Source organism: Agrobacterium sp. DSM 25558 (assembly GCF_900100825.1).
GTDB lineage: Bacteria > Pseudomonadota > Alphaproteobacteria > Rhizobiales > Rhizobiaceae > Agrobacterium.
This window is the reverse complement of the sequence record NZ_FMUD01000021.1, coordinates 1-101,425: the sequence shown is the minus strand read 5'-3', so window position 1 is coordinate 101,425 and position 101,425 is coordinate 1. Positions and strand designations below refer to the sequence as shown.

The 101,425-nt window shown below is 57.6% G+C and carries 86 protein-coding genes, 1 tRNA gene, 1 other RNA gene and 2 pseudogenes; 42 read left to right on the top strand and 48 right to left on the bottom strand.

The window, feature by feature from the left end; all coding sequences use genetic code 11:
* Window positions 1-199: 199 nt before the first annotated feature.
* The 9 genes from DSM25558_RS17830 to DSM25558_RS17790 form a co-directional block, all read right to left on the bottom strand.
* Window positions 200-1,831 (bottom strand): alpha-D-glucose phosphate-specific phosphoglucomutase, encoded by a 1,632-nt coding sequence (locus DSM25558_RS17830; protein WP_077106027.1) that lies wholly within the window; start codon window positions 1,829-1,831, stop codon window positions 200-202.
* On the bottom strand, window positions 1,832-3,274 hold the full coding sequence (glgA, locus tag DSM25558_RS17825; protein WP_077106026.1) for a glycogen synthase GlgA: 1,443 nt from the start codon (window positions 3,272-3,274) through the stop codon (window positions 1,832-1,834).
* Between the two features lie 5 nt (window positions 3,275-3,279).
* The gene (gene glgC / locus DSM25558_RS17820) at window positions 3,280-4,542 is read right to left on the bottom strand and encodes a glucose-1-phosphate adenylyltransferase (protein WP_067650931.1); all 1,263 of its coding nucleotides are present in this window, start codon (window positions 4,540-4,542) and stop codon (window positions 3,280-3,282) included.
* A gap of 89 nt (window positions 4,543-4,631) precedes the next feature.
* Entirely contained in the window at window positions 4,632-6,839 is a 2,208-nt protein-coding gene (glgB, locus tag DSM25558_RS17815) for a 1,4-alpha-glucan branching protein GlgB (protein ID WP_077106025.1), read from the bottom strand.
* Window positions 6,839-9,301: a glycogen/starch/alpha-glucan phosphorylase gene (locus tag DSM25558_RS17810; RefSeq protein WP_077106024.1), complete on the bottom strand. Its 2,463-nt coding sequence runs from the start codon at window positions 9,299-9,301 to the stop codon at window positions 6,839-6,841. The genes glgB and DSM25558_RS17810 overlap by 1 nt, the downstream gene beginning before the upstream one ends.
* 229 nt (window positions 9,302-9,530) lie before the next feature.
* Window positions 9,531-10,775, bottom strand: coding sequence for a vWA domain-containing protein (locus DSM25558_RS17805; protein ID WP_143240151.1), 1,245 nt, complete (start codon window positions 10,773-10,775; stop codon window positions 9,531-9,533).
* A gap of 183 nt (window positions 10,776-10,958) precedes the next feature.
* The gene (locus tag DSM25558_RS17800) at window positions 10,959-11,846 is read right to left on the bottom strand and encodes a transglutaminase family protein (RefSeq protein ID WP_077106022.1); all 888 of its coding nucleotides are present in this window, start codon (window positions 11,844-11,846) and stop codon (window positions 10,959-10,961) included.
* A gap of 3 nt (window positions 11,847-11,849) precedes the next feature.
* Window positions 11,850-14,258 (bottom strand): circularly permuted type 2 ATP-grasp protein, encoded by a 2,409-nt coding sequence (locus tag DSM25558_RS17795; protein WP_371480155.1) that lies wholly within the window; start codon window positions 14,256-14,258, stop codon window positions 11,850-11,852.
* Window position 14,259: 1 nt separating this feature from the next.
* The gene (locus DSM25558_RS17790; RefSeq protein ID WP_077106021.1) at window positions 14,260-17,592 is read right to left on the bottom strand and encodes a transglutaminase family protein; all 3,333 of its coding nucleotides are present in this window, start codon (window positions 17,590-17,592) and stop codon (window positions 14,260-14,262) included.
* Window positions 17,593-17,852: 260 nt separating this feature from the next.
* On the opposite strand from DSM25558_RS17790, the gene DSM25558_RS17785 reads away from it, so the two are divergent.
* The gene (locus tag DSM25558_RS17785; protein WP_077106020.1) at window positions 17,853-19,613 is read left to right on the top strand and encodes an ABC transporter ATP-binding protein/permease; all 1,761 of its coding nucleotides are present in this window, start codon (window positions 17,853-17,855) and stop codon (window positions 19,611-19,613) included.
* Between the two features lie 3 nt (window positions 19,614-19,616).
* On the opposite strand, the gene DSM25558_RS17780 is transcribed toward DSM25558_RS17785, so the two are convergent.
* The 3 genes from DSM25558_RS17780 to DSM25558_RS17770 all read right to left on the bottom strand — a co-directional run bounded on the left by DSM25558_RS17780 (window position 19,617) and on the right by DSM25558_RS17770 (window position 22,060).
* The gene (locus DSM25558_RS17780; protein WP_077106019.1) at window positions 19,617-19,796 is read right to left on the bottom strand and encodes a hypothetical protein; all 180 of its coding nucleotides are present in this window, start codon (window positions 19,794-19,796) and stop codon (window positions 19,617-19,619) included.
* Between the two features lie 235 nt (window positions 19,797-20,031).
* The gene (gene hisN, locus DSM25558_RS17775) at window positions 20,032-20,808 is read right to left on the bottom strand and encodes a histidinol-phosphatase (protein ID WP_077106037.1); all 777 of its coding nucleotides are present in this window, start codon (window positions 20,806-20,808) and stop codon (window positions 20,032-20,034) included.
* Between the two features lie 367 nt (window positions 20,809-21,175).
* Entirely contained in the window at window positions 21,176-22,060 is an 885-nt protein-coding gene (locus DSM25558_RS17770; RefSeq protein WP_077106018.1) for an N-formylglutamate amidohydrolase, read from the bottom strand.
* Window positions 22,061-22,242: 182 nt separating this feature from the next.
* Here DSM25558_RS17770 and cpdR point away from each other — a divergent pair, with 182 nt between their 5' ends.
* Window positions 22,243-22,605 carry a cell cycle two-component system response regulator CpdR gene (gene cpdR, locus DSM25558_RS17765; RefSeq protein WP_027675545.1) on the top strand — a complete coding sequence of 121 codons (363 nt, stop codon included), beginning with the start codon at window positions 22,243-22,245 and terminating at the stop codon, window positions 22,603-22,605.
* Window positions 22,606-22,687: 82 nt separating this feature from the next.
* A tRNA-Val gene (locus DSM25558_RS17760) sits at window positions 22,688-22,762 on the top strand.
* Between the two features lie 418 nt (window positions 22,763-23,180).
* On the opposite strand, the gene DSM25558_RS17750 is transcribed toward DSM25558_RS17760, so the two are convergent.
* Window positions 23,181-23,489, bottom strand: a complete 309-nt coding sequence (locus DSM25558_RS17750; RefSeq protein ID WP_244554244.1) for a DUF982 domain-containing protein — start codon at window positions 23,487-23,489, stop codon at window positions 23,181-23,183.
* Between the two features lie 53 nt (window positions 23,490-23,542).
* Between DSM25558_RS17750 and DSM25558_RS17745 the strand changes: the two genes are divergently transcribed.
* The 4 genes from DSM25558_RS17745 to DSM25558_RS17735 all read left to right on the top strand — a co-directional run bounded on the left by DSM25558_RS17745 (window position 23,543) and on the right by DSM25558_RS17735 (window position 25,815).
* Window positions 23,543-23,782: a hypothetical protein gene (locus tag DSM25558_RS17745; protein ID WP_077106016.1), complete on the top strand. Its 240-nt coding sequence runs from the start codon at window positions 23,543-23,545 to the stop codon at window positions 23,780-23,782.
* Window positions 23,783-23,885: 103 nt separating this feature from the next.
* Window positions 23,886-24,653, top strand: a complete 768-nt coding sequence (locus tag DSM25558_RS17740) for a DUF1796 family putative cysteine peptidase (RefSeq protein WP_077106015.1) — start codon at window positions 23,886-23,888, stop codon at window positions 24,651-24,653.
* A 114-nt stretch (window positions 24,654-24,767) separates the two neighbouring features.
* A complete protein-coding gene (locus DSM25558_RS29675; RefSeq protein WP_256387080.1) occupies window positions 24,768-24,890 on the top strand; it encodes a hypothetical protein in 123 nt (40 codons plus the stop codon).
* Window positions 24,891-25,152: 262 nt separating this feature from the next.
* Window positions 25,153-25,815, top strand: coding sequence for an outer membrane protein (locus tag DSM25558_RS17735; RefSeq protein ID WP_077106014.1), 663 nt, complete (start codon window positions 25,153-25,155; stop codon window positions 25,813-25,815).
* Between the two features lie 99 nt (window positions 25,816-25,914).
* Here the strand turns inward: DSM25558_RS17735 and DSM25558_RS17730 are convergent, their stop codons facing one another.
* The 7 genes from DSM25558_RS17730 to DSM25558_RS17700 all read right to left on the bottom strand — a co-directional run bounded on the left by DSM25558_RS17730 (window position 25,915) and on the right by DSM25558_RS17700 (window position 33,739).
* Entirely contained in the window at window positions 25,915-26,298 is a 384-nt protein-coding gene (locus DSM25558_RS17730) for an acyl-CoA thioesterase (RefSeq protein ID WP_077106013.1), read from the bottom strand.
* A gap of 172 nt (window positions 26,299-26,470) precedes the next feature.
* Window positions 26,471-26,935, bottom strand: a complete 465-nt coding sequence (locus DSM25558_RS17725; protein ID WP_077106012.1) for an NfeD family protein — start codon at window positions 26,933-26,935, stop codon at window positions 26,471-26,473.
* Between the two features lies 1 nt (window position 26,936).
* Entirely contained in the window at window positions 26,937-27,998 is a 1,062-nt protein-coding gene (locus DSM25558_RS17720) for an SPFH domain-containing protein (protein ID WP_077106011.1), read from the bottom strand.
* A gap of 44 nt (window positions 27,999-28,042) precedes the next feature.
* Window positions 28,043-29,077 carry a ferrochelatase gene (gene hemH / locus DSM25558_RS17715; RefSeq protein ID WP_077106010.1) on the bottom strand — a complete coding sequence of 345 codons (1,035 nt, stop codon included), beginning with the start codon at window positions 29,075-29,077 and terminating at the stop codon, window positions 28,043-28,045.
* A 489-nt stretch (window positions 29,078-29,566) separates the two neighbouring features.
* Complete coding sequence (locus DSM25558_RS17710; protein WP_077106009.1) at window positions 29,567-31,516, bottom strand: 5'-nucleotidase C-terminal domain-containing protein; 1,950 nt, start codon at window positions 31,514-31,516, stop codon at window positions 29,567-29,569.
* 200 nt (window positions 31,517-31,716) lie between these two features.
* Window positions 31,717-32,088 (bottom strand): outer membrane lipoprotein Omp10, encoded by a 372-nt coding sequence (omp10, locus tag DSM25558_RS17705; RefSeq protein ID WP_077106008.1) that lies wholly within the window; start codon window positions 32,086-32,088, stop codon window positions 31,717-31,719.
* A gap of 202 nt (window positions 32,089-32,290) precedes the next feature.
* Entirely contained in the window at window positions 32,291-33,739 is a 1,449-nt protein-coding gene (locus DSM25558_RS17700; protein ID WP_077106007.1) for a homospermidine synthase, read from the bottom strand.
* Window positions 33,740-33,981: 242 nt separating this feature from the next.
* Here DSM25558_RS17700 and DSM25558_RS17695 point away from each other — a divergent pair, with 242 nt between their 5' ends.
* Window positions 33,982-34,893, top strand: coding sequence for a sensor domain-containing diguanylate cyclase (locus DSM25558_RS17695; RefSeq protein ID WP_077106035.1), 912 nt, complete (start codon window positions 33,982-33,984; stop codon window positions 34,891-34,893).
* A gap of 236 nt (window positions 34,894-35,129) precedes the next feature.
* Here DSM25558_RS17695 and DSM25558_RS17690 read toward each other — a convergent pair whose 3' ends face one another.
* Window positions 35,130-35,765, bottom strand: a complete 636-nt coding sequence (locus tag DSM25558_RS17690; RefSeq protein WP_077106006.1) for an aminotransferase class IV family protein — start codon at window positions 35,763-35,765, stop codon at window positions 35,130-35,132.
* A gap of 86 nt (window positions 35,766-35,851) precedes the next feature.
* A complete protein-coding gene (locus tag DSM25558_RS17685; RefSeq protein ID WP_077106005.1) occupies window positions 35,852-37,696 on the bottom strand; it encodes a M3 family oligoendopeptidase in 1,845 nt (614 codons plus the stop codon).
* Window positions 37,697-37,865: 169 nt separating this feature from the next.
* Here DSM25558_RS17685 and DSM25558_RS17680 point away from each other — a divergent pair.
* The 4 genes and pseudogenes from DSM25558_RS17680 to DSM25558_RS17670 form a co-directional block, all read left to right on the top strand.
* Window positions 37,866-39,077 (top strand): annotated as a pseudogene (locus DSM25558_RS17680) (sigma-54-dependent transcriptional regulator); the annotation flags it as partial.
* A 150-nt stretch (window positions 39,078-39,227) separates the two neighbouring features.
* A pseudogene (locus DSM25558_RS29840) lies at window positions 39,228-39,428 on the top strand (helix-turn-helix domain-containing protein); the annotation flags it as partial.
* A gap of 207 nt (window positions 39,429-39,635) precedes the next feature.
* On the top strand, window positions 39,636-41,537 hold the full coding sequence (locus DSM25558_RS17675) for a peptidoglycan L,D-endopeptidase MepK (RefSeq protein ID WP_077106003.1): 1,902 nt from the start codon (window positions 39,636-39,638) through the stop codon (window positions 41,535-41,537).
* Window positions 41,538-42,022: 485 nt separating this feature from the next.
* Window positions 42,023-44,638, top strand: a complete 2,616-nt coding sequence (locus tag DSM25558_RS17670; RefSeq protein WP_077106002.1) for a hypothetical protein — start codon at window positions 42,023-42,025, stop codon at window positions 44,636-44,638.
* A gap of 93 nt (window positions 44,639-44,731) precedes the next feature.
* On the opposite strand, the gene pyk is transcribed toward DSM25558_RS17670, so the two are convergent.
* Together pyk and DSM25558_RS17660 are read right to left on the bottom strand one after the other, a co-directional pair.
* Window positions 44,732-46,171, bottom strand: coding sequence for a pyruvate kinase (pyk, locus tag DSM25558_RS17665; protein ID WP_077106001.1), 1,440 nt, complete (start codon window positions 46,169-46,171; stop codon window positions 44,732-44,734).
* Window positions 46,171-46,653: a DUF1036 domain-containing protein gene (locus tag DSM25558_RS17660; RefSeq protein WP_077106000.1), complete on the bottom strand. Its 483-nt coding sequence runs from the start codon at window positions 46,651-46,653 to the stop codon at window positions 46,171-46,173. Before DSM25558_RS17660 ends, pyk begins: the two co-directional genes overlap by 1 nt.
* Window positions 46,654-46,847: 194 nt before the next feature.
* Between DSM25558_RS17660 and DSM25558_RS17655 the strand changes: the two genes are divergently transcribed.
* From DSM25558_RS17655 to DSM25558_RS17645, 3 genes are all read left to right on the top strand, one after another.
* Window positions 46,848-47,636, top strand: a complete 789-nt coding sequence (locus DSM25558_RS17655) for an N-formylglutamate amidohydrolase (RefSeq protein ID WP_077105999.1) — start codon at window positions 46,848-46,850, stop codon at window positions 47,634-47,636.
* A 12-nt stretch (window positions 47,637-47,648) separates the two neighbouring features.
* Window positions 47,649-47,954 carry a DUF1244 domain-containing protein gene (locus tag DSM25558_RS17650; protein WP_077105998.1) on the top strand — a complete coding sequence of 102 codons (306 nt, stop codon included), beginning with the start codon at window positions 47,649-47,651 and terminating at the stop codon, window positions 47,952-47,954.
* 146 nt (window positions 47,955-48,100) lie between these two features.
* Entirely contained in the window at window positions 48,101-48,358 is a 258-nt protein-coding gene (locus DSM25558_RS17645; protein WP_103089095.1) for a DUF2312 domain-containing protein, read from the top strand.
* A 90-nt stretch (window positions 48,359-48,448) separates the two neighbouring features.
* Here the strand turns inward: DSM25558_RS17645 and DSM25558_RS17640 are convergent, their stop codons facing one another.
* Together DSM25558_RS17640 and DSM25558_RS17635 are read right to left on the bottom strand one after the other, a co-directional pair.
* Entirely contained in the window at window positions 48,449-50,401 is a 1,953-nt protein-coding gene (locus DSM25558_RS17640) for an acetoacetate--CoA ligase (protein WP_077105997.1), read from the bottom strand.
* A gap of 124 nt (window positions 50,402-50,525) precedes the next feature.
* Complete coding sequence (locus DSM25558_RS17635; RefSeq protein WP_077105996.1) at window positions 50,526-51,467, bottom strand: alpha/beta fold hydrolase; 942 nt, start codon at window positions 51,465-51,467, stop codon at window positions 50,526-50,528.
* 382 nt (window positions 51,468-51,849) lie between these two features.
* Here DSM25558_RS17635 and DSM25558_RS17630 point away from each other — a divergent pair, with 382 nt between their 5' ends.
* Window positions 51,850-52,332, top strand: coding sequence for an Hsp20 family protein (locus DSM25558_RS17630; protein ID WP_077105995.1), 483 nt, complete (start codon window positions 51,850-51,852; stop codon window positions 52,330-52,332).
* 31 nt (window positions 52,333-52,363) lie between these two features.
* Here DSM25558_RS17630 and DSM25558_RS17625 read toward each other — a convergent pair whose 3' ends face one another.
* Window positions 52,364-53,392: a bile acid:sodium symporter family protein gene (locus DSM25558_RS17625; protein WP_077106034.1), complete on the bottom strand. Its 1,029-nt coding sequence runs from the start codon at window positions 53,390-53,392 to the stop codon at window positions 52,364-52,366.
* Window positions 53,393-53,497: 105 nt separating this feature from the next.
* On the opposite strand from DSM25558_RS17625, the gene DSM25558_RS17620 reads away from it, so the two are divergent.
* A complete protein-coding gene (locus DSM25558_RS17620; protein WP_077105994.1) occupies window positions 53,498-54,352 on the top strand; it encodes a LysR substrate-binding domain-containing protein in 855 nt (284 codons plus the stop codon).
* 183 nt (window positions 54,353-54,535) lie between these two features.
* Here DSM25558_RS17620 and DSM25558_RS17615 read toward each other — a convergent pair whose 3' ends face one another.
* Entirely contained in the window at window positions 54,536-55,591 is a 1,056-nt protein-coding gene (locus DSM25558_RS17615) for a threonine aldolase family protein (protein ID WP_077105993.1), read from the bottom strand.
* 353 nt (window positions 55,592-55,944) lie between these two features.
* On the opposite strand from DSM25558_RS17615, the gene gltB reads away from it, so the two are divergent.
* Genes gltB through DSM25558_RS17595 form a run of 4 tightly spaced genes read left to right on the top strand, consistent with a single transcriptional unit; the run spans window position 55,945 to window position 62,877 of the window.
* Window positions 55,945-60,684: a glutamate synthase large subunit gene (gltB, locus tag DSM25558_RS17610; protein WP_077105992.1), complete on the top strand. Its 4,740-nt coding sequence runs from the start codon at window positions 55,945-55,947 to the stop codon at window positions 60,682-60,684.
* A gap of 57 nt (window positions 60,685-60,741) precedes the next feature.
* Entirely contained in the window at window positions 60,742-60,996 is a 255-nt protein-coding gene (locus DSM25558_RS17605) for an antitoxin (protein ID WP_077105991.1), read from the top strand.
* Between the two features lie 3 nt (window positions 60,997-60,999).
* On the top strand, window positions 61,000-61,398 hold the full coding sequence (locus tag DSM25558_RS17600) for a type II toxin-antitoxin system VapC family toxin (RefSeq protein ID WP_077105990.1): 399 nt from the start codon (window positions 61,000-61,002) through the stop codon (window positions 61,396-61,398).
* Window positions 61,399-61,419: 21 nt separating this feature from the next.
* Window positions 61,420-62,877: a glutamate synthase subunit beta gene (locus DSM25558_RS17595; protein ID WP_077105989.1), complete on the top strand. Its 1,458-nt coding sequence runs from the start codon at window positions 61,420-61,422 to the stop codon at window positions 62,875-62,877.
* Window positions 62,878-62,944: 67 nt separating this feature from the next.
* Here the strand turns inward: DSM25558_RS17595 and DSM25558_RS17590 are convergent, their stop codons facing one another.
* Complete coding sequence (locus tag DSM25558_RS17590) at window positions 62,945-63,901, bottom strand: GlxA family transcriptional regulator (RefSeq protein ID WP_143240150.1); 957 nt, start codon at window positions 63,899-63,901, stop codon at window positions 62,945-62,947.
* 81 nt (window positions 63,902-63,982) lie between these two features.
* On the opposite strand from DSM25558_RS17590, the gene DSM25558_RS17585 reads away from it, so the two are divergent.
* A complete protein-coding gene (locus DSM25558_RS17585) occupies window positions 63,983-64,648 on the top strand; it encodes a DJ-1/PfpI family protein (RefSeq protein ID WP_077105988.1) in 666 nt (221 codons plus the stop codon).
* A gap of 45 nt (window positions 64,649-64,693) precedes the next feature.
* Here DSM25558_RS17585 and DSM25558_RS17580 read toward each other — a convergent pair whose 3' ends face one another.
* The 3 genes from DSM25558_RS17580 to DSM25558_RS17570 form a co-directional block, all read right to left on the bottom strand.
* Window positions 64,694-65,317: a LysE family translocator gene (locus tag DSM25558_RS17580; protein ID WP_244554246.1), complete on the bottom strand. Its 624-nt coding sequence runs from the start codon at window positions 65,315-65,317 to the stop codon at window positions 64,694-64,696.
* A 122-nt stretch (window positions 65,318-65,439) separates the two neighbouring features.
* Complete coding sequence (locus tag DSM25558_RS17575; protein ID WP_077106032.1) at window positions 65,440-66,672, bottom strand: DUF459 domain-containing protein; 1,233 nt, start codon at window positions 66,670-66,672, stop codon at window positions 65,440-65,442.
* A 65-nt stretch (window positions 66,673-66,737) separates the two neighbouring features.
* On the bottom strand, window positions 66,738-67,961 hold the full coding sequence (locus tag DSM25558_RS17570; protein ID WP_077106031.1) for a lytic murein transglycosylase: 1,224 nt from the start codon (window positions 67,959-67,961) through the stop codon (window positions 66,738-66,740).
* Window positions 67,962-68,158: 197 nt separating this feature from the next.
* Here DSM25558_RS17570 and galU point away from each other — a divergent pair, with 197 nt between their 5' ends.
* The gene (galU, locus tag DSM25558_RS17565) at window positions 68,159-69,046 is read left to right on the top strand and encodes a UTP--glucose-1-phosphate uridylyltransferase GalU (RefSeq protein ID WP_077105986.1); all 888 of its coding nucleotides are present in this window, start codon (window positions 68,159-68,161) and stop codon (window positions 69,044-69,046) included.
* Window positions 69,047-69,281: 235 nt separating this feature from the next.
* Here galU and DSM25558_RS17560 read toward each other — a convergent pair whose 3' ends face one another.
* Window positions 69,282-70,787: an outer membrane beta-barrel protein gene (locus DSM25558_RS17560; RefSeq protein ID WP_077105985.1), complete on the bottom strand. Its 1,506-nt coding sequence runs from the start codon at window positions 70,785-70,787 to the stop codon at window positions 69,282-69,284.
* 272 nt (window positions 70,788-71,059) lie between these two features.
* Between DSM25558_RS17560 and DSM25558_RS17555 the strand changes: the two genes are divergently transcribed.
* Together DSM25558_RS17555 and DSM25558_RS17550 are read left to right on the top strand one after the other, a co-directional pair.
* A complete protein-coding gene (locus DSM25558_RS17555; protein ID WP_077105984.1) occupies window positions 71,060-71,524 on the top strand; it encodes a DUF3617 domain-containing protein in 465 nt (154 codons plus the stop codon).
* Window positions 71,525-71,602: 78 nt separating this feature from the next.
* Window positions 71,603-72,598 (top strand): KpsF/GutQ family sugar-phosphate isomerase, encoded by a 996-nt coding sequence (locus tag DSM25558_RS17550; protein WP_077105983.1) that lies wholly within the window; start codon window positions 71,603-71,605, stop codon window positions 72,596-72,598.
* Between the two features lie 12 nt (window positions 72,599-72,610).
* Here the strand turns inward: DSM25558_RS17550 and DSM25558_RS17545 are convergent, their stop codons facing one another.
* From DSM25558_RS17545 to DSM25558_RS17525, 5 genes are all read right to left on the bottom strand, one after another.
* Window positions 72,611-73,237 (bottom strand): tetratricopeptide repeat protein, encoded by a 627-nt coding sequence (locus DSM25558_RS17545; RefSeq protein WP_200800776.1) that lies wholly within the window; start codon window positions 73,235-73,237, stop codon window positions 72,611-72,613.
* 101 nt (window positions 73,238-73,338) lie between these two features.
* Window positions 73,339-73,464 (bottom strand): type B 50S ribosomal protein L36, encoded by a 126-nt coding sequence (gene ykgO, locus DSM25558_RS17540; protein ID WP_007607121.1) that lies wholly within the window; start codon window positions 73,462-73,464, stop codon window positions 73,339-73,341.
* 127 nt (window positions 73,465-73,591) lie between these two features.
* Window positions 73,592-74,701 carry a 5-(carboxyamino)imidazole ribonucleotide synthase gene (locus DSM25558_RS17535; RefSeq protein ID WP_077105982.1) on the bottom strand — a complete coding sequence of 370 codons (1,110 nt, stop codon included), beginning with the start codon at window positions 74,699-74,701 and terminating at the stop codon, window positions 73,592-73,594.
* Complete coding sequence (gene purE, locus DSM25558_RS17530) at window positions 74,698-75,165, bottom strand: 5-(carboxyamino)imidazole ribonucleotide mutase (protein ID WP_045228442.1); 468 nt, start codon at window positions 75,163-75,165, stop codon at window positions 74,698-74,700. Before purE ends, DSM25558_RS17535 begins: the two co-directional genes overlap by 4 nt.
* Before the next feature lie 46 nt (window positions 75,166-75,211).
* Window positions 75,212-75,415, bottom strand: a complete 204-nt coding sequence (locus DSM25558_RS17525; RefSeq protein ID WP_077105981.1) for a YdcH family protein — start codon at window positions 75,413-75,415, stop codon at window positions 75,212-75,214.
* A gap of 234 nt (window positions 75,416-75,649) precedes the next feature.
* Between DSM25558_RS17525 and DSM25558_RS17520 the strand changes: the two genes are divergently transcribed.
* Complete coding sequence (locus DSM25558_RS17520; RefSeq protein ID WP_077105980.1) at window positions 75,650-75,826, top strand: YdcH family protein; 177 nt, start codon at window positions 75,650-75,652, stop codon at window positions 75,824-75,826.
* Between the two features lie 112 nt (window positions 75,827-75,938).
* On the opposite strand, the gene DSM25558_RS17515 is transcribed toward DSM25558_RS17520, so the two are convergent.
* Complete coding sequence (locus DSM25558_RS17515; protein ID WP_077105979.1) at window positions 75,939-76,706, bottom strand: sulfite exporter TauE/SafE family protein; 768 nt, start codon at window positions 76,704-76,706, stop codon at window positions 75,939-75,941.
* A gap of 106 nt (window positions 76,707-76,812) precedes the next feature.
* On the opposite strand from DSM25558_RS17515, the gene DSM25558_RS17510 reads away from it, so the two are divergent.
* The 5 genes from DSM25558_RS17510 (at window position 76,813) to DSM25558_RS17490 (ending at window position 82,012) form a co-directional block, all read left to right on the top strand.
* Window positions 76,813-77,466: a thiamine phosphate synthase gene (locus DSM25558_RS17510; protein ID WP_077105978.1), complete on the top strand. Its 654-nt coding sequence runs from the start codon at window positions 76,813-76,815 to the stop codon at window positions 77,464-77,466.
* An 8-nt stretch (window positions 77,467-77,474) separates the two neighbouring features.
* A complete protein-coding gene (locus DSM25558_RS17505) occupies window positions 77,475-78,671 on the top strand; it encodes a tetratricopeptide repeat protein (RefSeq protein WP_371480142.1) in 1,197 nt (398 codons plus the stop codon).
* A 143-nt stretch (window positions 78,672-78,814) separates the two neighbouring features.
* A complete protein-coding gene (locus DSM25558_RS17500; RefSeq protein WP_067650808.1) occupies window positions 78,815-79,615 on the top strand; it encodes an inositol monophosphatase family protein in 801 nt (266 codons plus the stop codon).
* Window positions 79,616-79,958: 343 nt separating this feature from the next.
* Window positions 79,959-80,978: a flagellar motor protein MotA gene (locus DSM25558_RS17495; protein ID WP_077105977.1), complete on the top strand. Its 1,020-nt coding sequence runs from the start codon at window positions 79,959-79,961 to the stop codon at window positions 80,976-80,978.
* Window positions 80,979-80,980: 2 nt separating this feature from the next.
* Window positions 80,981-82,012, top strand: a complete 1,032-nt coding sequence (locus DSM25558_RS17490) for a peptidoglycan -binding protein (protein WP_077105976.1) — start codon at window positions 80,981-80,983, stop codon at window positions 82,010-82,012.
* Between the two features lie 682 nt (window positions 82,013-82,694).
* Here the strand turns inward: DSM25558_RS17490 and DSM25558_RS17485 are convergent.
* Window positions 82,695-84,503 carry an ABC transporter transmembrane domain-containing protein gene (locus tag DSM25558_RS17485; protein WP_077105975.1) on the bottom strand — a complete coding sequence of 603 codons (1,809 nt, stop codon included), beginning with the start codon at window positions 84,501-84,503 and terminating at the stop codon, window positions 82,695-82,697.
* 265 nt (window positions 84,504-84,768) lie between these two features.
* On the opposite strand from DSM25558_RS17485, the gene rpmE reads away from it, so the two are divergent.
* Window positions 84,769-84,990, top strand: a complete 222-nt coding sequence (rpmE, locus tag DSM25558_RS17480) for a 50S ribosomal protein L31 (RefSeq protein ID WP_077105974.1) — start codon at window positions 84,769-84,771, stop codon at window positions 84,988-84,990.
* A gap of 134 nt (window positions 84,991-85,124) precedes the next feature.
* On the opposite strand, the gene DSM25558_RS17475 is transcribed toward rpmE, so the two are convergent.
* From DSM25558_RS17475 to DSM25558_RS17465, 3 genes are all read right to left on the bottom strand, one after another.
* Entirely contained in the window at window positions 85,125-85,640 is a 516-nt protein-coding gene (locus DSM25558_RS17475) for a protease adaptor protein RcdA (protein ID WP_067650795.1), read from the bottom strand.
* A 352-nt stretch (window positions 85,641-85,992) separates the two neighbouring features.
* The gene (locus DSM25558_RS17470; RefSeq protein WP_077105973.1) at window positions 85,993-86,187 is read right to left on the bottom strand and encodes a DUF1192 domain-containing protein; all 195 of its coding nucleotides are present in this window, start codon (window positions 86,185-86,187) and stop codon (window positions 85,993-85,995) included.
* A complete protein-coding gene (locus DSM25558_RS17465) occupies window positions 86,184-87,461 on the bottom strand; it encodes an MFS transporter (RefSeq protein ID WP_077105972.1) in 1,278 nt (425 codons plus the stop codon). The genes DSM25558_RS17470 and DSM25558_RS17465 overlap by 4 nt, the downstream gene beginning before the upstream one ends.
* Before the next feature lie 132 nt (window positions 87,462-87,593).
* Between DSM25558_RS17465 and DSM25558_RS29045 the strand changes: the two genes are divergently transcribed.
* Window positions 87,594-87,749 (top strand): hypothetical protein, encoded by a 156-nt coding sequence (locus DSM25558_RS29045; RefSeq protein WP_167397826.1) that lies wholly within the window; start codon window positions 87,594-87,596, stop codon window positions 87,747-87,749.
* A gap of 277 nt (window positions 87,750-88,026) precedes the next feature.
* Here the strand turns inward: DSM25558_RS29045 and DSM25558_RS17460 are convergent, their stop codons facing one another.
* The 3 genes from DSM25558_RS17460 to DSM25558_RS17450 form a co-directional block, all read right to left on the bottom strand.
* Window positions 88,027-89,052: a class I fructose-bisphosphate aldolase gene (locus DSM25558_RS17460; RefSeq protein ID WP_077105971.1), complete on the bottom strand. Its 1,026-nt coding sequence runs from the start codon at window positions 89,050-89,052 to the stop codon at window positions 88,027-88,029.
* Between the two features lie 320 nt (window positions 89,053-89,372).
* Window positions 89,373-90,575 carry a phosphoglycerate kinase gene (pgk, locus tag DSM25558_RS17455; protein ID WP_077105970.1) on the bottom strand — a complete coding sequence of 401 codons (1,203 nt, stop codon included), beginning with the start codon at window positions 90,573-90,575 and terminating at the stop codon, window positions 89,373-89,375.
* 75 nt (window positions 90,576-90,650) lie between these two features.
* On the bottom strand, window positions 90,651-92,558 hold the full coding sequence (locus DSM25558_RS17450) for a potassium/proton antiporter (protein ID WP_200800775.1): 1,908 nt from the start codon (window positions 92,556-92,558) through the stop codon (window positions 90,651-90,653).
* Window positions 92,559-92,927: 369 nt separating this feature from the next.
* Between DSM25558_RS17450 and DSM25558_RS17445 the strand changes: the two genes are divergently transcribed.
* Window positions 92,928-93,137 carry a type II toxin-antitoxin system RelE/ParE family toxin gene (locus DSM25558_RS17445; protein WP_244554242.1) on the top strand — a complete coding sequence of 70 codons (210 nt, stop codon included), beginning with the start codon at window positions 92,928-92,930 and terminating at the stop codon, window positions 93,135-93,137.
* A 9-nt stretch (window positions 93,138-93,146) separates the two neighbouring features.
* A complete protein-coding gene (locus DSM25558_RS17440; protein WP_077105969.1) occupies window positions 93,147-93,479 on the top strand; it encodes a HigA family addiction module antitoxin in 333 nt (110 codons plus the stop codon).
* 82 nt (window positions 93,480-93,561) lie between these two features.
* On the opposite strand, the gene gap is transcribed toward DSM25558_RS17440, so the two are convergent.
* The gene (gene gap, locus DSM25558_RS17435; RefSeq protein ID WP_077105968.1) at window positions 93,562-94,572 is read right to left on the bottom strand and encodes a type I glyceraldehyde-3-phosphate dehydrogenase; all 1,011 of its coding nucleotides are present in this window, start codon (window positions 94,570-94,572) and stop codon (window positions 93,562-93,564) included.
* 57 nt (window positions 94,573-94,629) lie between these two features.
* Window positions 94,630-96,612, bottom strand: coding sequence for a transketolase (gene tkt / locus DSM25558_RS17430; RefSeq protein ID WP_077105967.1), 1,983 nt, complete (start codon window positions 96,610-96,612; stop codon window positions 94,630-94,632).
* Window positions 96,613-96,936: 324 nt separating this feature from the next.
* On the opposite strand from tkt, the gene DSM25558_RS17425 reads away from it, so the two are divergent.
* The 7 genes from DSM25558_RS17425 to DSM25558_RS29440 all read left to right on the top strand — a co-directional run.
* Entirely contained in the window at window positions 96,937-97,209 is a 273-nt protein-coding gene (locus tag DSM25558_RS17425) for a DUF4164 domain-containing protein (RefSeq protein WP_077105966.1), read from the top strand.
* A gap of 11 nt (window positions 97,210-97,220) precedes the next feature.
* Window positions 97,221-97,598, top strand: coding sequence for a cell division protein ZapA (locus DSM25558_RS17420; RefSeq protein ID WP_077105965.1), 378 nt, complete (start codon window positions 97,221-97,223; stop codon window positions 97,596-97,598).
* A 128-nt stretch (window positions 97,599-97,726) separates the two neighbouring features.
* Window positions 97,727-97,885, top strand: a non-coding RNA gene (gene ssrS, locus DSM25558_RS17415) — 6S RNA.
* Between the two features lie 301 nt (window positions 97,886-98,186).
* Window positions 98,187-99,449: a hemolysin family protein gene (locus DSM25558_RS17410; protein ID WP_067650760.1), complete on the top strand. Its 1,263-nt coding sequence runs from the start codon at window positions 98,187-98,189 to the stop codon at window positions 99,447-99,449.
* The gene (locus tag DSM25558_RS17405) at window positions 99,449-100,042 is read left to right on the top strand and encodes a 5-formyltetrahydrofolate cyclo-ligase (protein WP_077105964.1); all 594 of its coding nucleotides are present in this window, start codon (window positions 99,449-99,451) and stop codon (window positions 100,040-100,042) included. Before DSM25558_RS17410 ends, DSM25558_RS17405 begins: the two co-directional genes overlap by 1 nt.
* The gene (locus DSM25558_RS17400) at window positions 100,039-100,863 is read left to right on the top strand and encodes a TIGR00282 family metallophosphoesterase (RefSeq protein ID WP_077105963.1); all 825 of its coding nucleotides are present in this window, start codon (window positions 100,039-100,041) and stop codon (window positions 100,861-100,863) included. The genes DSM25558_RS17405 and DSM25558_RS17400 overlap by 4 nt, the downstream gene beginning before the upstream one ends.
* Window positions 100,864-101,247: 384 nt before the next feature.
* The coding region (locus DSM25558_RS29440; RefSeq protein ID WP_371480159.1) for an IS110 family transposase at window positions 101,248-101,425 on the top strand (178 nt) is incomplete at its 3' end.

The window sequence follows — 101,425 nt, the reverse complement described above, 5'->3', positions numbered from 1 at the left end:
GGGTGGGGCTTACCCCCCTCTGTCCTGCCGGACATCTCCCCCTCAAGGGGGGAGATCGACTCGCAGCAACCTTCCGGCCATCAGTACTGTCGAGATTGAAGTAAAGTCAGCGCGCCCAGCTGATCTCCCCCCTTGAGGGGGAGATGCCCGGCAGGGCAGAGGGGGGGTAAGCCCCACCCACTGCCCTGAACTCAGACGATCACGTAATAACCGTCGGAGCATCACGCCCCGTATGCTTCTTGATGCCCGCAATCGCATCAGCGGCCGAAATCAGATCGGCCAAAGCCTCCTGCGTTTCAATATTATGGCGGGACGCATCGGCCTCGTAACGCTCGACGTAGAGGCGCAGCGTGGCACCCGATGTGCCGGTGCCCGACAGGCGGATGACGATGCGGGAGCCGCCTTCGAAGAGGATGCGGATGCCTTGGTTCTTGCTGACGGACTGGTCGACAGGGTCGTTATAGGCGAAATCGTCGGCGGCCTTGACCTTCAGTGCGCCGTAGCTGGTGCCGGGCAGTGTGGCGAGCTTTTCGCGCAGGATGGAGACCAGCGTGTTGGCGGCGTCGCTATCGACTTCTTCGTAGTCGTGGCGCGAATAGTAGTTGCGGCCATATTCGGCCCAGTGCTGGGTGACGATGTCCTTGACGCTTTCCTTGCGGGCGGCGACGATATTCAGCCAGAACAGCACGGCCCAGAGACCGTCTTTTTCGCGCACGTGGTTGGAGCCGGTGCCGAAGCTTTCTTCGCCGCAGACGGTGACTTTGCCAGCGTCCAGCAGGTTGCCGAAGAACTTCCAGCCCGTCGGTGTTTCATACATGCCGATGCCGAGCTTTTCCGCGACGCGGTCTGCCGCTGCACTTGTGGGCATGGAGCGGGCGATGCCGGAAATGCCGGAAGCATAACCGGGGGCAAGCTTCGCATTGGCGGCGATGATGGCGAGGCTGTCGGACGGGGTCACGAACATGCCTTTGCCGACCACCATGTTGCGGTCGCCGTCGCCATCGGACGCGGCACCGAAATCGGGACCGTCAGCGCTCATCACCGCATCGTACATGTCCTTGGCGTGGACGAGGTTCGGGTCCGGGTGGTGGCCGCCGAAATCTGGCAGGGGAACGGAATTCCAGACTGAACCGGCGGGCGCGCCGAGGCGCTTTTCGATGATTTCGACGGCGTAAGGGCCTGTAACGGCGCTCATGCTGTCGACCACCACCTTGAAGCCACCGGCAATCAGGTTGCGGATGGCAGCGAAATCGAACAGCTCTTCCATCAGCGCGGCGTAGTCGGCGACCGGATCGATCACTTCGACCGTCATGCCGTCAACATCCGCCGTTCCAATTGTGTCGAGGTCGACATCGGCGGCGTCGGAGATGCGGTAGGTTTCGATCGACTTGGTGCGGTCGAAAATCGCATCGGTGATCTTTTCCGGTGCAGGGCCGCCATTGCCAATATTGTATTTGATGCCGAAGTCTTCGTTGGGGCCGCCGGGATTGTGGCTGGCGGACAGAATGATGCCGCCGAAAGCCTTGTATTTGCGGATGATGTGGGATGCCGCGGGCGTGGATAGAATGCCGCCCTGACCGACCAGAACCTTGCCGAAACCGGCGGCTGCCGCCATCTTGATGGTCTTTTGAATGACATCGCGGTTGTAATAACGACCGTCGCCGCCGATCACCAGCGTTTGCCCGGCAAAGCCTTCCAGGCTGTCGAAAATCGACTGGATGAAGTTCTCGGCGTAGTTTTCCTGCGCAAAGACCGGCACCTTCTTGCGCAGACCGGATGTACCCGGCTTCTGGTCCTGAAATGGCTTGGTCTTGATCGTGTTGATCGTCATTTATTGGCCTTTCGAAATAAGTCGGGTGTAAAGTGCGGCGTAAAGGCCGGCGCTTTTCTCCCAGGAAACATCCGATTTCATGCCCTGCTTCTGCATCTGCGTCCACAGTTTCTGGTCGTGATAATAGCGCACGGTGCGGCGAATGGCTTGGCGCAAACCGTCTGCGGTAATGGAAGAGAATTGCACGCCCGTCGCCACTTTGGCAGCGATGGCCGCGTGGTTGGCATCGATGACGGTGTCGTTGAGACCGCCATTGCGCGCAACGATGGGAATGCAGCCGTATCGCAGGGCGTAAAGCTGCGTCAGGCCGCAGGGCTCGAAGCGGGATGGAACGATGATGGCATCACAGCCCGCCTGCATGAGGTGGGACAGTGGCTCGTTGTAACCGATGGCAACGCCCACCCGGCCCGGATGGCGTGAGGCGGCGGCCAGAAGCGCGCCTTCCAGCCCGATTTCACCGGCACCCAGCACGACAAGCCTGCCGCCCGCGGCGACGATATCGTCCACGACCTCTGCCACGAGGTCGATGCCCTTTTGCCACGTCAGACGGGAGATGACGCAAAAGAGAGGACCGCTATCCTGATCGATACGGTAGTGGCTGGCCACCCGCGCCTTGTTGAGAGTGCGCAGTTTGAGATTGGCCGCCGAGTAATTGTCGTGGATGAGATGGTCGGTCGCGGGGTTCCAGACATCGGCGTCGATGCCATTGACGATGCCATGCATGACATGGGCGCGGCTTCTGATAACGCCATCCAGACCCATGCCGAATTCCGGCGTCAGTATTTCCTCGGCATAGGACGGGCTGACCGTGCTGATGACGGTCGAGGTCTGGATGCCGCCCTTCAGGAAGCTGATATCGTTGTAATATTCGATGCTTTCGGTGTTGAAGGCATGGGCGGGCAGTCGCAACTCGCTGAAGATGTTTGCGCCGAACTGGCCTTGAAAAGCGATGTTGTGGATGGTGAGAATGCTGGGGATTTCCGGCGTTTCGGCATAGCGCATATAGACCGGGGCCATGGCGGCTTGCCAGTCATGCGCATGCATAAGGTCCGGTTGCCAGCCTTCCAACTTGCCTGCGGCAATTTCCGCCGCCGCAAGGGATAAGGCGGCGAAGCGCTTCCAGTTGTCGGCAAAGTCCTTGCCGGTGGAATCGAGATAGGGGCCAGCCGGGCGGTCATAATAAGCGGGGGCATCCAGAATGAGCAGGTCCAGCCCTTCGTGATGCGCCTCGAGAATATCGGCATGTTCGCCTAAGAGATCCGGCAGTTCGGCTATCTTTACCGCACCTTCGACCGCCGCTTTGACGGCGGGGTAACCGGGAATCAGCGTGCGGGTGGTGACCCCGCAGGCTTTAAGGGCGATGGGAAGCGCGCCGGCGACATCGGCGAGCCCCCCGGTCTTGATGAGGGGATAGACTTCGGACGCAACCGAAAGAACTTTCATGAGGCCTACAAATCCAGCTTGTCGATCATCGATTGGGTTATCAGGCAAATGCCGCTGTCTGTACGGCGGAAACGTTTTGCATCCAGGTCATGGTCTTCTCCAACAACAAGCCCTTCCGGAATGACGACGCCATGGTCGATCACGACATTGCTGAGCTGGGCGTGACGTCCGATCTTCACACTCGGCAGCACTACGGCATTCTCAAGGCGTGAGTATGAATTGGCTCTGACGCCGGTAAACAACAGGCTGCGATTGAGCGACGAGCCGGAGATGATGCAGTCACCCGCCACCACAGAAGAGGTGGCCGAACCCCGGCGATTCTCATCGTCATGCACGAATTTGGCAGGCGGCAGAATTTCCGCATAGGTCCATATCGGCCAGGACTTGTCGTAGATGTCGAGGTCCGGAACGATGTCGGTGAGGTCGATATTGGCCTGCCAATAGGCATCGATGGTGCCGACATCGCGCCAGTATGGACCGTTTTCGAAGTCGGAGCGCACGCAGGACGAGGCAAAACGGTGGGCCACGGCCTTACCATGCTGCACGATATGGGGAATGATGTCCTTGCCGAAATCGCGACTGGAATTGGGGTCGGCGGCATCGCGGCGCAGGCATTCCATCAGGAACTTCGTGTGGAATACGTAGATACCCATGGACGCCAGGGCGAAATCAGGATTGCCGGGAATACCCGGCGGATCGGCGGGCTTTTCGATGAAATCGATGATTTCATCCTTCTCGTTGACATGCATGACGCCGAAACCGACGGCTTCCATGCGCGGCACTTCAAGGCAGCCGATGGTCACATCCGCGCCGCTGTCCACATGCTGTTGCAACATGTATTCATAGTCCATCTTGTAGATGTGGTCGCCCGCCAGAATGACCATATATTCCGGGCCGTGGGACTCGATGATGTCGATGTTCTGGTAGACCGCGTCAGCAGTGCCTTCATACCATTGCGTTTCGGAAACACGCTGGGAGGCGGGCAGAATATCGAAACTTTCGTTGCGTTCCGGGCGGAAAAAGTCCCAGCCGCGCTGAAGGTGGCGGATGAGTGAGTGGGCCTTGTACTGTGTGGCGACGCCGATGCGGCGAATGCCGGAGTTCAACGCGTTGGACAGCGCGAAATCGATGATGCGCGCCTTGCCGCCGAAATAGACGGCGGGTTTTGCACGTCTGTCGGTCAGTTCCTTCAGGCGGCTGCCACGTCCACCGGCCAGAACATAGGCCATCGCATCGCGTGCCAGTGGCTGAATTCTTTTCTCACTCATAGCAATCCTCCCATAAAATTCCGTAGATTATCTTGACGACAAACACCGCAGTTCCCGAACACGGTGCCCAGATATTCAGTTCCATGCCGTCAGCTTTCCAGCTCCAGCATGATGACGGCCAGCGGCGGTAGGGTCAGGGTTGCGCCGATCTGGCCACCCGCATCCACGGCCTGTACGCGCCCGCCATTGCCCTTGCCGGTGCCGCCGTAAATCTCGGCATCGGTGTTGAGAACTTCGCGCCAGCGACCGGCAGTGGGCAGCGGCACGTAGAAATTCTCGCGGTAGACAGGCGTCAGATTGCTGATGACGGCCACCGGCTTTTCACCCGGTGCCAAGCGAAGCCATGCAAAAACGGAGTTTTCATGGTCGTCTGCAGAAAGCCACTGGAAGCCTTCCGGTTCACAGTCACGCGCATGCAGCGCTGCTTTCGAGCGGTACATGAAGTTGAGATCGCGCACGAGGCGGCGCATGCCCTCATGCATATGATATTGCAGCAGGTTCCAGTCGAGCGACGACTTTTCGCTCCACTCGCTCCATTGCGCGAATTCCTGGCCCATGAACAGCAGCTTCTTGCCGGGATAACCCCACATGAAGGCATAATAGGCGCGCAGATTGGCGAATTTTTGCCAGTCGTCGCCCGGCATCTTGGCAATCATCGAGCCCTTGCCGTGCACCACTTCATCATGGGAAATTGGCAGCACGAAGTTTTCGCTGAAGGCATAGAGCAGGCCGAAGCTGAGTTCCTGATGGTGGAACTTGCGATGCACCGGCTCGCGCTGGAAATAGCTCAGCGTATCGTGCATGAAGCCCATGTTCCACTTGAAGCCGAAGCCGAGACCACCCTCATGCACCGGCTGCGAGACCTTCGGCCAAGAGGTGGATTCCTCGGCAATTGTCATGACGCCGGGGTGGTTGCCGTAAATCAGCGTGTTCATCTGCTGAAGGAAACGCACGGATTCCAGGTTTTCGCGCCCGCCATATTCGTTGGGAACCCACTCGCCTTCCTTGCGGGAATAATCGAGATACAGCATGGACGCCACGGCATCGACGCGCAGGCCATCGAGATGGAATTTTTCGGCCCAATAGAGCGCGTTGTTAATGAGGTAGGACATGACCTCGACGCGACCGAAATTGTAGATCGCGGTGTTCCAGTCGGGGTGAAAGCCCTGACGTGGATCGGCATGCTCATAAAGCGCGGTGCCATCAAACCATTTCAGGCCGTGTTCGTCGGTTGGGAAGTGGGCGGGAACCCAATCCAGGAGAACGCCGATGCCGACCTTGTGTGCACCGTTGACGAAGCGGGCAAAGCCTTCCGGCTCTCCAAAACGGGCGGTGGGCGCGTAGAGGCCGGTGGTCTGATATCCCCAGGATGGATCATAGGGATGTTCGGAAATGGGCATGAATTCAATATGGGTAAAGCCCATGTCGGCGCAGTAAGGGATGAGCCGTGCGGCCAGTTCATCCCATGTCAGGAACTCGCCGCTCTCATTGTGTTGCCACGAGGAGGCGTGCACTTCGTAGATGCTGATCGGCTGGCGACGCTGATCGATGCTGGCCCAATGCTTGCGGTGCGCGTCATCGCTCCATTCCTGCACGAGTTCCGGCGTGGTGACGGAGGCGTTTTTGGGACGCAGCTCGGCGCGGCGGGCATAAGGGTCGGCTTTCAGCGGCAGCAATTCGCCATGCGGACCGATGATTTCGAACTTGTAGCTGCAACCGGAATAGACATCCGGCGCAAAGATTTCCCAGATGCCGGTGTCCTTGCGGAAGCGCATGACATGACGGCGGCCATCCCAGTTGTTGAAATCACCAACAACCGATACGCGCCGGGCATTGGGTGCCCAGACGGCGAAATGGAAGCCTTCGACGCCTTCGAGCTTCAGCGGATGTGCGCCCATCTTGTCGAACAGGCGCAGGTGCGAGCCTTCACGCACGAGGTAATCATCCATCGGGCCGAGTACCGGGCCGAAGCTGTAGGGGTCGGTGACGGCCCATTCCGCATCGTCGCGCAGCGCGCGGTAGCGGATCGGCTGTCGTTTGGAAAGCTGGATCGGGCCTTCGAAGAAGCCGTCGGCATCGGTGCGGGCTAGTTCACCCGCAACGTTGCCGTCCAATGTCATGACGGTGACTTCTTCCGCACCGGGAATGAAGCACCGGGCCACAAAGCCGTCCGGCGTCTGGTGGACGCCCAGGACGGCAAAGGGGTTGGAATGCAAACCGCTCTTGATTGCCTCGATCTCAGCCTTAGCGATGGTGCCAGTCTTTTTCTCTTCGGCAGAATTGAGCGGTTTCTTCATCAGGCTCTCCAGATTTCGGACGCGTATTGCCGGATCGTCCTGTCGGACGAGAACCAGCCCATGCGCGCCGTATTGCGTACGGTTTTTTCGTACCAGCTTGCCGGTTCGCTCCAGATGGCATCGACGTCACGCTGTGCTTGCGCGTAGGCGTCGAAATCTGCAGCGACCATGAACCAGTCGGTGTTGTAGATGCCGTCCATCAACTCGGCGAAACGCGAGCGGTCATCGGGCGAAAACACGCCCGATGCGATGGACGAAACGGCTTGTGACAACTCGGCAGAGTTCTCGATGATGGCACGCGGATTGTGCCCTTCGGCACGAGCCTGTGCCACTTCGGCGGCGGTCTTGCCGAAAATGACGATGTTATCAGCACCGACATGTTCCAGCATTTCGACATTCGCACCATCGAGCGTGCCGATGGTCAGCGCGCCGTTCAGGCCGAATTTCATGTTGCCGGTACCGGATGCTTCCATGCCAGCCGTTGAAATCTGCTCCGACAAATCGGCTGCCGGAACCATGATTTCTGCCAGCGACACGTTGTAATTGGGAATGAAAACCACTTTCAGAAGCCCGCGCACTGCCGGATCGTTGTTGATGACGCGCGCGATATCATTGGCGAGCTTTATGATGAGCTTTGCATTGTGATAACTCGGCGCTGCTTTGCCAGCAAAGAACTTAACGCGTGGCACCCAATCCAGTTCCGGGCGCGAACGGATTTGATCATAAAGAGCAACGGCTTCGACGAGGTTCAAGAGCTGGCGTTTGTATTCGTGGATGCGCTTGATCTGGATGTCGAACATGGCAGACGGATCGACGCGGATGCCCATGCGTTGCGCAACCAGATTGGCAAGCCGCACCTTGTTCTGACGCTTGATTTCGGCGAATTTCTCGCGGAAGCCAGCATCTTCGGCAAAGCGATCGAGGGCCACCAGCTTTTCCGCATCGTCCAGAAACGCATCGCCGATGGATTCGCGGATGAGGTCTGTCAGGCCGGGGTTGCACTGCATCAGCCAGCGGCGGGGTGTGATGCCGTTGGTCTTGTTGTTGATGCGGTCAGGATAGAGCGTGTGAAGATCGGAAAACACGGTTTCCTTCATCAGCTCGGTGTGAAGTGCCGATACGCCGTTGATGGAGTGCGAACCGATAAAGGCGAGATTGCCCATGCGCACCCGGCGCTCGCCGCCTTCTTCGATCAGCGAGATGGAGCGCACCTGCTGGTCGAGCATCTTCTTTTCCTTGCGGGCAAAAAGAAGCGTCTGGGCATTGATCGCGTAGATGATCTGCATGTGGCGCGGCAGCAGCCGCTCCAGCAGCGGTACCGGCCAGCTTTCCAGCGCTTCGGGCAGAAGCGTGTGGTTGGTGTAGGAGAAGGTATGGCGCGTAATGTGCCAGGCGTCTTCGAAGGTCAGGCCGTGGACGTCGCCCAGCAGACGCATCATTTCGGCAATGGAAATGGCCGGATGCGTGTCGTTCAGCTGGATTGACACCTTGTCCGCAAGGTTGGTGAAGTCAGGATATTGCTGCAAATGGCGGCGCAGAATGTCCTGAAGCGAAGCGGAGGAGAAGAAATATTCCTGGCGAAGACGCAGTTCCTGGCCCGCCGGATTGGCGTCGGCGGGGTAGAGAACGCGGGTCAGCGCTTCGGCCTTGTTGCTTTCCCTGAGAGCACCGATGTGATCACCGGCGTTGAAGGCGTCGAGCAGGATCGGGTCGATCGGCTGTGCCGACCACAGGCGCAACGTGTTGACGCGGGTGCCGCGCCAGCCGACAACGGGTGTGTCGAAGGCGGTGGCGATCATGCGCTCGGCTGGTTTCCAGACGAAACGCTCCGGGTCTTCATATCCACCGACGGTTTCAACCGAACCGCCAAAGCCGATTTCATAGGAACTTTCACGACGCTCGAATTCCCAAGGGTTGCCATGCGCAAGCCAGGTCTCGGGCAGTTCCACCTGCCAGCCTTCGGCCATCTGCTGGCGGAAAAGACCGTGGACGTAGCGAATGCCGTAGCCATAGGCTGGAATATCGACGGTTGCCATGGATTCCATGAAGCAAGCGGCGAGGCGGCCAAGACCACCATTGCCCAGCGCTGCATCCGGCTCCAGGCCGGCGATCACGTCGAACTCGACACCCAGCGAGGTCAGCGCATCCTTGATCTCACCCATCAGGCCAAGATTGGAGATGGCATCGCGCATCAGGCGGCCAATCAGGAACTCCAGCGACAGATAATAAACGCGCTTGCTGTCGTTCTGGTACGCCTTGCGGGTGGATTCCATCCACTTGTCGATGACGCGGTCTCTGATGACCAGAATGGTGGCCGTCAGCCAGTCATGCGGCTTGGCAACCTTCACGTCCTTACCAATGCGGTAGGTCAGTCGCTCGATAATTTCGGAGGCGAGAACTTCTGGTTCCGAGCTACGCGGGGCGGGACGAGGAAGATCGTTGGTAACGAGTTTATTGATCATTGGTCGGTCAGCACCTAGTTGGGAGGAGAGTGTCTGATTCTATCGATCCGGCATGCCAGTTATAACGGCAATTTATGCACCGATATCGAGCTGTGGCAACAGTCGTTTTGTCGGAAACGTGAATGACTTTAGAGTGTTACGACATGCTTATGCATGTTGTATGAAAACAACGAAAAAACCACGAAAACCGGGGGTGGTTTTCGTGGTCTATCAAATGGCGGTTAAGGATTCAGTTCGTCAGGCGGCTGATGTTTCCGGATGCTTTTCTGGCAATGTCGCCGAAAGCTTCAACGATTTCTTCCATATTTTCCGGCGCGTAATAGTTGTCGATGCTGGTGGCGCAGGCTTGGAGAAGGGCTTTGCCCTTGTCCGGTGCCATGAAGGCGATGGTAAAAATCTTTATGTCGTCGGCCTTGGCCTTTGTGCATGTTGCACGAACCTGCGTGTCGATGGTGGAGCTCCAGCTTGAGCTGGAACCGGTCATTTCACCATCCGTCATCAGCACGATGTAGCGATTATAGAACTTGTTGTCCTGCTTACCCTGCTCGATACCTTCTTTGGTCGTCATGATATTCGTGTTGTTGCTTTTGAGTGCGTCATAGGCGGTATTCAGCGCAATGTTGGCATTCGTGCCGCCTTCAGGATATTGCGGAATGGCCTGCACATAGGCGTTTGTCTTCTTCGTGCCCCACTCAAATCCCTGTGCTGCAAAACTTGCATCGTTATATGCAACGGCTGCAGTGCGGACCAGCTTGGATTCCGGCGATCCGCCCAGCTGATAGGTGGGGTCGGCTTTGTTGAGTGTGTCGACAAGGTAGCTCACGGCAGTTTTAAGGGACGTGCTTTTGTTGACGTAGCAGGGGTTTGACGTAACCTTTGATTGGCTTTGGCCCCAGTTGCTGGAGGTGTAGTTCGGGCATGAATATTTGCTTTTGTCGACGGTATCTGTCCTGAACGACATCGAGCCGGAACGGTCCAGTACCAGATACATGGACATGGGAGCGCCCTTGTTGAAGCTGCTCTCTGACGTGCTTGTGGCGCTCAGCGTCAGCGTTTTTGCCCAGATCATGCCCAGCAACGGGTTGAGTGGCATCTGATAGCTGACCGTCGTGGCGATCTTGAAGCTCGTTCCTTTGGTGGTTTCTGTCCGTTTTGCGACGCTGTTGATATTGGACTCGAGTGCTTTTTTCTCCAGCTCGGTCAAACCCTGCGCAAAAGACTGTCCACCAAGAAAGGATGCGACTCCGCCCTTGAGCTCTTCGTCGCTCAACTTGCCTTCGGATTCGCGGAATTTCGTTGCGGCGGCCAGAGTTGCAGCATCGGCTGAATTCTGCAAATCGGATTTGACCTGCATGGCTCTGGTGAACTCGAGGCCTCCACCGGCAACACCCATCAGCAGCGGCAATGCTACCGCTGTCATCATCGCGAAATTGCCCTGTCTGTCAGCCAGCAGTGCGCGCATGTTTTTTACCATTCCGGCCCCGTTGAACATCATGTCCACCTGTTGGATTGTTGTATGGAATCAGCACTACCGCGGGGCGATGTAGATTTTCCTAACGTAACGTGAGCAAATTTATCGAGTGCTGGAAACGAGACAGAATCCTGTCGTGAAACGAGGCTGTGTGCCGTTGTCAGACGCCGTTCGTGCCGTTTTGGGTCAGGCTGAGGTTTTGACGGGGATGACGTCTACGGCTTGCGTGGTCTGCTGGTTGCCGTAGCTTTTCAGGACGCCGATGACGGGGGCGATGTCTGAATAGTCACGCCCATAACCGACCACGATGTGGTCGTTGCCTGCGACGATGTCGTTGGTGGGGTCCAGCTCGATATAGCCTGTCGCTTCACCACACCAGACGCGCACCCAGGCGTGCATGGCGTCTGCCCCCTCCAGCCGTTCCTTGCCAGCCGGCGGAATGGTGCGCAGGAAACCGCTGACATAGCCTGCGGGAATGCCGAGGCTGCGTAGCGCCGAGATCATGATGTGCGAAAAATCCTGGCAGACGCCGCGTTTCAGCTTGAAGGCTTCCGCTGGCGTCGTATCGACCGTCGTCGCCTCGCCATCATATTTGAAGTCCTTGTAGATGCGTTTGCACAGCGCTAGCGCAATTTCGCGGATCGTCATGCCCGGCTTGATGGTTTCGCGGGCGTAAGCGGCAATGGCGGTGTTTTCACCGATGCGGGGGCTGATGCCGGCCAGATGGTGAGGGGATTGCGGATCAAGCGACCAGACGGTGGCGAGATCCCGTGGCAATCTTGAAAGTTCCGGCGAAAAATCTGCCGTCAGCGAGGTGCTTTCTACCGACACACGGGCCTGCATACGGATATCCAGCTTGTCATGTGATGCCCGCAGAAAGACCGATGTGGCGCTTTGCTGGAAGAAATCGTTAAAAACCGTGCGCTCTTCCGGCGACGGAGAGACACTGAGCGAACCGGCGATCAGTCTTTGTCTGCCCGGGATAGATAGCGGCATGACACGGATGATGTGGCGTGCGCCTGACGCCAGCGTATCGTAGATATAGCCCATGTGCAGCGTCAGATCGTAGAGCATTGCTTATCCGAGATATGTCTGGGCAAGAAGGTCCGAGAGGTGTTCGAGATCCTGCTCCAGCTGCCGGAAGACGGCGGGTGACAGGTTCTCAGGCGTCATGACGGCTAGGCCGGAATGGACCCGCATCACTTCGCGGTAGAACGGTGACATCTGGCCGTTGACGAAGGCATTGGGCAGTTGCTCGACCTCGGTGCGGATTTCGTTGAGCTGGAACAGAATGGAGCGCGGGTTGAGCGGATCGAGACCCAGCAGGTCCATCACCGTCAGCGCTGCCGTGTTGACGTTGTAGCGGCGGCGATGGGTCATGACGCTATCGCCAATTTCCAGCAGCATGTCGTAGGAACCGTCAGGCGCATCCGGGCCGCTCATATGCCCGAGAAGGCGGGTCAGGTGCAGGCCGCGTTCCAGATAACGACCGATGGACAGGAAGCGCCAGCCGGTGAAACGGTACATGTTTTCATGCACCAGACCGGCAAAGCCAGCGAGCTTGCGCAACAGCACCGTCATGGCATGGGTGGCATCATCACCAGCGGCCACCTTGCTCTGGAAGCGGCGGGCGGTTTTGGCGAGGTCGTTCAGCGCCAGCCAGCCATCCGGCGAGAAACGGTCTCTGATATTGCTGGCGGAATAGATCGCGCTGTTGAGATTGGCGATCAGGCTTGCCGGAACGGATTCCTCGACGTCGATATCGACGGTTTCAAGGTATTCGGTGACGTGGGCCAGCAGCGGCTGCTTCGGATCGGCGGATTCGGCAAAACGGGCGTGCCATGCGCGCAGGATGCGCAGCGCCCCTTCGGACCGCTCGATGTAACGGCCCAGCCAGAACAGATTGTCGGCAGCGCGGCTCGGCAGGCTGCCGGGCATGTTGCGGATGAAGTTTTCTTCCGCTGGCAGAAGCGTGGTGCGCTCCACCGGCTTGTCGGAGACGATCCAGACATCGGCAGCGCTGCCGCCTGCCTGCATGGCAATGGCCGCCGTATCATTGCTGCGGCCGATGCGGGCGAAGCCACCGGGCATGACCTGCCAGCCATCCTGCGTGCGGGCGGCAAAGACGCGCAAGCTCATGGGACGCGGCACCAACTTGCCATCAACATAAGCAGGGGTGGTGGACAGCGTGACGACTTCCTGACCGACCAACTTGTGGCCATCGCTCGCCAGCCAATCACCGATGGAATCTTTCGCCGTTTCGCGCAGCGACGAGCCAAGCACCGACTGGCCGTTATCGTCAAAGAAGGGCAGGCGCGAATAGGCGGGGCCGATGACCATGCGCTCGATGTTGCGCGCCACGTGTTCGCGCTCAGACGGCTGGCCGCACCACCATGTGGCGATGGACGGCATTGCCAAATCTTCGCCCAGCAGATGGCGGCAGATGGCGGGCATAAAGGCAAGCAGCGCGCGGGTTTCCAGAATGCCTGAGCCCAGCGCATTGACCATGCTGAGCGAGCCGGAGCGCAGGGCCTGCACCATGCCGGGCGTGCCGATATGGGAGTTCTGGTCCAGCTCCAGCGGGTCGGTATAGGAGGCATCGAGACGTCGCCACAACACGCCGATGGGCTTCAATCCCGCCACCGTGCGGACCATGACGCGGTTGTTGACGACGGTCAGGTCTTCCCCTTCCAGCAACATGAAGCCGAGATAGCGGGCGATATAAGCGTGTTCGAAATAGGTCTCGCTAGCGGGGCCGGGCGTCAGAACAGCGATGCGGTCATCCGGGTGCTGGCGGTGGGATTGCAACGTATCGCGAAACGCGCCGAAGAAGGAGGCAAGGCGGTGGACGTGGGATTCGGCGTAGATATCGGAAAAGGCGCGGGTGGTGGCCACGCGGTTTTCCAGCGCAAAACCGGCACCCGATGGTGCCTGCGTGCGGTCCGCCAGCACCCACCAGTGACCGTCAGGGCCGCGACCGATTTCGAACGAACAGAAATGCAAATAGTGGCCATCCGCCGGTTTGACGCCCACGAGCGGACGCAAATATTCCGGGTTAGAGGCGAGCAGCGACGGCGGCACATAGCCCTGTTGCACCAGCCGGTTTTCGCCGTAGAAATCGGCAACGATGCTTTCCAACAGATTGGCGCGCTGAATGAGCCCGTGGGAGACCGCTTCCCATTCCTTGTCGTCGATCAGGACGGGGATATGGGAAATCGGCCAGTTGCGTTCGGTGTTTCCCTGCGCGCTGTAATCGCGGTAAAACACGCCGGCGTCGCGCAGGTAACGGTCGGTGCGGGAAAAGCGCTCGTGCAATTCGCGCTCTTCCATGCGGGAAAGCGCGTTGACGAAAGGCTGCCAGACAGGGCGGATGCGACCGTTGATATCCAGCATTTCATCGGCAATTCCGGGCATGGAACGATAATCCAGCATGGAGGCCATGCCGGGTTTATCATTTGTCCGTTCCACTGCCGGTGCCTTTGCCAAGTCACACTCCCTGCGGGCGTCTCAAATCAAGCGTCAGCGGAAACTCCGGCGACGCAGCTTCCGGCCACAGAGTATACTGACCGGCGGTATGTCCCCAGGGCTCGAAACGGGCAAGCCTTCTGGCTTCCGCTTCGTTTCCGTTGATGGGGAACGTCTCATAGGTGCGACCGCCCGGATGGGCAACATGGTAGATGCAGCCGCCGATCGATCGATTCGACCATGTATCATATATATCGAAGGTTAGCGGTGTGTTGACCGGTAGGGCCGGGTGCAGACCCTGCGAGGGCTGCCATGCCTTGAAGCGCACACCGGCGACCGAGACGCCGGAGTTTTCCGTCTGTTTCATTGGCACGGCGCGGCCGTTGCAGGCCACGGTGTAACGGGAAGGGTTGGAGGTTTCCAGCCGCACCTGCAAACGCTCGACCGAACTATCCACATAACGCACGGTGCCGCCAATGGCACCCTGTTCGCCCATGACGTGCCATGGCTCCAGCGCCTGACGAAGCTCCAGCTTCGAGCCCTCATATTCGACCTCTCCGAAGAAGGGGAAGCGGAATTCCAGCTGGGCGGCAAACCATTCCGGCTTCACGTCGAAGCCGTTTTCCTTCAGGTCTGCGAGAACATCGAGGAAATCGGCCCAGATGTAATGCGGCAGCATGAAACGGTCGGCCAGCGCCGTTCCCCATCGCACGAAACGGCCACCCGATGGGTTCTTCCAGAAGCGGGCGATGATGGCGCGCACCAGCAATTGCTGGGCCAGCGACATGCGGGCATTCGGTGGCATTTCGAATCCACGGAACTCAACCAGACCGAGACGACCAGTTGGGCCATCCGGCGAAAACAGCTTGTCGATGCAGATTTCGGAGCGGTGGGTGTTGCCGGTGACATCCGTCAGCAAATTGCGGAACAGACGGTCCACCAGCCATGGCAGCGGCGGTGCTTCGCCGTTGCCCGGCATAGGCACCTGCGCCATGGCGATTTCCAGCTCGTACATGCTGTCATGACGGGCTTCATCGATGCGCGGTGCCTGGCTTGTCGGGCCGATGAACAGCCCGGAGAAGAGATAGGACAGCGAGGGATGGCGCTGCCAGTGCAGCACGAGGCTTTTCAACAGATCGGGACGGCGCAGGAACGGGCTGTCATTGGGGTTGGCACCGCCCACCACCACATGGTTGCCGCCGCCGGTGCCGGTGTGGCGACCGTCGATCATGAATTTATCCGCACCCAGCCGTGTCTGACGGGCATCCTCGTACACGGCGGTGGTGATATCGACGCAATCCTTCCAACTGGCCGCCGGGTGGATGTTGACTTCGATGACACCAGGGTCGGGCGCGACGCGGATGACGTTCATACGCTCGTCATGCGGCGGGGTATAGCCCTCGATGTGGACGGGAAGGCCGAGATCGGTCGCGGCTTTTTCAGCGGCTGCGACGAGATCGAGATAGTCCTCGATCTCTTCCACCGGCGGCATGAAGACGCAGAGACGTCCATCGCGCGCTTCCACTGACAAAGCGGTGCGGACTTCGCCGTTGATATCGCTGATCGATTGCTCGATGCGCTCCTGCGTAGCGCCTTCCGAAGCCTGAAACGAAGCTTCCGGCAGGACGCGTTCGGTCGGTGCCACGGCATCCGGCAGAGGGCCGCGGGTTACCGATGGATCGGCCGGATGGATATAGGGGAATTTCGATGGCGGCACGTGGGGCAGGGTGCCGAGCGGAATGCGGTAGCCGACCGGGCTATCGCCGGGCACGAGGAAGATGCGGCCGCGCCGGGTCTTCCACTTCTCGCTCATCCAGCGCTTTTCGGATGTCGCTTTCGCATTCCAGGCCTGTACCGGCAGAATGTAGCCAGTCGGCGTCGTCAGGCCGCGCTCGAACACGCGGGCGATGCGGTTGCGCTCTTCCGGGTCCTTCAGCTGGGAATTCGACGGATCGACATTGTCAGGCAGGTTGCCTTCCTTGATCAGCCATTCCGCCGGATCTTCGTAAGCGGGCAGCACCAGTTCCGGCGCGATGCCGATATTGGTGGCGATGTTGGTCAGAAGCTTTTCCGCATCTTCCGAGGTCACGCCGGTATCGGCACCTTCGCGGGCGACCAGATCAGGATTGTGCCAGACCGACTGACCGTCCTTGCGCCAATAGAGCGAAAACGTCCAGCGCGGCAGGCTTTCGCCGGGGTACCACTTGCCCTGGCCGTAATGCAGGAAACCGTTGGGAGCGAAGCGCTCTCGCAATTTGCGGATCAGCACATCGGCCTTTTCGCGTTTCGTCGGACCGACGGCATCGGTGTTCCATTCGCCTGATTCGAAATCGTCGATGGAGACGAAAGTCGGCTCGCCGCCCATGGTGAGGCGCACATCCTGCTGCGCCAGAACCTTGTCCACCTCTTCGCCCAGAGCATTCAGGCGATCCCAGCTTTCGTCGGAAAACGGCTTGGTGATGCGGGGATGCTCGGCCACGCGGGTTACCTTCATATCGAAGGCGAATTCGGTGTTGGCCTCGCCGTAATAACCGCCGGAAATGGGGGCGGCATTGCTGAAATGCGGGGTTGCGGCCAGCGGCACATGGCTTTCGCCCGTCAGAAGGCCGGATGTCGGATCAAGCCCCACCCAGCCTGCACCGGGAAGATAGACTTCCGCCCAGGCGTGCAGATCAGTGAAGTCCACCTCTGTTCCGGAGGGGCCGTCCAGAGCCTTGAGATCGGGCGTCAGCTGAATGAGATAACCGGAGACGAAGCGTGCGGCGAAGCCGAGATGGCGCAGGATTTGCACCAGCAGCCAGCTCGTGTCGCGGCATGAGCCTCTGGCGGTGCCGAGCGTTTCCTCCGGCGTCTGCACACCGGTTTCCATGCGGATGACATAGCCGATTTCGCTTTGCAGGCGGGCATTGAGACCGACGACCATATCGACTGTCGGCTGTCCCGACGTCCAGTCGAGGGTTTTCAGGTAGTTTTCCAGAAGTGGGCCAGTCGGTTCCGGCGTCTGGTAGATCGAGAGGTCTGCCTTCAGCGTTTCGGGATATTCGAAAGGCCAATAGGTGGCGCTTTCCTCCACGAAAAAGTCGAAGGGGTTATAGACTGTCATATCCGCGACGAGATCGACCTCGATGCGGAATTCCGTGACCGGATCGGGGAAGACATAGCGGGCCAGAAAGTTGCCGTAGGGGTCCTGCTGCAAATTCACGAAGTGATTGGCAGGCGTGACTTTCAGGGAATGGCTGATGACATGGGTACGGGAGTGCGGCGCAGGCTTCAATCGTATGATCTGAGGTCCGAGTCGGATCGGGTTGTCATATTTATAATGCGTCAGATGATAGATGCTTGCTTTGATTGACATACTTGCCCTTGCCCGGTTTTTCCGGTTTGCGCGCGGATCATGCCGCCCCTCTTTAATTGCTGCGACTTTGTGCAATGCACGCAAAGAAAGCAAGGAACATTTGACGCCCTTGGCGCATTGCTGCGCGATGTCCTTTTTCGGCCTTGTGTCGGAAGTAGACAAGCCTTCGCGTCATGCTATTGCTGTCACGACATGCAACTATGTTCGACGCCTGTAAAAAGTCCCGAAATCTGAAATATCATGGAAATGGCAAGGTACTGATGGCGCAAGGTAATCTGTCCACCGAGGCCGTCGGCCACCCGTCCTTCGATTTGAATTTCAAATCGCAATTGGCGATGATGGGCAATGCCTTCTGGACATCCAGAGTGCGCGGCAAGCTCATTCTTCTGATGTGCGCGCTTCTGACCATCATTCTCGTCACCGCTTATGGCCAGGTCAAACTGAACGAGTGGAATGCGCCGTTTTACAATGCGCTGGAGCGACGCGATCTCAATGCATTTCTGCACCAACTGGAAGTCTTTGCGGTGATCGCGGGGACGCTTCTGCTGCTCAACGTCTTCCAGACGTGGCTGAACCAGATGACGGCGCTGAACATGCGCGAAGGCTTGGCGAAGGACATGGTCGACCAGTGGTTCAAGCCCGGTCGTGCCGCAAGGCTTGCTGGTTTCGGGGCTATCGCCATCAACCCTGATCAGCGTCTGCACGACGATGTGCGCAATCTGGCGGAAAGCAGCACGGCGCTGGCCATCGGCCTCGTCAATGCCACCATTCTGCTGATCAGCTTCATCGGCGTTTTATGGGGTCTGTCTGAAGGTTTCGCTATCGAGATCAGCGGGAAGATGGTGACGATACCCGGTTACATGGTCTGGGCAGCGTTGATTTACGCGGGTTCCGCCTCGCTGCTTTCCAACCTCGTCGGCTACCGCCTGGTGCCGCTCAATGCCGAGCGCTACTCGAAAGAAGCAGAGCTTCGCTTCTCGCTGATGCGGGCCAGTGAAAATCTGACAGCGATCACGCTGGCGCGTGGGGAAAAGAACGAGCGGCACCGCATCGGCGAGGACATCAATGCCGTGCTGGGTGTCATCAAAGGCCTTGCCATGGCGCTGACGCACCTGACATGGGTTTCCTCAGGTTATGGCTGGCTGGCCATCGTCGCCCCGATTCTGATTGCAGCACCGGTGTATTTTTCCGGGCATCTGAGCTTCGGTGGGCTGATGATGGCGGTTGGTGCGTTCAATCAGGTGAACGTCGCCCTGCGCTGGTACATCGACAATTTCGGCCCCATCGCCGCCTGGAAAGCGACCTTGCAGCGCGTTTCGGTGTTTCGCAATGCGTTGATCCAGATGGACAGCGTGGAGCAGCATGGCAATGCCATCGAGATCGAAAGGGTCACCTCAGGGCCGATCCGGTGGACATCGGTTGAAATCTCCCCGGAGGCGGGCGGGCAGGATATGTCACGCGTCTTCCGCCTGCGGGAAGCGCCTGTCGAGATCGAGGTCGGGGACCGGTTGATGGTCAATGGCGATCAGGGCGTCAACCGACGCCTGTTCTTCGCAGCGATTGCAGGCCTATGGCCATGGGGGCGCGGCAACATGATCATGCCACCGCGCGAGGAAACCCTGTTCATTGCCCAGCACGGCTATCTGCCAGCGGCACCGTTGCGTGAAATCCTCTGCTATCCGCGCAGCCCGCAGAAATTTCAGGAACAGGACTTTCTGGATGCCATGGAGCAGTGCGGTCTTGGCCACATCATTCCACGGATGGACGAGAATATTCGCTGGGACAAGAAGCTCGATTCCGATGAGCAGGCCTGTGCGCGCGTTGCCAATGCCGTGCTGTTGAAGCCGCGCTGGCTGTTCATCGATGATCTTCTCGAAGGTTTGGAGACCGAAACAATCGACAGGCTGGCGGCGGTTCTGGCGGGAATGACGGATACGGCGATTGTCTATATCGGCCGGTCCGAAACCATTCTTCAGGTCCTGTCACCCAAACTGCTGCATCTGGATCTGGTCAAGGCGTAACGCCTATGCAGGCCTGATCTCGGCCGCGCTCGTTTCGATGACATGCTGCGGCGATGCTGCTTTGATCAGTCTCAGCGGCGCAATGGTCACCAATAGCACCAGCGCCACGACGGCGACCATAACCACGACCGTCCAGTCGTCGTGTTTTTCCTTAACGGTATTCCCACTCCAGTCATATGCCATAGCGTTCCTCGCATATATCAGTATATGAAAATAAAAGAATTCAACGCCAGAGTGCCGCAGTATGGTTAACCAACGGTTACTTCGTTGTTTCATTCCTTGTATTTTAGGGATGTGCCGTATCGCCAAAGCATGGGGCAGGGTCTTCGGTCGCGCAAAGAACAACCAATGCGCGCGGATACGCTTTAGCGCAAAAGCACTGAGCGATATCTAGAAAAGCTTGAGTGATCGGCGGGTGCTATAGCCCGGAAAGCATGGCCAGCGCTTGGGCGTGGACGGCCTTGCTGCCAGCGGCAAGGATGCGCCCCGCCGCTTCCGGTCTGCCGCCATCCCAATTGGTGATGATACCGCCCGCCTGCTCGATGATGGGAATGAGCGCGCCGACATCATATGGCTTCAGGCCGGACTCGATGACGAGGTCGACATGCCCACCCGCCAGCAGCGCATAGGCGTAACAATCGACACCATAACGGAACAGGCGAACCTTTTCCTCGACCGCGCCATAACGCGCTGCTTCCTCGTTGGTGAAGATATGCGGCGAGGTGGTGAAGAGGATCGCATCCGACAGTGTTTCGCAATTGCGGGTTTTGATCTGCCTGTCTCCACCGGGGCCGAAATACCAAGCATTTTCGCCATCCGCGAAATAACGTTCGCCGGTAAAGGGCTGGTCCATGACGCCCATGACGGCGCGACCGGACGACTGGAAGCCGATGAGAGTTCCCCAGACCGGAAGGCCGGAAATAAAGGCGCGGGTGCCATCGATCGGGTCGATGACCCAGACATGCTCGCCGTCCGTGCCCACGCTGCCGTGTTCTTCACCCAGAATCCCGTGATCGGGAAAACGCTCCGTAATCAGTGCACGAATGGCGGTTTCTGCAGCCTGATCGCCCTCGGTGACGGGGTCGTAACCGCCATCCTGCTTGTTGGCGACGGCGATGCCGGTGCGAAAGCGTGGAAGTGTTTCGGCCTTGGCTGCATCGGCAAGACGAAAGAAGAAATCGCGATCTGGCAGCATCAAGAACCTCGTCGTTCCACAAGCAATTCCTGCAAGAGCGATGTGTGAAAGCCAAACGCTCTGCAACTCCATCAGGACATAACCCGCTTTGCCCGACTTCGTCCACTTGCTATTTGCTGCCCGTCTTAAATGCATTCGAGCGGCCGCGTCGGTCAAATAACATGCAAACAGCGAAAATTTGTACAAATTATAGGCAATAATAAAATTGATTGACAAATAAGCACGATATTCGTAAATTTTGATCACAGTCTTTGACTGTAAATACCCTCCTTGGGTGTTTCCTCCCTAGACTTGACCGCGCTAAGGCGCGGTTTTTTTTGCGCAGACAGCGCCCGCGCTCAGCCTTCACTCAGCGAAATCGAAGTTGCTATTCGGCAGCAAATGCCATGTCGTTTGCGTATTCCGACACGAACATCGAAAGCTGACGCATGAACGTATCCAGCGCGGACTGCACGGCGTAAAATTCGGCCGTCTTCAAAAGCGTCTTCTCATCCACATAGAGCGCGCGGTTGACCTCGATCTGCAGCGCGTGAAGAGAGCGGACCGGGCGACCGTAATGTTCGGTGATGAAACCGCCCGCGTAAGGCTTGTTGTAGACTGCGGTAAAGCCCAGTTCTTCCAGCAGATAAAGCGCGGCTCGGGAGATTTCCGCAGATGCGCTTGTGCCGTACCGGTCTCCGATGATGACGTCGGGGCGTATGTTGGAACCGGCGAGGCGGATGTTGCCCGGCATCGAGTGACAATCGATCAGCACCGCCATGCCGAAGGCGGCGTGCGTGCGCGAGACGAGCTTTCGCAGGCAGGCGTGATACGGCTTGTAGATGTTTTCTATTCGGCTGATGCCCTCGTCCACCGGCAGCCTGTGGGCATAGATATCCATGTTCTCTGCGACGATGCGCGGCACGGTGCCAAGACCGCCTGCCACGCGCATGGAGCCGATATTGGCGTAAGATGGCAGCGGGCCATCGAACATGCGCTGATCGAGCTCGTAGGGCTCGCGGTTGACGTCCAGATAGGCGCGCGGGAAATTGGCTTTGAGGAGCGGCGCGCCGATATCTGTGGCGCTGGAAAACAGCTCGTCGACGAAATGATCTTCGGACCGGCGGATTTCGTAGGCGTTCAAGCGGGATGATTCGAGGAAGGAAACGGGGTAGCAGCGGCCGCTGTGGGGAGAGTTATACACGAACGGAATGCTGTGAACGGCGGGTTCGTGCACTTCGAAGAGTTCGTACTCGCCCGTGACCCAGTCCATTCCGCCCCGTTTACCATGTCATAATTCTGCCAGAAGCTTCATGTTGCCAGTTAAGGCAGAGCAAGTCCATACTGTGCATCAGTCACCCGAGTCATGATTCTACCGTTCACACGATATTTACTGAAAACACGGTATGATCGAGATAAGGTAATCCCAGTAAATCAGAAGTTACGGTCACTTAAATGGTACAGAAAATTCTTCTCGCGGAAGATGACAACGATATGCGCCGCTTTCTCGTGAAGGCGCTGGAGAAAGCCGGTTACAAGGTTTCCTCGTTCGACAACGGCGCAAGCGCCTATGACCGGCTTCGTGAGGAGCCTTTCTCGCTTCTGCTGACGGACATCGTGATGCCTGAGATGGACGGCATCGAGCTCGCGCGCCGCGCCACCGAACTCGACCCCGACCTCAAGGTCATGTTCATCACCGGTTTCGCGGCGGTCGCGCTCAACGCTGATTCGAAGGCACCGAAGGATGCGAAGGTGCTTTCCAAGCCTTTCCACCTGCGTGATCTCGTCGATGAAGTGAACAAACTCCTTGTGGCATAGGGCCTCGCATAAACCTTTCACAAAACTGAAAAAAAGCAGTTGACGCTTCATCCAGTTTCGTGATTTATGCGCCGCAACGGATGGGCGTATAGCTCAGCGGGAGAGCACTACGTTGACATCGTAGGGGTCACAGGTTCAATCCCTGTTACGCCCACCATCCAGTTTCGTTTGAAGGTCTTGCAAGAAATTGCGAGGCCTTTTTGCGTTGTGGTCTCAAGGTTTATGAATCTGCGAAGAGGAGAACTTTTGATGACGGGAACAGTAAGAGGCTCACTGTCGCGGCTGGCAAGATCAAACTAGGTGAGGGCATATTCCTACCCGCTGGGCAATATCCAGTCGTAGCAGAGTACATCGTCATGCACATGCGCGGGAATAGACACGAGCAACTGGCCATGGTGCACCTTTCTCTCACCACACAATATCTAGTCAGCCTAGGCGTCAAAAGAGTCGCTTCATCCCTAACGCAAATTGATATTGACGTTGGGCCGTCCGTTGCTCAAGGCGAAGCTAGGATTTTATAGGCAATGTGATCGGCCCATCTATGAGATAAATGGCCCGAATCGCGCACACGATAATCAATTAAAATCATCGTCGGGAAAAACCGGTAAAGCCGCTTCATGAGCAGTTGCAACAAACGCCGCTCTGAAATCTGCTGCCGTGTCCTTGTCGCTCCCGATCAAAACCGCGTCGCAGACCATCAACGCCGTAACATAGGCATTGCCAATGCTATCGGATGACCATTGGTCGAGCAGGCACAGCGCCAAGCCTGACACCGTCGATAAGATCTCAAAGCTACCCCACTCGATTGTAACGGGTGCTATTGTTTGGTGGGTTTCAGAAGCCATACAGTGATGGAACAATCGCAAATCGCGATCAATGTGCAACCGCAAAAAGCCGGGGGTGGTCTACGACCATTACCCACACAAGGAACCGAGACATGGCTAAAATCAAATTGATCGTTCTCGCAGCCTATAGGAGAGACGACGAAGGCAACATGGTCGAGGCCATGGAGGCAAGACAGATGCCGACTGAAGATCGTGCCATACGTGAAGGGAAATCACTGGCTAGCCAATATGACGGCATCGTGGCCTGGTCGCGTGATGCGGATCCAGACATCGGAGAATATGGCCCTCCGACGATCATCTTTAAGCACGGTGAAATCCCGGACATTGGGTAACAAAACGTCTTAATTCGGACATCCTATATTTTGGTGTTCTTCTGAATATTCTGCACTTGCATATCCGGGTTGAGTTGTAGCATGTGAATTCTCGCGAAAAGGGGTGCATGTGGGACACAAATACATATCGCTAGGTGCGGCATGCAATGCTGCAAATATGATAAAGATCGCAGGATTGAGGAGAACCTCCTATCCTTTCGACTGGTTGCTCAATCTTGAAGACGGATTGACGACCGTTACAGATATTATCAGGGATGATTTTCAGAAAGTCAGCCCATGGGATTGCTACGACGTAGTTTCTCCTCCAGATGCCGAGCGGACCGTTCTTGCCTATAAGCATTATCCTCGCACATTTCACATCCACTCTGATCCATCTTCCAACCGTGAGATTCACGAACAACTAACGCGACGGTTTCAGAGGTTAAAGCGTGCGTTGAGCAGCCGGGATAGTCTGCATTTGATTTACTACCGAAATCTTTCGGCATGCCGCGCGACCAGGCCGGATATAACGCCGGCTGAGGTGGCACAACTGATGCTCTCTGAATGGGGTGAGTTTTTGCGACTTATCAGCCCGTGGAGGCAAGGCGACACCACTGTGCTCCTCGTGTTGGAATGTGACGTCGAAGACGTCGAACAAACAGACCGAGCCATAGATATTATCGAGATTGCTGACCCCAAGGTAGCTTTGAAACGGGCAATTTCTCGCTATGACGATGACGCAGCTTTGTACGACAGATGGCAAAAAGAATGGGCTCACTTGATAATCAACCACACCCGAATGCCAATCTGGTTGCAGGTCCGTTGTCACGCGAAACGTGCGGTTCGATCCATTCGGAAGTCTATCAAATCAAGACTAAGATCCTTATCGTAATGGACCTTGCCTTCGGCGGGGCCTTTACCGCTATGGCGGCGGCTGTGGCAAAGCTCCTGGGCTGGCTAGCCTAGTCCCCGGTGCTGGTCGGTCGCGTTCCACTCGGTCAATCCGATGACGCAAATCCATGATGACATCACGAGTGCGGTACACGGCTCCAGACTGTTGTTTCTGGTCATCGATCTGTCGCTGCTGGTCAACGAATCGCTGATCGTAATTCAGGAACACCCGGTCTAATTCAACGCGCGGTACTTGGGCGTCTCGAACCTCCTTGACCGCCGCCTCAACCATCCAGTTTGGTTTGAAGGTCTTGCAAGAAATTGCGAGGCCTTTTTGCGTTGTGGTGGCAATGTTGCTATGCCCTATTCACCAGCCGTATGGGTTTCGATACCGGCAGACGTCGATCGGTTTCGCAATCTCTTGGCATGTTGCTGCGGCGCTACAGCATTTTTTCATTGGTGGGTTAGGGATGGACATCATCCTAACCAGAGTGCCTGAGATGAAAAACATCGTCGTTGCCGCAGCTTTCATGTTCACCGCTTCAACCGCGATTGCTGCGGATACGGTCTATGTCGTGCCGCAGGAGCCTGTGGTCAATGGGCAGGTGTTCTCATGGACCGGTTTTACTGCCGGTGTGCAGGGCGGATATGCCTGGGACAATCAGGACCTCTCCGGCATCGCGGCAACACCGCTGGGGGCTGACTTCAACGGTGGAATTCTGGGTGGATTTGCGGGCTATAATTATCAGTTGGGCAACAATTGGGTTCTCGGCGTCGAAGGCGATCTGGAAGGCAACTGGGGTGACGGTAATCTCACCATATTGGCTCCTGATCGGTTCGAATACGGCATGGACTGGCAGGGCTCCGTTCGCGCCCGGGCTGGTTATGCCTTCGACCGTGCGTTGGTCTACGGAACCGCTGGCTGGGCCGTCGGTCGTGGCTATCTGGTCGTGCCAGGCTTCCCCAAGGAAAAAGAGACCTTCAACGGCTATACGGTCGGCGCGGGTGTCGACTATGCCTTCACCGACCTGATTTTCGGTCGCATCGAATATCGCTACACCGATTTCGGCGACAAGAATTACGATTTCGGTGCCCTCGGACCTCTCCTGAATGGAGATATCGATCAGCACGCGGTTCGTGTTGGTTTGGGCGTCAAGTTTTAAAAAAGATCGCCAAAGTTATGCGTTGGCGGTCGTGTTAGGCGGGACATTTCCCGCCGACATGCTTGAAAACCGCGACCGCCTTTTAAACGGCAAAGCTGCTTAGGTCGCCACAGCCCTCGGATTACCCGCATCATCCACCGCCACCATGATGAACACGGCTTCCGTGACCTTGTCGCGCGACTGTTCGGAGTAGCGTCGGGTCCAGGCTTCTATTTTGAGAGTGATGGAGGTGCGGCCGACTTTTTCGATGCGGGTGTAGACGCAGAGCGTGTCACCGATTTTGACGGGTTTCTTGAAGACGATTTCGTGGACGGCGACGGTGACTGTGCGGCCACCTGCAACGTCATTGGCGCGCACGAAAGCGGCCAAGTCCATCTGTGACATGACCCATCCGCCGAAAATATCACCTGCCGGGTTTGCGTCGGCTGGCATGGCGAGGGTGCGGAGGGTGAGTTCCATATCTGTGGGCGGCTGTAATTCCATTTTTGAAAACCTTTTCTCTGAATTTACCTGACGATACGCAAGGATGCGTACAGCATAGACAGGGAAATCAGCATTGATTTTCAGGAAGACAAGCGATGCGTCAGCCGCATGTTGTCACCAGCAAGGATGAGAAAATGGCAGGTTTTCGCGCGTTCGATCCCTACCGCGGACCTTAGCTGCCCATATTCTCGACAGTCAGTGTGCGGCCATGTGCTGAGGCTATGCGTACGCGTGTTCCTGCGGGCAGGTCTTCGCCCTGGACGGACCACCATGTGTCATCCAGCCTGATCCGACCCCGACCTTCGGTGATCGGCTCCTGAAGAGTGGCTGTCCGGCCGATGAGGCTGGCTTCGCGCTGGTTGAGGAAAGGCTCGTCGGTGGAGTTGCGGTTCTTATGGTAGTACCGGCGGCCCAGCAGGGCGAAGGCAACCGATATCACCGCAAACAGCAGGAGCTGGACGTGCCAGCTCCACACAGCGGTGTCCCATAGCGCCAGCGATATAGCACCGATCACGAGAGCCGCAGCGCCTATCCAGATCAGGAAGACGCCGGGGGCCAGAAGCTCCGCGGCGAGAAGAATGGCGCCCAGTATCCACCAGCTCCATGGGCCGAGATCGGTGACGAGTCTGGCGATCATCTCATCTCTCCGAGGACGGGCCGAACGGATTGTTGGGGATGGTCACGTTGATGGTCTGGCCTGTCGGGCGACTGGAGGACGGTGGAACGGAGCTGCGCTGTCTTGCTGGCGCAGGTGCATCAGGTGCTGCCGGACCATCGCTGTTCTTGCCGAACACTTCCTTGGCAATGGCACCAATGCCGCCGAGCGAGCCGATCAGCGCAGAAGCTTCCATCGGCATCAGCACGATCTTGGAGTTCTTCGCGGTGCCGATTGCGGCCATGGCTTCGGTGTATTTCTGCGCGATGAAGTAGTTGATGGCGTGAATGTCACCAGCAGCGATGGCTTCCGATACCATGCGGGTGGCATTGGCTTCAGCTTCGGCCAGACGTTCGCGCGCCTCGGCATCGCGGAAAGCTGCTTCGCGCTGGCCTTCAGCTTCGAGAATGGCGGATTGCTTGGCCCCTTCGGCACGCAAAATTTGTGCGTTGCGCGAGCCTTCAGCCTCCAGCACCTGGGCGCGCTTTTCGCGCTCTGCCTTCATCTGACGCGCCATGGAATCCACAAGGTCTTTTGGTGGTGCGATATCCTTGATCTCAATGCGGGTGACCTTGATGCCCCATGGGCCAACGGCTTCATCGACCACGCGCAGCAGACGGTCATTGATGGCATCACGGTTGGAGAGCAGTTCATCCAGATCCATCGAGCCCATGACCGAACGGATGTTGGTCATGGTCAGGTTCTGGATGGCAAATTGCAGATTGGTGATCTGGTAGGCGGCCTGAGCGGCGTTCAGTACCTGATAGAAGGCGACGGCATCGGCTGAAACGCTCGCATTATCCTTGGTGATGACTTCCTGTGTGGGAATATCCAGCACCTGTTCCATGACGTTCAGGCGCGCGCCGACACGCTCGATATAAGGCGTGAGGATGTTGAGGCCGGGCTCCATGGTGCGGGTATAGCGACCGAAGCGCTCCACCGTGTAGCGATAGCCCTGTGGCACGGTTTTGATGCCCGCGAACAGCGTCAGAATGACAAGGCCGACCGCTACAATAACGACGATATCGAAACCACTCAGATCCATCACGGCATTCTCCCAATGCTAAAACGCGGGTTTAGAAGGCTGGCTTATACCCAGCCCTGCAACTCCCGGCGCACAACTTTTTCGAGAACTCTCATACCCTCGGCGCTGTCGTTGAGGCAAGGAATATGTGAAAATTTCTCGCCGCCGTTGTGGTGGAAGCTTTCGGCGGCTTCCTCGGCGATTTCTTCCAGCGTTTCCAGACAGTCGGACACGAAGCCGGGGTTCATCACCGCGATGCGCTTGACGCCCTCGGTTGCGAGCCGCTCGACGGTCTTGTCGGTATAGGGCTGCAACCATTCTTCCGGCCCAAAGCGGGACTGGAAGGTGATGAGGAAGCGATCCTTATCCAGGCCCAGTCTCTCGCGCAGCAGGCGGCCCGTTTTCATGCACTGGCAATGATAGGGATCGCCCTTTTTGAAATAGGATTGCGGGATGCCGTGGAAAGACGCGATGATTTTTTCCGGTTCCCAGTCCAGCGTGGCCAGATGCGATGTGACGGAATTGGCGAGCGCATCGATGTAGGTTTCATCATCGTGATAAGGCGGCACGGTGCGCAGCGCTGGCTGCCACCGCTGTTTCATCAAATGCTCGAACGCCTTGTCGTTGACGGTGGCCGTGGTGGCGGCGGCATATTGCGGGTAGAGGGGGAACAGCAGTATTTTTTCGCAGCCCTGTTCTTTCAGCGCGTCGATGCGCTGGGCGATGCTGGGCGTGCCGTAGCGCATGCCCCAATCGACCACGACATTCGGCAGATCCTTCAACGCTTGTCCGAGAAGATCGCCCTGATTGCGCGTGTAGGTGCGCAGATAGCTTTCGTTCAGCTCGTTGTTCCAGATCGACTGGTACGCCTTGCCGACCTTCTGCGGACGCTTGTTCAGCACGATGCCGTAGAGGATCGGATACCAGAACAGTCGCGACCACTCGATGACGCGCTTGTCGCTCAGAAATTCCGCCAGATAACGGCGCATGGATTTGTAATCGGTACCGTCAGGCGTGCCTAGATTGACCAGGAGAACGCCGACCTTGCCGAAGGTGACGCGAGGGTGGTCTGCGGGAAGTGAAGACATATCAACAGTCATGCAATCGTCCTGAAGTCTGTAAGGGGTGCGCGGGGCTCTACGTCTACGCATGTGTCATGGATCAACTTGTAGAGCATTGATCCGCCAATCTGAATTGATTTTTGATAGAACCTGCGCGGCATTTCAACGCGTCGTGATGGCTGAGTGACATGGTGATATGAGTGTAGCCATCTGAGAGCTGTATGGTGATGCGGCAGAGGTCGGTGTGCGTGGCTCACCCCCCTCTGTCCTGCCGGACATCTCCCCCACAGGTGGGGAGATCGATATGCCGCAACGCCGCAGCCATCTTCAGCGTCTGTGGTTTTAGCGAAGGTCTCTCGCCTTGCCGATCTCCCTCCTTGTGGGGGAGATGTCCGGCAGGACAGAGGGGGGTGAGCCACGTACACTGACCTCTGCTGCAAGCGGCAGTTAAGCTTCCGCGATCAAAAATGAAGTCTTCTATCGAAGCCAGTCCACGCGAGCTGGCTTCGATAGAGTGATTTCAAACAATTACTGTGCTGGCACGTTCAGTTCTTCACCAACTTCGATGTGGTTTGGACGCTTCAGCGCGTTGGCTTCGGCGATCTTCTTCCATTCTAGACCGTTGCCATATTTTTCAGTGGCGATTTTCCACAGTGAGTCACCGCGTGCGACGACATATTTCGCAGCGGTAGCAGCTGTCGTGGTGCTAGCCGCAGGTGCTGGTGTTGCCGGAGCGGATGCCGTTGGAGCGGGGGCGGCTGGCGCTGGAGTTGTCGCGGCCGGTGCCTGTGCCGTTGTCGCTGGTGCGGTGGCCGGTGCAGAAGTGGCCGGTTTGGCGGCTTCCTTAGGTGGCGCAACGTAGTCGGCTGGTGTGACGTCCGCCACGCGGCCATCGAGGTAAGGCTTGTAGGGGCTGTGTGCGCCGATATAGGCGGCGACGGCGTCTTCAAGGCTTGGTCCGAAGTCGTAAGGGTTGATGGCCTTGGTGGCGAAGGTCTTGAAGCCATCACCGCCGGTGCGGGTGTAGTTGTTGGTCACGACGCCATAGGTCTTTTCAGGGTCGAGCTTGACGAAGGCATCGCCTTCTTTGACCTCGACCGAGACGATGCGGCTGCCCGCTGGCTTGGAGCGGTCGAAGCTGTATTTCAGACCTGCGGTCTGGACGAAGCGGCCCGCGCCTTCTTCGATCTGGCCCGCACCATTTTCCAGTGCTGCCAGCAGATCGACACCTTTGATCTGGAAGGTGGCGATGGAGTTCTGGAATGGCAGAACCGTCAGCACTTCACCCATGGTCACAGGACCGGCGTCGATGGAGGCGCGCAGACCACCACCGTTCTGGATGGCGATGGTGATGCCCTGATCCTTCACGCGGTCGAGCAGCGCATCGGACACCAGGTTGCCCATGGTGCATTCCTTGGCGCGGCACACTTCACGAGAGCCGTCGATGGCGGCTTCACTCGTGCCGATTTCCTTCGCTTTTACCGCTTCGAGAGGTGCTGCAAGTTCGGTAACGCGCTTGGTGAAGGCTTCGTCTGGGGTGACGGATGCGTCCAGCAGCTTCGGTGCGCCGCTGGTCGACTTGACGACGCCGTTATCGTCAAAGGTGACCGTTAGGTCGCCGAGATATTTGGAATAGGCATAGGCCGTGACGATCGGCACTTCGACGCCGGATGGGTCCTTGACCAGCGTGGGGTAGGGACCGGCTGCCTTCGGGTCTGTGCTGGAGAGGAGCGTGTGGCTGTGGCCGCCGACGATGACGTCGATACCATCCACCGAGCGCGCGATTTCCTGATCCTTGACGTAGCCGACATGCGAGAGAACGACGATCTTGTTGACGCCCTGATCCTGGATTTCCTTGACGGCACCCTTCAGATATTCGATCTCGTCTTCAAACGTGACCTTGTCGCCGGGGGAGGAGGTTTCGTTGGTGTCCGTGGCCAGCACGGAAACGACGGCAACCTTCTGGCCGCCCATGTCCTTGATGATGTAGCCCTTGAACTTGTCTTTCAGCTCGGAGCCGTCGGCGATCTTGGTGTTGCCGGAGATGATTGGGAATTTCACGGCATTGATGAGCTTGAGCAGTTCAGCCGGGCCGTCATCGAATTCGTGGTTGCCGATAGCCATGGCGTCGAAGCCGATGCCGTTCATGAATTCGGCAACGGGGCCACTCTTATACTGCGTGTAGAACAGCGAGCCCTGAAACTGGTCGCCGGCATCCAGCACGAGAATGTTGGCATTGGCACCCAGTTCGGTGCGGCGGGCATCGATGGCGCTTTTCACACGAGCGATGCCGCCGAAGCATTCCTTCTTGTCGGCTTCTGCCGTGGAGCAGGTGGAGTCGGATTTGTTGATCGCCTCGATACGCGAATGCAGATCGTTGATGTGGAGAATATTGAGTTGGTAATCGGCCAGAGCCGCACCAGCGGAAAGCGAAACGACCGATGCGGTCATCAGGCCAAATCTCAAAATCCTGTTCATCGTTCTATCTCTCCTGTTTAAGCAAAAAGCTGAAGGGCTCGTCCCTGCCATCATAGCTATTCTGAAAATGTGTCAGCCGTTCAAAGGTGATGTTTTCACCTCGCGGCAGCTGCCGCAAGTAGAATTATGACAGAGTTGCACAAATAAAAACGCGCGCTACACGCGCGCGTTGAAATTAAACATGGAGAAGGTGAGGGCTATCAGCCTTGACGCGTCAGTGTGAACTGGCCGTTTGTGTCGGTCGTGCAGTTCAGCTGTCCGCGGGAAATCAGCGCGCAATTGACGCGCGACTGGGTGTTACGCACCAGCGACGTCATATTGATCTCATATAATGTCGGCGAGAGCGTAACATAGGTGCCGGATGCCAGCAGTGTGTTGCTATCCGTGGAGCGGGTGGAGAATGCGCCCGCTTGGAATGTCGAGACGATACCGTTTTTGTCGACCCAGCGACCATCGACGGCCGGGCCCTGTGGCATGGCGGATGCCATGGGGCGTGGGGATGGGGCGGAAGGAGCGCATGAAGAGGCAGCAATTGCGGCCAGAACCAAGGCTGCGCCTGTCTTGAAATTCATCTCTTTCGTCTCCTGCTATGCGTGTCGATCTCGATGAAAAGATCATGGATGGAAGTTGACTTTATTGCAAGCGAACGAAGGTCGCTATGCATGGGTTCCCGGTGGTTTCGACAAAATAGAAAGCGTTGCAAAACTGCACTAGGACGAAAGGCCCCGATCTTGGAAAATCGAGGCCCTCTGTCATTTTCCAGTTTCGGCAAACTCAGCCACGCACGAGAATGTTGCGGAACTGCCATGGGTCGTTCGCGTCGATGTCATCGGGGAACAGGCCGGGCCTGCCATCCAGCGGTGTCCAGTCGGTATAGTGGCCTTCCACGGCACCGAGATAGCGCCGCTGGATACCCAGGCAGCGGCGATAATCCACCTCATCAGCCTCGACGATGCCGGCATGCGGATTTTCCAGAGCCCAAACCATGCCTGATAGCACGGCGGAACTGACCTGAAGTCCGGTGGCGTTCTGCTCCGGGGCAAGTTTGCGCGCTTCTTCCAGTGTCAGGCGCGAGCCGTACCAGTAGGCGTTCTTTTCGTGGCCATAAAGCAGCACGCCGAGTTCATCCGAACCGTCGGTCAACTCGTCTTCCGTCAGAACATGCTGAACGGGTTGGGCCGTGCCGCCATTTCCGAACATTTCATACAGCGACAGCACGGCGTCGTTGCAGGGATGGTAGGCATAGTGGCAGGTGGGGCGGAAATCGATATGGCCGCGCTTGTCGCGCACGGTGAAATAATCCGAAATCGATATCGCCTCGTTGTGCGTCACCAGCAGACCGTACTGGGCTCCCAGCGTGGGGCACCATGTGCGCACGCGGGTTGTGGCACCCGGCTGGTCGAGGAAGATGGCGGCTTTGCTGCCCTTTTTCTGCTTCTTCGCGTTTTTCGGCATCCACTTTTCATGGCTGCCCCAGCCCAGTTCCGCCGGTTGCATGCCTTCGGCAATGAAGCCTTCGACGGACCAGGTGTTCCAGAATGTGTTGAAGGGCTTGGGTTCCTTGGCGCGCTGCGTATCGCGCTCGGCAATGTGGACGCCCTTGACGCCGAGTGTCTGCATCAGCCGTGCCCAACCTTCACGGTCGTTGGCCGCCGGTTCTTCGAATTCGAGGCCTGTGTCTTTGGCCAGATTGACCAGCGCCTGTTTGACGAACCACGAGACCATGCCGGGATTTGCACCGCAGGTGGAAACCGCGGTCGTGCCGCCGGCGCGCTTGGCCTTTTCCTTCAGCATCGTTTCGCGCAGCGTATAATTCGTGCGGGCGGAATTGTCCGCATCCGTATCGAAATAAAAGCCCGGCCATGGCTCTACCACCGTGTCGATGTAGAGCATTCCATATTTGCGGCAGAGTTTCATCAGATCGACTGAGGAGGCATCGACCGAGAGGTTGACGCAAAAGCCTTGGCCCTCGACGCCCTTGACCAGAGGCTTCATCACATCCTTGTAGTTTTCCTTGGTCAGATGTGTGCGGATATGGCGGATGTTGCGGCTTTGCAGATAGTCGGCGATGTCTTCTCGCGGATCGATGACGACCAGCCGCGACATATCGAATTTGAAATGCCGTTCTATCAACGGAAGCGTACCGCGCCCGATTGAGCCGAAACCGATCATGATGATGGGACCGGTAATTTCGCCGTAAATCGGGTGTTCAACATCCGTCATTCTAAATTTCCTCTTTAAATGCAATGTCTAAGCTAGATGATTAGACTGTAACAATAAAGGGTAGCCGGATGACGGGCGTATGAAGACTGCGAGAAAGGTAAACCGATCAGCGCCGGTTTCTCATGAAATCATCGATATAGCTTCGCACTACGCATTTTTTGGCCATCAATTATACTGAGACCGGGTACAGGTGTTTTCAACTTCGATAGAGGGCAATTATTGTGCGTCAGGAGACTGCCAATTTGGATAGTCTGATTGAGCGCGTCATCGCGCTACAGGATATGACGCCTGTTTTTATTGCCCTTTACGATACGGAAGACAGGCTTCGCCACGCCAACCGCTCTTTTCGTGAAGCCTTCCATGTAAAAAGTGACGTTTTTCCCACTTGGGGGGAACTGCTGCGGGCGAATTATTGCGACAAAAAAGGCCTCATCATCACCACCGATGATTTCGGAGCATGGCTTTTGTCGGCACAATCGCGCAGAGGCAAGCTGCCGTTTCGGGGACTGGAGCTGGATCTGCATGATGGTCGCTGGATCTGGATGACGGAAACCGTGCAGGAAGACGGCTGGATGCTGTGCGTCGGCAGCGATATTACGGAACTGAAACAACAGAACCAGCGGAGCCTGCGTCAGGATCGCGACCTTGCGATGCGCGCTGCCCAGACCGACGAATTGACCGGAACCGCCAATCGCCGTTTTGTTTTCGCCAAGCTGGGTGTTCAGATCGATAACGTCCAGAAGGGCATTGAAAGTCCCTTTGGCCTGTGCGTGATGGACATCGATTTCTTCAAAGGAATCAACGACCGTTTCGGCCATCAGGGCGGCGATGTGGTCTTGCGTGATTTCGTCAAAATCGCCCATTCCACGATCCGTCGTTCCGATTGCTTCGGGCGCGTCGGCGGCGAAGAATTCATGCTCATCATGCCGCGTACGATATTGTCGGAGTGCGTTGGCATCGTGGAGCGGCTGTTAAAGAATGTCAGCGCTTCCAGTCCCTTCCCGGGGGTGGACGATTTTTCCTATGGCTGTTCCGCAGGACTTGCGCTTTATCAACCGGGTGAAAGCGGCAGCGACCTCTATCAACGCGCCGACCGCGCACTTTACGCGGCCAAGCAGAAGGGCCGCGCGCGGGTGGAGTGGTTGTTGGAGTAGGTGGTGGTCGGCTTAGCGATTACATATTAGAGGACGGTGGGTGTGGCTTACCCCCCTCTGTCCTGCCGGACATCCCCTCAAGGGGGGAGATCGACTCGTGGTTAGCTCTCGATTAAATTGAGCCTTTCAAGAGATTAGTGAGCGTGCGCCCAGCCAATCTCCCCACCTGAGGGGGAGATGCCCGGCAGGGCAGAGGGGGGTGAGCCCCACCCGCCGTCGCCCCATAAGAGCCGAATTCAAACCAGTTCCGCCGCCACCAGTCCATGCAGCGAGTTGCCCACAAACAGCTTGCGACCTTTCAGATCATCCGGCCTGAGTGCCTGCCCACGTGCCCTACGTTCCCGAATGAGATCGGCGCGCAAGACGCCCGGCAGAATGCCGCTGTCGAGTGGCGGGGTCAGCAATTGCCCTTCCGCGCCCTCCACGAAAATGCTCGTGGTGGAGCCTTCGCAGATTTCTCCGCGCTCGTTCAAAAGCAGAACCTCATCCGCGTCCTTGGTCGAAAATTCGGCGCGGGCGGCATCGTAGGGTTCGCGGCGGGATGATTTGTGGCGGTAGAAGGTATCAGCGGAATCGAGGCGGGTCTTTTGCGCAATCCGGACGCGCCAGATAGCGTCGGCTTGCAAGGGCACGAAGGGTTCAGCAGCAATATCAAGCTCGCCCTTGTAGTTCATGACAACCCGCACGGTTAGCGGTGCGTTGCCACAAACGGCCGCGTTGAGCGCTTTGACTGTGTCCGCGGGTGCGCGAAAGCCCAGCGCATCGGCAGAGCGTAGCAGACGGCGCAGATGCTGCTCCAGCCGCCGAAAACCGGTGTCGGGTTCCCAGCGCAGCGTTTCCCTCAAGGTCAGGTCAGCCGGTTTGCGTTTCATAATCTGCGTCCGTGATGCGATTTACGTAAGGTAAGGCATAAAAACCGACGAAGCTTGTCCGAAATGGGTGCTTCGTCGGTTTCTCCCTACTCTTTGTCCAGCGCTTCCAGCTCGTCTATCAAGCCTTCGATCATCGAAAGACCCTTGTTCCAGAAGGACGGATCGGTGGCATCGAGGCCGAAGGGCTTCAAGAGCTCGGAATGGTGTTTGGTGCCGCCAGCCTTCAGAAGCTCGAAATATTTGTCCTGAAAGCCTGTGTCGGCTTGTCTGTAAACCGCATAGAGCGAGTTCACGAGGCAATCGCCAAACGCGTAGGCATAGACATAGAAGGGCGAATGGATGAAGTGGGGAACGTAGGTCCACCAGTTTTCATAGCCTTCGGAAATCTTGATGGCCGGTCCAAGACTTTCCTCTTGCACGGAAAGCCAGAGCTCGCCGATCTGTTCGGCGGTCAGTTCACCCTCCTTGCGGGCGGTGTGGACCTTACGTTCGAACTCGTAAAACGCAATCTGGCGCACGACCGTGTTGATCATGTCCTCCACCTTGCGCGCCAGCATGTCCTTGCGTTCTCGTTTGTCTTTCGTGCCATCCAGCAGCTTGCGGAAGGTCAGCATTTCACCGAAGACCGATGCCGTTTCGGCAAGCGTCAGCGGCGTGGCGCACATCAAGGCACCCTGTCCACCGGCCAAGACCTGGTGCACGCCGTGGCCTAGCTCATGCGCCAGCGTCATCACGTCACGCGGTTTGCCGAGGTAGTTGACCAGCACATAGGGGTGCGCGGATGGCACGGTGGGATGGGCGAAAGCGCCGGGAGCCTTGCCGGGGCGGGCAGGGGCGTCGATCCATTCTTCATCGAAAAAGCGACGGGCAATGTCGGCCATTTCAGGCGCAAAGTCGCCATAGGCGGACAGCACCGTTTCCTTGGCATCTTCCCAGGGAATGATGGCGTTGGAACTATCGGGCAGGGGCGCGTTGCGATCCCAATAGTTCATCTGCTCCATTCCGAGCCATTTTGCCTTCATCTTATAATAACGATGCGACAGGCGTGGATAGGCGTCGGTTACGGCCTTCGCCAGCGCGTCGACCACTTCCCGCTCGACACGGTTTGCCAGATGGCGGCTATCGGCGATGTCTTCGAAATTGCGCCAGCGATCGGCAATTTCTCTGTCCTTGGACAGCGTGTTGGTAATGAGCGTGAAGACGCGCAGATTGTCCTTGAAGGTTGCGCTCAGCGCCTCAGCCGCCTTTTTGCGAATTTCCGGGTCGGGCTCCTGAAGCAGGTTGAGGGTGCGTTCCAGAGCGAGGCTTTCACCATCCACGATGAAGCGCAGGTCCGACATGGTTTCATCGAACAGGCGGTTGAAGGCGGCGGCACTGGTCATCGATTTTTCGAGAAACAGCTGTTCCAGCTTGTCGTCCAGTTGGTGCGGCTTGTCCTTGCGCAAATCCACCAGCCACGGTTTGTAATGGCCAGCCAGCGGATCATTTGAGATGGCAGCGTCGATGGTCGCGTCATCGATGCGGTTGAGTTCCAGCGCGAAGAACAGCAGGTGCGACGACATATCTGTCAGCTTCGCCTGCGCATCGCCGTAAAGCTTGCCGTTGGCGGGATTGGATGTGTCGGAAAAATATGTAAGCCCGGCGAACGAGCCGATGCGGCCGAGAAGATCGTCCAGCGCTTCATATTCCTTCAGCGCAGCACCGAGACCCTCGTTGCCGGAAAGCTTTGCCGCCGCCTCAAGCTTGCCCTTCCACTTTGCCTCAAACGCCTTCGCATCGCTGGCGGCCTTTGCCAGCGCGCTTTTGTATTCCGGTGAATCTGCGGATGCATAGAGATCGGAAAGTTTCCATGTCGGGAGGTCGCCGAGGGCTGCACTTGCTGCTTCTGCGGTGGAAAAAGCGGGCAGCGGGATCGATGTCTTGAAGGTCATTCTTGGTTTCCTCTTTATCTCTGCACCAAAGCATATGGGCGCCACTGTTTCCCGTGGCAATGCATAAAATGCAAGCTAATCTCAAAACCCGATGTTCAAGCCTTCCATGTCACATTCGGTTCAAAGGCCTGCATGAAGCAGGTCCATAAACCGGAAACCGGAGCCTGACATGACAGCGCAAGTACTCGTTATCGATGACGATCCAGTTCAGCGCCGCCTGCTTAAACAAGCGGTGGAGCGTTATGGACATCAGCCAATCCTTGCTGAAAACGGCCGGGTAGGGTTGGAGCTTTTGAAACAGCACAGTGGCGATATCAGCGTTATCGTTCTTGATCTCATGATGCCGGAGATGGACGGTCTGTCCTTTCTCAAGGCCGTCGGGGAACTGGGAACCGATGTGCCTGTCATCGTGCAGACGGGGCAGGGCGGCATTGATACCGTGGTGCAGGCCATGCGCGCCGGTGCCTTCGATTTCGTGGTCAAGCCCGTATCGCCGGAACGCATTGGGTCAGCCATCGCCAATGCGCTGAAGCTCGATCAGCGTGAAGCCAAGGCCCGCACCGGCAAGCGCTCGCGCAATCAGGCTGTGAATTTTACCGATATCGTATCCGCCAGCCCAGCCATGCTGCGTGTCATCGAACTGGCGCAGCGTGCAGCGCAGTCCAATATTCCTGTCGTGCTGGAAGGCGAGTCAGGCGTCGGCAAGGAAATGATCGCCCGCGCCATTCAGTCCGGCAGCGACCGTGCTGGTAAGCCTTTCATCACCGTCAATTGCGGTGCCATTCCGCACAATCTGGTGGAAAGCATTCTTTTCGGCCATGAAAAGGGTGCCTTCACGGGTGCCACGGAAAAGCACATCGGCAAATTCATGGAAGCCGATGGCGGCACCTTGTTCCTGGATGAGATCGGCGATCTGCCGCTGGAAGTGCAGGTCAAGCTTTTGCGCGCCGTACAGCAGGGAGAAATCGAAACCGTTGGGTCGGCCCGCGTCCAGAAGGTCAATGTGCGGCTGATATCGGCCACCAACAAGGACCTGATCGAAGAGGTGAAGGAAGGCCGCTTCCGCGAAGACCTTTATTATCGCCTCAACGTGTTCCCCATTACCATTCCGGCCTTGCGCCGCCGTAAGGAAGACATTCCTTATCTCGCCCGCGTGTTTGCCGAGCGTTTTTCTGTCGAGCAGAAATTGCCGCATTCGCTGAGCGTCAGTGCCGGAGCGATTGCCCTGCTGACCGCCTATGACTGGCCGGGCAATATCCGCCAGCTCGAAAATGCGGTTTTCCGCTCTGTGGTTCTGGCCCAGGGGGATGAACTCACCGAAGCCGATTTCCCTCAGATCGCGCTGCAAGTACCGGAGTTTGCGGGTGAGGTCGGCGACCACGACGTTCCGCATCGCCCGACAGAGCGTTCGCTTCTCGTTGCGCCACCGCCGGCAGACGCCAGAACCAACGCTGCCGAAATCATGTCTGTGATGGAAGCGATGGCGACGGATGAAGACCGTTCTTCGTCAGCCGTCTTTCCGGGTGGCAGCCTGATTGCCAGCACGGACAATAGCGGCGATGTGCGCAAGATAGCCGATATCGAAGAGGAACTGATCCGGTTTGCCCTGCGATTCTATCGTGGTCAGATGAGCCAGGTTGCCCGTAAACTCGGCATCGGACGCTCCACACTATACCGTAAGTTGAAAGATTATGGCATTGATCCTGATAATCCGCTGCGTGACGCCGCTTAACCGCGGCGGAGCCTTCTTAGATTAGCAAATGCAATATTTGTTAACTCCTGGGCAAGGATATTCACTTACGGTCTATAAACCTCTTGTTAGTATCGCATTCACTATATAGAGGATGAATGTCCATGTGTGGCAAAATTGCCATCGTGTGACCGTATTTGAGGTTCATGTGGGGCAATGTGACGAATTGTCTGCCAGGCGGGGATCAAATTGCCTAATCTGCATCGGAATATCGCGCTCTCGGGCAAGATAGCGCGCGGCTTGATCAAAACGATCTGCACGAAGCTGTCGGCACGCGTGGTGACATGCATGTGCATCATGATGGCTGCTCTGCCCGCTCTTGGCGTTTCGGCGACGGAAGCTGCCGCCGAAACACGCAGTCTCAAGCTCTATTATATCCATACCAAAGAAAAAGCCGTCATCACGTTCAAGAGAAACGGCAAGTACGACCAGAAGGGTCTCCAGGAGCTGAACCGCTTCCTGCGCGACTGGCGTCGTAACCAGCCGACGAAGATGGACCCGCGCCTGTTCGATCTGGTGTGGGAAGTCTATCGTCGCTCCGGCGGCACAGACTATATCAATGTGGTCTCGGCTTTCCGTTCGCCTGAGACAAACGGCATGCTGCGTTCGCGCACCAAGGGTGTCGCCAAGAGCAGCCAGCATACGCTTGGCAAGGCCATGGATTTCTACATCCCCGGCGTCAAGCTTGCCCGCCTGCGCGAAATCGCTATGCAGATGCAGATCGGCGGCGTTGGCTTCTATCCGACGTCCGGTTCTCCGTTCGTGCATCTTGACGTTGGCAATGTGCGTGCCTGGCCACGCATGAGCCGTCAGGAACTCGTTCGTATTTTCCCGCAGGGCAACACCATTCACCTTCCAGCCGATGGCAAGCCATTGCCGGGCTATGAGCAGGCGATGGTCGATTACAAGAGACGCGTAAGCTCTTCGTCCGTTCAGGTTGCCAGCACCGCAGGTGCAGGCCCGGCCGGTTCTTCATCTGGTGGCAAGCGCAAGACGCTGCTGGCCGCGCTCTTTGGTGGCGGGGATGAGGATGAAGATGCCGAAAGCATTGCAACGCCGCAGCCCGCATCGCGCTCTTCGGCTCCAGCGCCGGTGGCTCAGGAAGCTGACGAGGAAGCACCCGCTGCGTCGGTTGCCGTTGCATCCGCAACGCAGGCTCCAGCGGTTGCTGACGCACCGTTGCCAACAGCCCGTCCGGCATTCCGCAATGACGCAGGTCAGACTGGTCTTGCCACGGCACTTTATTCGCCAAACCGCAATGCTGCGCAGGACGCGCTTCAGGCTGCAACGCTGCCGACCCCGACAGCCGCACCGGCTGAGCAGCAATTTGCCGACTTGGCGCAATATTCCATTCCTGTGCCGACCCTGCTTGGGCCGCGCCGCATGAAGGGTGATGCCGATGGCTCCGTGATGACTGCATCGCTTGGTTCTGAAGATATGCCTGGTGACGTATTGGCCGCGCATGTTCCGGTGCCGGCAAATCGCCCGGCTGTCGCAGAAGCGCTTCTCGCTTCCGCCAATGCCAATGTGGACGGTCAGGAAGACGAAGCCGATACACAGCAGGCGAGCCTTTCGCCGGTTGTCGTCGCGGCGCTTGAACAAAGCGGTCAGGACGCTCGCTCCGCCATTACGGCGACGGCAATGCCAAGTGCAGCGCAGTTCCCTGCTGCGATCAACCGCACGGCTTCCGCGCAGCCTTCCGCCAAGCCTCTTCAGGTGGCGAAGGCCGAGCCAGCGGCTGCAACCCGCGACGAGCAGGCTTACGGCGATGCCTTCGACGTGAAGCCCCGTGGCAACAATAGCGGTCTCACCGCTGGTCTGCCCACCAAGGGTGCGCGCCCAAGCAAGCAGGACGCTGCCGTCTCTGAAAAAGCCATGGTCAGCGGTGGACGTCTGACGCAGGAAGCCATTTCGGATTGGGCGCTGAGCCAGGACAAGGGTGTCACGGGCCGTGCGGTCAAGGCTCCACGCGTCGTCAACAACCGGATGCTAAGCCACGACATGTCTGCATCTGCGGCGACCGCAAGCTTCCGCCCAGGCGCTGCTGCCATCGACTCCAGCCGCTTCAGCACACCGTTCAAGATGCCTTGAGGCAGGGTCTGAGAGTGTTCTGAATTTTCCATTGCCGCCCCATTATCCTCTGAAGATGATGGGGCGGTTTTGTTTAAATTGCGTAAGGGTTGCATCTTTTTACGGCCTAATGCTTTAAGGCGAGCTTGACGTGTGTTAACCACACTGTTACTCTGCCGATCAGTAATATCGATTGTCGTTCTAGTAGTTTTGAGTAGAAGATAGTTATTGTACGAGACATTATTTGTCTTGTGGCGCGGAGGCAGAGTTCCTGATGGATATCTGCTTGCATGAAGCACATTCAATGCGCCGGTTCTCGCGAGCCATGTTCCTGATAAATTCGCTGTTTGCGTAACGTGTTCTTTGGTGTTTGCCGTTCGGCTTCACCAGACCTGTTGTATCGACAGGTATAACATCTGCCATGGGTAGTGTTTTACCACAATGTCGGGGCAAGATTCGTTGCGTAAAGATCGTTCTTGACCAGTAATTGATGGTGTTACGCGCTCATGGCCTCTGAAATCGCCTCTCTTCCGACCCGGCAGATTGCTCTGCTTCCAACGTCTACCATAGCCTCTTTGTCGGCGAGCGATCTGGGCGAACTCAGTTCTGCGCAGTTGAAGGCGCTGACATCCACACAGGTGGGTGCCCTTGCCGACTCGACCGTTTCGTCGCTGACGACGAAGGTCATGAGTGCGATTGCGCCGAAATCCGTGACGGGATTGACGTTGAACCAGCTGGCAGCGCTTGGTAACGAGCAGGTTTCGGGCATGACGACGGCGCAGGTCAAGGCGCTGTATGCGAGCCAGCTCGACGGATTTTCAGAGACGGCGATAGAGGCGCTGAACAAAGCGCAGGTATCGGTGTTCAGCAGTCAGCAGGTCGCCACGCTGTCGGCTGCGGAGCTCAACAGCTTCACCGAGGAAGAAATTGCATCGATCAAGAAGACATCGATCTCGGGGTTGACGACATCAGCGATAGCAGGTCTGAACACAGACAAGATCACTGCCCTGACCACCACACAAATATCAGCTTTCTCCTCCAGCCAGATGAATGCCCTGACTGCGGAGCAACTGTCCGCGCTGACGACCAATCAGTTTTCTGCTTTGACATCGAAACAGATTGCCGCGCTTTCGACGGATGTGATCGCTAACCTCGACAGCTCCAAGCTCGCAGCGATGACCATGAAGCAGGTTGCGGCGCTGACGACGGCGCAATTCAACGCTTTGGATGCCACCAGTCTCGAAAATCTGACGACAACGCAGGTCGCTGGACTGAATACGCAGCAGGTCGCGACCTTGTCGGCCGAGGAACTCAACACCTTTACTCTCGATGAGATCGCCTCGATATCGAAGAAGGTGATCGGCGGGCTGACGACAGAAGCCTTGGCCGGCCTGTCTACCGACAGGATCGCGGCTCTCACCACGGCGCAGGTTTCGGCTTTGTCATCCAACCAGATGAAAGCCCTCAATTCGGAACAGCTCGCGGCGCTGGAGCCTAACCAGTTTGCTGCCATGACGACGAAGCAGATTGCCGGACTTTCGACCGCCGCAATTGCCAATCTCGCCAGCACGCAAGTGGCTTCGTTGACTGAGAAGCAGGTGGCTGCGCTAACGACCGCGCAGTTCGAAGCCTTGACCGCCACGAGCCTCGAAGGTCTGACGGCAAAGCAGGTTGCGGGCCTGAAGACGCAGCAGGTCGCAACGCTAACGGCTGAAGAACTCAACACCTTTACCGCCGAAGAGATTGCGTCGTTAGGAAAGAAGGCGATTGCCGGGCTGACGACGGAAGCTTTGGCGGGCCTGTTTACGGACCGGGTCGCAGCCTTTACCACGACACAGGTCGCAGCCTTGTCATCCGACCAGATGAAGGCCCTGAGCTCGGAACAACTCGCGGCACTGGAGCCTAGTCAATTTGCAGCCATGACCGCAAAGCAGATTGCCGGACTGTCGACCGAAGTGATCGCCAATCTCGACAGCACGCAGGTCGCGTCGCTGACGACGAAGCAGGTGGCGGCACTGACGACTGCGCAATTCGAGGCCTTGACCTCTATTAACCTCGAAGGTTTGACGACGAAGCAGGTTGCCGGCCTGACGGCCACCCAGGTTGCGACTCTGACGGTTGACGAAATCAACTCCTTCACCGAGGAGGAAATTGCCGCACTGTCGAATAAAGCGATTGCCGGATTGAAGACGCAGACGCTGGCTGGCTTGGAAACCAACAGAATTGCAGCCCTGACCTCGACGCAAATTACGGCTTTGTCGTCGCAGCAAATCCAGGCCCTGAATTCAGAACAACTCGCGGCAATGACGCCGAGTCAGTTTGCCGCCATGACGGCGAAGCAGATTGCGGGCCTTTCAACGACTGTGATGGCCAATCTGGAAGCCGAGGACGTCTCTGCTTTCACCACGAAACAAATCCAGTCGCTGTCTACGGCTCAGTTCGACGCCTTGAGCCTCGACAGTATCGAAGCTCTGGATGAAGATCAGATCGGCGGTTTGAGTTCCAAGCAAGTCGCTACGCTCTCAGCCGAAGAGTTGAACAAATTTACCGGCTCTGAAATCGCGGCCATCAAAAAGGCAGCGATTACCGCTTTGACAACGGCTGCCATTGCCGGTCTTTCCGACGAGTTGGTCGGTGCTTTGACAACGTTGCAGATTTCCGGTCTGTCCGCCGACCAGACGAAGGCATTTACAACCAGTCAATTCGCGGCCCTCACGCCTCAGCAGTTTTCCGCATTCGGAACAAAGCAGATTGCCGGCCTTTCGACGGCAACGATTGGCAGCCTTGATAGTGCCAAGCTGGGTGCCATGAACACCAAGCAGATCAGCGCCCTGACGGCAGACCAGTTTGCTGCCTTGACGTCAGAAAGCATCGAAGCATTGAGTGCTGCGCAGGTCGCAGCGCTGAACGCCAATCAGGTCGCGACACTTGATGCAGACGAACTCAACAGTTTCACCGCACCTGAAATCGCATCGATCAAATACGCGGCGATTTCCGGGTTGTCGACCTCTGCACTCAGCGGCCTCACGGATGAGAACCTCGCGGCGTTCACAACCAAGCAGGTGCAGTCCATGAGCGCAGCGCAGGTGAATGTCATCGTCGCTGCCTATCAGGATAACTGACGCATATCGCGCAACGTGCTTTGACACGCTTGCTGCTGGAAACAAAAAAGGCGCGGCCAATGCCGCGCCTTTTTTGATTTTATGGAGCGTCTATCAGACGCCGCTCTGGCCGTCGGAGCCGATATAGGCGATGCGGACCATGTTGGTAGCGCCAGGTGTGCCAAGCGGAACACCGGCGGAGATTATGATGCGGTTGCCGGGCTGACCGAAGCCTTCATCGACAACGATGCGGCATGCGCGGTTGACCATATCGTCCTGGTCGCTTGCGTCGCCGGTAACCACACAGTGCAGACCCCACACGACCGACAAACGGCGTGCCGTCTGAATGATGGGCGACAAGGCGATGATCGGAACCTGCGGACGCTCGCGCGCCGCACGCAGACCTGTCGTGCCTGACGATGTGTAGGTGACAATGGCGGACAGGCCGAGTGTTTCGGCAATCTGACGGGCTGCCAGCGAGATGGCGTCGGCACCGGTTGCTTCCGGCTGCGGGCGCTGCGCGTAGATGATGTTGGAGTAGTAAGGGTCCTGCTCCACGGTGCTAGCGATGGATGCCATGGTGGAGACGGCTTCGACCGGATAATCGCCGGAGGCGGATTCGGCAGACAGCATGATGGCGTCTGCACCTTCGAACACGGCGGTGGCCACGTCGGAGACTTCAGCACGTGTCGGAACGGCAGCGGAGATCATCGATTCCAGCATCTGCGTGGCGACAACAACCGGCTTTCCAGCGCGGCGACATGCGCGGGTCAACTGCTTCTGAATGCCGGGAACGGCTTCCAAAGGCATTTCGACGCCAAGGTCACCACGGGCGACCATCAGCGCGTCGGACAGGGCGATGATTTCTTCGATGCGCTCGACGGCCTGCGGCTTTTCGATCTTGGACATGAGGCCGACGCGGTTACCGGCGATCTTGCGCACTTCGACCAAATCTTCCGGGCGCTGTACGAAGGACAAAGCGACCCAGTCGACTTCATCGGTTGCCAGCACGGCATCGAGATCGATGCGGTCCTTGTCGGTGAGAACGCCGACGCCGAGCAGGGTGTCGGGAAGGCTGATGCCCTTGCGGTCGGAAATCTTGGTGCCTGAAACGACCGTCGTGACGATGCTCTTGCCATCGCACTTTTCAGCGCGCAGATGCAGCTTGCCATCATCGATCAGCAGGCGATCGCCCGGCTTTACGGCTTCGAGAATTTCAGGATGCGGCAGGAACACGCGGTTCTTGTCGCCTGGCTCCTGATTGTTGTCGAGCGTGAAGGTCTGGCCGGCCACAAGGTCGACCTTGGTGTCTGCAAACTTGCCGACGCGCAGTTTCGGGCCCTGAAGGTCGGCCAGAATGCCGATCGGGCGGCCAACTCGGCTTTCGACGGCGCGAATACGCTGAATGAGGCTGCGCATCACGTCATGGCTGGCATGGCTCATATTGATGCGGAAAAGATCGGCGCCGGCCAGATGGAGCTTCTCGATCATTGCCTCATCGGACGACGCAGGACCGAGAGTTGCAAGGATTTTGACTTTGCGGTTACGCTTCATCAGTTCTGACTTTCCTGTGTACCTGGCGTGTCCGAAAGCTGGACCATCCAGCTTCCCTGTCTGCCCGTATCGTATTCCTTGAAGCCCATTCGCTGGAAACTACGGGCATAACAATCGTCGACACCGTTGATCTTGAACTCGTTTTCGGCAACGCACATGTTGACGTCGCCTGTCCACCTGCCACCGCGGGCTGCATCTTCGGCGTAGAGATAATAATAACGTGATTGCAGCTCACCCTCGATCAGGGTGGCGCATGTGGAGGCGGGAACCTGCCACCAGCCTTCGCTGATCCAGCCATCCTGCGCGCGGTAGCCAATGGCTACGCCCACGAGGTTCTGTGTGCTGTTGCAGACACGGAAATCAGCCAATGCCGGTTCTGCAAGAAGAAGCGGTGAGGTGAAGAGGGTGGCTGCGCAAAACAGGCGAATCGCGCGTCGGTGTTTTTGAAGCTTAGCGGAGAATGTCTGTGTCACGGCTTCCATCCGGATTCCATGGTTATAAAATGAGAACACTTCTTGGCGCGGACGCCCACGAAAGTCAACGCAAGTTCAATCGATTGTATCTGTATGAAATATCGTGAACGGTGATGTCGATGGCAGTCTCTCCATCTCAACTTGCGCGTGGCATCTAGCCATGGCATCAAGCGTCTCTCCCTTATCGGCTCAAGAAATCAACAATGACAGACTTCCAGCCATACGAAATCATAGAAGGCGATTATGACAAAGGCATGGTTCTGCTTGCAGATCATGCCATGAACCTTCTTCCGCCAATTTACGGCAATCTCGGCCTTCCGCAAGCCGCTTTTCAACGCCACATCGCCTTCGATATCGGCATCGAAGGCCTGACGCGGCAGCTCGCCGCCAAGCTTGGCGTGCCTGCGGTGATGAGCCGTTTTTCGCGCTTGCTGATCGATCCTAACAGGGGCGAGGACGACCCGACATTGGTCATGAAAATTTCCGATGGCGCGATCATTGCTGGCAATCATCCCATCACGGACGAAGAATGGGACCTGCGCCTGAATAGCTATCACCGCCCTTATCATCAGGCGATCGGGTCGGTTCTGGATAAAGTCGCCGCGCAATCGGGCAAGGCACCGCTGGTGCTTTCGCTGCATTCCTACACGCCGTTCTGGAAAGAAACCGCTCGTCCATGGCATGCCGCCGTGCTGTGGGACACGGACCACCGCGCCGTCCTGCCCTTGCTCGATGGTTTGCGTGCAGCGGGCGACATTCTCGTTGGTGACAATGAACCCTATGACGGCGCGTTGAAGGGTGACACCATGTATCGCCATTGCATGGTCCCAGGCATTCCGCATGCACTTTTGGAAGTGCGCCAGGACCTGATCGCGGATGAGGCGGGCATTACAAGCTGGAGCGAGCGTCTCGCCCCTATTTTTGCCGCAATGAACGATGATCCCGCCTTGCACGACTACCAGCAGTTCGCCTCGCGGACAGGACCATATTGACGGGAGAGCACGATGAGCGAACTTGACGATATTACGAAAACCGAACTGGAAGCTGCGGCATTCCGCAGGCTTCTCCAGCATCTGCGCGAACGCAGCGACGTGCAGAACATCGACCTCATGAATCTGGCCGGTTTTTGCCGCAACTGCCTTTCCAACTGGTACGCCGAAGCGGCGAAGGATGCGGGCCAAGAGGTGAGCAAGGATATGGCCCGCGAGATGGTTTACGGCATGCCCTATGACCAGTGGAAAAGCCTGCATCAGGGCGAGGCCAGCGCGGCACAGAAAGCCGCATTCGAACAAAACAGACCTAAGGAATAGCGCTCCACCACCGGAAACGGCTTGACGTGAGGCCCGCAGGCGGGCAGGTCACCAGCCGGGAATTTTGCTGCCTCAACAGCAGCGGGCGATCATCTCGCCATATGCAGAACAGGGCTCGGCCATGAGCCGCCACCACAAAGGATAAAATGATGGACGAAACAGCGACAACCGAGACCGTAGCCGCCGCCGAACTGCGCCAGTTCATCGAGCGTATCGAGCGCCTGGAAGAAGAAAAGGCCGCGATTTCCGGTGATATCAAGGACGTGATGGGCGAAGCCAAGGGCCGTGGTTACGACACCAAGGCGATCCGCACGATCATCCGTCTGCGCAAGAAGGACGCCAACGAGCGTATCGAAGAAGAAACGATTTTGCAGACCTATATGGCCGCACTCGGAATGGAATAAGGCGGACGGGGCTGAGCCATGCGCTCAGCCAAAGTCTTGTCATGGCGGCGTTACCTGCGCCGCCATTTTCTTTTGAGGACGAGCGCGAACTCACGTCTGTAGTTCGGTGCGATTTGCAAAATGCGACAGCGCGTTGGGATTTGCCAAGGCTTCGAGATTTTTCACCGTCCGCCCGTGAACGACCTCGCGAACGGCAAGCTCGACGATTTTTCCAGACTTTGTTCGAGGAATATCCGGGACCGAAATGATCTTTGCCGGAACGTGGCGGGGCGACGCGCCCATGCGGATCTTGTTGCGGATCGCATTCGATAATTTCTCATCGAGATGAACGCCCGCTGCCAGCCGAACGAACAGAACGACGCGCACGTCTTCCTGCCAATCCTGGCCGATGCAAATTGCCTCTTCCACCTCGGCAAGCTGTTCAACCTGATTGTAGATTTCGGCCGTGCCGATGCGCACGCCGCCCGGGTTGAGCGTGGCGTCGGAGCGGCCATGGATGATCAATCCTTCATGCCGGGTCCATTCCGCGAAATCCCCGTGGCACCAGACATTGTCGAAACGCTCGAAATAGGCGGCTTTGTATTTCGCCTTATCCGGGTCGTTCCAGAACATGACGGGCATGGACGGGAAAGCCTTGGTGCAGACAAGCTCGCCCTTGGCCTCACGGAGCGTGTGTCCCTGTTCGTCCCAGACATCAATGGCAAGGCCCAGACCCGGCCCCTGGATTTCGCCACGCCACACGGGCGACAGCGGGTTGCCAAGCACGAAGCACGATACGATGTCCGTGCCGCCTGAAATGGACGCAAGCTGAACATCGGCCTTGATTCCCTGATAGACGAATGAAAAACCTTCCGGCGACAAGGGCGAGCCGGTGGAGGTCATCAGCCGCAGGGACGTCAGATCATGCGTAGTGATGGGTGTGAGGCCGCTCTTGCGGACGGCATCGATATATTTGGCGGAGGTGCCAAAGAGGGTGAATTTTTCAGCCTGCGCATAATCAAACAGGACGTTGCCATCAGGTGCAAAGGGCGAGCCATCATAGAGGCAGATGGTTGCCCCGGCCGCCAGACCCGCCACCAGCCAGTTCCACATCATCCAGCCACACGTCGTGAAGTAGAAAATATGTTCGCCCGGAACGACACCGCAATGCAGCCGGTGTTCCTTCATCAGTTGCAGCAGGGAGCCGCCGGCAGAGTGGACGATGCATTTGGGAATGCCAGTCGTTCCCGAGGAAAACAGAATGAAGAGCGGGTGCGAAAAGGGTAGCTGTGTAAACTCGACAGGTTTCGCCTTGAAAGGCTGGATGAAATCTTCCAGCAGACGCGCACCGTCGGTGGTTTCCAGCGCGGATGTTACGCCACCGGCATAGGGCACGATCAAGGTGGGACAGCCAAGACGTCGGGCGATGGCTCCAACCTTATCGGCAACGTTCAGAAGCTTGCCATTATACCAATAACCGCTGCAGGCGATGAACAGCTTGGGCTCGATCTGCCCGAAGCGATCCATCACGCCCTGTTCGCCAAAGTCCGGAGAGCACGATGACCAGATGGCACCGATGGATGTTGCCGCCAGCATACAGGCCACCGTCTCAGGCAGGTTCGGCATCATCGCGGCTATACGGTCGCCGGGTTCGATGCCAAGCGCCTTGAATGCCTGCTGAAGCTTCGAGACCTGTTCATGCAGATGGTCCCAGGACCAGCGGTCGGACGCCCTGTCTTCTGCGCGAAATATGATGGCATCGGTGCTGCCCTTGGTGGACAGCAGGTTTTCTGCAAAATTCAGCGTGGCATCGGGGAAAAATGCTGCGTCCAGCATCTGCTCGCCGTTGATCAATGCCCGCTCGCCGCGTTGCCCTTTGATTTCGCAGAAATCCCAAACCGCCGTCCAGAAATTGGCACTGTGATCCACCGACCATTTGTGCAAATCCGAGTAGCTGGCCATATTTTGGGCGAAAGCGGCGTTGCAATGCTGCATGAAGGCATAGATCGGCGTCGACCGTTGAAACGCTTCTGATGGCGTCCATAGAGGCGTGTTGTCTGTCATCTGTCTCCTCCCCAGGATATCAGGCTTTTGGGCACGGAATATCTGCCACGCGGCGCGAGCGCGTGTCCAAGTCTTGCAGCATTGTTTTTATCTTGCCAAGGCTTGCGGGCGTCGGACTTTCAGATCAGGCGTCCGGCGCGAAAAACGCGTCGATGGCGGCTAGCGCCTGGTTGCGATAGACGTCTCGCTCCAGCAGCAGCTCGTGGCGCGCACCCGTGACAGGGATAAGTTGCGCCGCCCGGAAGTTGCGCGATAGCTCCTCCTGCGCCGCATAGGGCGTGATGGCATCCAGCACGGGGGCCAGAAGCAGGGTCGGCACGGTAATTTTGGTGAGGTGATCCTGCCGGATGACCCACGGCATCGTTTTCAGCACTTCAAACAGCCAGCGCGCCGTGGGTGCGCCAATGAAGAGTTCTGGGTGTTCGAGGCCGATCGAGGCGTTGCGGGCAAAGCGAACCGGGTCCGAGGTCAGGGGGTTATCTTCGAAATGCCGCTCGCGCTGGTCTTTGCCGAGTTGAACGCCGCCAAGTCCGATCATGCTGAGGCACGTGGCGATGGCTCTGATCCACGGTTTCGGCACGGATTGCCCGCCCAGCGTGATGAAGGGCGCGGTCAGAACCATGCGCTCTATGCGGTTGGAAAGTGTCGGGGCCATGGACAGCGCTGCCAGCCCGCCGGTGGAATGGGCAATCATGAAGAACGGCAGGCGCGTATCCGGCAGAACGACCTGCTCCAGAAACAGCGATATATCCTTCTGGTAATCGGAAAAGCGTCGGACATATCCGGCATGGGCTTTTTTCAGCAGCCGCTCCGATCCGCCCTGACCGCGGGTATCGAAGGTGGCGATCCAGAAACCCTTGGCGGTCAGATCGTTGATCGTCTCGAAATATTTCTCGATACATTCATTGCGGCCATGCAGCAGAACAATCGTGCCGCGCGCCACGGACTGGCTGGAGCGAAACACCGCATAGCGCAGCTTCTTGTTTCTATGACCGGTGAAATAGCCTGCGAAATGGTTCTCAGGCACGGGGTTGCCCTTGGTCGCATGCAAGATGGCTTCGGTCATGGATGGTGGTTCCGACTTGGCACTGAAAGGTGTTTCACAACGGGATAAGTTGCGCGTCTTTGCACGTCAAAGGAAAAATTGCCGGAACCGTCGGGCTTAGCAGTCGCGGTTCCGGCGAATGTGACAGAAGAAAGGGACAATATCTTCTGTCGCCGGAGGTTGTCTCCGATGTCCCGATGAATAGCGTTGTGAAACTGAACGATTTCGGAACCGCTCGTTCAGATGATGTTCAGGCATATTCAGCGTCATGACATCTCTTGAACTTGCTCAAAAGCCTTCCCATCTCTTGGTTACGGTCGCCAGAACGGGGCCGTATCCGGGTCTTCACCGCCCAATCGGGGTGAAGGCTTTAACCGCAAACAGTCGCTCACAGGAGGACACCATGCGTCACGTTGATTTTTCACCGCTTTATCGCTCCACAGTTGGTTTCGACCGACTTTTTTCCATGCTCGATGGCATTGGCCAGCCGGAGCAGGCGCAAGCCTATCCGCCCTATAACATAGAGCGCACCGGCGAAAGCTCGTACCGCATTACCATGGCAGTCGCCGGTTTTGACGAAAGCGAGCTCAGCATCGAGTCCCGCGCCAATGTTTTGACCGTCAAGGCCGAGAAGACGGAAGAAAACAAGGAGAGCGAAGGCGAATTCCTCTATCGCGGTATCGCCAAGCGCGCTTTCGAGCGCCGCTTCCAGCTTGCCGATCACGTCGAGGTTCAGAACGCCTCTCTGAAGAACGGCCTGCTCCACATCGATCTCTTGCGCAACATTCCCGAAGCCATGAAACCGCGCCGCATTGCGATTGTTTCAGACGTGACGGATGAGCCAAAGCAGATCGAAGCGCAGGTTACGCCTTCTCAGGTCAACTAAGCCTCTATCGTAACATCTGACGAAACGGCCCTCATTGCAGGGCCGTTTTTGTTTGTTCTGGCGCAAGCGCGATCTCTGCGGTTTTTTGCGTTTCGATTGTCTTCGCCTTGCTGGCATATCGCTGCGCGATCACGGCGCAGGCCATCAACTGTATCTGGTGAAACAGCATGAGGGGCAAGACGATTGCGCCGATGCTCTGGCCTGCAAAGATTGCGCCTGCCATCGGCACGCCACTCGCCAGGCTCTTCTTCGAGCCGCAGAAGGTAATGGTGATTTCGTCTTCTTTGTTGAAACCGAGCAGGCGGCTGCCGAACATGGTGATGCACAGGACAACGGCAAGCAGAGCCATGTCGATGCCGATGACGACGCCGATGTCGCGCAGTGTAAACTGGTGCCATATACCTTCGATGACCGCTTCACTGAAAGCCAAATAGACCACCATCAGAATTGAGCTGCGATCCACGGGAGCCAGCAGCTTTTTGCGGGCGCGGATCCAGTCGCCGATCCATGGTTGCAGGATTTGACCCACGATGAAGGGTGCGAGCAATTGCAGGAATATCTGTCCGAAGGCATCGAGCGAAAATCCGCCGCCATGGCCGCCGACGGTAAACAGAAGGCCAACCAGAAGCGGCGTCAGGAACATGCCGAAAATATTCGATGCCGAAGCCGAGCAGATCGCCGCCGGAACATTTCCGCCCGCCATGGAGGTGAAGGCGATAGAGGATTGCACGGTGGAGGGCAGCACGCAGAGAAACAGAACGCCCATATAAAGCGGAGCGGGCAGAATGCTCTGGGGAATATAACCGAGGCCAACGCCGATCAGTGGAAACAGGCCGAAGGTGACGAACAGAATGATCAGATGCAAACGCCAGTGCAGAATGCCAGCAATCACCACGTCGCGGGACAAACGTGCGCCGTGCAGAAAGAACAGAAGCGCAATCGCGCATTTGGTAGCGATGCCGAAGTATTCGGCGGCTTGCCCGCTGACGGGCATGAAGGAAGCGATGATGACGGTAGCGACCAGCATCATGGTGAATCGGTCGGGCAGGAAGCGGCTCATGGCGGCGTGCTTTCGTTTTTCCGGTTTTGCATTGAACTGATGGGCATTATCCCTCATCATGAAAGCAGATGCAAAAACTAACAGTTATCATGATGTGAGATAACGATGCTCAATCTCCAGCACCTTGCCAGTTTCGTGACGCTGGAACAAACCATGAGTTTCACCCATGCCGCAGAACGGCTGGGCATCGGCCAATCCACGCTCAGCCAGCATATTCAGCGGCTGGAGGCCTTTCTCGGTCAACGGTTGATTGCGCGTGACACGCACAGGGTTCGATTGACCCCGGAGGGGGAGGCGCTGCTGGGATATGCCCGCAGCATGCTCGATATCAACAACAAGGTCGCGGCGCTGTTTGGCGAGAGCAAGCTGCGTGGCCGCCTGCGGCTCGGCGTCTCCGAAGACTTCGTGGCCAGCCGTCTAACGGTTATTCTCGAGGAGTTCACCCGGCTCTATCCGCTGGTCGATCTGGAGTTGACGGTGGCACTCAGCGGCTCTCTTTACGAAATGCAGGACAATGGCGAGTTGGATGTGGTGCTTGCCAAAAGACGGCTGGGCGATCACCTCGGCCATTTTCTCTACCGCGAGCCACTGGTGTGGCTGGCCAAGGACCCCGACGCTGTCCTGTCACGCGAACACGCCCTGCCGCTCATCGCCTTTCCACCGCCCAGCATCACCCGCAAGGCTGCCCAGGAAGCGCTCGACCGCGCCGGTTTCGCCTGGCGTATCGTCTGCACCTGCGCCAGCCTCAGCGGGTTGACGGCTGCCGCCCGCGCCGGAATGGGCGTTCTCGTCCAGCCCCGCAGCATGGCACCATCGGGCTTACGGGAACTGCCGAAAGGGTCACTGCCCTTGCTGGAAGACGTTGAGTTCGTGCTTCAGCCGAGGAAAGGGGCAGATGCGGAACTGGTGGAGGCGCTGTCCAGGTTGGTCATGGCGAAGGGCATGGTTCCGGGCGTTTAAGCCGCGGCAGCGAGACTGATTGTTGAATCTCAGTCGATGGCGACAGATACGTCTCCTCCGTCATTCCGGCCTTGAGCCGGAATCCAGTGCGCCGCGTCCGCGGCGCAGAAGAGTCTTTTGCGATCAAGGACTTGATCGCACTGGACCCCGCATCAAGTGCGGGGTGACGAAATAAACTTAGGTCTAAGCCCCACCACAAATCCGCAAGAAATCATCCACGTCGTTTTCGAGCGTCGCAAAGCTGGTGACGAGGCGGATCAACTGTTCATTGTCTCCAACAGGTTCCGGCATGTCGTGCGGGACGGGCCAGTCGTAGAAGCTGGCACCGGCCTCTTTGGCGGCCTTGGCCTTGTCTTTGTTCAGAACCACGAAAAGCTCGTTGGACTGTGTCGGCCAAGCCAATCGTGCGCTGTTGGAGGCTGAGAGGCCGTCACGCAGACGGGTTGCCATGGCGTTGGCGTGGGTGGCCAGTTCCAGCCACAGGTTGTCCTTGAAATAGGCGTCGAATTGGGCGGCCATGAAGCGGGTTTTGGAGAAAAGCTGGGCGGAGCGCTTGCGGATGAAGGGCAGGTCTTCTGCCGTTTTCGGGTCCATGTAGACAATGGCTTCCGCGCACCAGCAACCGTTCTTGGTTGCGCCGAAGGACAGGATATCGACGCCGCGCTTCCATGTCATTTCCGCCGGTGTGGTGTCTAGCGCGATCATGGCGTTGCCGAAACGCGCGCCATCCATGTGCAGCGGCACGCTGGCTTTTTTGGCAATTGCCGAAATGGCGTCGATTTCATCCAGCTCGTAGACCGTGCCTTGTTCCGTTGCCTGTGTTACTGTCACCAGCATCGGCTGGCCCTGATGAATGGAGCCGGGCGGAAAGCGGCCGATGGCGGTTTCGAGGTTTTTCGGCAGCATCTTGCCATTGGGTCCGGCGACCGGCATCAGGCGGGAGGCGTTGGAGAGGTACACCGGCGCGCCGCACTCATCCTCGATGACATGGGCTTCGGAGTGACAAAAAGCGATGCCGCCGGGGCGGGCGACGCTGGCCATGGCCAGAGAATTGGCAGCGGTGCCGGTGCCGACGAAGAACACGGCGACTTCGCGCTCGAAAATCTCGTTGAAGCGCTTTTCAATGGCGCGGTCCAGCTCGCTTGTGCCGTAAGCGGCTGCGAACCGGGTGGATTCTTTCATCAACCGCTCATTGATTGCGGGGTGGGCGCCTGCCCAGTTGTCGGAAGCAAAAAACATGGGTCTGCACTTTCGATGAGTTGGGAGTGGCCGGACTGCCAAACGATTGTCGTTCTATGGCCTTATCGCGGGGAACGCAAATCCAGCAATGAAAGCAATGATTTCGTCGCTTTGTCGGAAGAAAATTGCGCGAAGATTCACGACCGAGACATATAGCGTCATTTTCTGTGTTTATAAAATGTTGAGGTGGACTTGCAGAGCGTGGCTGTTTCTGTCAAAATCCCATCAGAATTGAGACAGCATTGCTGTCCTAAATTGACAAGCGGACGCAAAGCCATTATCCGGAAACGGTGAGGAGGTTGAGCATCCGCCTCTCTGCGTGAACCATGCAACCTGTTGCAGGAGGGACGAAAATGACGATCAAGCTGGAAGGCGAAAACGCCGCTGCTACCTTGACCAATGACTGTCCGACGAGCGCCCAGCCGAAGGCTGCCTTGCGCGCGACGATTGGTGGTCTGCCTCCAAAGCAGGGTCTTTATGATCCGCGCAACGAGCATGATGCCTGCGGCGTCGGCTTCGTCGCCCATATGAAGGGCCAGAAGTCGCACCAGATCGTCAAGGATGGTCTGTTCATTCTCGAAAACCTGACCCACCGTGGTGCCGTCGGTGCCGACCCATTGATGGGCGATGGTGCCGGCATTCTGGTGCAGATCCCCGACAAGTTCTTCCGCGAGGAAATGGCGCTTCAGGGCGTGACGCTGCCGAAGGCTGGCGAATACGCCGTTGGCCACATCTTCATGTCGCGCGATGCCGCCCAAATCGAGCACTACAAGAAGGTCATCATCGACGTCGTCGCCGACGCCGGTCAGCAGTTCCTCGGCTTCCGTGATGTGCCTGTCGATAACTCCTCTCTGTCGGAAGCGCCCGAAATTGCCGCCACCGAGCCGCACCATGTGCAGGTCTTCATCGGTGCCGGTCGTGATGCCGCCATCAATGCCGATTTCGAGCGTCAGCTGTTCCTGATCCGCAAGGTCATTTCCAACACCATTTACGATGCGGGCGGCGGCAAGGAAGCGCAGGATTTCTATCCTGTTTCGCTGTCCTCCTCGACCATCGTCTATAAGGGCATGTTCCTGGCCTATCAGGTCGGTGCCTACTATAAGGACCTGGCCGATCCGCGTTTCGAAAGCGCAGTCGCGCTCGTCCACCAGCGCTTCTCGACCAACACCTTCCCGTCGTGGAAGCTGGCGCACCCATACCGCATGGTCGCCCATAACGGCGAAATCAACACGCTGCGCGGCAACGTCAACTGGATGGCCGCGCGTCAGGCTTCCGTTGCTTCGCCACTGTTTGGCGAAGACATCTCCAAGCTCTGGCCGATTTCCTATGAGGGACAGTCGGACACCGCCTGCTTTGACAATGCGCTCGAATTCCTTGTGCGCGGCGGTTACTCCATGGCGCATGCCGTGATGATGCTGATCCCCGAGGCATGGGCTGGCAACCAATCCATGTCGCCGGAACGCAAGGCATTCTACGAATATCACGCTGCGCTGATGGAGCCATGGGATGGCCCTGCCGCCGTTGCCTTTACCGATGGCAAGCAGATCGGCGCGACGCTGGACCGTAACGGTCTGCGCCCGGCCCGTTACCTCGTGACCGATGATGACCGCATCATCATGGCATCCGAAGCTGGCACATTGCCGGTGCCGGAAGAGCGCATCATCAAGAAGTGGCGTTTGCAGCCCGGCAAGATGCTGCTGATCGATATGGAAAAGGGTGCGATCATTTCCGATGAGGATGTGAAGCACGAGCTTGCCGCCAAGCATCCCTACCGGACATGGCTGGACCGCACGCAGTTGATCCTCGAAGACCTGAAGCCCGTCGAGCCGCGCGCGCTGCGTCGCGACGTATCGCTGCTCGACCGTCAGCAGGCCTTTGGTTACACCAGCGAAGACACCAAGCTTCTGATGTCGCCTATGGCCACGACAGGTCAGGAAGCCATCGGCTCTATGGGTACCGACACGCCGATTTCGGCGATGTCGTCCAAGTCGAAGTCGCTTTACACCTATTTCAAGCAGAACTTCGCGCAGGTCACCAACCCGCCGATCGACCCGATCCGCGAAGAGCTGGTGATGAGCCTTGTCTCCTTCATCGGCCCGCGCCCGAACATTCTCGACCATGAGGGTGCAGCCCGCGCGAAGCGTCTGGAAGTTCGCCAGCCGATCCTGACCAATGGCGATCTGGAAAAGATCCGCTCCATCGGTCACACCGAGGACCGTTTTGATACCAAGACGCTGGACTTCACCTACGCCGTGGAGCGTGGTGCCGAAGGCATGCCTGAGATGCTGGACCGTCTGTGTGAGCGTGCGGAATCCGCTGTTCGCGGCGGCTACAACATCATCGTTCTCTCCGACCGTCAGTTGGGGCCAGACCGCATTGCCATTCCTGCGTTGCTGGCAACCGCTGCCGTGCACCACCACCTCATCCGCAAGGGTTTGCGCACCTCGGTTGGCCTTGTCGTTGAAACCGGCGAGCCGCGCGAAGTGCACCATTTCTGCCTGCTGGCAGGGTATGGTGCCGAAGCCATCAACCCCTATCTCGCCTTCGATACGCTTTTGGACATGCACAAGCATAATGCGTTTCCGAAGGAAGTGTCGGATGATGAAGTCGTCTATCGCTACATCAAGGCCGTCGGTAAGGGCATTCTCAAGGTCATGTCCAAGATGGGCATTTCCACCTACCAGTCCTATTGCGGCGCGCAGATTTTCGACGCCATCGGCCTGTCTTCGGAGTTTATCGAGCAATATTTCTTTGGCACAGCCACGCAAATTGAAGGCGTTGGCCTGACGGAAATTGCCGAGGAAACCGTGTCGCGTCACACAGACGCGTTCGGCAAGGACCCGATACTCGCCAGTACGCTGGATATCGGTGGCGAATATGCTTATCGCATGCGCGGCGAAAACCATGCCTGGAGCCCGGATGCGGTTGCGACCTTGCAGCATGCCGTGCGCGGCAACAGCCAGGAGCGGTATCGCGAATTCGCGGAGATGGTGAACGACACCAACCTGCGTATGAACACCATTCGCGGTCTGTTCAAGGTCAAGGGCGCGGAAGCGCTGGGCCGCACGCCGATCTCTGTCGACGAGGTCGAGCCTGCCGTCGATATCGTCAAGCGTTTCTCCACCGGTGCCATGTCCTTCGGCTCCATCAGCCGTGAGGCGCACACCACGCTCGCTATTGCCATGAACCGCATCGGTGGCAAGTCGAACACGGGTGAGGGCGGCGAAGAATCCGACCGTTATCTGCCGCTTCTCAACGGCAAGCCGAACCCAGAACGCTCCGCCATCAAGCAGATCGCCTCCGGTCGTTTCGGTGTGACGACAGAATATCTCGTCAATGCCGATATGTTGCAGATCAAGGTCGCGCAGGGTGCCAAGCCCGGCGAAGGTGGTCAGTTGCCGGGCCACAAGGTGGATGCGACGGTTGCCAAGACGCGTCACTCGACGCCGGGCGTCGGCCTCATTTCGCCACCGCCACACCATGACATCTACTCCATCGAAGATCTGGCGCAGCTGATCTACGACCTGAAGAACGTCAACCCGGAAGCCGATGTGTCCGTCAAGCTCGTCTCCGAAGTCGGCGTCGGCACGGTTGCGGCGGGCGTTGCCAAGGCGCGTGCGGACCACATCACCGTTTCCGGTTTTGACGGTGGCACAGGTGCGTCTCCGCTGACGTCGCTCAAGCACGCCGGTTCCCCATGGGAAATCGGCCTTGCCGAGACACAGCAGACGCTGGTTATGAACGGCCTTCGGTCGCGCATCGCCTTGCAGGTGGATGGCGGCTTGAAGACGGGTCGTGATGTCATCATCGGCGCTCTCTTGGGAGCCGATGAATTCGGCTTTGCGACGGCTCCGCTGATCGCGGCTGGTTGCATCATGATGCGTAAGTGCCACTTGAACACCTGCCCGGTAGGCGTTGCCACGCAGGACCCGGTTCTGCGCAAGCGTTTCAAGGGCGCACCGGAACACGTCATCAACTACTTCTTCTTCGTCGCCGAAGAAGTCCGCGAAATTCTTGCCTCGCTGGGCGTGACCAGGCTGGATGAGATCATCGGCGCTTCCGAACTGCTCGAAAAGGATGAGATGCTGGCGCACTGGAAGGCCAAGGGTCTCGACTTCAGCCGCATCTTCCACAAGGTCGATGCACCGAAGGAAGCAACCTACTGGACCGAACGCCAGAAGCACCCGATCGATGACGTTCTCGATCGCAAGCTGATCGAGAAGTCGATGCCGTCTCTCGAAAACCGCGAGCCCGTGGTTTTCGAAGTGCCGATCAAGAACGTCGACCGCTCTGCCGGTGCGATGCTCTCAGGTGCGCTTGCCAAGCGTTGGGGCCACAAGGGCCTGAAGGACGACACCATCCACGTGTTGCTGCGCGGCACGGCGGGTCAATCCTTCGGCGCGTTCCTCGCCCGCGGCATCACCTTCGATCTGGTGGGTGATGGCAACGACTATGTTGGCAAGGGTCTGTCGGGTGGCCGCATCATCGTGCGTCCGCCGGAAAATGCCCGCATCGTCGCGGAAAACTCGATCATCGTCGGCAACACGGTTCTTTACGGTGCGATCACCGGCGAGTGCTATTTCCGTGGTGTGGCGGGTGAACGTTTCGCCGTCCGTAACTCCGGTGCCATCGCCGTTGTCGAAGGCGTGGGTGACCATGGCTGCGAATATATGACGGGCGGTATTGTTGTTGTCTTGGGTGAAACCGGCCGCAACTTCGCAGCCGGCATGTCCGGCGGCGTGGCCTATGTGTTGGATGAGCAGGGCGATTTCGCCAAGCGTTGCAACATGGCCATGGTCGAGCTGGAGCCGGTGCCGGAAGAAGACGACATGCTGGAAAAGCTGCACCACCACGGTGGCGACCTCATGCACAAGGGACGTGTGGACGTTTCCGAAGACATGACACGCCACGACGAGGAGCGCCTCTACCAGATGATCTCCAACCACTTCCACTACACCAACTCCAACCGCGCCAAGGACATCCTCGACCGCTGGAGCGAGTTCCGCCCCAAATTCCGCAAGGTCATGCCGGTCGAATACCGCCGTGCGCTTGAGGACATGGAACGGATGAAGCTGGGTGTTGCGGCGGAGTAAGTTGGGTTTTGACAAATCTTGTGATATGCTTTGTCATATCACGGGATGGAGGCGGTCATGAATGTCGTCAAGATTGCGCAGGTCTTCAACAATGGGAGAAGCCGGGCCATTCGAATTCCAAAGGAATTCGAGTTCGAAGCGGATCAGGTCGAGGTGCGTATGACGGAGAATGGCGATCTGCTGGTGCATCCGGTGAAGAAGAAATCGTTGCTGGCGCTTCTGGCTTCTTTGGAACCACTGTCTGACGAAGATCGCATGCCGGAGATCGAGGATTATCCTCCTGAACCGGTCGATCTGGGTGAGAGCGAATAGTAAGTGCGGTACTTGCTCGATACCAATATCGTCTCTGACATGATGAATAATCCGCAGGGGAAGGTCTTCCAGCGTGTGGCTGAGATCGGCGAAGATGGTGTTTTTACGAGCATCATCGTTGCGAGCGAAGTTCGGTTCGGGATCGAAAAACGTCAGTCTAAAAAACTGGCAAACCGCTTTGCAGATGTTTTCGGCGTGCTTGGCGTTGAAAAATATGATGTGCGAGCGGACGAACATTACGCGGTCATCCGCTCGAGGCTGGAAGAGATGGGTACTCCAATCGGTCAGATGGATATGCTGATCGCTGCGCACGCTCTGGCTTTGGATGCCGTGGTCGTGACGGATAATGAGAGAGAATTTTCCCGCGTGCCGGGATTGAGAGTTGAAAATTGGCTGCGATAGCGCCGCAGAAGGAACTGAAGCATGGGCAAGGTTACAGGTTTTCTGGAGATCGACCGTCAGGTTGGCAAGTATCAGCCGGCATCGGATCGTATTCGCCATTTCCGGGAATTCACCATTCCCATGTCGGACCCGGAAGTGCAGAAGCAGGCGGCGCGTTGCATGGACTGTGGCATTCCCTATTGCCACGGCCCGACCGGCTGCCCGGTTCATAACCAGATCCCCGATTGGAACGATCTGGTCTATAACAACAACTGGGAGGAGGCGATCCGCAACCTTCATTCCACCAACAACTTTCCGGAGTTCACCGGTCGTGTCTGTCCCGCACCTTGCGAGGAAGCCTGCACGCTGAACCTCGAAGATGCGCCCGTCGCGATCAAGACGGTCGAGCAGGCGATTGCTGATAAGGCCTACGAGCTTGGTTTCATCGTGCCGAAGCCCGCGACGGTTCACACCGGCAAAAAGGTTGCCATCATTGGCTCCGGCCCGTCCGGTCTGGCGGCTGCGCAACAGTTGGGTCGTGCAGGTCACGATGTGCATGTCTATGAGCGTGAATCCAAGGCGGGCGGTCTGCTCCGTTACGGTATTCCTGACTTCAAGATGGAAAAGAACTTCATTGATCGCCGCGTCGAGCAGATCAAGGGCGAGGGTGTGACGTTCCATTACGGCGTTAATGTCGGCGTCGATGTGACCGTTGAAACGCTTACGGCGGATCACGATGCGGTTCTGTATTGCGGTGGCTCCGAGACCCCGCGTCCTGCCGGTATCGGCGGCACGGAGTTCCACGGCGTTCACGATGCCATGCCGTATCTCGTCCAACAGAACCGCCGCGTCGGTCGCGAAAGCATCGACAGTATCGGCTGGCCATCCGATCCCATTCTGGCTGGCGGAAAGCATGTCGTGGTTGTCGGCGGTGGTGATACCGCATCGGACTGCGTCGGCACGGCCTTCCGTCAGGGCGCGGTGAAGGTCACCCAGCTCGACATTCGCCCGATGCCGCCGGAGAAGGAAGATAAGCTCGCCGTCTGGCCCTATTGGGCGACCAAGATGCGCACCTCTTCGTCGCAGGCCGAAGGCGCGGCGCGCGAGTTCCAAGTGGCGACATTGGAGTTTGTCGGCGATGAAGACGGCGTGCTGACAGGCGTAAAGTGCTGCCAGGTGGATGATGCGCGCAAGCCGATTGCCGGCACGGAATTCATTATCAAGGCCGATCTCGCCTTCATCGCCATCGGCTTTTCCGGCCCGTTTACAGACAGCGTCCTGAAGGAACTCGACGGCAAGCTGACGCTCAACACCGACCGCCGCGGCTCCACCAACGTCGTTGCCAACGACAAGGACTACAAGACTTCGGTCGACAAGCTCTGGGTCGCTGGCGACGTGCGCCGTGGCCAATCGCTGGTCGTTTGGGCCATCCGTGAAGGTCGTCAGGCCGCACGTGCGATCGATGAGGCGCTGATGGGCGAGACGCTTCTGCCGCGTTGAGCGACTGTGATTAAAGAAAAAGCCTCTGAAGGTTTACCCTTCGGAGGCTTTTTTATTGGTGAAGACGCTATGCCAGAAAACGTTCACGGTAGGCCCGGGGACTGACGGCAAAGCGGCGCTGGAATGCGCGGCGCATTGTTTCTTCCGCTCCGAAACCGCACCGCCTCGCGGTGGTGTTCACCTGCGTACCCTGTTCGAGCAGGCGTCGCGCCGTTTCAAGGCGCAATTCTTCGATAGCCTGTGCAGGTGTCGACCCTGTGGACAGTCGATAGTGGCGCGAAAAGCTGCGCACGCTCATGGCACACTGGTCTGCCAGATCGGCGAGGGTTAGTGGTTTTTGCAGGTTTTCCATGATCCATGCATGCAAATGTGCGAAACGCCCGGAATTGTCCTGCAAAGTAAGAGCCGCGCTGAATTGCGATTGGCCGCCCGGACGCTTGAGAAAAACCACCAGTTGGCGGGCAACGGAAAGTGCGGCTTCGTAACCGAGATCGGCCTCGACGAATGCCAGAGCAAGGTCTATTCCCGCCGTAACACCTGCTGATGTCCAGATATCGCCATCGCGAATAAAAATCGGGTCCGGCTCCAGCCGAACAAGGGGGAACTTTTCTTTAAATTCCCGGCATCGATGCCAGTGAGTTACGGCCCGTTTTCCATCCAGAAGCCCTGCTGTTGCTAGCAGAAAAGCGCCACTACAAACAGAAGCCGTCCGCCGGGCGGTTGCCGCACGGTCTTTGACCCACGCCAGCAATGTTTCGTCCTCGCACGCCTCATATACGCCCCAACCGCCTGGAACGATAAGGGTGTCCATTGTCGGTGGCATGTCTTTGAGTGGCTGCACGTTGATGCTCAGTCCCGAAGAGGTCGTGACCTCCTCTACCTTGCCTACAACCACTGCGTCATAGGCGGGTGCAGCACCAATGGCACGCAGTTGATCATTGGCCGAGGCAAATACCTGCAATGGTCCGGCAACATCAAGCAGTTGCACTTGGGGATAACTCAGGATTTCGATACGACGCAACATTTGGCTGAAACCGTGGGGTTAATGGCAATAAGGCCAAATGTTGATCTGTTATTCTATGCGCAGTCAAGCAGGAGAGTTACAATGACAGTGCGCTTCGGATTTCTGGTGTTCCCTAACGTGCAGCAGTTGGACCTGACAGGTCCCTATGAGGTTTTTGCGTCAGCCAAAGGCACGCAAGTCGATCTGGTCTGGAAAAGCCGCGACCCCGTGATGTCCGTCACCGGATTGGGGTTTACCCCCACAACGACGTTCGATGAATGCCCGCAATTCGATGTGCTTTGCGTGCCGGGCGGTGGTGGCATCAATGCGCTTTTGACGGACGAGGTGGTCCTGAAATTCATCCGAACACAGGCAAAGGGTGCGCGTTACATCACGTCCGTCTGCACTGGATCACTGGTTCTTGGCGCTGCCGGGCTTCTCAAGGGCAAAAACGCCGCCACGCACTGGAATGCGATGGATTTCCTCACACGGTTTGGTGCGACACCAGTGCACGAACGAGTCGTGCGGGACGGCAATATTATCACAGCTGGCGGGGTGACATCCGGTATCGATTTTGGCCTGAGCGTGATTGCTGAACTGTTCGGACAGCGTGAAGCAGAGGTGGTTCAACTGTCCCTCGAATATGCGCCAGCACCGCCCTTCCATGCCGGAACGCCGAAGCAGGCCGCACCAGAGATCGTGACTGAGGCGAGAAACCGCATCGAGCGGTCAAGGGTGGAACGGGAGAAGATACTGGCCACGTTGTGACATGTCGAAAACAGCAACGGACTTCGTTGTCGTCTCCGTGATGTTTTAACCGCGTGTCGGTTCTCTACGTCCGGCTTGCAGAAGCCGGATGCCTGCGAGCGCGAAGAAAGCACCGAGCGTAGCCTGAATGACGCGTCGCGATTTAGAATAGAGCCTGACCATGATCGGCGTTGAAAACGCAATCGCGTAGAGCAGATGAATGATCACCGACAAGATCGATGTTCCAATGACAATGACCAAGCCGACCCAGTTAGGTGCGTTGTCTGCCAGCCCGAGCGAAATGATTGCGACCCAAGTCAGGGCTGCTTTTGGGTTTGTCATTTGAACGGTGACGCCTCGTAACCAATACCCACAGAGCGTGCGTCTGCCCCCTGACAGTTCTTTGGCTTCAACATCATGTTTTGACGACGCTGATTTGAAAGCCTTATACGCGAGCCATAGGAGATAGAGACCCCCGCCAATTTTTATGGCAATCAAAGCCATCGCATAGGTCGAGAGCAATGCGGACAACCCTGCGACCGCTAGAGCGGCCCAGCAAAATGAGCCGGTGGCTATTCCAAGTGCAAGTGCCATGGCGGGAGTTCGACCGACGCTCATAGATGTGCCAATGACAGCCAGCACGTTTGGTCCGGGACTAGCGATCCCGAGTAGGAAGGCGGAGTACGCCATCAATATTCCGGGTAGATAAATTGGCAGGTCGCCCATTTCAGTCTCTTTCTGAAAGATTTCGATGGGTCGACACTATAAGATTTTTCATTTTCGATGCTTCGGCCTCGACCGAACGATCTCTACTACTTCGCCGCCGTCTCCGCTGGTGCTGGCATGCGGTAATCATCCACGCGGCCTAGCGGGGCGTCGTCCATCAGGCCGGGTTTGGTGAGTTTTTCGCGCGGAGATTCCGTGACGGAGAGTTTGGGGGGCGTTTTTCCTCCTAGAAGGATGTCGCCGCCGTCGAGGTCGGGGTCGGTCAAGCTGATGGGTTGGGTGCGGACTTGCTGGGCGTCGATGCCGAGTGCGGGGAGCGAGGTGAGGGCGGGCAGGTTGCTGCCGTCGAGTTTCATCAGGTCTGGGCCTGCCCCATCCAGGTGGCGGCGCACGAATTTTTCGACGTAGAAGGCGAGTTTCTGCTTGCCCGCCTGGGTCATGCCGATGCCGTCGGCTTCACGCAGGCGTGCCTGCTGGCCGTTGACGTCATAGCCTGTTGTTACGAACTTGCCGGCTTCATCGACGAAACCATCCCAGACATCCACGAACTCGCCGCCAGCCTTTTCGATATGGTTGCGATAGAGGCGGTTGAAGCTGACGAAATCAGCCGTGAGGGATGGCGATTGGAACGCGGGGAGACCGACCCAGAGAACTGGCACCTGCTGGCGCTTGGCAAGGGCAATCAATGCATCGATGCGCCGCTCATATTCCTTGAGCCAGAGATCGGTGCCGTATTTTTCTTTCACATCGCCGATCGCCATCTGCTGGCGGTCGTTGGAGCCCATCATGATGACGATTGTGGCCGGGCTGGTTTCCTTGATGAACTGCGGGAGATTGGAAAACCAGTCGTAATAATCCGTGCGCACCAGACCGGATGAGCCGTTGGAGCGGACATCCACCGTGATGGCGGGGGAGCTTTCGAAAGTGGAAACCAGCGCTTCACCCATGCCGCCTGCCAGAAAATCGCCGATGACAAGAACGCGGCGGGCGTTTTCAAGCTTGGCAACAGGGCCGGGCTTTTCCGTCCGCATCTGTACTACCGATGGCGTTTTGCGGGGTGCAGGTGGGCGGGTCACGGCGCGGTTGTCGCGCTGCGGTGGTGGACGCCGCATTCTTTGTTGTTGGCCGCGTTCCGGTTCGTACATGCGGTCATCGCGCCGGATGGGGCTGCCAAACATCATTTCGAACAGGGTGCGACGCTCACGCATTTCCTGTGCGTGCGAATCTTGAGAAACGACCGGCAGGCAGATGACCAGCGCAAGAAACACGGCACCACTGCGCCGTGTTTTGCTCCATTTAGTGCCTTTGCGTTGTGTCACCACGGCGTGAACCTCCCGGACGGTTCTTTATTTTTTTCTAATTCTGGTGCCGTTGGCAAAGTCTGTCAATTGCGCAGGGCGCGGAGCAGCATGCGCGATGGTTCGCCATCGTTTTCCATGCCCATGCGGCGCTGAATGGCGCTGATCGCAGCCTTGGAGCCAGAGCCGAAATTGCCGTCCACTTCGCCGTCATAATAGCCGAGTTCTTTCATGCGCGTCTGCAATTCGAACTTTTCTTTTACATCCAGCGTGTTGTCCGGGCGCGGCCAGCGTTGCTGCATACCACCAGTTCCGGCAATTTCATCGGCCAGCAGACCCACGGCCAGTGCGTAGCTGTCGGAGGCGTTGTATTTTTTGATGGTGAAGAAGTTTTTCGTCATCAGGAAGCCGGGGCCGTTGCCACCGCCTTGCATCTTCAGCATGGCCCGGTCAGCACCGCGTGGAAAACCCTTGCCGTTGGGGCGAGCGAAGCCGAGCTTCTGCCATTCAGCCATGCTCTTTGTCTGGCCTTCATAGCGAGCGCCACCGGTTGGTACGGCGGTCTCATAACCCCAGGTCCGGCCGGGTTCCCAGCCGTTTTTGGCCAGAAGATTGGCGGCGGTTGCCAAAGCATCGGGAATGGAGTGCCAGATGTCGCGCTTGCCGTTGCCATCAGCATCGACAGCGTAAAGCAAGTAGCTGGTGGGGATGAACTGGGTATGACCCATCGCGCCAGCCCAGGAGCCGGTCAACTGCTTCGGTGTCACATCGCCATTTTGCAGAATCTTCAGTGCCGCGATCAGCTGCGTGCGTGCAAATTTGCCGCGCTTGGGGTCGGAATAGGCAAGGGTCGCCAGGGCCTGCGGAATATTGTGCAGGCGTTCCGGCTTTTCCAGAACTGCGCCGTAATTGGACTCCATCGACCAGATGGCGAGGATGATGTGCTTGTCCACTTTGAAGTTGCGCTCGATCCAGTTGAGGGTCGTGGCGTGCTTCATCTTCATTTCACGGCCGATGCGGACCGTATAGGGGTTCACGCGGCTATCGACGTAATCCCAGATCTTCGTCGTGAATTCTGGCTGGAAGGTCGCCTTGCGCAGGGCATCCGGGTCCGGCTCGTCAACGCCTGCAAAAGCCTTCTGATAGGTCGATTTGCTGATGCCTTCTTTGGCGGCAGTGGTATAGAACTGGTTGATCCATTGTCTGAAGCCTGCGTCGGCGTTCGCTGTTGCAGGCGCAAGGGCAATTGCAATGCCCGCAAGTGCCATGCAGCCATATTTACGGACGGTGGAAAGGATCAGCTTTTTCATCGGCAGTCTTTCGTTTCTCTCGAATGTCATTTCGATAGCGAGATACGCATCGGGCTCATCGATGTAATACCAACTCAAAGTCAACAAATTCTTTACCATTAACCAAAGGTATCGTCACCCTTTACAAAAGTTTGCCACTTTTTAAATAACAAAGTCGTGTGCAATTAATGCTCCAGTGAATCTCTGAGGAGGGATGTGTGGTAGAACAGAAAAAAATTCGGAAAGCGGTTTTCCCAGTCGCGGGTCTTGGAACGCGTTTCCTGCCTGCAACCAAAGCGGTTCCGAAGGAAATGCTGACCGTTGTCGACAAGCCTGTCATCCAATATGTGGTGGATGAGGCCGCCGAAGCCGGTATCGAGCATTTCGTGTTCGTTACGGGCCGTGGAAAAGGCGTTATCGAAGATTATTTCGATATCCAGTTCGAACTCGAGCAGATGCTGCGCGAGCGCAACAAGAATGCCGAATTGACGCTTCTGTCGAACATTCTGCCAAAAGCAGGTACGGCAAGCTTCACACGCCAGCAGGTTCCGCTCGGTCTTGGCCACGCGGTCTGGTGTGCACGCGATATCGTCGGTGACGAGCCTTTCGCCGTGTTGTTGCCTGATATGATCATGCACTCTCAGAAAAGCTGCCTCAAGGGCATGGTCGATCTCTATGACCAGACCGGCGGCAACGTCATCGCCGTTCAGGAATGTGAGCCGGACCAGGCGCACAAATACGGCATCGTCGGCGTTGGCGAAACCGTAGGTGAAGGCTTCAAGATCACTGAAATGGTGGAAAAGCCTGCCAAGGGAACTGCACCGTCGAATTACTATATCAACGGTCGCTACATCCTTCAGCCTGAGATTTTCAACATTCTGGAAAATCAGGAACGGGGTGCCGGCAACGAAATTCAGTTGACTGATGGCATGCTGTCGCTTGCCAAGAGCCAGGAGTTCGCCGGTTATCGCTTTGATGGCGAAACCTTCGACTGCGGTGCCAAGGATGGCTTCATCCTCGCCAACCTGGCGTTCGCTCTGGAACGTGCGGATATTCGGCCATCCATCGAAGAGCCGTTGAAGAAGCTGGTCAGCCGACTGAAGTAAGGCTGTTTGCTTGCTGCAAGCCATCAAGTGACAAGAAACCCGGCCGTCGCGCCGGGTTTTTTCGTTTCAGCGCCACTCTCTATTGATCCGCAGCGATCGCGTCCTCACCCTGAGGTCCTCCGGAGGAGCCTCGAAGGGCGAGGATGCAGGCCGGGAATGAGGATTAAAATGATGCTTCGAGGCTTTGTCTTGCAGACAAAACGCCTCAGCATGAGGGACAGCATGCCGATCACCGTTACCGCTTTAAAACCAGCCCGGCTCCGATCCGCCATGTGCGGTTGTCGGTAACCGGCGTTACCTCGTAAGCGATGTCGGTGGTCAGATCGAGATAGCGGTTGATGCTCCAGGTCAGCCCGGCACCGGCGACATATTCCGTTTCGTCGTTGAGGCTGGAGGTGAGGTAGGAGCGGCGTTCTATGCCCGCCGTCAGGCGTGCTACGAGATCGCTGCGCAGTTGCTGTGTCAGACCCGTGGTGAACTGCCGGGAAATCCAGCCGCCGCGTGATCCGCCAGCGAAATCTTCGATCGTCGTGCGAAGTCCGAAGCTGACATCCGTGCCACGCTGCGGCGACCAGACGATGTTGCCATCAACGTTCAAAGCATCGATAGCGGACAGTCTGCTGTCGTCGTAGCCCTTGCGCAGATAGCCGACAGCAGCTTCACCCTTCAGCTTTTCACCTAGATCGATCTGCGCACCGACCTTTGCCCCGTAGGATTGGGACGAGCGTTCATAGCCGGTGGTATCCCGGCTCTGGTCATAATTTGTCAGGCCCGCCGTGACTTCCAGGAATGGAATGAGGGCAGGGGAAAGCTCGTATCCCACACGGCCTCTGATATCCGCGCCATAACGGTCACGGTCAGCGAGGCTGATGGCCTGGCCGTTGACGCCTTTTGCGTCGGTATAAACGGTGCGCGAGAGGTCAAGTGCTGCGAGTGCCTTCAATATCCCGACATTGCGCTCAACCGATGCGCCGGCCGTGAATATATGTTCGCCACCCTGGACGGATGCACCTGATACGGCGTTGGGATCGTTGGTGTCTTCACGGCTGAAAGCGTATCCGGCGGTCAGGTTGGCCTGCGTTCCATCACCCAGATCAAGGCGAAGGTCTGCGGCGATATTGGCGCTCGGCTCTTCGCCTGCGCTGCTGCCACCGAGATTGCGCTGGTAGGCACCATCGCCGGTTACCGTCAGTGCGTGGCGGGACCAATCACTGGTCAGCGTACCGCGAATACCGGTCGTCAGATAATTTCGGCTGGTCGAACCACCAGGAAAGGTCTTGCTTTCGTGGTTCAACGTCTGGCTGATCGATGGGCGCAGGGTGAGTGTGCCGATGCGGATGCCTGGCGGCGTGCCATCGTCTATCGTTGCATTCTCTCCGCCATCGACGGTCGTCTCGAAGGTATTTTCGCGCGTATCGACCGGCTCGATCGCTTCGTCGCTATCTTCGGGGATTGCTTCGCCCGGATTGGACAGCGGCCGAGTACTGCCTGTCGTAACCGTGTCGGTCGCGACGGGGGCTTTCGGTTGCCGGCTGGCACTATCCGGATCGATAACTGAAAGGTCGTTCTGACCGAGGAAGGGGTCGGCGCTGGTCAGGGTTCTGGCGGTCGGAGTTGCCTGCGTTTGGGTTGTCGACTGGGCGAAACCAAGCGTTGCCGGGCACAGCACGGTACAAGCCAGCAGCATCAGGGCTGCTTTCCGCCACGTCGGCAGACGTCTTGCGGTGCTGTGAAAAACCATGCTTGTTTCTATCCGGTTCTGACCAAATGAATGCCGAGAGCAAGTCTGCCATTGTCCGCATATGCCAGCTTTTACAAGCCATAAGCATATGTTTTTCTTCGCAGATTTTGCGTACCGGCAGTGCCGTAATGAAAAGGCAGTTTGCCCGCACCGGGTTATTTTATGGTTAACGTTCTGTAAAAAGGCGTCGGAGACGCCTGTGCTCTTCAATGGATACGCTGCCTCGTCTATAGGAGCGCTGGACGAGTTACGACAACCAAGGAAATGCGAAATTGAACAGGCTTTTGCGATACGCCGCTTATGTCGTGGGTTTGGCAGTGCTGCCATCAATTGCGACCGCTGATTCAGAGCCGCCACCTCGCAAGGCCGGACTGTGGGTGGTAACCTCTAAGGACAACCCGTTTGCAAACTGGTCGGCCTGCGTAGGGGACAGCAATGACAACGTCATCGACAGTGATATTTGGGACAATTTTGCCAAGGAGTGCCAAGTCGCGCATACGGAGACGACCGCAGACGGCCAGACAGTCTTTGCCTATTGCGAGTCTGCTTCGACCGGCAAGGTGAAGCTTCTCGTGGAGTTTTCGGGCGATTTTCAGAAAGACTATCGCGTTCAGTCGACGACCGTTTTCACCGGTAAAACGGGTCAGGAGGAGGGGCAGACCTTTACGATCGATGCGCATTACGCAGGCGCGTGCCCTGTTGATCTGCCTGTCGGCAAGAAGAAGATGGCACGCTGAAAGAGTTCTTAATTTATTGGCGACGTCGCCGCGCGTGGCCAATAGACACGGTTTATCGAAAAGAGTATCAGTCCGAGCATGATTACGAGAGCTGTCACACTGGTTGAAAACCATGCCGTTGAGTCCGCGTTGCGGACCGTTTCCATTGAGAAAAACGGCCTGGCTACTTTGGAACAGGCGCTTCTGGGCGACCTTGGCGATGGTTTCTGCAAGGCCATCGATGCCATCGGCAACTCCGATGGACGTCTCATCATCACCGGTGTCGGTAAAAGTGGTCATATCGGCTCAAAGCTCGCAGCCACTTTCGCATCAACGGGAACGCCCGCTTTTTTCGTCCATGCGGCGGAAGCCAATCACGGCGACCTTGGCATGATCGGCGGCAATGATGTGGTGCTGGCCATTTCCAAAGGTGGCGAGAGTGTCGAGCTTCGCAGCATCATCAATTACACCAGACGCTTTTCCATTCCATTGATCGCGATGACCTGCACGCAGCAGGGCTCGCTAGCAAAATCCTCCGATATCGTGTTGTTGATACCCGATGAGCAGGAAGCCTGCCCGCATGGCCTGGCACCGACGACATCGACCATGATGCAACTGGCGCTGGGCGATGCGCTGGCCATTGCTCTTCTGGAAGCGCGCAGTTTCACGGCGGGTGATTTCCGTGTGTTTCACCCCGGTGGAAAACTCGGTGCCAGCCTCGCGCTGGTCGGCGACATCATGCATACGGGCGAGCGCCTGCCGCTGGTTTCCAAGGGTACGCCCATGCCGGAAGCAGTTGGCGTTCTGGCGCGCAAGCATTTCGGCTGCGTGGCTGTTCTGGATGAGGATGGCCGCCTCTGCGGCATCGTCACCGAGGGCGACATGGCGCGTAATCTGACGCGCAATCTCTCGGAACTCTCTGTCGATGAGATCATGACGGTAAAGCCGAAAACCGTGACCAAGAGCGTTTTGGCAACAGCCGCACTGGCGACGCTGGAAAAGCATCATATCGGCGCGCTGATCGTAGTAGATGAAGACAACCGCCCCATCGGCCTCGTGCACTTCCACGACCTGCTGCGCATCGGCGTGGCGTAAGTCGGAACTGGTTTAGCTGCGCGTACCCGCAAGCTTCTCCGCAAGGTCGCCAGCTTCTTTCTGGGCGTCCTTGTCGGCGGGGTAGACCGCCAGATAGCGTTCCCACACTTTCAGCGCCAGTTCGTTGCGCTCCGTGCTTTCGAGAATATTGGCGAGACTGGCGAGTGCAGGGAAATAGCGCGGCTCTTTTTCCAGTGTCTGGTTCAGGTCCGACATCGCCTTGCGAGTGTCTCCATCGGCAAAATGCACCAGAGCACGACGGTACCATGCTTCCGCATAGTCAGGCTCCAGCAGAATGGCCTGGTCGAGGAAGTCGTAGGCTGCGGCCTTGCGCTTCTCGTCGGCTGCTTCTTCCGCCCATTTCATCAAAAGGTTGATGGTCGCGCTGCCGGAATCCGTCCACGCGCCGACGATCTCGTTGGCGATGACGCGAGCCTTTTGGGCATCACGTTCTTTTTTCAGGCTGGAAAACAGGTTGCCAACGGAATCGCTTTGCGGATTGTCAGGCGCTACAGCTGCTTGCGCTGGCTTTTCCGAATCGGCTGCATGGGCAGCGGAAACGTGAAAGGCGGGAAGGGCGCTGAGGGCAGCGGTTCCGAGGCAGGCAATGAGAAACGTATGAAAACAAAATTGGCGCATACGAATACGATAATCCGCCTGCGCCAATTATGAAATCAAATTCTGTAGTCTATCAACAATGTGATCCGCCTCGACCGGGCGGACACGCATGCAACCGGTAATCAGCCCTGACGAGCTTTGAAACGCGGGTTCATCTTGTTGATGATGTAGACGCGGCCCTTGCGGCGAACCAGACGGTTATCGCGGTGACGGGCCTTAAGCGCTTTGAGCGAGTTCTTGATCTTCATTTTTCTGGTCCGCAGTTTGGCGTGACGCTTCTTGCCACGCATATATAAACAATCAAAAACGCGCTACGAGGGCGCGCTTTTTTCGGTTGGCAGGCAAATACCTTGTCAGTCCCAGCCTGTCAACACGCTAAGCCATATTTTGCCGGGAAAGACTTGGTTTTCCGGGGTTCATCAGCTCCGTCACATGGCCCATCTTGCGGCCCGTGCGCGCTTCCGTCTTGCCGTAGAGATGCACGAGGCAGTCTTTTTTGGCCAGCCATTGCGCCACGTCGTTGATGTCGCCGCCGATGAGATTGGTCATCACGCAGTCGGAATGGCGCTGCGTGGAGCCGGGGGCAAGCCCTGCGACGGCGCGAATATGCTGCTCGAATTGCGAGACGACGCAAGCCGCTTCCGTCCAGTGGCCGGTGTTGTGCACGCGCGGTGCCATTTCATTGGCCACCAGCGATCCATCCGGCAGCACGAAGAATTCGATGCCGACGACGCCGACATAATCGAGCGCGCTGAGCAGCTTCTCCGCCGATTCTACGGCAACAACCTTGGCGGTGTCGGAAAGCAGTGCTGGAACGGTCGAAGTGTGCAGGATGCCACCGAGGTGCACATTCTCTGCCGGGTCATAGCAGGTAACCGTGCCGTCCTGAAAGCGTGCGGCGATGATCGACACTTCGCGTTCGAACGGAACGAAGCTTTCCAAGATGAGCGCCACGCCGCCCAGCGCGTCGAAGGCACCGGTCAGGTCTTCGCCACCTTTGAACACGCGCTGGCCCTTGCCGTCATAGCCCATGCGGCGGGTCTTCAGGACACCCTTGCCACTGAAATCGGACAGGGCCGCCTCAAGACTCGCCTGGTCATCAACCTGCCGGAAGTAGGCTGTGGGAATGCCGCAATCATTCAGGAAACGTTTTTCCGTCAACCGGTCCTGCGAGGCACTGAGCGCCTGCGCCGGTGGATAGACGGGAACGGAAGCAGCCAGTGTTTGCGCGGCAACCACCGGAACGTTTTCGAATTCGTAGGTGACGACATCGCAGACGCTTGCCAGTTCGGCCAGCGCCTTTTCGTCATCGTAAGCGGCGACGATCTGGCGGTTGCAGACTTGTGCTGCCGGACAGTCTGCCTGCGGCTCCAGCACGATGGTGCGGAAGTTGAGACGGGCAGCCGCCATGGCCAGCATACGGGCAAGCTGACCGCCACCGATAATGCCGATCGTTCCAGATTTCCCAATCCTTCCCGATGTCATTGCGGGGTGTCCATGGGATATTCGGCAATGGCTGCCGTCTGGCGGGCGCGGTATTCGTCCAGCCTGTCCGCGAGGTCTTCGTCGGATAGTGCGAGCACGGCTGCGGCAAGCAAAGCGGCGTTGATGGCACCGGCACGGCCGATGGCGAGTGTGCCGACCGGGATGCCTGCGGGCATCTGCACGATGGAATAGAGACTATCCTGCCCCGACATGGTCTTCGACTGCACGGGAACGCCGAAAACCGGAAGCGGCGTCAGCGCAGCCGTCATGCCGGGTAAGTGGGCCGCACCACCGGCACCGGCGATAATGACCTTGAAGCCTTCGTCACGCGCGCCGCTGGCGAAACTGAACATGCGCTCCGGTGTGCGGTGGGCGGAAATGATGCGCGCTTCATATTCCACATCCAGCGCATCCAGCGTGTCGGCTGCGTTTTTCATGGTTTCCCAGTCGGACTGGCTTCCCATGATGATGGCGACGGGCGGTGTCTCTGTGCTCAACGGTCTCTCCGTATCAGGCAATGATATCAGGAATAATCTGGTCTTCGATCTGAGTCATCTTGTCCTTGATGACCAGCTTTTTCTTCTTCATCCGCTGAATGCGCAATGCCTCGCAATTGGTCTGGATCATCGCATTGATCGCGACATCGTAGTCTTCATGCTCCTGCCGCAGCCTTGCGAGTGCAAGCCTGACATCAGCGTGGTCCTGATCGGGCATCTGTTTATCCCCATATGATACAACCGGACCGCCATCCGGCCATTTTGTTGTCGCTCTTGGTGCCTGTACCATCAAATGACGGTAACGGGAAGTTTCCCTAATGCGCATTTTGCCTAGATATTGCCTTGATTCTGCCTTCGACAAGCTGGGCGTTCCATGTCACATTGGTGTCGTAAACCTGAAACTCCAGCGATGGAGCGCTGGAGGTAGGTTCAACAAGGAAGGACGTGCCGCATGACCATTCAGGCTCATATAGCATCGCTGGAAAAGAAACACGGTGCTCTTGAGGAGGAGCTCGAAACCGTTCTCGCTTCCCCCTCTTCGGATGATAAGCAGATTGTGGATCTTAAACGCAAAAAACTGCGCCTGAAGGACGAAATGCAGAGGCTGCAAGCCTCCACCACGCATTGATCAAACCATATCTTTGTTGCCTGACGTCAGTATAGTTTACGTCGCAGCCTGAAAGCCCGGCTCTGATTGCTCTCGCGATCAGGGCCTTTTGTTTGAGCGCGTGTCCCGGTCTCTAGATCGGTAGTCCGTCCCAGAGAAGTTTCAGCGCGGCCAGAAAGGCCATGCCGTACATCAGCGGATAAAAGATTGCCGGTTTCATGTATTTCACCACTTTCGCCCCGGCAAAGGTCGCAACCATGGCGACCGGCAGCAGCATGGCTGATGTGGTGAGGTTGGTGGCGTCCAGCGCCCCCAGCGCGAAATAGGGTATGAGTTTGATGGCGTTCATGATCGCAAAAAAGCGAACGCTCATTCCGGTATAGACTTTCGGGTCCAGTTTCAGCGGCAGCACGTAAATCTGGAATGGCGGCCCGCCCGCATGTGCCACGAAGCTGGCATAGCCCGAAAGGCTGGACCAGATCGTCGCCCTAACCGGCCGTTGGCCTTTCGCGGGTGTTTCCAGCCCGCCGCGAGAGGTTCTGTAAGCTTCATAGAAATAGCGCAACACGAAGATAATGGTGACGCTCGCCACCACCAGACGCATGGCATCGGGCGAAATCATGCTCGACATCGCCCAGCCCAGCGTTATGCCCACAATCGCTCCCGGCAGCATGATCAACAGGGTCTGGCGGTGATTGTATTTGCGCCAGGCGATCAGCGCGACGATATCCATGACCACGAGAATGGGCAGAAAGATCGCAGCCGCCTGCACCGGCGGCACGGCCAGCGCCATCAAAGGCACGCCCATCAGCGCCAAAGCGCCGCCCAGTCCGCCTTTGGAAAGGCCGACGAGGATGACTGCGGGGATGGCAACGAGGAAAAAATGGAAATCAGCTAGCATGGATGGACGGTTGATCCTTTCGCCTGTCCGGTTTATCGGAAGTATGACATGAAAACGAGTGCAGATTGCGCGGGAAGCGTCCTGTCTGCGGAAAATGGAAAAACCGATGACTGCACCTAGAGATCGCTGCCGACTCGTTCTGATCGTTCCTGCTCACGACGATGCCGACCATCAGGCCAAGACGTTGGAAGACGCGCTGCGTGGTGGCGATGTCGCTTCTGTTATCATTCCGCAATACGGTCTTGATGATGCGAGCTTCCAGAAACTGGCCGAAACGCTGGTGCCGATCGTTCAGGAAGCGGGTGCCGCAGCGCTCGTCGCAGGCGATAGCCGCACAGCCAGCCGCGTCAAGGCAGATGGCCTGCACGTCATCGGCGGGGCAGATGCACTCTCCGAAGCCGTCGAGAATTTTTCGCCAAAACTCATCGTTGGTGGCGGCAATGCGGACGATCGCCACAAGGCGCTGGAGCAGGGTGAGAGCAACCCCGACTACATGTTCTTCGGCAAGCTGGAAGGCGATATCAAGCCGGAAGCGCACCCCAAGAACATGGCGCTGGGCGAATGGTGGGCCTCCATGATCGAGATCCCCGTTATCATCATGGGCGGTTCGGACGTCGCTTCGGTCATTCCCGTTGCCGAAACGGGCGTTGAATTCGTAGCCTTGCGTCTGGGTGTGTTCAGCCATGCTGGAGGTCCTGCGCAGGCGGTGGCTGAAGCGAATGCGCTGCTTGACGAAAAAGCGCCACGGTTTGGCGGTTGATACAGGCGATGATCGCTCGCTCGCTTCGTTTTCGTCTGTCTGTGTCTGCCCTTGCCGTTGCCTGGGCGGTGATGCCGCATGTGGTGTTGGCGCAAACCCCGCCGCCCGCACAGTCTGATCTGCTGCCCGGCCTCGGGACGCAGGCTCCGCCAGCGGATGCGACGCCGGTGGACGAAGATACGGATTTCGGCCCTGCCAACAAAACGGCACCGGACGTGTTGTCGCGGCCATCGAATGCGGACGCCGAACCGATCCGCAAGGGTCGGGTCGTGACCGAAGAGCAAAAGGATTTGCAGCCTTCCGGCGGCGTCAATGTCTATCAGCGCATGGGAGCAGAGCTGCCAGCCCTGCCGCCTGAGAAGAAATTCACCGGCAAGGTCGATGAGGCTTATGGTCATTACCAGCGCGGTGAATACGTTCAGGCGCTGTCAAAGGCCTTGACCCGCGCCCAGAACGGCGATGCGAGTGCGCAGACGCTGGTGGCGGAAATGATGTCACGCGGCTTCGGCATTGCCCGCGACGACAAGACCGCAGCCTTCTGGTACGAGCAGGGAGCAAAAGGCGGTGACGCCGTTGCCATGTTCAAATACGCTCTGCTGTTGATGGAAGGCAAACTCGTCAAGCACGACAAGACGCTGGCCGACGATTATATGCGCCGCGCCGCAGACGCTGGTAATGCCGAGGCCGAGTTCAACTGGGCGCAGATTCTGGTCTCGCAGACGCCCGGTCCCAACGGCTTGCATGCCGCGCTGCCATTTTACGAGAAATCCGCAGAAAAGGGCGTGGCGGATGCTCAATATGCGGTTTCGCAGATTTACTGGAACCTCAAGGACATCCCTGCTGAAAAGAAAGCCAAGGCCCGCGACTGGCTGACGCGCGCGGCAAAAGCCGGTTTCGATACGGCCCAGGTTGATCTCGGCGTTTGGCTCGTCAACGGCGTAGGTGGCGAGCGCAATCTCGAAGAAGGCTTCCGTTGGCTCTACGGTGCCGCACAACGCGGCAATGTCGTCGCCCAGAACAAGGTGGCGCATCTCTACATCCAGGCGCTCGGCACCAAGCCTGACCCGGTGGAAGCGGCCAAATGGTATGTGCTGTCACGCCGTGCCGGTCTGAAAGACCCGGGGTTGGAGGATTTCTATCTCGGCATCGAAGAGGATCAGCAAAAGAAGGCCATCGAGGCTGCCAACCGCTTTCGTCCGGCGTGAGCCTGGCACCAGCTTTCGGCTTTTTACCTTGAATTCCAGCGCGTTTTGTGGTCTTGAACCGCAAACTTTCAATCAGAAACCGCATTTGCGTGCCTGCCGGAAATTTCGGCTAGCAGGTTCAGCCACCTTTCAGGAACATCTTCATGGCCCGTTCAGCCCTTCTCAATGTCATGGTTCAGGCCGCGCTCAAGGCGGGAAAATCTTTGTCGCGTGACTTCGGTGAAGTGCAGAACCTGCAGGTTTCGGTCAAGGGACCAGGCGATTTCGTATCGCAGGCGGACCTGAAAGCCGAAAAGATCGTTCATGACGAGCTGATGAAGGCCCGCCCGACCTACGACTTTCTGGGTGAAGAAGGCGGGGAGGAAAAGGGTTCTGACGGCGCGCATCGCTGGATCGTCGATCCCTTGGACGGTACCACCAACTTCCTGCACGGCATTCCGCAATTCGCCGTTTCCATCGCCTTGGAGCGCAATGGCGAAGTGGTCGCTGGCGTGATCTTCAACCCTGCGACAGACGAGCTTTACACCGCCGAGCGCGGCAGCGGCGCGTTCCTCAATGATCGCCGCATTCGTGTGGCTGCGCGCAAGCAGATTACCGATTGCGTCGTCAGCTGCGGCGTTCCGCATCTGGGTCGTGGCAACCACGGCAAGTTCCTGGTCGAGCTTCGCCACACCATGGGCGAAGTGGCCGGCATCCGCCGTTTCGGCGCGGCCTCGCTCGATCTCGCTTACGTCGCGGCTGGCCGTCTCGACGGTTTCTGGGAAGCCGAACTTGCACCTTGGGACATGGCCGCTGGCCTCGTTCTCATTCGTGAAGCGGGCGGTTTCGTCAGCGACATGAAGGGTGGACAGGACATTTTCGGCACGGGCAGCGTCGTTGCCGGAAACGAATATATCCACAAGGCACTGAGCGAAGTGATCAACCGTCCGATTCCGGGCCGTTAACACACCCTCCGCCCGTCATTCCGGCCTTGAGCCGGAATCCAGCAGCGCCGCGTCTGCGGCGCAAAAGAGTCTTTTGTGATCAAGAACTTGGGCTGACTGGATCCCGCATCAAGTGCGGGATGACGGAAGATAGGTACGGTCACACAACAGGGAGCCCACCCCAAATGGCACCCTCCACAGCTATTGCATGACCACACCGTGCAAAAACCCCTGTGGCGTCCGGCTTTTCACTTCAATTCGTCGTAATTTTCCACTAGCTTCCGGTCGTAACCGCGATCACGCTTGCCGAATGCCTTGAGGTCTTCGCGCGGACGTTGCGGCAGTGCCAGAGGGAACGAGCATTATGACGGATACGGAACGGCTCGATGTCGGCGTCGAGCGATCGGTGACGAAGCAATATCATCACAAGCTGTCGAGCCCCACGCCATTTTTGTGGACGATGATCATTTTCCTCATCATCGTCGCGTTCCTCGCCGCTATTCTTTTCCGGCAGGCGCAGACGGCGTTCATGACCAATCCGGGACTGAACGGCTTCATTCTTGGCGTTCTCGTCATCGGCATCATTCTGGTGTTCACACAAATTCTCTCTCTTCGCCCGGAAGTGCGCTGGTTCAACGGCTTTCAGGCCGTTGGCAATGTCGACAAGGCTGGACGCACGCCCAAACTGCTTGCGCCAATGCATTCGGTCATCGGCAAGCGTGGCGAGGTGCGACTGTCGACCGTCACGCAGCGTTCCATTCTCGATTCTATCGCCACACGGCTGGACGAATCGCGCGATACCTCGCGTTATCTGATTGGGCTGCTGGTGTTTCTCGGTCTGCTCGGTACCTTCTGGGGCTTGATCGGCACCATCGCCGCCATCAGTGATGTCATTCAGGGGCTGGACCCCACATCGGGCGATACCAACGACGTTCTTTCGTCTTTGAAATCCGGCCTGACCGCGCCGCTGGCCGGCATGGGCACGGCGTTCTCGTCGTCGCTTCTTGGTCTGTCCGGTTCGCTCATTCTCGGTTTTCTCGACCTTCAGGCTGGCCGCGCGCAGAACCGCTTTTATACCGAACTCGAAAACTGGCTGTCCTCTGTGACCGATCCGGGAACGGATGTGACGGGCGAGATCAAGACCAGCGGCTACGGCGCTGTCGGTACTGAGCGGTCGCTGGCCGCCATGACCAGCCTCGCCGAAGGCATTCAGGGTCTCGTCAAGAACATGCGCGGCGAGCAGCAGATGCTGCGCGACTGGATCGAAGCGCAGCAGGAAGAAGCGCGGGCGTTACGCCGGACTCTGGACAGGCTGTCCGCCAAAATAGATGCGGACCAGAAAACCACGGGTCGTCCCGCCCGCCACGATAACGGGAGCGAGTGATCATGGCGCTTGGGCGCAATCGCCGTCGCGACCGGGGTGTCGATTATTGGCCTGGTTTCGTGGACGCCTTGTCCACGCTGCTCATGGCCATCATGTTCCTGCTTACCGTTTTCGTGCTGGCGCAGTTCATTCTGTCGCGGGAAATTTCCGGCAAGGATGAGGTGCTCAGTCGGCTGAACAACCAGATTTCAGAACTCACCGAGTTGTTGGTGCTGGAGAAGGGCAGCAAGCAGGATATCGAAGATACGCTTGCCAATCTGCAATCCACACTGGCGGTCTCGGAAAGCGAGCGGTCTCGTTTGCAGTCTCTGCTGGATTCGGGCGCGGGCAATAGTTCTGCTGCCAATGCACGTGTTGGCCAGCTTTCCGGGGAGCTTGAAGATGCCCGGCAGGCGGGCGCACGCGCATCGTCACAGATCGATCTTCTGAACCAGCAGATCGCCGCGCTTCGTGCACAGATTTCGTCTGTGGAAGCAGCGTTGCAAGCCTCTGAAGCCAAGGACACGTCGTCGCAGGTCAAGATCGCCGATCTCGGCCGTCGCCTCAACGTGGCACTGGCGCAGCGTGTGCAGGAACTTAACCGCTATCGCTCGGACTTCTTCGGCCGCCTGCGGGAAATTCTGTCCGACCGTGAGAATATCCGCATCGTCGGCGACCGTTTCGTCTTCCAGTCCGAGGTGCTGTTTCCTTCGGGCGGCAATGACCTGAACCCGGAGGGGCAGGTGGAGATGGCCAAACTCGCCACCGCCATCATCGACCTCGCCAAGGAAATCCCGGCGGAGATTAACTGGGTGCTGCGGGTGGATGGTCACACGGATAATGTGCAGCTGTCAGGCAATGGCAGGTTCCGCGATAACTGGGAGCTGTCTTCCGCGCGCGCCACCTCTGTGGTCAAATATCTCGTGTCCAAAGGCGTTCCGGCCAACCGTCTGGTCGCCGCTGGTTTTGGCGAATACCAACCGCTGGCCGAAGGCGATACGCCGGAAGCGCGCTCCCAGAACCGAAGGATCGAGCTGAAGCTGACGGAGCGGTGACTTGCAACGCACAGCCCCCAGTCACAAACTTGAGTGTGTAGACGGAGAGGCGGGCACAACACAGCAACCCTCATCCTGAGGTGCGAAGGCACCGTCGGAGCCTCGAGGGACGAGGGTTGTGCGTGATGAGTCGAGTATGCGGCGGATGCTTCGAGGGCGCTGCGCGCCACCTCAGCATGAGGACGGCGGGTGTAGCAGTTTTGACAACGCGGATGTTGCTACCGCGGTAGCACCCCTCATCCTGAGGTGCGGAGGCGCAGCCGGAGCCTCGAAGGGCGAGGGTTGCGGTTTATGAGCTGAGTATGCGGCGGATGCTTCGAGGGCGCTGCGCGCCACCTCAGCATGAGGGCGGAGGCTGTAGCAGTTTTGACAACGCGGATGTGGCTACTGCAGTAGCAACCCTCATTCTGGGGTGCGGAGGCGCAGCCGAAACCTCGAAGCACGAGGGTTGTGCGTGATGAGCTGAGAATGCGGCGGATTGAATCTTCGAGGGCGTTGGGCCACTTCAGCATGAGGGCGGAGGGTATAGCAGTTTGACAACGCGGATGTGGCTACTGCGGTAGCAACCCTCATCCTGAGGAGCGGAGGCGCAGCCGGAGCCTCAAAGGACGAGGGTTGCGGTTTATGAATTGAGTATGCGACTGGATGCTTCGAGGGCGAGCCTGTCGAAGGAACCGCCTCCCTAACTGGACTTCACCAGCGTCACGACCTCGTCACCGCCGGTTTCGAACTGAAGGCGGGCGAGCTTTGCGTAGAGTCCACCTTGGCGGATCAGGCTCTGGTGGTTGCCTTCCTCGATGATGCGGCCTTCGTCCATTACCAGAATGCGGTCGGCCTTCAGCACGGTGGCAAGGCGGTGGGCGACGACGATGGTGGTGCGTTTGGCGATCAACTGATCCAGCGCCTTTTGCACCAGCGTCTCGCTTTCAGCGTCCAGCGCAGAGGTCGCTTCGTCGAGAAGCAGAATGGGCGCATTGCGAAGAATGGCACGGGCGATGGCGATACGCTGGCGCTGACCACCTGATAGCGTCACACCGCGTTCGCCGGCAATCGTGTCGTAGCCATTATGGAGCTTGGTGATGAAGCCATCCGCCTGGGCGGCGATGGCTGCGGCACGGACCTCTTCCCTGCTAGCATCGGGTTTTCCGAAGGCGATATTGTCGTGGATGGATGAGGCGAAAATCGCCACATCTTGTGGCACGATGGCCAGCCGCGAGCGTAAATCTTCCAGCGTCACTGAGCGAATATCCGTGCCGTCAATCGTGATTCGTCCCGCCTGCGGATCGTAAAACCGCATCAGCAGAGAAAAGACCGTGCTTTTGCCAGCACCCGATGGACCGACGATGGCAACGGTTTCGCCCGCCGCGACCGTGAAGGACAGGTCAGTGATTATGGGCCTGCCAGCACCTTGCGGATAATGAAAAGCAACGTTTTCGAAGCTCGCCTCTCCGCGTGCCGGAGCGGGCAGGGCAAGCGGAGCCAAGGGGTCTTCGACCGGCGATGTCTCGTTCAACAGTTCGGAAAGCCGCTCTGCCGCACCACCCGCCTGCGAAAGTTCCCCCCAGACTTCGGACAGTTGTCCAAGCGAACTTGCGGCGATGACGGCGTAAAGGACGAACTGGCTGAGCGTACCGGCCGAGATGGTACCGACAAGAACGCCGTGCGCACCGTACCACAGGATGGCAACGACGCTGCCGAAGACGAAGCTGATGGCGACGGCCGTCAGCACTGCACGGGCACTGATGGCGGCGCGTGCGCCCTCATAGGCTTTCTCGACCGCGTCGTTGTAACGGCCATTGGCCAGCGCTTCGGCGTTGAATGACTGGATCGTCCGGCTTGCGGACATGGTCTCAGCCGCGAAGGCTGCAGATGCGGCAAGTGTATCCTGCGTGGTTCTGGAGCGGGAGCGGACCGAACGGCCAAAGGCGATGAGCGGGAAAACGATCAATGGAATGGCCAGCAGCGCCAAGCCCGCAAGGCGCGGGCTGGTATAGACCATCATCACCACGCCGCCGAGACAGAGCAGGATGTTGCGCAACGCCACTGACGCGGATGAACCGAAAGCAGAACGAATCTGCACCGTGTCGGCGGTCAGGCGCGAGGTCAGTTCGCCGGAATGGTTAGTATCGAAAAAGCCTTGCGACAAGGACGTCAGATGCGCAAAGACATCGCGTCGCAGATCGGTCACCACACGCTCGCCGATGGTCATGACGTAATAATATCGCATGGCGCTGGCGACTGCCAGAACCACCGCAATCGCCAGAAGCACGGCGAAGTAGCTGTTGATCATCGTCCCGTCCGCACCCTCGAACCCGTGGTCGATGATGCGGCGGACGGCAAGCGGTAGGGCAAGTGTGGTGGCCGAAGACAGAACGAGCGCAAAAAGTGCCGCAGCGACCAATCCGCGATATCGCTTGAGATACGGAAAGAGGCTGGCCAGCGGTCTCGGCGTTTTGCGCTTTGCCGATTTCTGTTCCTGCATGTCTGCCACGGTCTACTCCTGCATGTGCCAACATAGCTGGCTTTTTGCCGCTATACGGCAACTTTCTGCTCTACTCACATGTGTCTTATCAGATGTGTGGCCAAGTGTGGGGCCAAGCATCGGCAGGCACTTGTTATCTCGGCGACCTTCATGTATAGGCTCCGCATCGAATTGGGAAGCCATGGCCAAATGGTCTAGAGCTTCATTATTGAATTGGCTCAGTTGACGCAATTGCGGCAAATGGTCCGCATGTCACCAAAGCAGGAAGATTGTCATGAAGGCTGAAATTCATCCCGACTATCACATGATCAAAGTGGTCATGACCGATGGCACAGAATACGAAACATTCTCCACATGGGGCTCCGAGGGTCAGACCATGAACCTCGAAATCGATCCTAAGTCGCACCCAGCATGGACTGGTGGCAACCAGCAGCTTATGGACCGCGGCGGTCGCCTTTCCAAGTTCAACAAGCGCTTTGGCGGCCTCGGCCTCTAATCCTGTTGGATGTCTTGAATGCAAAAACCCCGGAGCGATCCGGGGTTTTTTGTTGTCTGGGTTTCGGTATAACTGTGCAGGCAACAAAAAAGCAGGCCGAAGCCTGCTTTCGTAAATCGCTATCTGGCTGAAACTCAGTTGCCTGCAAACGCCGTGCGCAGGAGGTTGAGCTGGGCCTGGACGCTGTTTTCGTTGTCAGGCACCTTCGTTGCTTCCGAAGGACGGTAGATTTCACGGTCCAACAGAGCTACGCGGTTCTGGAGGCGCAGTGAGCGGTCAACCAAGTCACGGAAGGATTCTGGCAGGTCGTTCCAGCCGGGCGCGTTGCGATCAACATTGAAGTTATCGAGACGAACCTTGTTCTTCTCGCTCAAGACTTGATCGCGGCTCATCTCGCCGTTGTTGACGGCGCGCTGGAGCAGAAGCCAGGATGCCATCTGCATGAGACGGGTGGTGAGGCGCATGGATTCGGCAGCGTAAAGGACGGATGCCATACGCGGCAAAACCTTGGAAGCTGCGCGGCCAGAGCCGTCCAGATAAGTCGCCGTTTCTTCCACCAAAGTCATACCCTCTGTATAGAGAGTCTTGAACTGGTTGGAAGCTGCAGCACGACCAGCAAAGCTGATGGTATTCAAAACCTGTTCTGACATTTTTCCAAATCCTGCTTACGCACCATACTGGCAACGGGATAGAGGCTTAATAGTTCCGGCCTCTTTGTATTTTCAGGATGATATCAATAGCGCAAATGCGCAAGCTGATTATTAAAGAAAGGTTAATACCCACAGTTTTGGCACTCTTTCCACGGCACAAAAAAAGAGCCGCAAAAGCGGCTCTCAAGGTAAAACAGGGAGAAAAATCAGACCAATTCGCCGATGGGAGAAACTGCCTGAAGTTCAGAAGAACTGAACATGTATAGTTATCGCTTATAAAGCTTAATTTTTCATTAATGGTAAACAGAAAACTGACCCGCTCCGTAACGTTAATGAAACGTTCCTTGTGGGTTCAGCTCCGGAAAAGGCTTTCTGCGGCCTTGCGACCAACCGACTTCTTCTCAAGCTCGGCTTCCAGTCTTTCGATTTCCGTGTGCAGAACGGCGATGCGCGCGGTCAGCTCATCGACGGAGAGCAGCGAAATATCACCGCCCACGACGTGAGTCGTTGCGGGCTGTGCCGGTAGTTCTTCATCGAAACCACTCATATTCCAGCTCCCTTTTCCAACTCGGCCTCGTCCTGCGGATATTGCGGTGCGCGAGGATCGAGCGAAACGCTTTCAGGTGTGGCCATTGGCGCTGCCGCTGCCGTGGAGAAGTTTTCCTTCTCCGCTGTCGGCAGTGTTGCACGTTGTCTGGACCGGAATATAGCATAGGCCGTGATGAGAAGATGCGCCACTGCGGTAACGGAAAACAGGGCGTAAGGGCCGTAGGACGTCATGATCGGGCCGCCGAGTGTGGGGCCGATAATGGTGCCAATGCCGTAGAGCAGCAGCAGGCCGCCCGAAACTTTGACGAAATCCTCCGAGGCGGCATAGTCGTTGGCATGTGCCACGGCGATGGGGTAGAGCGCGTTTGCAGTGGCACCATAAACCGCGATCATTCCAATCAGCACATAGATGTGACTTGGCTGTATTAGCGTGACGGCGAGGCCCGCGATAGCAGCTACGCCTGATAACCCGGCCAGCACAAAACGACGGTCTATTCTGTCGGACAACTTACCGGCTGGAAATTGCGCCAATGCGCCGATGAAGATGGTCACGCTGACCATGATGGCAATCGTCGTGGGAGCAAGACCCGCGCGCGCGCCAAAAACCGCGCCAAGCGTACCGTAAGCGCCGTTCGCTATGCCTATCAACAAAATGCCGACGAAGGAGACAGGCGACGTTCTGTACAGGGCAGGCAAGTCCAGCTTCACCTTTTTCAGCGGTTGCGGACTTTCCGCTTTTGACAGCATGGCGGGCATGATGGCGACGCAATAAATAATGGCGCAGACCATGAAGAGCGATGTGCCACTGACGGTACCGAACGGCACGACCAGCTGACCGGCCACGACGCCGAACAGCGTGATAGCGATGTAGAGCGAGAAAATCGCGCCTCGACTTTCATTGGTGGCGCGCTCGTTCAGCCAGCTTTCGATGATCATAGAGGTGCCAGCGGTGCAAAAACCGGTCAGCGCCCGCAACGTGACCCAGGCCACATCATCGATGAAGAGGCCAGTTAACAGCACGGTCAGGCAAATAAGGGCAACGAAACTGCCGAATGCGCGGATATGGCCCGCGCGCCGGACGATGGCCGGTGCCACGAAGCAGCCGATGACGAACCCTGCCGCCCAGGAGGTGCCGAGAAAACCCAGCACTTCGTTGGAATATCCTTCCGCCGATCCCCGCACGGGAAGTAGCAGTCCCTGTAGGCCATTGCCCAGAAACAGAAACAAGGTGCTGGATAAAAGAGCGAATACGGGTAGAAGATTTCTGCTCATAAGCCACTCTCATGCTAGGCGATTCAAGGTGTAGATCTGGGTCGACGACGCGCGAATAGGTTGCCTGTCATTGGTGAACATTAAAAATGTCCAGCCTGTGACGCTGTTTCAATAAAGCCAAAAGGTTTCTGGATGACGAAGGCAATCGGGCTTTTTCTGCTTCTGGCAATGTGCATCCAGATCATCCGCCCGCTCGGCCTGCCGGGCCTTCGCAAGCGCGGCGATTGCTGGAAGATCGCAGCCGGGGCATTCGTGCTGTGGACGCTGGTACTGTTGTTGCGGCCTTGAGGGGGTTCTTACTTTTGTAGCGCGCAGGCCGCACACTCCCCCCCTCATGCTGAGGTGCTTTGGCCGAAGGGCAAAGCCTCGAAGCATCGGCCACGCACTGTGCCCCCAAACCCGCAACCCCCGTCCTTCGAGGCCCCTGCGGGGCACCTCAGGATGAGGGCTGCTGCCGTCGTGCCTCATTCCGCTTCATAACCCTCCACACCCTCTGCCTCAACAAACAAAACCGCCCGCAACAATGTTGCAAGCGGTTTGTAGAACGACGGCGTGAAGCTAATGCTTAGGCAGCCTGTTCGTCTTCCTGTGTCCAGTTGCCAAGGGCCGCGAGCGAGTTCAACTCTGCGCGGTGCTGGAAGGCGCGTTGGCCGGCGGCGACGTTTTCTGGCTTGCCGCCCCAGGCTTTAAGCGCCGTATCCTGGAGTGCGCGACCGTAGGAGAAGGTCAGCGCCCAAGGCAGGTCGTAACCGGCGTTCATGGCGGAGAGATGCGCGGTTGCTTCTTCGGAGGACTGGCCGCCGGAGAGGAAGGCGATGCCGGGAACGGCGGATGGAACCGTTGCCTTTAGAACCTTGACCGTCTTCTCGGCCACTTCATCGACCGATGCCTTGCGGGCGTTCTTGCCGTCGATGACCATGTTCGGCTTGAGGATCATACCTTCGAGGTTGACACGGGCGTCGTAGAGATCGGTAAAGACCGTGCGCAGAACCCATTCGGTGACTTCGGCACAGCGATCAATGCTGTGGGTGCCTGGTTCGCCATCCATCAGCACTTCCGGCTCAACGATTGGCACGATGCCTGCCTGCTGGCAGAGTGCTGCATAACGAGCAAGCGCCTGCGAATCCGCCTTGATGGAGCCCCATGTGGGCAGGCCATCACCGATGTTGATGACGCCGCGCCACTTGGCGAAACGTGCACCGGCATCGTAATATTTCTTCAGGCGTTCAGCGAGGCCATCAAGACCTTCGGTCACTGTTTCGCCCGGAAAGAACGCCTGTGGCTTGGCACCCGTGTCGACCTTGATGCCGGGGATGCTGCCCGCAGCTTTGATGATGTCCACGAAGGGCGTGCCATCGGCGGCTTTCTGGAACAGCGTTTCTTCGTAGAGAATGACGCCGGAGATGCACTTCGTCATCGCTTCGTCTGTACGGAACAGCATTTCGCGATAATCACGGCGGCTGGTTTCCGTTGATTCCAGGTTGATGCTGTCGAACCGCTTCTTGATCGTGCCGGTGGATTCGTCCGCTGCCAGCAGACCCTTGCCATTGGCAACCATTTTCACTGCGATATCTTCAAGACGTTCTGTCATTTTTCAATCTCCCTTGGCACAATGATTTTGGGTTAGCAGAAGTTCCAAGGCAGGAAAATGGCACGCTAAAGCATTGAAACGATTGAAATCATTTCAATCGTTTGAAACTTTAGAAAATCTTTAAAATTTTTAAATGTGGAGAGGCGAGTGTGCTTATTCGACTCAGACGGAGAGCGCGAACCTTAAACCTCGTCATGCTCGGGCTTGTCCCGAGCATCTGCTGCGTTGCAACGTGGGTGACGTGGTTGGATCCTCGGGTCAAGCCCGAGGATGACGTCGAATGTTAGAAGGCCGATGAGGTGGGCGGAGTTTATCTACCCTTACTTGTGCTCATGCAATATCGCCACACCCGGAAGAACCTTGCCTTCCATCCACTCCAGGAATGCACCGCCAGCTGTGGAGATGTAGGTGAAGTCATCTGCCACGCCAGCATGGTTCAGTGCTGCCACCGTATCGCCGCCACCGGCGACGGAGACGAGCTTGCCGGCCTTGGTGCATTCCGCCGCATGCTGGGCAGCGGCAACCGTTGCCTTGTCGAAAGGTGCGATTTCGAAGGCACCGAGGGGGCCGTTCCACACCAGTGTTTCTGCGCGCGAAATCCAGCCTTTAATGACTTCAACGGACTTCGGGCCGACATCCAGAACCATGGCATCTTCAGGGATGGCGTTGATGTCTACGACTTCGTTTTCGGCGTTTGCCTTGAATTCGCGGGCGACAACACCGTCTTCCGGCAGCACGATGGCGCAGCCGGCCGTGGCGGCTTCGATCATGATCTGCTTGGCGGTTTCGGCCAAATCATGCTCGCAGAGCGACTTGCCGACATTGGTGCCGCGTGCGGCGAGGAAGGTGTTGGCCATGCCACCACCGATAACCAGCGCATCGACCTTTTTGACGAGGTTCATCAAAAGGTCGATCTTGCTCGATACCTTTGCACCGCCAACAATGGCGACCACTGGACGTGCGGGTGCGCCGAGGCCTTTTTCCAGGGCCTCGAGCTCCGCCTGCATGGTGCGGCCGGCATAGGCTGGCAGGTGGCGGGCTAGGCCTTCTGTGGAGGCGTGGGCGCGGTGCGCAGCGGAGAAGGCATCATTGATGTAGATGTCGCCATTCTTTGCCAGATCCTGAGCGAAAGTGGCGTCGTTCGTCTCTTCGCCCTTATGGAAGCGGGTGTTTTCCAGAAGCAGAATATCGCCATTCTTCATGGCTGCCACAGCATCTGCCGACTTTTCGCCGATGGCTTCGGATGAGAAATGCACTGTGTGGCCGAGAACCTCTTCCACGGCAGAGGTGATGAGGGACAGCGACATATCCGCAACCGGCTCACCCTTGGGGCGGCCGAAATGCGCCAGGAGAATAACCTTCGCGCCTTTTTCAGACAATTCGAGGATCGTTGGCGCAACGCGCTCAATGCGGGTCTTGTCCGTGACCTTGCCGTCAGCAACCGGCACGTTGAGGTCGACGCGCACGAGAACGCGTTTTCCAGCGATGTCGGTGAGGTGATCGAGGGTCTTGAAGGCGGGCATATGTCGATCCTGATGTCGTTGAATGGAATGGGTTTGGTGGCGAACATACTATGCTGGACTGTCGGCGCAAGGCGCTTAACGATCATTTTCTCCGGTGCCGACCTTGTCCGTTGCAGCCGGTATGTCGTTACCGGAGGCGTTTGCTGACCGGGCTGTTCGTTTCTGCGCGAAATGGCTGCGGGTGCGCTGAACGATTTCCTTGAGGTTGATAAAGACGGGCAAAGCGGTGGCCGGTTCGACAGGTTCCAAGGAGATGCCGACACTGGAGACCGCGTCGTTTTCATCAAGATCACGCACGATCAGGATTAGCGAACCCAACCGGACGCGATCCGCATATTCCGGCTTGCCGCCGAGGCGGCTTTCGATGAGTTCGGCAATGGTCAGCGTCAGTTCCTGCGCAGATAGCAGACCGGGGCCGTAGGAGGCATCCAGTTCTTTGGCGGGGCGCTGAGGAGAAATGGCGAATGTTCCGAAAATGTCTTCGTCATCCTTCGTCACCGGCTTGGCGCTGGCGAACAGTCGATCAAGCAGGCGGGTATAGCTGGGCATAACGAACAGATAGACCAGATCGTTTTCCCGCAGGCGACCGGCATATTGGTAGCGAATGGATTTGCCATCCCGCACCACTAGTGATGGCATGGCCCAGCGCGGAATGCGCCCACCCTGCAAAATAGCGCTGCCATGGGCCACGCGGTAGGAAATCAGCTCGTGGTTGGCGGTGCCGGGCAAGTCCACCTCCAGCTTGTCGACATCGCCCATGCGCGGCGGCACGATGAGGCCGAGACGGGTGGCAACCGGCTTGATCGTCCAGCCTTGCAGCAGAAGCGAAACCAGCACGATGATGAAGGCTGCGTTGAAATAGGTTTCTGCACCCTCCAACCCACCGAGAGCTGGGAGGATGGCGAGGAGGATGGAGACTGCGCCACGCAAGCCGACCCATGCGACGAATGTCGTTTCCTGCTGGGTATAGTTGAACGGCATGAGGCTGAGCCACACGGCGAGCGGTCTGGCGATGAATATGAGGAATAGCGCCAGCAACACTGCCGGAATGAGAATGGCCGGGAACTGCGATGGTGTGGCGAGAAGACCGAGCATCAGGAACATGATGATTTGCGCAAGCCACGTCATGCCTTCATGAAACCGGCGAATGGCACCCTTGGCGAAAATCTTGCGGTTTCCCGCGACGATGCCCGCGACATAGACCGCCAGAAAACCACTGCCATGCAATGCGCCGGTGAAGGAGAAGACAAGCAGCGCCAAGGCCAATACGAGGATCGGCACAAGGCCGCGATCCACCTGAAAGCGGTTGACGACATTAACGATCATCAACCCACCCAGCACTCCGAAGATAACGCCGAGCACCATTTCCTGAACAAACAGCAGGATGAAGCTGCTGTCGAAACCTGCAAAGCCTTGTCCCTTTGCAACCACTTCCACCAGCGCAATCGTCAGGAAGATCGCCATGGGATCATTCGTGCCGGACTCGACTTCCAGGGTGGAGCGCACCTGATCGCGAATATGAATGCCGCCGATACGCAGCAGGAAAAACACCGCAGCCGCATCGGTGGAGGCAACGATAGAGCCCAGCAACAGGCCTTCAAGCCATGAGAAGCCGAGCAGCAGCGCAGCGGCACCCGCAAAGAACACCGAAGTCAGTACCACGCCGACGGTGGCCAGCGAGATGGACGGCCCCGCAGACAGTCTGAACGACTGGATGGATGTGCCAAAGCCGCTATCGAACAGGATGACGGCCAGCACCAGAGAACCCAGCATATAGGCCAGTGGATTGTTGCTGAAATGAATACCCAGCCCATCCGTGCCAGCGGCAAGGCCGATCACCAGGAAAAGCAAAAGAAGTGGTGCGCCGAAGCGATAGGCGATCAGACTGGAAAATGCAGCAACGAGAACGAGGACGGTGGCGACCAGCAACAAGATGTAAAATGATTCCACGCCAACGTCCTTTTCATGAAGGCCGCGCGCCATGCATGCTCCCGCATGTCAGCAGTCAATGCGCCACGTTTTGGACGGCCACGGCGCAGTGTTTTGCGCAGCGGGCAGGGCAAGGCGAGGTGTATCGAATGATACGGCAGGGCACGATGCGCTGTATGTGCGACCGAATCCCTTGTTGAATTTTTCCGGGCCAAAATGGACCAGAGCAAGGCGAGACGTGGGAAAAATTAACTGTGTTACACTTGGAGCGACGTAAAGGGTGAGGAAACAATTTGTAAAGCGTAGCTTGACGCTTGTCGAATTGATTGATAGCCATGCCTTATGAAAATTCGAAACGTGATCCACAAAGGTTTGCGCCGTTTGATCGAGGATGATGACGCGTCCGGCTTGTAGGCTGCCGTTGTGCCGAAACTCCTTCGCATCGTTTCCTTCCTTCAGGATATGGAGCGGGAAGACGAGTTGCGCACGGTTCCGAGTTGGAAGGCTCATCAGCTCACCGGAGATCGTAAAGGCACCTGGAGCCTGTTTGTCACCAAGAACTGGCGGATCACACTCCGGATCGATCAAACCGAAATCGAGATCATCGATCTCGATTATGAAGACTACCACTAGGAGGTGGCTATGAACGCGATGCAAGGCATTCGTCTGAAGACCCCCGCTCATCCCGGCGGCTTCATTAAAAGTGAGATTATTGAACCGCTTGGCCTGTCTGTAACGGGTGCGGCGCACGTTCTGGGCATTACACGAGCGGCATTGTCTGCCCTGTTGAACGAGCGTTCGCATCTCTCGCCGGAAATGGCGTTGCGGATCGAAAAGGCCTTCGGCGTGTCGATGGACACGCTGATGAGGATGCAGAACAGCTTCGACATTGCCCAGACCCGTAAGCGGGAAGGGGAGATTCATGTCGCGCCATTCACCGGCAAGCCAGTCGACCGGCAAGAGGCGCTGATCTGACCTGACAATGATGATGCCCTGAAACACAAAACCCGGCAGGATCACTCCAGCCGGGTTTTGCTTATTCACTATCCGACAAAAATCAGAACGTCTTGAACAGTGCCACTGCCGTGTCGGACATGCGGTTGGAGAAGCCCCATTCGTTGTCGTACCAGGTAAGGATGCGAACGAAGTTGCCTTCCATGACCTTGGTCTGGTCCGTCGCGAAGATCGAGGAGTGGCTGTCGTGGTTGAAGTCACGGGATACCAGCGGCTCGTCGGTGTAGCCGAGGATGCCCTTGAGCTTGCCGTTGGAGGCAGACTTGATGGCTTCGTTGATTTCTTCGACCGTCGTTGCCTTCTTGGCCACGAACTTGAAATCGACGACCGAGACGTTCGGCGTTGGCACGCGAATGGATGTGCCGTCCAGCTTGCCCTTGAGGTGCGGCAGCACGAGGCCAACGGCCTTAGCGGCGCCTGTTGAGGTCGGGATCATGGACAGGGCTGCTGCGCGGGCGCGGTACAGGTCCTTGTGCATGGTGTCCAGCGTCGGCTGGTCGCCGGTGTAGGAGTGGATCGTGGTCATGAAGCCGTGATCGATACCGACCGCGTCATCCAGAACCTTGACGACCGGCACCAGGCAGTTGGTGGTGCAGGACGCGTTGGAGATTACGAGGTGGTCCTTCGTCAGCTGGTCATGGTTGACACCGAAAACGACCGTCAGATCCGCACCTTCGGCAGGTGCCGAGATGATGACGCGCTTTGCGCCGGCGGTCAGGTGGGCAGCGGCCTTGTCACGCGCGACGAAAATGCCGGTGCATTCCAGAGCGATATCGACGCCAAGTTCCGCGTGCGGCAACTGTGCAGGGTCGCGAACCGCCGTCACCTTGATCGGCTTGCCGCCACCAACGATGATGGTGTCGCCTTCGACCTTGACGTCTGCCGGAAACCGGCCGTGGATGCTGTCATAGCGCAGCAGGTGCGCATTGGTTTCAACGGGGCCTAGATCGTTGATGGCAACGACTTCGATGTCCGTGCGGCCGGATTCCACAATGGCGCGAAGGACGTTGCGGCCGATGCGGCCAAAACCATTGATGGCAACTTTTACAGTCATATACATACTCCCGATCAATATTTTCGTTTTTGTATGGAATGGAGACGGCGTTAGCCGTCAGCCCAACTTTTCTTCTGCGGCAGCGACCACGGCTTCTGCGGTGATGCCGAAATGCTTGTACAGGTCCTTCGCAGGCGCAGATGCACCGAAGGAATTCATGCCGATGAACGCGCCGTCATTGCCGATGAAATAATCCCAGCCCTGACGAATGGCAGCTTCGACACCGACCTTGACCGGCGAATTGCCGATGATGGCCTTGCGATAGGTTTCCGGCTGTTCCTTGAAGAGCTCGAAGCAGGGAACGGAAACGACGCGGGTGGAGATACCCTTGACCTTCAGGTCAGCGGCAGCCTTCAGCGCAATCTCGACTTCCGAACCGGAGGCGAAGATCGATACCTTGGCGTCGCTTGCCGAAACCAGTTCGTAAGCGCCGTAAGATACGAGGTTCTTCTCCTCATAATCCTTGCGGGCCGGAGCAAGGTTCTGGCGAGTGAGAGCCAGTGCCGATGGACGGTTTTTCTGATGCAGAGCAAACTGCCAGGCCTCCGCCGTTTCCGTTTCATCCGCAGGGCGGAAGACCAGAAGGTTTGGAATGGCGCGCAGCGCTGCGATCTGCTCCACAGGCTGGTGGGTCGGGCCGTCTTCGCCAACGCCGATCGAGTCATGCGTCAGCACGTGGACGACGCGGATGCCCATGAGTGCGGCAAGGCGGATGGATGGGCGGCAATAATCCGAGAAGATCAGGAAGCCACCCGCGTATGGAATGAGACCGCCATGCAGGGCGATGCCGTTCATGGCCGCTGCCATGCCGTGTTCGCGAATGCCGTAATGCAGGTAACGGCCCGAGAAATCAGTCGGGGTGATCGACTTCATCTGGCTGGTCTTGGTGTTGTTGGATGGCGTCAGGTCGGCAGAGCCGCCAATCGTTTCAGCCAGAATGCCATTGATGACTTCGAGCGCGTCTTCGGATGCCTTGCGGGTCGCAACCGTCGGGTTGTTCGCGGCGACCTTCTTCTTGAAGGCGTCGATGGAGCTGTCGAAGTTGCCGGTCAGATCGCCAGCAAAGCGGCGCTTGAACTCGGCCTTCTTGTCGCCATCTGTCGCTTCGAGGCGCGCTTCCCATTCCTGACGGGTTTTGGTGGAGCGCAGACCGGCCAGACGCCAGGCGTCAAGCACGTCTTCTGGAATGACGAAAGGTTCGGCTTCCCAGTTCAGGCTCTTGCGAGCTGCGGCGATTTCCTCGGCACCCAGCGGGTTGCCGTGTACCTTGTGCGTGCCCTGCTTGTTCGGCGCGCCAAAACCGATAACGGTCTTGCAGGCGATGAAGGTCGGGCGGTCGGAGGCGTGAGCAGCTTCGATGGCGTTGGCAATCGCTTCCGGGTCGTGACCATCGATTTCGATGGTGTTCCAGTGAACGGCCTTGAAGCGCGCAATCTGGTCGGTCGAATCGGACAGGCCGACTTCGCCATCGATGGTGATGTTGTTGTTATCCCAGAACAGGACGAGCTTGTTGAGCTTCAGGTGGCCTGCGAGCGCAATCGCCTCGTGGCTGATGCCTTCCATCAGGCAGCCGTCACCGCACAGTACATAGGTAAAGTGACTCTGGAGATCGGAGCCGAATTCTTCTTCCAGCTTGCGTTCGGCAATGGCCATGCCGACGGCGTTGGCAATGCCCTGGCCAAGCGGACCGGTGGTGGTTTCGATGCCTGTCGCGTGGTGATATTCCGGGTGGCCGGCTGTTTTGGAGCCCAGCTGGCGGAAACGCTTGATCTCGTCGATCGTCATATCCTCATAGCCTGTGAGGTAGAGGAGCGAGTAGAGCAGCATGGAGCCGTGACCGGCAGACAGAACGAAGCGATCGCGGTCCGGCCACTGCCAGGCCTTCGGATCGAACTTCAGATAGCGCGTGAAGAGAACCGTGGCGACATCCGCTGCGCCCATTGGCAGGCCGGGGTGGCCAGAATTGGCCTTCTCCACAGCATCCATGGCAAGAAAGCGGATTGCATTGGCCATCCGGTCGTGTTTGTCGCGAGAAATCATAGCTTTTCCGTCTGTTCCGGGTGATAGGAGATAGTCATTATAACTATCCAAAAAGCGGGTTGATCCATAGCAGGTAGGGCGGGCGAGTCAATAAAACCGGGGCGGTTTGCAGTTCGATCCTGAACAAAAATCGTTTCGTATTCTGGCAATATTTAGGCCGCTGCCATCTTCTGGGCCTTCTGGTGCTGCATTCATCCACAGCGCAAAGTGCTTGAATGTATTGGATTGATTGACGTGACGGTTAATCGAGTCATATCGTATAAGCGCTCTGATTTAGACCAGGCAATAACGATTCGGCTTGTTGCTTGCGGCTTGGAAGAAACGATGACGGCGGAAAAAACCATACATGTCGCGTTGTCGGAGCTAGGCTCCGCGATCAACGGTCTCGAAAACGCAATCGATATGCGTATCGAGCGCCAGCGTGAAAACGGCGAGGTCGAGAGCGAAGTGAAGCGCGTGCATGTGGACCGTGCCCGCCTTGCGCAGGAGCTGGACCAATCGCAGTTCCGCGCTAACCGTCTCGAGGAGGTCAACCGCGAGGTCTCACGCCGCCTCGTGACAGCCATGGAAACAATCCGCGCAGTGCTGGACCGATAAGGACTTAAACGATGGCTCAAGTCACCGTGATGATTGACGGCAAGGCGTACCGCATGGCCTGCGAGGCAGGGCAGGAGGATCACCTGACCGATCTCGCCAGCCAGTTCGATCAATATGTCGGCCATCTGAAAAGCCAGTTCGGCGAAATTGGCGATCTGCGACTGACCGTCATGGCCGGCATCATGATCACCGACGAAATGTCGGAGCTGAGACGCAAGATCGAATCGCTGGAGGGCCAGGTTGAGACCTTGCAAAGCAACCGCGACGGAATGGCGGAAAGCAGGGCAAAAACCGAGGAAATGCTGGTTAGCGCCATCTCCGACCTTTCGACGCGCTTGAATGGCATTACGGAAAAGCTGGTGGCCCGGCCCAAGCCGACAGTCAATTAAGACGGGCGCGTCGTAAAAATCGGTATGTCGAGATGCTTGTTTGTGCGTGGCGGGAGCCTGCCGAACAATCTGTCATATTCTGGCTTTCGACCCCTTCCGCATTTGGCCGAACCATCCTATATATGAAGTGCGTTCTGCGCTTCTCGACAGGAAACTCAATCCCTGGGGCCATACTCGATCCAAAGGGAGCTGTCCCTGGCCAGGCCCGTGGGCTTGGACATATGGCGCCCACCTACGTTTGTAGGCACCCAGGATCGTAAAACTCCATCGGTCGCCGCGGATCGCACCTTTTCTATTTTTCGGATCGTTTGGCTTAGCGGAGCAGTCCCAAGGCGTGCTTCCCGTTTTGAACGGTCGAGCATTCGCCTTGGCGATATTCACGTGCACGCCTTCTGGCGGTAAGCTCAGACGCTACCCGGTCTGGCTGTATGAATTGACTTTTTGATCCGCCGGTCATTGCATTGACGGAACTATTCCTTATTATCAGCATTGGTATGTCCGCTCCCGCTCTCAACTATAGCGATTGTGGTTGCAGCCGCGACATGCCGTTCAACAGCCCAAAAAGAGCTAAACTTGTTTACTGAAATTATGATTGTGGTTCTGCTCACCGTACTCAACGGTGTGCTTGCCATGTCCGAGCTTGCCGTTGTCTCCTCCAGACCGGCGAGGTTAAAAGTGCTTGCAGCGCAAGGCAGCAGAGGTGCCACCATGGCACTTACCCTTGGAGAAAATCCCGGACGCTTTCTCTCCACCGTGCAGATCGGCATTACGCTGGTCGGCGTTCTCTCAGGTGCCTTCTCCGGTGCGACACTCGGTGCCCGTTTCACCGGATGGCTGCTGGAGCAGGGTGTTCCGGATCGCGCTGCCGATGCGATCGGCGTCGGCGTGGTTGTTGTCGCCATTACCTATCTTTCGTTGATCGTCGGCGAGCTGGTGCCAAAGCAGATTGCTCTGCGCGATCCTGAAAAGGTTGCCGTGAAGGTATCTCCTGCCATGGTAATGCTGTCGAGGATCGGTGCGCCGGTGGTGTGGCTGCTGGACAAGTCCGGCAAGCTCATCCTTGCGCTTCTCGGCCACAGCGGCGAGTCCAACAATTCTGTCACCGATGATGAAATTCGCACCGTTTTGGCCGAAGCGCATAGCGCTGGTGTCATCGAGAGCGAAGAATCGGCCATGATCACCAGCGTCATGCGTCTGGCAGACCGCAATGCGCGCGGCTTGATGACGCCACGTCGTGACGTCGAAGTGGTCGATATCGAAGATACGGCTGAAGAAATCCGGGTACAGTTGCGCGAAACGCAGCGTTCACGTCTGCCGGTGCGCAATGGTGCTTCCGACGAAATCCTTGGCGTTCTTTTCGCAAAGGACGCGTTCGATGCGCTCGCCTCCGGCAAGGAACTGAATGTTCGAGAGCTGCTTCGCGAAGTTCCCGTCGTATCGGACCTAACAAGTGCCGTTGACGTCATCCAGTCGCTACGTCGTTCGACCGTGCATATGGTTCTCGTTTACGACGAATATGGCCATTTCGAAGGTATCGTCAGCTCCGGCGACGTGCTCGAGGCCATCACCGGTGCTTTCCAGGAAGATGACGGCGAAGAGCCCGCGATGGTCGAGCGCGAAGACGGCAGCTTCCTCGTTGCAGGCTGGATGCCAGCCGACGAATTTGCCGACCGCATGGGCTTTCAGATTGCCGACGATGCCGAGTTTGAGACGGTTGCCGGTCTGGTTCTAGACGAATTCAGGCGTTTGCCGGAGCTGGGTGAACACATTACCCGCGATGGCTGGCGCTTCGAAGTGATTGATCTCGACGGGCACCGGATAGACAAGGTGCTGGTCAGCCGGGCGGCCTGATGACATCGGGGCCTCTCACCAAAGCCCAGATACGTGTGGAGCGTCTCGCCTTGCGGGACGCTCTTTCCGTTGAAGAGCGCCAATCGAAAAGCCAAAGCATTGCAGCGCATGGCACAAATGGCTTGCGCTTTGCTGCCGGAACCATCGTGTCGGGTTTCATGCCGATCCGTTCCGAGGTTGACCTGCGCCCGTTGATGGAGGCGTTGCGTGGCAAGGCGGCGCGCGTGTGTCTGCCTGTCATGCTCGACCGCGAAACCATCATATTCCGTGAATTTGCCAAGGGTACCGAACTGGTCAAATCTGGCTTTGGCACAACCGGGCCCGACGAAAGCGCTGCCATGCTGGATCCCGACATTTTGCTGGTGCCGCTCTCTGCATTCGATGCAAATGGTCAGCGGATCGGTTACGGGGCAGGGCATTATGACCGAGCAATTGCCAGGCTGCATGCAAAAGGACTGAATCCTACTCTCATCGGCATTGCATTTGACTGCCAGGAAGTGCCATCAGTGCCCGCGCAAGCGCATGATGTGGCGCTGGACGCCGTTCTGACCGAGAGCGGTCTACGATATTTCAATAACAGGACGGCGCAATGAGATTGCTTTTTCTCGGGGATATGGTTGGCAAGACGGGACGCACGGCGGTGTGGGAGCGTCTTCCGGGGCTGATCTCCGATCTCAAGCTGGATTTCGTGGTCGTGAATGGCGAGAACGCCGCGGGTGGTTTCGGGATCACCGAAGAGATCTATCTCGAAACGATCAATGCCGGAGCCGATGTGGTAACGACCGGCAACCACGTCTGGGACCAGAAAGAGGCCGTCTCCTTCTGCGAGCGTCACGACCAATTCCTGCGTCCAGCCAATTACCCCAAGGGAACACCAGGCAAGGGCTCCGGTCTGTTTTATGCTCGCAATGGCGCGCGCATTCTCGTTGCCAACATCATGGGCCGGGTCTTCATGCATCCCGAGCTGGACGATCCCTTCAGCTCGGCAGAAAGCATTCTGGGTGCGTGTCCATTGGGCGAGCAGGCGGATGCCATCGTCTTCGATTTTCACGCCGAGGCAACCAGTGAAAAGCAGTGCTTCGGCCACTTTGTCGATGGTCGCGCCAGCTTCGTCGTTGGCACCCATACGCATGTGCCGACGGCGGATACGCAAATTCTAAATGGCGGCACGGCCTATATGTCTGATGCGGGCATGTGCGGTGACTACGATTCCTCGCTTGGTATGGAAAAGGAAGAGCCGATCAACCGCTTCATTTCCAAAATGCCGAAGGGCCGTTTCGAAGCGGCCAGCGGCCCGGCGACCATCTGCGGCGTCGGCGTCGAGATTTCCGACCGTACCGGTCTTGCTGAAAAGATTGCGCCGCTGCGGTTGGGGCCAAGGTTGGCGGAGACGGTTCCGGCGTTTTGGGTTTGATTGGGGCCTGGAGTTCGGTATCAAGTCGGTGTTGTAGGGTGCGGCTTACCCCCCTTGTAACTTCCCTTCACCGTCCTTTGGCGTTTTAATGCCCTGTGCGGTGGTGGATGTGAGACCGAAGCCCCTTAGGGACACCAAGCCCGTGGCAGAGCCCGGTTGTGCATCCGCCGTTCCATCGAACCCGAACAGTCGCCAGGGCCGCTTGCGCGTGCAAAGCCCGATTAGGCAAGGATGGGATAAGATGGATATTATCGTTGGTATCGACGTGTCGAAGGAGCGTCTCGACGTTGCGGTTTCACCCTCTGGTGTAAGCTTTTGTGTCGGGAACGACCATGATGGCATCGAAGAACTTGCGCGTCGCCTAAGGCGGAGAAAGCCGATCTCGTGGCGCTGGAAGCAACGGGTGGTTTTGAAACGCTGGCTGTGGCAAAGCTTGCGGCCTGCGACATCTGCGTGATCGTCGTCAACCCGGCGCAGGTTCGCGCCTATGCCAACGCCATCGGTCGGCGTGCCAAGACCGATGCGATCGATGCAGCCCTGATTGCCGCCTTCGTCACGGCGA

Excerpts from the sequence above, each read along its gene's own strand:
- glgA (WP_077106026.1), bottom strand. The coding sequence starts at position 3,274 with ATGAAAGTTCTTTCGGTTGCGTCCGAAGTCTATCCCCTCATCAAGACC.
- DSM25558_RS17425 (WP_077105966.1), top strand. The coding sequence starts at position 96,937 with ATGACGGCGGAAAAAACCATACATGTCGCGTTGTCGGAGCTAGGCTCC.
- DSM25558_RS17500 (WP_067650808.1), top strand. The coding sequence starts at position 78,815 with ATGGCCCGTTCAGCCCTTCTCAATGTCATGGTTCAGGCCGCGCTCAAG.
- glgB (WP_077106025.1), bottom strand. The coding sequence starts at position 6,839 with ATGAAGAAACCGCTCAATTCTGCCGAAGAGAAAAAGACTGGCACCATC.
- DSM25558_RS17585 (WP_077105988.1), top strand. The coding sequence starts at position 63,983 with ATGACAGTGCGCTTCGGATTTCTGGTGTTCCCTAACGTGCAGCAGTTG.
- DSM25558_RS17630 (WP_077105995.1), top strand. The coding sequence starts at position 51,850 with ATGCGTCACGTTGATTTTTCACCGCTTTATCGCTCCACAGTTGGTTTC.
- DSM25558_RS17645 (WP_103089095.1), top strand. The coding sequence starts at position 48,101 with ATGATGGACGAAACAGCGACAACCGAGACCGTAGCCGCCGCCGAACTG.
- gltB (WP_077105992.1), top strand. The coding sequence starts at position 55,945 with ATGACGATCAAGCTGGAAGGCGAAAACGCCGCTGCTACCTTGACCAAT.
- DSM25558_RS17810 (WP_077106024.1), bottom strand. The coding sequence starts at position 9,301 with ATGATCAATAAACTCGTTACCAACGATCTTCCTCGTCCCGCCCCGCGT.
- DSM25558_RS17670 (WP_077106002.1), top strand. The coding sequence starts at position 42,023 with ATGGCCTCTGAAATCGCCTCTCTTCCGACCCGGCAGATTGCTCTGCTT.
- DSM25558_RS17655 (WP_077105999.1), top strand. The coding sequence starts at position 46,848 with ATGACAGACTTCCAGCCATACGAAATCATAGAAGGCGATTATGACAAA.
- DSM25558_RS17660 (WP_077106000.1), bottom strand. The coding sequence starts at position 46,653 with ATGGAAGCCGTGACACAGACATTCTCCGCTAAGCTTCAAAAACACCGA.
- rpmE (WP_077105974.1), top strand. The coding sequence starts at position 84,769 with ATGAAGGCTGAAATTCATCCCGACTATCACATGATCAAAGTGGTCATG.
- DSM25558_RS17640 (WP_077105997.1), bottom strand. The coding sequence starts at position 50,401 with ATGACAGACAACACGCCTCTATGGACGCCATCAGAAGCGTTTCAACGG.
- DSM25558_RS17475 (WP_067650795.1), bottom strand. The coding sequence starts at position 85,640 with ATGTCAGAACAGGTTTTGAATACCATCAGCTTTGCTGGTCGTGCTGCA.
- DSM25558_RS17700 (WP_077106007.1), bottom strand. The coding sequence starts at position 33,739 with ATGACGGATGTTGAACACCCGATTTACGGCGAAATTACCGGTCCCATC.
- DSM25558_RS17580 (WP_244554246.1), bottom strand. The coding sequence starts at position 65,317 with ATGGCGTACTCCGCCTTCCTACTCGGGATCGCTAGTCCCGGACCAAAC.
- cpdR (WP_027675545.1), top strand. The coding sequence starts at position 22,243 with ATGGTACAGAAAATTCTTCTCGCGGAAGATGACAACGATATGCGCCGC.
- DSM25558_RS17780 (WP_077106019.1), bottom strand. The coding sequence starts at position 19,796 with ATGGCATATGACTGGAGTGGGAATACCGTTAAGGAAAAACACGACGAC.
- DSM25558_RS17745 (WP_077106016.1), top strand. The coding sequence starts at position 23,543 with ATGGCTAAAATCAAATTGATCGTTCTCGCAGCCTATAGGAGAGACGAC.
- DSM25558_RS17535 (WP_077105982.1), bottom strand. The coding sequence starts at position 74,701 with ATGACATCGGGAAGGATTGGGAAATCTGGAACGATCGGCATTATCGGT.
- DSM25558_RS17730 (WP_077106013.1), bottom strand. The coding sequence starts at position 26,298 with ATGGAATTACAGCCGCCCACAGATATGGAACTCACCCTCCGCACCCTC.
- DSM25558_RS17515 (WP_077105979.1), bottom strand. The coding sequence starts at position 76,706 with ATGCTAGCTGATTTCCATTTTTTCCTCGTTGCCATCCCCGCAGTCATC.
- DSM25558_RS17805 (WP_143240151.1), bottom strand. The coding sequence starts at position 10,775 with ATGGTAAAAAACATGCGCGCACTGCTGGCTGACAGACAGGGCAATTTC.
- DSM25558_RS17560 (WP_077105985.1), bottom strand. The coding sequence starts at position 70,787 with ATGGTTTTTCACAGCACCGCAAGACGTCTGCCGACGTGGCGGAAAGCA.
- DSM25558_RS17440 (WP_077105969.1), top strand. The coding sequence starts at position 93,147 with ATGAACGCGATGCAAGGCATTCGTCTGAAGACCCCCGCTCATCCCGGC.
- DSM25558_RS17505 (WP_371480142.1), top strand. The coding sequence starts at position 77,475 with ATGATCGCTCGCTCGCTTCGTTTTCGTCTGTCTGTGTCTGCCCTTGCC.
- DSM25558_RS17420 (WP_077105965.1), top strand. The coding sequence starts at position 97,221 with ATGGCTCAAGTCACCGTGATGATTGACGGCAAGGCGTACCGCATGGCC.
- purE (WP_045228442.1), bottom strand. The coding sequence starts at position 75,165 with ATGGGAAGCCAGTCCGACTGGGAAACCATGAAAAACGCAGCCGACACG.
- DSM25558_RS17490 (WP_077105976.1), top strand. The coding sequence starts at position 80,981 with ATGGCGCTTGGGCGCAATCGCCGTCGCGACCGGGGTGTCGATTATTGG.
- hisN (WP_077106037.1), bottom strand. The coding sequence starts at position 20,808 with ATGCTGCCAGATCGCGATTTCTTCTTTCGTCTTGCCGATGCAGCCAAG.
- ykgO (WP_007607121.1), bottom strand. The coding sequence starts at position 73,464 with ATGAAGATCAAGAACTCGCTCAAAGCGCTTAAGGCCCGTCACCGCGAT.
- DSM25558_RS17405 (WP_077105964.1), top strand. The coding sequence starts at position 99,449 with ATGACATCGGGGCCTCTCACCAAAGCCCAGATACGTGTGGAGCGTCTC.
- pgk (WP_077105970.1), bottom strand. The coding sequence starts at position 90,575 with ATGCCCGCCTTCAAGACCCTCGATCACCTCACCGACATCGCTGGAAAA.
- DSM25558_RS17595 (WP_077105989.1), top strand. The coding sequence starts at position 61,420 with ATGGGCAAGGTTACAGGTTTTCTGGAGATCGACCGTCAGGTTGGCAAG.
- DSM25558_RS17400 (WP_077105963.1), top strand. The coding sequence starts at position 100,039 with ATGAGATTGCTTTTTCTCGGGGATATGGTTGGCAAGACGGGACGCACG.
- DSM25558_RS17620 (WP_077105994.1), top strand. The coding sequence starts at position 53,498 with ATGCTCAATCTCCAGCACCTTGCCAGTTTCGTGACGCTGGAACAAACC.
- omp10 (WP_077106008.1), bottom strand. The coding sequence starts at position 32,088 with ATGAATTTCAAGACAGGCGCAGCCTTGGTTCTGGCCGCAATTGCTGCC.
- tkt (WP_077105967.1), bottom strand. The coding sequence starts at position 96,612 with ATGATTTCTCGCGACAAACACGACCGGATGGCCAATGCAATCCGCTTT.
- DSM25558_RS17720 (WP_077106011.1), bottom strand. The coding sequence starts at position 27,998 with ATGGATCTGAGTGGTTTCGATATCGTCGTTATTGTAGCGGTCGGCCTT.
- pyk (WP_077106001.1), bottom strand. The coding sequence starts at position 46,171 with ATGAAGCGTAACCGCAAAGTCAAAATCCTTGCAACTCTCGGTCCTGCG.
- DSM25558_RS17725 (WP_077106012.1), bottom strand. The coding sequence starts at position 26,935 with ATGATCGCCAGACTCGTCACCGATCTCGGCCCATGGAGCTGGTGGATA.
- DSM25558_RS17830 (WP_077106027.1), bottom strand. The coding sequence starts at position 1,831 with ATGACGATCAACACGATCAAGACCAAGCCATTTCAGGACCAGAAGCCG.
- DSM25558_RS17465 (WP_077105972.1), bottom strand. The coding sequence starts at position 87,461 with ATGAGCAGAAATCTTCTACCCGTATTCGCTCTTTTATCCAGCACCTTG.
- DSM25558_RS17550 (WP_077105983.1), top strand. The coding sequence starts at position 71,603 with ATGATTACGAGAGCTGTCACACTGGTTGAAAACCATGCCGTTGAGTCC.
- DSM25558_RS17635 (WP_077105996.1), bottom strand. The coding sequence starts at position 51,467 with ATGACCGAAGCCATCTTGCATGCGACCAAGGGCAACCCCGTGCCTGAG.
- DSM25558_RS17650 (WP_077105998.1), top strand. The coding sequence starts at position 47,649 with ATGAGCGAACTTGACGATATTACGAAAACCGAACTGGAAGCTGCGGCA.
- hemH (WP_077106010.1), bottom strand. The coding sequence starts at position 29,077 with ATGACTGTTGATATGTCTTCACTTCCCGCAGACCACCCTCGCGTCACC.
- DSM25558_RS29675 (WP_256387080.1), top strand. The coding sequence starts at position 24,768 with ATGACGCAAATCCATGATGACATCACGAGTGCGGTACACGGCTCCAGA.
- DSM25558_RS17625 (WP_077106034.1), bottom strand. The coding sequence starts at position 53,392 with ATGAGCCGCTTCCTGCCCGACCGATTCACCATGATGCTGGTCGCTACC.
- glgC (WP_067650931.1), bottom strand. The coding sequence starts at position 4,542 with ATGAGTGAGAAAAGAATTCAGCCACTGGCACGCGATGCGATGGCCTAT.
- DSM25558_RS17470 (WP_077105973.1), bottom strand. The coding sequence starts at position 86,187 with ATGAGTGGTTTCGATGAAGAACTACCGGCACAGCCCGCAACGACTCAC.
- DSM25558_RS17615 (WP_077105993.1), bottom strand. The coding sequence starts at position 55,591 with ATGTTTTTTGCTTCCGACAACTGGGCAGGCGCCCACCCCGCAATCAAT.
- DSM25558_RS17590 (WP_143240150.1), bottom strand. The coding sequence starts at position 63,901 with ATGTTGCGTCGTATCGAAATCCTGAGTTATCCCCAAGTGCAACTGCTT.
- DSM25558_RS17460 (WP_077105971.1), bottom strand. The coding sequence starts at position 89,052 with ATGACAGAACGTCTTGAAGATATCGCAGTGAAAATGGTTGCCAATGGC.
- DSM25558_RS17685 (WP_077106005.1), bottom strand. The coding sequence starts at position 37,696 with ATGACCTTCAAGACATCGATCCCGCTGCCCGCTTTTTCCACCGCAGAA.
- DSM25558_RS17410 (WP_067650760.1), top strand. The coding sequence starts at position 98,187 with ATGATTGTGGTTCTGCTCACCGTACTCAACGGTGTGCTTGCCATGTCC.
- DSM25558_RS17710 (WP_077106009.1), bottom strand. The coding sequence starts at position 31,516 with ATGAACAGGATTTTGAGATTTGGCCTGATGACCGCATCGGTCGTTTCG.
- DSM25558_RS17545 (WP_200800776.1), bottom strand. The coding sequence starts at position 73,237 with ATGCGCCAATTTTGTTTTCATACGTTTCTCATTGCCTGCCTCGGAACC.
- DSM25558_RS17510 (WP_077105978.1), top strand. The coding sequence starts at position 76,813 with ATGACTGCACCTAGAGATCGCTGCCGACTCGTTCTGATCGTTCCTGCT.
- DSM25558_RS17525 (WP_077105981.1), bottom strand. The coding sequence starts at position 75,415 with ATGCCCGATCAGGACCACGCTGATGTCAGGCTTGCACTCGCAAGGCTG.
- DSM25558_RS17735 (WP_077106014.1), top strand. The coding sequence starts at position 25,153 with ATGAAAAACATCGTCGTTGCCGCAGCTTTCATGTTCACCGCTTCAACC.
- DSM25558_RS17495 (WP_077105977.1), top strand. The coding sequence starts at position 79,959 with ATGACGGATACGGAACGGCTCGATGTCGGCGTCGAGCGATCGGTGACG.
- DSM25558_RS17690 (WP_077106006.1), bottom strand. The coding sequence starts at position 35,765 with ATGAAACGCAAACCGGCTGACCTGACCTTGAGGGAAACGCTGCGCTGG.
- DSM25558_RS17785 (WP_077106020.1), top strand. The coding sequence starts at position 17,853 with ATGGCGCAAGGTAATCTGTCCACCGAGGCCGTCGGCCACCCGTCCTTC.
- DSM25558_RS17605 (WP_077105991.1), top strand. The coding sequence starts at position 60,742 with ATGAATGTCGTCAAGATTGCGCAGGTCTTCAACAATGGGAGAAGCCGG.
- DSM25558_RS17450 (WP_200800775.1), bottom strand. The coding sequence starts at position 92,558 with ATGGCGCGCGGCCTTCATGAAAAGGACGTTGGCGTGGAATCATTTTAC.
- gap (WP_077105968.1), bottom strand. The coding sequence starts at position 94,572 with ATGACTGTAAAAGTTGCCATCAATGGTTTTGGCCGCATCGGCCGCAAC.
- DSM25558_RS17790 (WP_077106021.1), bottom strand. The coding sequence starts at position 17,592 with ATGTCAATCAAAGCAAGCATCTATCATCTGACGCATTATAAATATGAC.
- DSM25558_RS29045 (WP_167397826.1), top strand. The coding sequence starts at position 87,594 with ATGACGAAGGCAATCGGGCTTTTTCTGCTTCTGGCAATGTGCATCCAG.
- DSM25558_RS17800 (WP_077106022.1), bottom strand. The coding sequence starts at position 11,846 with ATGCTCTACGATCTGACGCTGCACATGGGCTATATCTACGATACGCTG.
- DSM25558_RS17520 (WP_077105980.1), top strand. The coding sequence starts at position 75,650 with ATGACCATTCAGGCTCATATAGCATCGCTGGAAAAGAAACACGGTGCT.
- DSM25558_RS17770 (WP_077106018.1), bottom strand. The coding sequence starts at position 22,060 with ATGGACTGGGTCACGGGCGAGTACGAACTCTTCGAAGTGCACGAACCC.
- DSM25558_RS17570 (WP_077106031.1), bottom strand. The coding sequence starts at position 67,961 with ATGAAAAAGCTGATCCTTTCCACCGTCCGTAAATATGGCTGCATGGCA.